The 115,343-nt window shown below is 49.5% G+C and carries 93 protein-coding genes, 2 tRNA genes and 5 pseudogenes (2 of these 100 running past the window's edge); 44 read left to right on the forward strand and 56 right to left on the reverse strand.

All coding sequences use genetic code 11. The features are described from left to right. From T360_RS0113545 to T360_RS16310, 7 genes and pseudogenes are all read right to left on the reverse strand, one after another. Positions 1-237, reverse strand: partial view of a sensor histidine kinase gene (locus T360_RS0113545; RefSeq protein ID WP_081772815.1) — the 5' end (the start) only. It extends 1,671 nt beyond the left edge of the window; 237 of the gene's 1,908 nt are visible here — the first part of the coding sequence; it begins with the start codon at positions 235-237; its stop codon lies beyond the left edge, outside the window. Then, positions 230-1,711 carry a cache domain-containing protein gene (locus tag T360_RS0113550; protein ID WP_036929597.1) on the reverse strand — a complete coding sequence of 494 codons (1,482 nt, stop codon included), beginning with the start codon at positions 1,709-1,711 and terminating at the stop codon, positions 230-232. The genes T360_RS0113545 and T360_RS0113550 overlap by 8 nt, the downstream gene beginning before the upstream one ends. After that, positions 1,695-2,708 (reverse strand): hypothetical protein, encoded by a 1,014-nt coding sequence (locus T360_RS0113555; protein WP_155949589.1) that lies wholly within the window; start codon positions 2,706-2,708, stop codon positions 1,695-1,697. Before T360_RS0113555 ends, T360_RS0113550 begins: the two co-directional genes overlap by 17 nt. A 118-nt stretch (positions 2,709-2,826) precedes the next feature. Continuing rightward, complete coding sequence (locus T360_RS0113560; protein ID WP_028913264.1) at positions 2,827-3,531, reverse strand: RNA polymerase sigma factor RpoD/SigA; 705 nt, start codon at positions 3,529-3,531, stop codon at positions 2,827-2,829. 497 nt (positions 3,532-4,028) lie between these two features. Next, positions 4,029-4,271 carry a DUF4298 domain-containing protein gene (locus T360_RS16595; RefSeq protein WP_231488224.1) on the reverse strand — a complete coding sequence of 81 codons (243 nt, stop codon included), beginning with the start codon at positions 4,269-4,271 and terminating at the stop codon, positions 4,029-4,031. 21 nt (positions 4,272-4,292) lie between these two features. Further along, a pseudogene (locus T360_RS16600) lies at positions 4,293-4,517 on the reverse strand (hypothetical protein); the annotation flags it as partial. A gap of 210 nt (positions 4,518-4,727) precedes the next feature. Beyond that, positions 4,728-4,865, reverse strand: coding sequence for a hypothetical protein (locus T360_RS16310; RefSeq protein ID WP_155949591.1), 138 nt, complete (start codon positions 4,863-4,865; stop codon positions 4,728-4,730). Positions 4,866-5,274: 409 nt separating this feature from the next. Between T360_RS16310 and T360_RS0113580 the strand changes: the two genes are divergently transcribed. Then, complete coding sequence (locus T360_RS0113580) at positions 5,275-5,649, forward strand: hypothetical protein (RefSeq protein ID WP_028913265.1); 375 nt, start codon at positions 5,275-5,277, stop codon at positions 5,647-5,649. 207 nt (positions 5,650-5,856) lie between these two features. Further along, a complete protein-coding gene (locus T360_RS0113585) occupies positions 5,857-6,669 on the forward strand; it encodes a YqiA/YcfP family alpha/beta fold hydrolase (RefSeq protein WP_028913266.1) in 813 nt (270 codons plus the stop codon). 182 nt (positions 6,670-6,851) lie between these two features. Here the strand turns inward: T360_RS0113585 and T360_RS0113590 are convergent, their stop codons facing one another. The 3 genes from T360_RS0113590 to T360_RS0113600 all read right to left on the reverse strand — a co-directional run bounded on the left by T360_RS0113590 (position 6,852) and on the right by T360_RS0113600 (position 8,075). Further along, on the reverse strand, positions 6,852-7,277 hold the full coding sequence (locus T360_RS0113590; protein WP_028913267.1) for an Hsp20/alpha crystallin family protein: 426 nt from the start codon (positions 7,275-7,277) through the stop codon (positions 6,852-6,854). 247 nt (positions 7,278-7,524) lie between these two features. Further along, positions 7,525-7,818, reverse strand: a complete 294-nt coding sequence (locus T360_RS0113595) for a hypothetical protein (RefSeq protein WP_028913268.1) — start codon at positions 7,816-7,818, stop codon at positions 7,525-7,527. Further along, positions 7,818-8,075: a DUF1294 domain-containing protein gene (locus tag T360_RS0113600; protein ID WP_028913269.1), complete on the reverse strand. Its 258-nt coding sequence runs from the start codon at positions 8,073-8,075 to the stop codon at positions 7,818-7,820. The genes T360_RS0113595 and T360_RS0113600 overlap by 1 nt, the downstream gene beginning before the upstream one ends. Positions 8,076-8,187: 112 nt before the next feature. Between T360_RS0113600 and T360_RS0113605 the strand changes: the two genes are divergently transcribed. The 6 genes and pseudogenes from T360_RS0113605 (at position 8,188) to T360_RS0113625 (ending at position 9,818) form a co-directional block, all read left to right on the forward strand. Further along, positions 8,188-8,397, forward strand: a complete 210-nt coding sequence (locus T360_RS0113605) for a hypothetical protein (RefSeq protein ID WP_028913270.1) — start codon at positions 8,188-8,190, stop codon at positions 8,395-8,397. Further along, positions 8,394-8,732, forward strand: a complete 339-nt coding sequence (locus tag T360_RS0113610) for a hypothetical protein (protein ID WP_028913271.1) — start codon at positions 8,394-8,396, stop codon at positions 8,730-8,732. The genes T360_RS0113605 and T360_RS0113610 overlap by 4 nt, the downstream gene beginning before the upstream one ends. Positions 8,733-8,981: 249 nt before the next feature. Next, a pseudogene (locus T360_RS16760) lies at positions 8,982-9,044 on the forward strand (hypothetical protein); the annotation flags it as partial. 63 nt (positions 9,045-9,107) lie between these two features. Next, a pseudogene (locus tag T360_RS16765) lies at positions 9,108-9,248 on the forward strand (DapH/DapD/GlmU-related protein); the annotation flags it as partial. A 32-nt stretch (positions 9,249-9,280) separates the two neighbouring features. Beyond that, positions 9,281-9,589: a hypothetical protein gene (locus tag T360_RS15885; protein WP_051523577.1), complete on the forward strand. Its 309-nt coding sequence runs from the start codon at positions 9,281-9,283 to the stop codon at positions 9,587-9,589. Next, positions 9,582-9,818, forward strand: a complete 237-nt coding sequence (locus tag T360_RS0113625) for a hypothetical protein (protein WP_028913273.1) — start codon at positions 9,582-9,584, stop codon at positions 9,816-9,818. Before T360_RS15885 ends, T360_RS0113625 begins: the two co-directional genes overlap by 8 nt. A 109-nt stretch (positions 9,819-9,927) precedes the next feature. On the opposite strand, the gene T360_RS0113630 is transcribed toward T360_RS0113625, so the two are convergent. Then, positions 9,928-10,584 carry an HAD family hydrolase gene (locus tag T360_RS0113630; protein ID WP_028913274.1) on the reverse strand — a complete coding sequence of 219 codons (657 nt, stop codon included), beginning with the start codon at positions 10,582-10,584 and terminating at the stop codon, positions 9,928-9,930. Positions 10,585-11,009: 425 nt separating this feature from the next. Next, entirely contained in the window at positions 11,010-11,654 is a 645-nt protein-coding gene (locus T360_RS0113635) for a vWA domain-containing protein (RefSeq protein ID WP_081772817.1), read from the reverse strand. Between the two features lie 799 nt (positions 11,655-12,453). Between T360_RS0113635 and T360_RS0113640 the strand changes: the two genes are divergently transcribed. Together T360_RS0113640 and T360_RS0113645 are read left to right on the forward strand one after the other, a co-directional pair. Then, positions 12,454-12,828, forward strand: a complete 375-nt coding sequence (locus T360_RS0113640; RefSeq protein ID WP_036929762.1) for a hypothetical protein — start codon at positions 12,454-12,456, stop codon at positions 12,826-12,828. 15 nt (positions 12,829-12,843) lie between these two features. Next, positions 12,844-13,452, forward strand: coding sequence for a hypothetical protein (locus T360_RS0113645; protein ID WP_028913277.1), 609 nt, complete (start codon positions 12,844-12,846; stop codon positions 13,450-13,452). A gap of 705 nt (positions 13,453-14,157) precedes the next feature. Here the strand turns inward: T360_RS0113645 and T360_RS0113655 are convergent. Beyond that, the gene (locus T360_RS0113655; RefSeq protein ID WP_028913279.1) at positions 14,158-14,457 is read right to left on the reverse strand and encodes a glutaredoxin; all 300 of its coding nucleotides are present in this window, start codon (positions 14,455-14,457) and stop codon (positions 14,158-14,160) included. Positions 14,458-14,585: 128 nt separating this feature from the next. On the opposite strand from T360_RS0113655, the gene T360_RS0113660 reads away from it, so the two are divergent. Together T360_RS0113660 and T360_RS0113665 are read left to right on the forward strand one after the other, a co-directional pair. Beyond that, a complete protein-coding gene (locus T360_RS0113660) occupies positions 14,586-14,954 on the forward strand; it encodes a YccF domain-containing protein (RefSeq protein ID WP_028913280.1) in 369 nt (122 codons plus the stop codon). Positions 14,955-15,178: 224 nt separating this feature from the next. Further along, a tRNA-Arg gene (locus T360_RS0113665) sits at positions 15,179-15,252 on the forward strand. Positions 15,253-15,539: 287 nt separating this feature from the next. Here T360_RS0113665 and T360_RS16430 read toward each other — a convergent pair. The 9 genes from T360_RS16430 to T360_RS0113715 all read right to left on the reverse strand — a co-directional run bounded on the left by T360_RS16430 (position 15,540) and on the right by T360_RS0113715 (position 23,556). After that, positions 15,540-15,713: a hypothetical protein gene (locus tag T360_RS16430; RefSeq protein WP_197019323.1), complete on the reverse strand. Its 174-nt coding sequence runs from the start codon at positions 15,711-15,713 to the stop codon at positions 15,540-15,542. Continuing rightward, positions 15,710-17,224 carry a DNA methylase gene (locus tag T360_RS0113680; protein ID WP_028913281.1) on the reverse strand — a complete coding sequence of 505 codons (1,515 nt, stop codon included), beginning with the start codon at positions 17,222-17,224 and terminating at the stop codon, positions 15,710-15,712. The genes T360_RS16430 and T360_RS0113680 overlap by 4 nt, the downstream gene beginning before the upstream one ends. 32 nt (positions 17,225-17,256) lie before the next feature. Beyond that, positions 17,257-17,574 carry a heavy metal-binding domain-containing protein gene (locus T360_RS0113685; RefSeq protein WP_028913282.1) on the reverse strand — a complete coding sequence of 106 codons (318 nt, stop codon included), beginning with the start codon at positions 17,572-17,574 and terminating at the stop codon, positions 17,257-17,259. A 220-nt stretch (positions 17,575-17,794) separates the two neighbouring features. Then, positions 17,795-17,868, reverse strand: a tRNA-Arg gene (locus T360_RS0113690). Positions 17,869-17,963: 95 nt separating this feature from the next. Then, complete coding sequence (locus T360_RS0113695; RefSeq protein ID WP_036929604.1) at positions 17,964-18,848, reverse strand: AraC family transcriptional regulator; 885 nt, start codon at positions 18,846-18,848, stop codon at positions 17,964-17,966. Continuing rightward, positions 18,845-19,732, reverse strand: a complete 888-nt coding sequence (gene dapA, locus T360_RS0113700) for a 4-hydroxy-tetrahydrodipicolinate synthase (RefSeq protein WP_028913284.1) — start codon at positions 19,730-19,732, stop codon at positions 18,845-18,847. The genes T360_RS0113695 and dapA overlap by 4 nt, the downstream gene beginning before the upstream one ends. Positions 19,733-19,749: 17 nt before the next feature. Next, the gene (locus tag T360_RS0113705; RefSeq protein WP_013064961.1) at positions 19,750-20,703 is read right to left on the reverse strand and encodes an SPFH domain-containing protein; all 954 of its coding nucleotides are present in this window, start codon (positions 20,701-20,703) and stop codon (positions 19,750-19,752) included. A 24-nt stretch (positions 20,704-20,727) separates the two neighbouring features. Beyond that, positions 20,728-21,180 (reverse strand): NfeD family protein, encoded by a 453-nt coding sequence (locus T360_RS0113710; RefSeq protein ID WP_028913285.1) that lies wholly within the window; start codon positions 21,178-21,180, stop codon positions 20,728-20,730. Between the two features lie 12 nt (positions 21,181-21,192). Next, positions 21,193-23,556, reverse strand: coding sequence for a C10 family peptidase (locus T360_RS0113715; protein ID WP_028913286.1), 2,364 nt, complete (start codon positions 23,554-23,556; stop codon positions 21,193-21,195). 115 nt (positions 23,557-23,671) lie between these two features. Between T360_RS0113715 and T360_RS0113720 the strand changes: the two genes are divergently transcribed. The 6 genes from T360_RS0113720 (at position 23,672) to T360_RS0113745 (ending at position 31,517) form a co-directional block, all read left to right on the forward strand. After that, on the forward strand, positions 23,672-26,032 hold the full coding sequence (locus T360_RS0113720; RefSeq protein ID WP_028913287.1) for a carboxypeptidase-like regulatory domain-containing protein: 2,361 nt from the start codon (positions 23,672-23,674) through the stop codon (positions 26,030-26,032). Positions 26,033-26,155: 123 nt separating this feature from the next. Beyond that, on the forward strand, positions 26,156-28,708 hold the full coding sequence (locus T360_RS0113725) for a DUF4842 domain-containing protein (RefSeq protein ID WP_028913288.1): 2,553 nt from the start codon (positions 26,156-26,158) through the stop codon (positions 28,706-28,708). A 153-nt stretch (positions 28,709-28,861) separates the two neighbouring features. Then, complete coding sequence (gene mce, locus T360_RS0113730; RefSeq protein ID WP_028913289.1) at positions 28,862-29,272, forward strand: methylmalonyl-CoA epimerase; 411 nt, start codon at positions 28,862-28,864, stop codon at positions 29,270-29,272. Positions 29,273-29,348: 76 nt separating this feature from the next. After that, on the forward strand, positions 29,349-30,914 hold the full coding sequence (locus T360_RS0113735) for an acyl-CoA carboxylase subunit beta (protein ID WP_028913290.1): 1,566 nt from the start codon (positions 29,349-29,351) through the stop codon (positions 30,912-30,914). 22 nt (positions 30,915-30,936) lie between these two features. Next, positions 30,937-31,086: a hypothetical protein gene (locus T360_RS16435; protein WP_175549504.1), complete on the forward strand. Its 150-nt coding sequence runs from the start codon at positions 30,937-30,939 to the stop codon at positions 31,084-31,086. Between the two features lie 2 nt (positions 31,087-31,088). Beyond that, a complete protein-coding gene (locus T360_RS0113745) occupies positions 31,089-31,517 on the forward strand; it encodes a biotin/lipoyl-containing protein (RefSeq protein ID WP_028913291.1) in 429 nt (142 codons plus the stop codon). Between the two features lie 63 nt (positions 31,518-31,580). Here the strand turns inward: T360_RS0113745 and T360_RS15495 are convergent, their stop codons facing one another. Next, positions 31,581-32,636: a hypothetical protein gene (locus T360_RS15495; protein ID WP_036929608.1), complete on the reverse strand. Its 1,056-nt coding sequence runs from the start codon at positions 32,634-32,636 to the stop codon at positions 31,581-31,583. A 126-nt stretch (positions 32,637-32,762) separates the two neighbouring features. On the opposite strand from T360_RS15495, the gene T360_RS0113755 reads away from it, so the two are divergent. From T360_RS0113755 to T360_RS0113765, 3 genes are all read left to right on the forward strand, one after another. Then, on the forward strand, positions 32,763-33,956 hold the full coding sequence (locus tag T360_RS0113755; RefSeq protein WP_028913292.1) for an ATP-binding protein: 1,194 nt from the start codon (positions 32,763-32,765) through the stop codon (positions 33,954-33,956). Positions 33,957-34,021: 65 nt separating this feature from the next. Next, positions 34,022-37,600 (forward strand): pyruvate:ferredoxin (flavodoxin) oxidoreductase, encoded by a 3,579-nt coding sequence (gene nifJ / locus T360_RS0113760; RefSeq protein WP_028913293.1) that lies wholly within the window; start codon positions 34,022-34,024, stop codon positions 37,598-37,600. A gap of 156 nt (positions 37,601-37,756) precedes the next feature. Further along, positions 37,757-39,613, forward strand: a complete 1,857-nt coding sequence (locus tag T360_RS0113765; protein WP_028913294.1) for an endo-1,4-beta-xylanase — start codon at positions 37,757-37,759, stop codon at positions 39,611-39,613. On the opposite strand, the gene T360_RS0113770 is transcribed toward T360_RS0113765, so the two are convergent. Beyond that, a complete protein-coding gene (locus T360_RS0113770) occupies positions 39,577-40,488 on the reverse strand; it encodes a LysR substrate-binding domain-containing protein (protein ID WP_028913295.1) in 912 nt (303 codons plus the stop codon). The genes T360_RS0113765 and T360_RS0113770 overlap by 37 nt on opposite strands. Positions 40,489-40,758: 270 nt before the next feature. Here T360_RS0113770 and T360_RS0113775 point away from each other — a divergent pair, with 270 nt between their 5' ends. Together T360_RS0113775 and T360_RS15500 are read left to right on the forward strand one after the other, a co-directional pair. Then, positions 40,759-41,049, forward strand: coding sequence for a hypothetical protein (locus tag T360_RS0113775; protein WP_155949592.1), 291 nt, complete (start codon positions 40,759-40,761; stop codon positions 41,047-41,049). Positions 41,050-41,069: 20 nt separating this feature from the next. Then, entirely contained in the window at positions 41,070-42,365 is a 1,296-nt protein-coding gene (locus tag T360_RS15500) for a threonine/serine exporter ThrE family protein (RefSeq protein WP_051523578.1), read from the forward strand. Here the strand turns inward: T360_RS15500 and T360_RS15505 are convergent. Both T360_RS15505 and T360_RS15510 read right to left on the reverse strand, forming a co-directional pair. Then, positions 42,343-42,687, reverse strand: coding sequence for a hypothetical protein (locus tag T360_RS15505; protein WP_036929611.1), 345 nt, complete (start codon positions 42,685-42,687; stop codon positions 42,343-42,345). The genes T360_RS15500 and T360_RS15505 overlap by 23 nt on opposite strands. 6 nt (positions 42,688-42,693) lie before the next feature. Then, positions 42,694-45,003 (reverse strand): hypothetical protein, encoded by a 2,310-nt coding sequence (locus T360_RS15510; protein WP_051523579.1) that lies wholly within the window; start codon positions 45,001-45,003, stop codon positions 42,694-42,696. 265 nt (positions 45,004-45,268) lie between these two features. Here T360_RS15510 and T360_RS15515 point away from each other — a divergent pair, with 265 nt between their 5' ends. From T360_RS15515 to T360_RS0113810, 4 genes are all read left to right on the forward strand, one after another. After that, on the forward strand, positions 45,269-45,718 hold the full coding sequence (locus tag T360_RS15515; protein ID WP_051523580.1) for a DNA-binding domain-containing protein: 450 nt from the start codon (positions 45,269-45,271) through the stop codon (positions 45,716-45,718). Positions 45,719-45,878: 160 nt separating this feature from the next. Continuing rightward, positions 45,879-48,125 (forward strand): formate C-acetyltransferase, encoded by a 2,247-nt coding sequence (pflB, locus tag T360_RS0113800; RefSeq protein WP_028913297.1) that lies wholly within the window; start codon positions 45,879-45,881, stop codon positions 48,123-48,125. Further along, a complete protein-coding gene (gene pflA, locus T360_RS0113805; protein WP_197019324.1) occupies positions 48,125-48,859 on the forward strand; it encodes a pyruvate formate-lyase-activating protein in 735 nt (244 codons plus the stop codon). Before pflB ends, pflA begins: the two co-directional genes overlap by 1 nt. Before the next feature lie 102 nt (positions 48,860-48,961). Continuing rightward, a complete protein-coding gene (locus T360_RS0113810) occupies positions 48,962-49,756 on the forward strand; it encodes a M15 family metallopeptidase (RefSeq protein ID WP_028913299.1) in 795 nt (264 codons plus the stop codon). A 91-nt stretch (positions 49,757-49,847) separates the two neighbouring features. Here the strand turns inward: T360_RS0113810 and nqrF are convergent, their stop codons facing one another. From nqrF to T360_RS0113840, 6 genes are read right to left on the reverse strand one after another with little or no spacing between them, the layout of a single operon-like run. Next, positions 49,848-51,116 carry an NADH:ubiquinone reductase (Na(+)-transporting) subunit F gene (gene nqrF, locus T360_RS0113815; protein WP_028913300.1) on the reverse strand — a complete coding sequence of 423 codons (1,269 nt, stop codon included), beginning with the start codon at positions 51,114-51,116 and terminating at the stop codon, positions 49,848-49,850. A gap of 6 nt (positions 51,117-51,122) precedes the next feature. Then, complete coding sequence (gene nqrE / locus T360_RS0113820) at positions 51,123-51,749, reverse strand: NADH:ubiquinone reductase (Na(+)-transporting) subunit E (protein WP_028913301.1); 627 nt, start codon at positions 51,747-51,749, stop codon at positions 51,123-51,125. 3 nt (positions 51,750-51,752) lie between these two features. After that, positions 51,753-52,376 carry an NADH:ubiquinone reductase (Na(+)-transporting) subunit D gene (locus T360_RS0113825; RefSeq protein WP_028913302.1) on the reverse strand — a complete coding sequence of 208 codons (624 nt, stop codon included), beginning with the start codon at positions 52,374-52,376 and terminating at the stop codon, positions 51,753-51,755. 4 nt (positions 52,377-52,380) lie between these two features. Then, positions 52,381-53,052 (reverse strand): FMN-binding protein, encoded by a 672-nt coding sequence (locus tag T360_RS0113830; protein WP_036929613.1) that lies wholly within the window; start codon positions 53,050-53,052, stop codon positions 52,381-52,383. A 20-nt stretch (positions 53,053-53,072) separates the two neighbouring features. Beyond that, the gene (locus T360_RS0113835; RefSeq protein ID WP_028913304.1) at positions 53,073-54,230 is read right to left on the reverse strand and encodes an NADH:ubiquinone reductase (Na(+)-transporting) subunit B; all 1,158 of its coding nucleotides are present in this window, start codon (positions 54,228-54,230) and stop codon (positions 53,073-53,075) included. Positions 54,231-54,258: 28 nt separating this feature from the next. After that, positions 54,259-55,602, reverse strand: a complete 1,344-nt coding sequence (locus tag T360_RS0113840) for a Na(+)-translocating NADH-quinone reductase subunit A (protein WP_028913305.1) — start codon at positions 55,600-55,602, stop codon at positions 54,259-54,261. 189 nt (positions 55,603-55,791) lie between these two features. Here T360_RS0113840 and T360_RS0113845 point away from each other — a divergent pair, with 189 nt between their 5' ends. After that, positions 55,792-60,162 (forward strand): translocation/assembly module TamB domain-containing protein, encoded by a 4,371-nt coding sequence (locus T360_RS0113845; protein ID WP_036929615.1) that lies wholly within the window; start codon positions 55,792-55,794, stop codon positions 60,160-60,162. Positions 60,163-60,298: 136 nt separating this feature from the next. Here the strand turns inward: T360_RS0113845 and T360_RS0113850 are convergent, their stop codons facing one another. The 8 genes from T360_RS0113850 to T360_RS0113885 form a co-directional block, all read right to left on the reverse strand. Further along, on the reverse strand, positions 60,299-61,216 hold the full coding sequence (locus T360_RS0113850; RefSeq protein ID WP_028913307.1) for a DMT family transporter: 918 nt from the start codon (positions 61,214-61,216) through the stop codon (positions 60,299-60,301). Between the two features lie 42 nt (positions 61,217-61,258). Further along, positions 61,259-62,014, reverse strand: coding sequence for a tRNA pseudouridine(38-40) synthase TruA (truA, locus tag T360_RS0113855; RefSeq protein WP_028913308.1), 756 nt, complete (start codon positions 62,012-62,014; stop codon positions 61,259-61,261). After that, the gene (locus T360_RS15520) at positions 62,008-62,598 is read right to left on the reverse strand and encodes a hypothetical protein (protein ID WP_051523581.1); all 591 of its coding nucleotides are present in this window, start codon (positions 62,596-62,598) and stop codon (positions 62,008-62,010) included. The genes truA and T360_RS15520 overlap by 7 nt, the downstream gene beginning before the upstream one ends. A 4-nt stretch (positions 62,599-62,602) precedes the next feature. After that, the gene (locus tag T360_RS15525) at positions 62,603-63,808 is read right to left on the reverse strand and encodes an ABC transporter permease (RefSeq protein ID WP_051523582.1); all 1,206 of its coding nucleotides are present in this window, start codon (positions 63,806-63,808) and stop codon (positions 62,603-62,605) included. Continuing rightward, complete coding sequence (locus tag T360_RS0113870; RefSeq protein WP_036929620.1) at positions 63,792-64,961, reverse strand: ABC transporter permease; 1,170 nt, start codon at positions 64,959-64,961, stop codon at positions 63,792-63,794. The genes T360_RS15525 and T360_RS0113870 overlap by 17 nt, the downstream gene beginning before the upstream one ends. A gap of 97 nt (positions 64,962-65,058) precedes the next feature. After that, positions 65,059-66,051, reverse strand: a complete 993-nt coding sequence (locus T360_RS0113875) for an HlyD family secretion protein (protein ID WP_028913310.1) — start codon at positions 66,049-66,051, stop codon at positions 65,059-65,061. A gap of 30 nt (positions 66,052-66,081) precedes the next feature. Then, positions 66,082-67,578 carry a TolC family protein gene (locus T360_RS0113880; protein WP_028913311.1) on the reverse strand — a complete coding sequence of 499 codons (1,497 nt, stop codon included), beginning with the start codon at positions 67,576-67,578 and terminating at the stop codon, positions 66,082-66,084. Positions 67,579-67,582: 4 nt separating this feature from the next. Further along, complete coding sequence (locus T360_RS0113885) at positions 67,583-68,458, reverse strand: hypothetical protein (protein ID WP_028913312.1); 876 nt, start codon at positions 68,456-68,458, stop codon at positions 67,583-67,585. Positions 68,459-68,659: 201 nt separating this feature from the next. Between T360_RS0113885 and T360_RS0113890 the strand changes: the two genes are divergently transcribed. From T360_RS0113890 to T360_RS0113900, 3 genes are read left to right on the forward strand one after another with little or no spacing between them, the layout of a single operon-like run. After that, positions 68,660-68,878 (forward strand): DUF4492 domain-containing protein, encoded by a 219-nt coding sequence (locus T360_RS0113890; RefSeq protein WP_028913313.1) that lies wholly within the window; start codon positions 68,660-68,662, stop codon positions 68,876-68,878. 19 nt (positions 68,879-68,897) lie between these two features. Continuing rightward, positions 68,898-70,430 carry a cytochrome ubiquinol oxidase subunit I gene (locus T360_RS0113895; protein ID WP_028913314.1) on the forward strand — a complete coding sequence of 511 codons (1,533 nt, stop codon included), beginning with the start codon at positions 68,898-68,900 and terminating at the stop codon, positions 70,428-70,430. Then, positions 70,427-71,575 (forward strand): cytochrome d ubiquinol oxidase subunit II, encoded by a 1,149-nt coding sequence (locus T360_RS0113900; protein WP_028913315.1) that lies wholly within the window; start codon positions 70,427-70,429, stop codon positions 71,573-71,575. The genes T360_RS0113895 and T360_RS0113900 overlap by 4 nt, the downstream gene beginning before the upstream one ends. A gap of 59 nt (positions 71,576-71,634) precedes the next feature. Here T360_RS0113900 and T360_RS0113905 read toward each other — a convergent pair. From T360_RS0113905 to T360_RS0113930, 6 genes and pseudogenes are all read right to left on the reverse strand, one after another. Further along, a pseudogene (locus tag T360_RS0113905) lies at positions 71,635-72,069 on the reverse strand (peroxiredoxin family protein); the annotation flags it as partial. A gap of 124 nt (positions 72,070-72,193) precedes the next feature. Next, complete coding sequence (locus T360_RS0113910; protein ID WP_028913317.1) at positions 72,194-73,726, reverse strand: sodium:solute symporter; 1,533 nt, start codon at positions 73,724-73,726, stop codon at positions 72,194-72,196. Between the two features lie 33 nt (positions 73,727-73,759). Continuing rightward, the gene (locus tag T360_RS0113915; protein WP_051523583.1) at positions 73,760-74,848 is read right to left on the reverse strand and encodes a hypothetical protein; all 1,089 of its coding nucleotides are present in this window, start codon (positions 74,846-74,848) and stop codon (positions 73,760-73,762) included. Positions 74,849-75,022: 174 nt separating this feature from the next. Continuing rightward, positions 75,023-76,243 (reverse strand): DUF4374 domain-containing protein, encoded by a 1,221-nt coding sequence (locus T360_RS0113920; protein WP_028913319.1) that lies wholly within the window; start codon positions 76,241-76,243, stop codon positions 75,023-75,025. Between the two features lie 13 nt (positions 76,244-76,256). Continuing rightward, entirely contained in the window at positions 76,257-78,416 is a 2,160-nt protein-coding gene (locus T360_RS15530) for a TonB-dependent receptor (RefSeq protein ID WP_036929622.1), read from the reverse strand. A 142-nt stretch (positions 78,417-78,558) separates the two neighbouring features. Further along, complete coding sequence (locus T360_RS0113930) at positions 78,559-79,875, reverse strand: glycosyl hydrolase family 8 (protein ID WP_028913320.1); 1,317 nt, start codon at positions 79,873-79,875, stop codon at positions 78,559-78,561. A gap of 131 nt (positions 79,876-80,006) precedes the next feature. On the opposite strand from T360_RS0113930, the gene T360_RS0113935 reads away from it, so the two are divergent. After that, on the forward strand, positions 80,007-82,118 hold the full coding sequence (locus T360_RS0113935; RefSeq protein ID WP_028913321.1) for a DNA topoisomerase 3: 2,112 nt from the start codon (positions 80,007-80,009) through the stop codon (positions 82,116-82,118). Between the two features lie 46 nt (positions 82,119-82,164). Continuing rightward, positions 82,165-84,204, forward strand: a complete 2,040-nt coding sequence (locus T360_RS15535) for an OmpA family protein (protein ID WP_036929626.1) — start codon at positions 82,165-82,167, stop codon at positions 84,202-84,204. On the opposite strand, the gene T360_RS16095 is transcribed toward T360_RS15535, so the two are convergent. The 4 genes from T360_RS16095 to T360_RS15890 are packed head-to-tail and all read right to left on the reverse strand — an operon-like array spanning position 84,116 to position 85,942. Beyond that, positions 84,116-84,499 (reverse strand): DUF5056 domain-containing protein, encoded by a 384-nt coding sequence (locus tag T360_RS16095; RefSeq protein ID WP_197019325.1) that lies wholly within the window; start codon positions 84,497-84,499, stop codon positions 84,116-84,118. The two genes, T360_RS15535 and T360_RS16095, sit on opposite strands and share 89 nt — an antisense overlap. Continuing rightward, positions 84,489-85,031: an RNA polymerase sigma factor gene (locus tag T360_RS0113945; RefSeq protein ID WP_028913322.1), complete on the reverse strand. Its 543-nt coding sequence runs from the start codon at positions 85,029-85,031 to the stop codon at positions 84,489-84,491. Before T360_RS0113945 ends, T360_RS16095 begins: the two co-directional genes overlap by 11 nt. Before the next feature lie 18 nt (positions 85,032-85,049). Then, positions 85,050-85,247: a PspC domain-containing protein gene (locus tag T360_RS0113950; RefSeq protein WP_036929628.1), complete on the reverse strand. Its 198-nt coding sequence runs from the start codon at positions 85,245-85,247 to the stop codon at positions 85,050-85,052. Then, positions 85,244-85,942: a DUF6249 domain-containing protein gene (locus T360_RS15890; RefSeq protein ID WP_155949594.1), complete on the reverse strand. Its 699-nt coding sequence runs from the start codon at positions 85,940-85,942 to the stop codon at positions 85,244-85,246. The genes T360_RS0113950 and T360_RS15890 overlap by 4 nt, the downstream gene beginning before the upstream one ends. A 112-nt stretch (positions 85,943-86,054) precedes the next feature. Between T360_RS15890 and T360_RS15545 the strand changes: the two genes are divergently transcribed. The 3 genes from T360_RS15545 to T360_RS0113970 are packed head-to-tail and all read left to right on the forward strand — an operon-like array spanning position 86,055 to position 88,694. Next, entirely contained in the window at positions 86,055-87,329 is a 1,275-nt protein-coding gene (locus tag T360_RS15545) for an SAM-dependent methyltransferase (RefSeq protein ID WP_036929630.1), read from the forward strand. Positions 87,330-87,367: 38 nt separating this feature from the next. Then, positions 87,368-88,162: a thymidylate synthase gene (locus tag T360_RS0113965; RefSeq protein ID WP_028913324.1), complete on the forward strand. Its 795-nt coding sequence runs from the start codon at positions 87,368-87,370 to the stop codon at positions 88,160-88,162. 37 nt (positions 88,163-88,199) lie between these two features. Next, entirely contained in the window at positions 88,200-88,694 is a 495-nt protein-coding gene (locus T360_RS0113970; protein ID WP_028913325.1) for a dihydrofolate reductase, read from the forward strand. Positions 88,695-88,722: 28 nt separating this feature from the next. On the opposite strand, the gene T360_RS0113975 is transcribed toward T360_RS0113970, so the two are convergent. From T360_RS0113975 to T360_RS0113990, 4 genes are all read right to left on the reverse strand, one after another. Then, the gene (locus T360_RS0113975; RefSeq protein ID WP_028913326.1) at positions 88,723-88,902 is read right to left on the reverse strand and encodes a tetratricopeptide repeat protein; all 180 of its coding nucleotides are present in this window, start codon (positions 88,900-88,902) and stop codon (positions 88,723-88,725) included. A gap of 23 nt (positions 88,903-88,925) precedes the next feature. Further along, positions 88,926-89,804, reverse strand: coding sequence for a bifunctional methylenetetrahydrofolate dehydrogenase/methenyltetrahydrofolate cyclohydrolase FolD (gene folD / locus T360_RS0113980; RefSeq protein WP_028913327.1), 879 nt, complete (start codon positions 89,802-89,804; stop codon positions 88,926-88,928). A gap of 80 nt (positions 89,805-89,884) precedes the next feature. Further along, entirely contained in the window at positions 89,885-91,246 is a 1,362-nt protein-coding gene (gene ffh / locus T360_RS0113985; protein ID WP_028913328.1) for a signal recognition particle protein, read from the reverse strand. A 56-nt stretch (positions 91,247-91,302) separates the two neighbouring features. Continuing rightward, complete coding sequence (locus T360_RS0113990; RefSeq protein ID WP_036929633.1) at positions 91,303-92,019, reverse strand: epoxyqueuosine reductase QueH; 717 nt, start codon at positions 92,017-92,019, stop codon at positions 91,303-91,305. Between the two features lie 189 nt (positions 92,020-92,208). Between T360_RS0113990 and T360_RS15550 the strand changes: the two are divergent. From T360_RS15550 to T360_RS0114005, 3 genes and pseudogenes are all read left to right on the forward strand, one after another. Further along, a pseudogene (locus tag T360_RS15550) lies at positions 92,209-93,279 on the forward strand (PIG-L family deacetylase); the annotation flags it as partial. Positions 93,280-93,305: 26 nt separating this feature from the next. Continuing rightward, complete coding sequence (locus tag T360_RS0114000) at positions 93,306-94,919, forward strand: beta-N-acetylhexosaminidase (RefSeq protein WP_369793531.1); 1,614 nt, start codon at positions 93,306-93,308, stop codon at positions 94,917-94,919. Between the two features lie 20 nt (positions 94,920-94,939). Beyond that, a complete protein-coding gene (locus tag T360_RS0114005) occupies positions 94,940-97,195 on the forward strand; it encodes a family 20 glycosylhydrolase (RefSeq protein ID WP_028913331.1) in 2,256 nt (751 codons plus the stop codon). A gap of 57 nt (positions 97,196-97,252) precedes the next feature. Here the strand turns inward: T360_RS0114005 and T360_RS0114010 are convergent, their stop codons facing one another. Next, positions 97,253-99,430 carry a GH92 family glycosyl hydrolase gene (locus tag T360_RS0114010; protein WP_028913332.1) on the reverse strand — a complete coding sequence of 726 codons (2,178 nt, stop codon included), beginning with the start codon at positions 99,428-99,430 and terminating at the stop codon, positions 97,253-97,255. 235 nt (positions 99,431-99,665) lie between these two features. Between T360_RS0114010 and T360_RS0114015 the strand changes: the two genes are divergently transcribed. The 3 genes from T360_RS0114015 to T360_RS0114025 all read left to right on the forward strand — a co-directional run bounded on the left by T360_RS0114015 (position 99,666) and on the right by T360_RS0114025 (position 108,413). Beyond that, entirely contained in the window at positions 99,666-103,028 is a 3,363-nt protein-coding gene (locus tag T360_RS0114015; RefSeq protein ID WP_028913333.1) for a SusC/RagA family TonB-linked outer membrane protein, read from the forward strand. A 51-nt stretch (positions 103,029-103,079) separates the two neighbouring features. After that, positions 103,080-104,795: a SusD/RagB family nutrient-binding outer membrane lipoprotein gene (locus tag T360_RS0114020; protein WP_028913334.1), complete on the forward strand. Its 1,716-nt coding sequence runs from the start codon at positions 103,080-103,082 to the stop codon at positions 104,793-104,795. Positions 104,796-104,885: 90 nt separating this feature from the next. Next, positions 104,886-108,413 carry a family 78 glycoside hydrolase catalytic domain gene (locus tag T360_RS0114025; RefSeq protein WP_231488190.1) on the forward strand — a complete coding sequence of 1,176 codons (3,528 nt, stop codon included), beginning with the start codon at positions 104,886-104,888 and terminating at the stop codon, positions 108,411-108,413. A gap of 41 nt (positions 108,414-108,454) precedes the next feature. Here T360_RS0114025 and T360_RS15555 read toward each other — a convergent pair whose 3' ends face one another. Beyond that, positions 108,455-112,006 carry a discoidin domain-containing protein gene (locus tag T360_RS15555; RefSeq protein WP_081772821.1) on the reverse strand — a complete coding sequence of 1,184 codons (3,552 nt, stop codon included), beginning with the start codon at positions 112,004-112,006 and terminating at the stop codon, positions 108,455-108,457. 115 nt (positions 112,007-112,121) lie between these two features. Between T360_RS15555 and T360_RS0114035 the strand changes: the two genes are divergently transcribed. Together T360_RS0114035 and T360_RS0114040 are read left to right on the forward strand one after the other, a co-directional pair. Then, positions 112,122-113,492 (forward strand): alpha-L-fucosidase, encoded by a 1,371-nt coding sequence (locus T360_RS0114035; RefSeq protein WP_028913336.1) that lies wholly within the window; start codon positions 112,122-112,124, stop codon positions 113,490-113,492. Between the two features lie 26 nt (positions 113,493-113,518). Further along, a protein-coding gene (locus tag T360_RS0114040) for a GH92 family glycosyl hydrolase (protein WP_255326933.1) crosses the window boundary here: on the forward strand, positions 113,519-115,343 show its 5' portion. 452 nt of this gene lie beyond the right edge of the window; 1,825 of the gene's 2,277 nt are visible here — the first part of the coding sequence; it begins with the start codon at positions 113,519-113,521; the stop codon falls past the right edge of the window.

Raw genomic sequence — 115,343 nt, forward strand, 5'->3', positions numbered from 1 at the left:
GTTTTCCTCCAGCATCCAGGCATTCACATCGGCAGCCGTTTCAACCGTTTTCATATAGCTGCCCACACGCTGCACGGTGGTGTTGAGCAGACTGGCTGCATTCTCCATCGCCTCGGCATGTATAATATAGCGCGACTGAAGATAAAGCAGACCAAGCGCCAACACAAAAATGGGGACTGCCAGCAGCATGACGCCAATACTAAGGCGTCGCGACAAACTGTAATGCATCTTACTCATCGTCGGCCTCCTTTCCTGTTTCCGACTTGGTAAAGTGAGCCATGTGGTTCAGCAACTCTACCAGCGTCTCGCTCTTGTGCTCGATGACCTCCACTTGTTTGCAAATCTCATCCTTGCTCAAGGAGCGATAATTATTACATAGGGTTGTTACACTCTGATCGATACTCTCAGCAGGCAATGCCATTTGATTGGTGATATAGTTGAGAAACGACGTCTTCATTCTGTCATTCTCCTGCACCTTACCATAGGCTGCGCGCAACTGGTCGGCATCTTGATGCAGTTGAGCAGCCTCGTCGGCAAGCGCCGCTTCACGCTCTTTCTGTCTGCTAAGCATCACACGGAACTGATTCTGCAGATTGGCAATCTCATCATTCCAATGCGTCTGGGGCACGTTCTCATTGATTTGCCCATCAGCCACACGTTGTGCCGAGTCCGAGAGCAAGCGCAGCGGTTTGAGTTCGCGCCGGATAAACCAGCGACAAAGCAAAACAAACAGAATCAACCCCACAAACGTGATGCAAAGCACTACAAGCAGCAATTTGTTGTGTGCGCCATGAATATCAGCCTCAGGACAAACAATACCTACGCTCCAATCAAGTTGACCGTTGGAACGCTCTTTCAACTCGGTACGCTGGAATGGCTTATAGAAAATAGTCCAGGTTTCACCATTCATCTGATATTCTTTCATGCCAGTCTCGCCTGCCATCATGGACTCGATGGCATCCTTTACCCGAGGATCCACATCTCCAATCAATCTGCGTAAGATATTGTCTGACTGAAGTTTATCAACATCAGGATGAACAATAAGCGAACCACTCTTCGACATCAAAACACAATAGCCGCGCTCTGACGGCTTGACAGCCAACACAATCTTTGACAACTGACTGATGGAAACATCCACAGCCAGCACGCCTACCCGCTGACCCGACTTATCGGGAAGCGGCATACAGAAGTTTACCAACGGCTCGTTCTCTGTATCATCACCCTTCAATGGGTCGGTCCAGCCCACATAGTCATCATCCATTGGAGCGCGATACCAGATCTGTTCGGTATAAGGACGATTGGTAAACATGTCGGTTGTTACCAAATCGCTCGTCACATCCGTATCAAAACCTCTGCGATGCACATAGGCCATAAATAAATCCTTGCCAGGATAATAACCCGGCTTGAAGGCAATGGCACAGCCCACAATGTTAGGATTACTCAATACCAACTCGCGACAATAGGTGAACATACGGTCGGGATCGTCGAGATGTTCCAGCAAGTCGTAATACACATTACCAGCACTCTGCTCTACACTCAACAGTATATTATCAATATTCAGAACCGTACTCTCAAGCATATTCTCGGCATCACCCACCGCCTCTTGCTTCAGCGCACGATGCGAAAAGTAGAACAGGATGCCCAGAGCAACTGCCAACAACAGTAGCGTCTGACCTACTATCAGAAAATTTATCTTATCCCTTCTGCGCATATTCCACAGGTTTACTTATCAACCACAACACAACAATACCCAGCAGAGCGATGCCGACGATAAACCATCCTACATAACTGAACGGCTTCATCACATCCGACTTGGGCGCCACAACGGCCACCGTCCAGTCGATGCCATCAATCGGGCCATAATATACAAATGAAGGCACACCAGCCACATCCATCTCTATCATACCGGCTCGCTGCAGCTGAAGATTCTGCAGAACGTCAGGGTCGGTGATAGAAAACTGCTTGCCATCAGGATGAACAATGCATGAACCTTCGCGATCGAACACCACCGAGAAGAACTGGAAATCGCGCATCAGGTGATATTTATTGATATTCTCATTATTGCCGCACCAATTATCAATGCGCTGTAATGCCTTAGTGAGCCACTCAAAAGTGATGTCGGCACCACAAACACAGGCCAAACTGCCATCTTCGGTAAACACCGGCTTGACATAAGTGCAATAATGACCACTAATGGCGGTACCATCATAATAGTAATAAGGATCTGACCAGAAACTCATCTTGATATCCTTGGCACGTATATACCAAGCCGACTGGGTGTAATCGTGACGAGCGGAACCCACCTGAGACATCTGAAAACTAGAACTGTCGGTGTGATGCACATAAGGCTCATACCACCTACCCTTCTGTGGGAAGAAGTTAGGCTCAAATGCTGCAAAATAACCACGCACATCGGGATTAAGCACCGCCTCGCTCTCTAGAGCCTGCACCACCGACTCTGGCGAATCCATGTGTTTCTCAATCTCATAAAATACATTGGTAGCACTCATCTCCATACCATGTATAGTCTTGGTGAGCTGAGTAGATACCGCACTCTGCAAGCCTGCATAGCGAACATTGGTCTCGGCACGCATGGCCAGGTAGAAAGCCCAATAAGATGTGCCGCCAATCAATAAAACGATCAGCGACGAAGCAATCAATATATACCACCTTTGGCGCTTAGTAACGATTATAGTTTCTTGTTTCACGATTACAACATTTAAAAGTCATCTCGTAATATTACTGCAAATATACACATTTTCAAGATGACTTCCAAATATTGCGCAAAATTTAACTTTTTTAAAACATTCGGAGAGGTATGCGAAATCATAGTGCCTTAAGCTTGTTGCGATAGGCTTTACGCAACTTACGAACTGCCTTGTCGCGAATCTGGCGCACGCGTTCGCGCTTCAGTCCCAAATCCTCGGCTATCTCAGCCATCGTCTCATGCTCCTGATTGATACCAAAGAAAGAATTGATAACCTGACGATCGCGCTTGTCAAGAGTACCCAAAGCAAACTCGATAGCATCCTCGATAGCTTCGCTATGCACACGCTCGTCAGCCAAGGGGGCATCTTTATTCACCAACACAGAGAGCAAACTCATATTGCTGCGATGACCTAATGGCGCATCTACCGATAATGGCTGAGCCTGCTGGCGAACCATCTCCTGCTTCACATCTTTAGGAATCTGATACAAACCGCCCTGCTGATCGATAGCTTTCTCGATGGCCTGACGGATGTAAACCACAGCAAAGTTGACAAAGCGCACACCCTTGCTGGCATCAAACTTGGCAGCCGCTTTCATAAGCCCCAGATTGCCTTCGCTCACCAGATCTTCCATATCGACGCCCTGCCCCTTGTACTGGCGAGCCACAGATACCACAAACTTCAGGTTTGCCTCTATCAACTTAGACAGCGCACGTTCGTCACCCTTAGCAATACGCTCGGCCAACTGGCACTCTTCCTCATTGCTCAGCAACTCCTCACGTCCTATCTCATCCAAATATCGGTTCAAAATAGAATCTTCCATACATTATATATATTTAGATTGCAAAGTTACGAATTAATTTCCACATATACAAAATTCATATAGGTAAATTCATTTTGTTTAAAACTTGAATAAAAGAAAAAAGGCTCGTTTCACAACGAACCTTTTCCCCAAAATTACTTAAAAAACTAAATTAATCAACCATAAACCTTAACCATTAAAATCTTTTTCTGCTGCAAATATAAATCGAATATTTGGAATGGATGTTTATTTTCAGTTATTTTATGTTCAAAATGCGTTAAATCGCGAATTTTAAACACTTTCTATGCGATTTTAAACATTTTAACCATGTTTTTAAGCGTTTTTCGCGACGAATCACACTCATATTCTGTCCTATTTACATATTTTAACGATACCATCTCCCATCGATGCTGCAAGCAGCACTCTCATCCTGAGGTCGTGGCTCCAGGCCAACATCTTTAGAGTAGAGCTTAACCCTTTCTCCATTCGGCCGCGCTGTCATCTGACAGATCGTTCCTTCATTGTATTTTCTTTTGAATTTCACGATAATCGGAAAAAAGATTCCAAATACCATCTTCTGACAGTACTCCGCGTTTAAGGTCGGAGGGAAGAATCCCTGCTTCATCGGCAGCAAAGTCCTGTTTCCACAACTCGCTGCCATAGTATTTGCTGAGTTCGACAACATCTTCTTTGACAGCCTTCAACGAAACAGCAGCCCCATCCTTAATAGCAACCAAGACTCTATTGAAGCGTTGCTCCATCCACTTGATGCGCTCAATTTGTAAAAGCTTACAAATCGCATCCTCTCTGATGACTTTGGGAGCCGCTTTACCCGCCAGCACCAACACCTTCTTACCATTACGGTAGATATGAAGCTGACGCGAACGGACTACTGCCGAAACCTCAGCATCATCCTGTATAGCCAGCCACAACGGATGATAGATACCATCCTCCTCGAACAGCTTCCGCTGCAAGTGCGAGCACATATTTGTTGTATCTACTGTCATCATATTAACTAAATACATATAAATCTGTGTGCAAAATTACCACAAAATGAAGTAAAGTCAGTATCTTTGCAGCATATTTTGAGAATTATTAGGAATTGACATAGATGAAAAGCAAAACTTACCAGATTGCCTCCGACATCCAATGGGAAGATGCCGGCAAAGGTGTTGTCCGTCAGATAATGGTATACGATGATTTGTAACTAGATAAGCTTATGCAACGGCACCTGGCAGGGCATCCATTTCTGTGAGTATCGTAATCATGGTGGCGCAACAGAACTCGTTGTAACCATCATAGGAGAATAGAAGATAGAGAAAAAAATACCATAAAATAGGGATTGCAAGATTCATTTTTTTGTCGTACCTTTGCACCGATGAATTATTTTTTTGATTGTTTTAAATAAAACTATTATGGTTACAAACAGCTCTAATCTTTACCCGCAGTATAAAGACTATACGCAGGACGACCGAGAAGATACCAGTAAAAACACCCAGCTTCTCGGAGGGGAACTATGGTACGAATAATTCCTTCTACAATTGATGAATAGGCAGCCCCAAAATAATCCGGCTGCCTATTTTTTTGCCTCATCCCAGGCTCGCCATTACTATTAGTATATGGCAGCTATGAGGGAATCCCCTACTACACTTTAGGGAAACACACCGCACGGAATAGGAATTTTCATTTCCAAATTCCCCATAATCGTCCTATCTTTGCACTGTGATTCAGAACATAAGTTGAACAATTTAAAAATTGACGATTATGAAGAAGATGATGAATAAAGTGATGGCAACCATGATAATGGTACTCACAGCAGCAGCGCCAGCAATGGCAGGCAACAACAAGCATTTCAAAGCTGACAAGAAGCATAACGCTACTATAGTTGTTGACAAGAGGCACAATGTAAAGGCCGACAAAAAGGTTGGTCACTTTGATACTCGCCGCGCATATCATCCAGACATGAAGATCTGCAGCATCAAGCTGTCGCGCTACGACTCTCCCTCAAAGATTATGGCAAGAGCAGAGCGCCTCTACGGCGTGAAAGACACCAGATACAACCCACGTACTCGCACCGTATCTGTACTCTATGACGCCAAGATGACCACAGTTCGCCACATCAAGCGCCACATCATTTAGTTGTTAGATAATTCTCTCTCAAAAGTATCCCCGACCTGCAAAACAAAATCGCAAGTCGGGGTTTTCACCGCATTTAGTTGTATCTACTATCATCATTAAATTCACTTAAATCTGCGTGCAAAATCACCACAAAAAGCAGTAAAATCAGTATCTTTGCAGCGAATTATGAGAATAATAAGGAATTGACATAGCCAAATATCATACTCTATGCAAAAAATACTTTTTCTACATGGCTTCTATGCCAGTGGCCAGTGTGTGCCAGCAAAGGCTATAAAAGAGGCTTTTGAAGGACGTGCCGAAGTCATCACACCCGACCTCCCGCTGCATCCAAAAGAAGCCATCGCCTTCATTCGTGAACTCTGCGACCATGAACAGCCTGACATCATTGTCGGCAACAGCTGTGGCTCCTTCTATGCACAGATGATAGCACCTATCATCGGCGTGCCTGCATTGCTGGGGAATCCACATTTCAAAATGACGGAGTTCCTGCAGTCGAGAATCGGAACACAACAGTATAAGTCGCCACGCGCCAACGGCATTCAGAACTTTATCATCGATGAGGCGCTGATTCAGGAATTCGCAGAACTGGAAGCTGAGCAATTCGCCTGCTGCAACCCATATTACAAGGATCGTATATGGGGCATCTTCGGCGAACAGGACACATTGGCTCATTTCGAACCGCTCTTCCTGGAGCACTACAACAACGCATATCATTTCCCTGGCGCACATACGCCCACCGAACAGGAAACAAAAACATGGTATGTGCCCATGATTGAAAAACTCATGATGACCTATCTAAAAAAGGAAGATTGGATACGTTATTTCCAACACTTCAAGGGCAAGAAATATCGTCTGATTCATAGTGCGTTCGATAGTGAAACCCAAGAACGTGTCGTCGTTTACCAAGCGCTCTATGGCGACCGCAAATATTGGGTCCGTCCAGAGCGTATGTTCTTCGAAATCATCGAACACGATGGCAAGCGCTTCAATCGCTTCACCGAAATCAATTGGAAAGAATAAAATAATCATCACATGAATCTGGATAGAGCCTCATACGACTTCGGCCTACATCTTAGACGCTAAGTTGAAAAAAGCCCGTCATATCCGCCACTTCATGGCTCATCATCATTTCATATATAAACAAGAACCCCTGGCCTGCATGAGCAAGCCAGGGGTTTTCTACATATTAGGAAGCGTCATCCTTATGACACCTCAATGGCCTTCGTCACTTTCTCCTTCGGTTCGGTCTTTGGCATCGTGATGGTCAGGATGCCGTCCTCAACCTTGGCAGAAATCTTGTCGCGTACCACATCATCCGGAAGAACATAGTTCTGCTCATAATTAGAATAGCTGAACTCACGGCGCAGATAATGACGATGACTGTCCTCATGCTTGTGTTCCTGTTTGTTCTCAATAGCGATGGTGAGGTTGCCCTCGTCATTGATACCTACACGGCAATATTCTTTCTTAATGCCTGGAGCTGCAAGTTCCATGATGTAGGCCTTCTCACTCTCCTTGACATTGACTGCAGGTGCTGTACTGTTGGCACGAGGCATAAAATCAGTGTTAAAGAAATCATCAAACATTGTTGGGAACCAACTGTTGCTTTTCATTAATCCGTTCAACATAACTTTTACCTCCTAATTATATTTTTAGTTTAACTTAATTGTTCTTGATCGCTTCGGCTTATTTGCTTCAGCTTTCACTTACTGAAAAGCAAAGTACATGCCTACAGGAAAAAGCGCTCGTTACCTTGTCAAGATGGCAAGGATTTTAAACTCGCTTAAACGATACTGACAATCCCTTAAACTCAATTAAACATGACTGACATTTCTTTAAACTCCCTTAAACATTGACCAGAAATTCTGTCAGTCTTCAGGTCCAAAACTCTTTCTCGCCAGTCTGTTCCATCTCCCCCTGGCACTTGGGACAGATATGTCCGTCCCACACGCGGATTTTGTCGCTGCCGCATTGCAAACAGAGCCTACCCACTTCGCTCCTATAGGAAGGCGCCACATCGGCGATAATTCCACCCACAACAATATTCTGGATGGTCTTGCAGTCTGGGCACGACACGGCACGGATCTCCTGACGGAAGAGCCCACGACCTTCGTACACCTCGGCTTCATAGCCACATTCCCGACAACGATATTTCAGTTTCCAAGCCATTATAATAATGCAATCAAAGCAATCTGTGCTAAAAATATCAGGGGCAACCCGTACTTGAATTTCAAGTGCATCGTTTTATGGTGCCAGACCTGCATACCTAAGAGTGCGCCTATAGTACCACCGGCAAAAGCCAGCATCAGGAGAGTGGCTTCAGGTATACGCCATTTTCCTTGCTTGGCTTTCCACTTGTCCCAACCATAGACAAAGAAGGTTAGGACATTGATGCCAATGAGTATATATATTATCGTCTCTGTCATGCTCATATCAGGGACAAAGTTAGTAATAATTGAGAAAATAACGTATTATTTTGCCATTTATTCAGCTATTATATGTGATTTTTTGTAACTTTGCCCCCAAAAGGATATAATAATGGAAACATTCTTTCAAGTTCTAGCCGTAATCATCGGTCCTATTATAGGCATTACAACCGGCATACTCTTAGATAATAAGCGCAAAACGAAAGCGAAAACAAAGGCTAAATCCGCTAATGAAGCAGAAACATATGTGGAGGCTGTCATCAGAAGAACATTTGGCACCAAAGATGCCATGAAACTGGCTAAACCCATACCCAAAGAATGACACTCCGCGAACTCATAAACTCAGTTGATGCAGAGCACTATAGCTACTCTCCGCTATTCCAGCAGCTCACCACGACCAAGCCCGAATATGGCACAAATCGTCATATTCAGGTGTCCGAGGCCGATGGTAACATCATCGTTTCAGGTGTTCACGTCGGTTCTATGGGCGACATCCTCACCTATAGTATCGATGTTGCCCCAAACCTAAACGTCTCCAAAACACAACTGCTGGACGCTATCCTAAAGGAACTATCAGCAGACGGTTTCAGCGCTCCAGAACAGCAGGACTTTTGGAATGGCTTCGACGACCTTCAGAAAGCAAAGATTATCAGATAAAGTATGGAAAAGAAATGGTATAGTCGCACAGACATAAGCCCGGAGGTGCAGATGATAATGGCAAAGGCTTCGGCAACAGTCAAACAGATGAACAGCATGACACTGGTTGACTTCAAAGATAAAGAAGCTCTCATTCGAGAGCTGTTAGGAACTGTTGGAAGCGCTCCCTTTGTGGGCGATAATTTTCATTGTGACTTCGGACAGAATATCCATGTGGGCAACAATTTCCACGCTGACTATAATTGTACGATGCTCGACCTGGCGGAAATCCGTATCGGAGACAACTGTCTAATAGGCCCCGACGTTGGTATCTATACCGCAGGACACCGACTGGAGCCGGAAGGTCGCGTTCTTGATGTTTATGGTAGCCCTATTACCATAGGGAACGACGTTTGGATAGGTGGTCATTCCACCATTTTACCTGGAGTCACCATTGGCGATGGTGCTGTTATAGCCGCAGGTTCTGTGGTAACCAAGGATGTAGCGCCGCGAACATTGGTAGCTGGCAACCCTGCTGTATTCAAAAAGAACATATAATAAAGTTTCGAATGACTCTCCCAAAGTTTATCATCACAATGGACGGTGTTTTCCGTCTGGGAATGGTTGAACAGCATAAGGACTTGCTGCAACCGGGCGACCAATGCATTGGCGGTGGCTACTACGCTTTCGACTTCGTTTCCAACCGCATCATCCTGGATAGGGAATCTTACGACTTCGGGCGCCCAAAATGGCACCTGCTGGACACGCTGAAGGTACCATCGACATATCGCGGCCTTCGTATCGTTTACAAGTACAACGATGGCTTTCATGAAGATTTCAATGTGAGTGAGCAACTACAGATAGAATATTATGACTGACTACGACTCTATCTGGCGCATGCAGGACGAGATAAGAACGGTTGTGAACGCCGTTCTGGGTGAGTGTATCTGGGATCTCAGATATAACGACCACCGCATGGCCATCGAACTGGAGCTATCCATTGCATTGGATGATGAACAGGCAAGCGACCTATGCTGCCAGTTCCCCATTGCCGCTGACCATGAAGGCGTCGGCAGCAAAGGTTCGAAATTCACCTTCTATTTATAATTTTTGTGACCATCATAGGAGTATAGAAAACAGAGATATAGCTAGCAACGCAGATTTTGTACAGTATATCGCCTACCTAGTACGCGAAACTTGCAAGGCTCTTCCGAAATCAAAGAAGTGTTAACAGTTCTGCGAAATCGTCAATGATATAGTCAGCACCTGCTGCAGCAAGTGTTTCCCGGCTGCCATTCCCATAGGTCACGCCGCAGGTTCGAGCACCTGCTCGTGCACCCATCAATATATCTACATCCATATCACCTACAACTAGCGTTTCGCTGGCATCAAAGTGCATCGCCCCCAGTGTTTTCAGTACTGGCTCTGGTTGTGGCTTCGCCTCTTTGACATCATTTGCTCCAAGCAGCAAAGAAATATAATCAGCTATACCCATCTGCTGTGTCAACTCTGTAAGCGAATTGCGTGAACGGGAAGAAGCAATCGTAAGCACATATCCTTTCTGATGCAACTTGGCCAGCGTATCAACAACACCTGGAAACGCCTGAGGTTGTATCTTCTGCAGATTCTCATTGAAGATACGCCTGTATGTTTCAGCACATTGATTGATGAGTTCTTCCTGAATATCAGGAAACAGCGTTCTGAAGCATCCAGCAAGTGGCAGGCCAATGACGGACGCACATTCATCCTCATGGCGATAAGGCAACTGATGCTCAGCAATGGTCATCTGCATCGTCATCACAATGTTACGTCGGGTATCGCCAAGCGTACCGTCAAAGTCGAATATGATCAGCTTAAATTTTGATTGCTCCATGTCCCAATATTTTTTTGGCTGCAAAGATACAAAATTTCTCCGACTTCATCGAGGTTTTATCCTTTTTTTAATTTTATCGATTTCGTTTGAAATATTTGATTTATCTTTTTGTTATCTAATTGATTTTCAGTATCTTTGCAGCAGGAACAAAAGTATTACTGCAATGAGTCAAATTTGTATTTATCTGAAGATACCTTCGTATCTCCGACAGTGGTTAATTCATCGACATGGAGGGTATCAAGGAGGACGGCACCAGCTCTGATACAATCAAAAAGATATACCAGCGCAAGCGGAACAGCTACAAAACCGCTCAAAACAGAAAAAACAAGAAAAATATCCCGACTTGACCCGCTGAAAGAAAGGGGAGTTGGCTAATTGCTAACTCCTATCTTTCTAAATATTTCTCTTTCTCGAAGCTATCGACTTTAGTCGCTTTGCTCGTCAAAGAACTTACCCTTTGGCATCTCAGTTCGCTCGGCCACGCAGCAGTTGTAGCGTTCTCGGCTACGGCGCTCACGGGCAAACATCGCCTTGGTGCCTTTCTCATCTTGCTGAAACTCCAGGTGCTCCTCGATGGCAAAAGACTGGGCCATCTCCTCAACATCGAGGTTATCGGTACCAATGAGCGTGAAGGTCCAGTTCTGTTTCTTCAGCTTCTCAATCATCGTGCGCACCATCTTAAGTGTCCATTCCTCTGAACTATTCTCGTAACCGTCGGTAATGATGGTGACAAGCACATGGTCACCTTCTTCTACCTGGGCATTGACCTTGGAGATGCCTTTGCCGATAGCGTCGTAAAGTGGCGTGCCTGCACAAGGATTGTAGGCTTTCCAGGCGATATCCTTGGTCTTGGCAGCTGGCGTGTTGTCGTAGTGCAACTTGGTATGATCGCTATCAAAAGTGATAAGCGTCACGTACTGCAACTGGGCAGGATACTTCTTCTGCATCATGCGGATGGTCTGCAAGGTCTCGTTCATGCCTGAGAACGCTTGTTTGCGAATGCACTCCATTGAACCGCTCTCGTCAACAATAATCAAATTGTGTACTCTTGTAGGAATTAAATCTGTCATAATATTAACTATTTTAAAGGGTGAAACTTCATTATTTCGACATGTCTTTATTCCTTTAAAGAAGTTTTTCGGAAAAAATTAAGCAGTATCGCGTTTTTTTTGTATTTTCGCACCAAAATAAGTAAATATGTACCATAAGCAACTATCTGACAAGGAGATTCTGAGTGGGTTCCGACGGGGCGACTCTCACATCATACGCGACTATTTCTACGGCTACCTGGAAATAGGCTATCACATTTTCGACCAGCGTTACCAGCTGAGCGAAAAGCAGAATCTCGACTTCTTGTCATTAGCTCATCAGTATGCTATCTTTTTGATGGAGCATGAATGGAAACCGTTAGAGGACCACGCACCTTCCGTCAGTCTGAAGACGTGGATCATCAACGGATTCCGATTTGTAGTGCTCGACGCGCTGAAATGGTACCATAAGGAATACGGCAGCATCACGTTTGCGGATTACCTGCAGACGTTCGATATGTCAAGCAATCTCCGACTGCAGTTCAACAAGATGATAGACGATATGTGCGACCATCTGCCAATGGAGCGCACAGACCGCTTTATCATTATCATGATGCTGAAACGTGGATTTAAAGGTAAGGAAGTGGCCATCGAGATGGGCATGACGCCTGCTGCTATTTCTCAGCGCTACAAAAAGCTGAAGGACGAACTCATCACCCCATATTTCCGTGAACACTTCGATATGGACTTTGACATGCCGGAAATTATGCCAGAGTTCGAAATGGTCAAGACATGTGCGCTGGAAGAAGCAGCACCATTCACAACACCAACAGAAAAGGATATGGAAAAGAAACGTACCACACCGGAGTTTATCACATCACTCCAACCAAACGAGATTTTCGTATTCGGCTCCAACCTCCGTGGCATGCATGCTGGAGGTGCAGCCTATGTCGCTTACCGCAATTTCGGGGCCATCATGGGACAGGGCGTAGGTCTGCAGGGACAAAGTTACGCCATACCTACGATGCAGGGAGGCGTGGACACTATCCGCCCATACGTGGACGAGTTCATAGAATTCGCCAAGCAGCACCCTACCCTCACTTTCCTGGTGACTCGCATCGGATGCGGCATAGCTGGCTTTACCGATGAAGATATTGCACCGCTCTTCGAGAAAGCACATACAATAGAGAATATTGTTCTACCTCCCAACTGGTAATCTGATAAAAACGCAATGAAAAAATTTCTAACCATCATCTGTGCAGCCATTCTGCTGATGGCATGCGGTAGCAACGAGCAGCAGCTGAGGGAGCGTGCTGCTGAGTTGTGTCAGTATATTCCTGACCACGAACTGAAAAAAGTCTCAAAGGACTATATGACGCCCGACTTCTATAATGTGTTGGATACGCTGTTCAACCATCTGCCTGAGCATGAGGCAATGGACCATGAGTGGCTATACTATTTTGTGACAGGCAACGGAGGAACGATTGCCGACTTCGAGGTGGCAGCTGTTGAACAGACGGACAAGACGCATGCCATAGCAACCATCATGGTACGACAGAAGTGGGAAGACGGATCGTTGGCTGAGGGTACCGATGTTGAGGAACACAAAATGGAGATGGAACTGGTTGACGGACAATGGCTGATAGCGGATTTCGACGGACACAAACAGGATTGCATCCGGCATATCGAAATCAACCGCAAGGAACAAGCCGTGCGCAAGGCTATCAGCTCGCGCCAAGAAAGAGTCCAAGGTGGTTCAGATGAAACCAGAGCCACAGCAAGAATTGATAGCTTTCCAATAAGGAAGGCTATCAATGACAAAGGGAAAAGCTGTTGTTAATTGAACAGCAGCTTTTATCCTAGCTTGCAGCTTAACTGAGTCTTGGCAACAAGAAGACGCATAGTAGTATAAGCTACTAAAAGAACAAATAAACAAATTAGTATAAGTGCTTTCATGGAAGATAGCATAAGAAGGACATTTGCATAATCAGCACCCATCTCTTCAACGGCTCCTTGATAATACCATTCTGAATCGGTCCACAATTTCATCAGCCATATGAATACACTAGAGTGTTTTAACAGACGCCTGAATACATTCTTGACTAGATGGTATTAATCAAAAATTGGTATGGTCCAGAATGAATCAAGTGCAATTCAACGGAGAACATTCAAGTCAAAAAAAAAGGCGCGTTTCACAACGAACCTTCAATCATTAACTTAAAAAAGTAAATTAATCAACCATAAATCTTAACCATTAAAATCTTTTTTATGATACTGCAAAAGTACAAACAATCTATCTGTCTTCCAAATATTCCGCTGTCTTTTTTCAAGGATTAACCTTTATTTATCTTTGCCATCAAAAAAAGTCTTCAAAAACAAAAAATCATCAAGCGGTTTTTGGTTTTAAATACCGATATTTAGGGATTGTATAATCAAAGGATTTCCTGTACCTTTGCACCCACAATGTTTTAGCCAAAATTATTATCTACATGTTTGAATAACTACCAAAAGAAGAGCCTGTCGTGATGACAGGCCCTTCTGTATTCTAACATCCTCTACCATCGATGCTGCAAGCAGCACCCTCATCCTGAGGTCGTGGCTCCAGGCCTACGTCCTTTGAGTAGAGCGTCACCGTGCCATCCTCCAGCACATAACAGGGAATGCCCAAATCATCTACCGCCTTAGCCTCGTCAAACGCAGGGTGCGTATCACGAAGCTTGATAAACTGTTTCAGGTTCCTGACATGCTTACCAATGTCAATCACTTCAAAATTAGGATTTCCTTCTACCTGCTTCTTGACATACTCGCAATCAGGGCAGGTCTCCATTACATACATCTTAATCATAGTCTCTCGTTTTTGAATTTTGTTATTTGCCGGCAAATATACAAAATAATTCTAATAAAAGCATATTCAGTGCAACTTTTCTCCCGTTAGTAGCGTCTAAAAGTTGAAGACTTTTAAAATTCAAGGATATGAAACTATTAGGAAACATCATCTGGCTCATCTTCGGTGGCTTGAACATCGCACTCGAGTATTTCATGGCAGGACTCATTCTGATGATTACCATCATCGGTATTCCCTTCGGTCTGCAAAGCATAAAGCTTGGCATCCTCGCCCTATGGCCATTCGGTACAAAGGTGGAGTGGATGCAGTCACAACCAGGTTGCCTGAGTACCTTCATGAACATTTTCTGGTTCTTCATCGCTGGCATTTGGATTTGCCTCACACATGCCTTCTACGGTTTCATTCTCTGTATCACCATCATCGGCATCCCCTTTGGCAAGATGCACTTCCGCCTGGCCAAGTTAGCCCTTTCTCCATTCGGCCGCGCTGTCATCTAGAAATGAAGGAAGAAATACGCATACAACGACGTGCCTGGTTGATGGAATACCTTTTTTTATGTTTTTCTAAAGGTGGTGAGTATCTAAAATGGTAGCAAAAAGTAGCAAAAATGGTAATATTTCAGAAAAATATGGTAGCAAAACAAAAAAAATGGGTTCATAATTTGGTGGTAACAAAAAATATATATACCTTTGCACCCGCAAATCAGAAATGATGGAATTTCGGTTCCGTAGCTCAACTGAATAGAGCATCTGACTACGGATCAGAAGGTTGTGGGTTTGAATCCCGCCGGAATCACAAAGAGAGAGGTTTTTGAGACCTCTCTTTTTTGTTTTTATGCTTTAGGAAGAGGTTAGGATAATGCGGTTAGAAACAAAGTCGAATGCATAGTAGCCACCGCCAATGCATTGGTCGCCTGGCTGCAGAAGGTCTTTATGCTGCTCTACCATGCCCATACGGAAAATACCGATTCCCGAGAAAGGCTCCCCTACTTAGGGTCGAGCGCTTCTAATTGTTTTTGAGTCATATTCTTACTGTTTTGGGTGCAAAGTTACAAAAAGAATCTAATATGAGCATCTTTACAGCTACTTTTCATCAAAAAGACTCTCATTCGCTTGTGCCGTCTCTTTGATGGAATCTTCATAGCCTGTCAGAGCTGCAAACGGTGCAAACTGGGCTGCACGGTTCCACATCGACATCTGGGGATGCCGCTTAGACACATGATGTGGCAAATGTATGATATCGTCGTAGTTACTCATGCCTTATGTCCTCCTATCTGTCCATTACGCTCTTTGGCCGTAGCACCCTCTGAGAAGTTAAGACCTCTAAGGATGGCATTCTTGCCAAAGCGCTGCTTTATTTTGAGCTGTGCTTCCTGGATACGGCGTTCCTTATCCAACCGAGCCTGTTCTTCCTGCTTCTGCTTTTCCAATGCATCATAGTCGGTGAACAAATCCAACTGCTGTGGCTCAGTATGTTTCACGTCAGCAACTGATTCTGACACAACATGATTGACAGTCAAATTCAAACGGCGGATGAGCAGATACGGATTCACCAGTCTGTCAAACAGTTCTGCAGCAGCAGTCATCATCAGGCTCGAGGACGACGTCAGCGTGTCGAAGTTCCATGTACCATGGGCATGCTTCGGCACGGCCTTACCATAGTAGTTCGTAGTTATCTCGCCATGATACTTTTCACGTATCTCAGGACGAGTGAGACTTTCGGCATCGTAGCCTACCGTCAGCACTAACTGGTCTGTCACCATACGCTTTGACACCAGATTAAGGGCCATGCCTTCTGCCATCTCCTTAATCACGATGAGAGCCTTTTGGAAGTCATAAGGCTCCTGCAGCACCTGTCCGCTACTAAAGGAATTTGTTTCAGGACGATAGGCTTTTACATCAGCTATGGTGCATGGTTCCCAGCCCCAAGCGTGGTCTATCAACAGTTCGGCATTCACACCAAACATTTGATATAGCAGCTCCTCGTTCTGCATAGACAGTCGGGCTAACTTACCCATAGTATCGATACCATACATAGCTAATTTATTAGCAATGCCTTTGCCCACTCGCCAGAACTTGGTGATAGGTCTGTAATCCCAGAGCTCTCGTCGATACGACATCTCGTCAAGTTCCGCAATGCGGACGCCATCATTATCGGCAGGCATCTTTTTGGCCACAATATCCATCGCTACTTTGCAGAGATACATATTGGTACCGATGCCTGCAGTAGCCGTGATACCCGTCTGTTTCAGCACGTCGCGTATCATGGTCATAGCCAACTCATGTGCCGTCATCTTATAAGAAGTAAGATACGCCGTCACATCAATAAACACCTCATCAATGCTATATACGTGAATATCCTCAGGTGCAACATACTTCAGATATACACTATACACCTTACTGCTTACTTCAATATAGTGAGCCATCTGAGGTGGCGCAGCGATGTAATCCACCGCCCAATCGGGATGCGCTTTCAACTCCTGGTCAAAGACTGACTTTCCTGTAAGCCTATGCTGTGGCGTTTGCAACTGGCGCTGATAGTTCACCTCTCGAACTTTCTGAACCACTTCAAAAAGTCGGGCGCGCCCTCCTACGCCATAAGCTTTCAGGCTTGGAGACACAGCAAGGCAGATGGTTTTCTCAGTCCTGCTCACATCGGCCACCACAAGATTGGTGGTCAGTGGGTCAAGCCCTCTGTCCACACACTCTACTGAAGCATAAAAGCTCTTCAGATCGATGGCTACGTATGTTCGCTGTGTATCTTGAATCACACCTGGTTATCTAAAAGCGCACAAAAAAATCAAATAACTACAGCAGTTCCGCTGGTGGCTACCATAAGCATCGAGCCCTGGGCTCCAACAGTCTCATAGTCAATATCGATTCCTACTATGGCATTGGCTCCAAGAGCTTGAGCTCGCTGAATCATCTCCTGTATGGAGGTGTCCTTAGCCTCAGCAAGCACTTTCTCATAACTTCCTGCACGTCCACCTACAATGTCGCGGATACCCGCAAAGAGGTCTTTAAACATGTTGGCACCAATAATCGTTTCACCTGTCACAATACCCTTGTATTCGCGGATGGTGTGACCTTCAATCTGTGGGGTTGTTGATAGTATCATAATCGTTATATTTTAAAAAAATCTGTTTGCAAAAATACCATAAAATGCGGTAAATTCAGTATCTTTGCACCATTATTTAAGTATTATTATATGAGAGCAATTATTGAAGAAGCACTCGAGATTGAACTGCTACCTAAAATAGTTGAATTGGAAACAACATAAGAAATCTTCTTTGCTAATTTACAATAAAAGAGAGAGGTATCAAAAACCTCTCTCTTAGTGATTCCGGCGGGATTCAAACCCACAACCTTCTGATCCGTAGTCAGATGCTCTATTCAGTTGAGCTACGGAACCGAAATTCCATCATTTCTGATTTGCGGGTGCAAAGGTACGGACTTTTTTTGAAACCACCAAACTTTTACTGGCTTTTTTCTAAAAAAAGTTCATTTCTACACGATAATTCGCGTTTTATGGTAGTTTTCGCGGAATTCTGTAGGACTACACCCCTTACGTTTCTTAAAAATGCGATTAAAATTGCTCAGGTTGTTGAACCCGCAAGCATAACTGATTTCCGACACAGAATTTGTACTATCCACCAGCATGCGGCTGGCATATCCCAATCGCTGGTCGATAATATACTCACTCAGATTACGCCCGGTGTGCAATTTAAAGAAACGACTGAAGGCCGACGGACTCATACCAGCCAAATCGGCCAGCGTGGTGAGTCGGATTTCCTTTGTATAATTCTGATCAATATAGTTTTTCACCTTCTGCACTCTCCTACTGTCGCTAGAAACCTCAATCTTAGCAAAACTACTAGAGGCTAGCGTATGCGCGCCATCACACTTTGACAGTTCATAGAGAATGGTAAGAAACTGCATGAAAGCATAAAATCCATCTTTAATGGTACTCAGCGAATTGAGTTGGCGATAAACACGCATAATGGCATCCATCGGGAAGCTAAGACCTTTGCGTGCTTCCTGCATCATCTGTCTGACAGAAGCAAACGGATTTCGAGCAAAGATGCTATCTTCAGAGAAATCAAACTCAAAATGCACAGTAATCTCATGGATATCCTCGCTATTGCAAGTACCTTGCTCCCACACGTGCTCCAGGTCAGGACTAGTAATAAGTACCAGGTCGTAATCCCCTATCACTTCGTTAGAGTCGCCCACAATGCGACGAACGCCTGGGGCATGCTCTACGAAGTTAAGTTCGAACACCTTATGGTTATGGATAGGATAAGTGAACTCCTTTTTATGTCGTTCAGCTATATACAAGACATCCTTCCCTGTTAACTGGGTAATTTCGTGTATGACTTTGCTCTCTATCATATTTTCAGTTCTTTCAGTATCTCTGACATGCGCTGCATATTATTAATGCGCATAGGTACCAATGGCAAGCGAAGTACATTCTGTATAAAGCCCATCTCTGAAAGCATGGCCTTTACACCTGCGGGATTGCCATCTACGAACAGTAGTGAAAACAGATCTGTGAATCGATGATGAATGGTTCTAGCCGGATCATACTCACCACGCATCTGCAAACGAATCATTCGTGAGAACTCCTTGGGCAAGGCATTTCCAATAACAGATATCACGCCTACAGCACCACAGCTTACCATTGGGAAGGTGAGAGAATCATCGCCTGAGATCACATCGAAATCGGCTGGTTTGTTTTTGATAATCTCATCCACCTGCTCCAGATTGCCACTAGCCTCCTTGATGGCTACGATATTCTGACAGTCGCGTGCCAAACGAACGGTAGTTGCAGCCTGGAGATTTACGCCTGTACGACCAGGCACATTATAAAGAACCACCGGTAATGATGTGGCAGCGGCGATGGCTTTAAAGTGCTGATATAAACCTTCCTGCGAGGGTTTGTTGTAATAAGGACAAACGCTCAGCACGCCATCGATACCCTTAAAGTCGGCAGTTTTCAGTTCTTCAACCACAGCAGCAGTATTGTTGCCACCGCATCCTATAAGAATAGGAACGCGCGCCTGAACGTAATCCACCACCAAGTCCTTTATCTTCTGCTTTTCCTCGCGAGTCAATGTAGGCGTCTCACCTGTTGTAGCCAGGATGCAGAAGAAATCGGCACCATTGTTGAGCTGATAATCTACGAGACGTATCAGCGCATCATAGTCAACCGAACCGTCTTCCTTGAATGGGGTTATGAGCGCAATGCCCAACCCTTTGAAAATGTTATGTACCATGTATTATTGTGTTGCTATTATTCTGCTTTAAACAAATCTTTAATACCACCTATCGAACCGAGGAGGTTAGTAGCCTCGTACGGCAGATAAACGGTTTTGGTCTTATCACCTTCGGCCAACTCCTGCATCATCTGGATATACTTCTGAGCAAGCAGATAGTTGGCTGGATTGGTGCTCTTACCTACGGCCTGAGTGATGAGTTCGATAGCCTTAGCCTCAGCCTCAGCCTTACGGATACGTGCCTGCGCCTCACCTTCAGCTTGGAGGATAGCCTGCTGCTTGGCAGCCTCAGCCTTATTTACTATGGCTGTTTTCTCACCTTCAGATGCAAGGATTTCGGCAGCTTTCTGACCTTCAGAAGTAAGAATCTGTGCACGCTTATTACGCTCGGCCTGCATCTGCTTTTCCATCGCAGTAAGCACAGAGTCGGGAGGTGTGATATCCTGCAACTCTACACGATTCACCTTCACGCCCCATTTATCGGTAGCATCATCGAGCACAGCACTCAACTTTTTGTTGATAGTGTCACGCGAAGTAAGTGTTTCATCGAGCTCCAGTTCACCAATAATGTTACGCAGGGTAGTCTGCGTAAGTTTCTCAATCGCATTAGGCAAGTTATTAATCTCGTATGTAGCCTTGAAGGGATCTACAATCTGGAAATACAGCAGCGCATTAATCTCTGTCTGCACATTATCCTTTGTAATCACATTCTGTTTTGGGAAGTCGTACACCTGTTCACGCAGATCGATAGTAGTGGAGTACATATAGCGCCCGTGATGAAGAACGACTATCGACTTGGCTCTATCGATAAACGGGATAATGATGTTGATACCAGGCTGGAGCGTAGCATAGTAACGACCCAGACGTTCAATGATCTTGGTTTCTGACTGAGGAATAATAACAAGTGCCATTTTGGCAAAGATAACCACGCAAACCACGATGGCTATCAAGATGTAAGACATTATATCCATAATTTAATCTTTTAGTTTTTATTTCTATTTCACTATTTCAACAGTAATGATAGTAGAGGTACGATCTACTACTACGACATTTGCACCTTCAGGTATTTCTGTCTGTCCGACAGCAACTGCCTTCCATATGTCGCCATCTATCTGCACGCGACCAGACCCGCCATCAGCTATTGCCTCAACCACTCTACCCTGACGGCCTAACAATGCTTCAGCATTACTGACACGCTTGTCTTCGCCTTTATGCAGATAACGCTTGGCAAATGGGCGCACATAGAATATGCTAGCGAGGGAAACTACAGCAAAAACCACAATCTGGTAATAGGTTCCGGCTCCGAGAGCTGCCACAACAGCAGCAGGCACCGCTCCTATAGCAAAGCAGATGATAAAGAAGTCGCCAGCTGTGAGCTCCAGAATCAGGCAAATCACGGCTACTACAGCCCACAACTGCCAGAGATGTTGCATCATATATTCTATCATAATCCTAAATAATTATCTGTTTACAACTTTCTTTTTATTAATAATGTATATACCCTTAGGCAGGCTCTTCAGATCAGACGCCTTGCCCACTCTTACGCCGCGCATATCATATACGATGGCATCTTCGGTATCAAACATGATATCCTTGATGGCAGTATCTTGCGTAAGCAGGTAAATGACGTTATAGTAAAATCTGATATAACCATCGCCAGCATCTTCGTAATTAAGAGGTTTAGTATTCTCTCCGTCAAAGGCAGTAACAAGCAGCATATAATAATTACCAACGGTAAGATTATCATAACTGAATGCAATATCCTTCGACTCACCTATCTGCAGGTCAAGCGCTTCTTTTTTTGAACCAAGAGACTCCATCGCATTGACAGATGCGCCGCCATAGAAACTCAAATTCACACCCTTGTCATACGCTAAGCTACCATAGTTAGAAAAATGAAGCGTACCCTTGAATGAAGTGCCGGGCACCTCATTCATTCCTGAAGAAGTTGACTTTGCGTTTTCAACTTCCATATCCATCACTAGGGCAAATCCCGATACATTTACTTCGAAACGATAGAGCGAATCAGTCAACTCTTCGGGATCGCCGCTAAGATAGAACACAAATTTTCCGGCACGCTGTGGTGTATATTCCAGCACCACATCACCCGTCTGACCTGCTTCAAGATTGGTACCACAACCTGCAAGCAACTGGAATTGATCTTCGCCGAGAGCCAAACTGGCATTACCATAGAGGTAAATCGGCGCATTGCTCACCTTATTTTTATCAGTCAGATTTACTGTAATAGTCATCGGCTTACCAACTTCACAATTCTCACTTACTTTGACAGAATTGACTTTAAACCACGAATTATAAGTCTCTGAATCCCTTCCGTAAGTCGTTGTCATCATATTCCTGCCATCGATTGTGAGTTCCACATATCGACAAGTGGCACTCATTGCCCAATGCCATTTCTTCTTACCAGTTTCACGACTCAACATGCGCAGCTGATATGTACCATTGGCAAGCCCCTTGCCTAATATTAAAGACCCAGTTCCAATTCCACTGTAACCAAGATTACATTCTAAAGGATCACCCCCAGTAATGTCTTTCAGGGAACACGAATCAAGTATCTGCAACAGTTCATCCCCCTTATATAATGCACAAGCCAGATCATACTGTCGAGCATCCGGTTGGTTTACATTAAAACAACTCACCACCACCTGGAAGGCAGGGAAATTAACAGAAGTAGATGATCGTGTATAGACTCCTTTATCATCCAGAATATCCATACTTCCAATTTCCAATCTATAGGAAGTTTCTGCACCAGCATCTCCTTTTTCTGCACCAACGACAGCAGCTTGCAAAATCGAGTAGCCACTTGATCCCGCATTACCTCCTGTATATTCTTCTCGAGGATTAAGAACAGAAATAAGGAAATAGTTGTCACTATATCCGCCCCATCCCCAATTCACATGATAATATCCAACTCCGTCTTTTGCCTGATATCCATCCAGCAAAAAAGCATGCCCCCCCATTCCATCAGCAGAAGAAACAGATTGGGCAGAATATAGCACAGGGCGCTTGGCAGCCAACTCATTATAAATCACCTCATCCCATGAAGCAGGCGTATAGCACGAGCGTGTGATATAATCTGTGGATTCTGAGTAGTGATAAATATTACGCAAAACCTCACTAATTTCAACATTAGAAGCACTAGATTGATCTGCTTGGTACTTCATAAAAACATTCTTACCCACATCACTCATCAATTTTGCCACAGCTTTAGCTGCATCACTATCGTCGGCTTCAGTATATGTCGTTTTCATGGCATTCCAGTCGAATGACTCCGGCCACTTATGATAATACATAAGTTGCGACATAGCAGTAGCCACGCAACCCGTTGGGCATTTCACACCATCCACCTCCGGACAATACATATTATAAGGAGCCCCCTGATCCCATTTAGTAGTTATCAAAGGCGAGATATCAGAATGAGTAGAAACGGCAGCACGCGTCTTAACCACGCTATTAGCAGTTTGATGATAAGCTTTAAGAATAAACTTCATAGCTTCAGGAGCCGTCTTAGCATCGTAAGCTTCGCCTGTACCATAAGCCAGTATAGCAGGCAGCTCATCGTTGGCACTTACCACTACGAAACCTTTATCTATATTAAATACATAAATACCTGCATCTTCACCATCGGCAACACCTGTAATAGCACGTGTCAGCTCATAATCAGCAACAGAACGGGTAAAGCCATATTTATTACTCTGCAAGAATGCACCTGCAATTTTGCGAGCTGATTGTTCGTCTACAGGAGCAGCAACTGCCAGTAAGAAACTGAACAGTAAAAGATAGGTTGTGAGTAGAATTTTCTTCATTTTCCTAACAATTTGATGGTTTTATAGTGCAAAAATAGACATTTTTGTCGAAACTGCCAAGAAAAAATTAAATTATAGCAAATAAAAACATGTTTTTTGCGTTATATATGTCAGAATGAGACATATTTTTAAGTTATTCATCAGCATCATGGTGCTCATGACACACACCATGACAACACTTGCCGACGACTTCACCCTGAAAGGGAAAGTTATCGACGAAGAAGGCCATGCGCTTGAATTGGTAACAGTATCGTGTGTGGCCCAGGGAAAAGTTACCATGAGTAATCTGAAAGGCGAGTTCAGTATTGGTTTGAGCACAGCCGACTCGGTAGCAGTTAAGTTTACGATGGTGGGCTACGGCGTAAGAAAGCGCGTGTTCAGACGCCCCAAGGGCAAGATGACGGTACAGATTGTGATGCATCCGGCAGCAACCCTGAGCGAGGTAACGGTCACCCAACAGAGAAGGCAGACCTCACAAACGGAGCAACTGAATGCGAAAAACCTCAAGAACGCCCCTTCTGCCACAGGCAACGCCGTTGAGGAACTGATACAGCAGCAAGCTGGCGTTTCGAGTCATAATGAGCTTTCGTCGCAATACAATGTACGCGGAGGCTCATTCAATGAGAACTCTGTTTATATCAATCAGGTAGAAGTTTACCGACCGCTATTGATAAGTAGCGGCCAGCAAGAAGGTCTGTCGGTCATCAATCCCAGCATGGTTGAAAAAATCGGCTTTTCTACAGGTGGATATGAAGCGAAATACGGCGACAAGATGTCGTCGGTTTTAGACATCACCTATCGGCACATGAAAGGTTTCGAAGCAAACGCTTCAGCCTCTCTGCTTGGTGCAAGCGGCTTCATCGGCTACGGCAACAAGAACTTCTCCATGACTCACGGCATCAGATACAAAACAACGCGCCATCTGTTGGGCACATTAGAAACAACGGGCGAATACAGACCATATTTTATTGATTACCAGTCATATATCAGCTATAATCCAAACAAAAGATGGAATATTGATTTTATTGGCAACATTGCCGATAATCATTATAATTTCAAGCCAGAAGACAGAGAGACGAAGTTTGGCACGATGAGTAACATCAAGTCGTTCAAGGTTTACTTTGACGGACAGGAAAAGGACCGTTTCAACACCTTGTTCGGAGCGTTAGGCATCACTCGCAAAATCACCGATTCAACAAGTATAAAGTTTATTACATCAGCCTTTCACACTAAAGAGCGCGAAACATACGATATAGCCGGCCAATACTGGCTGAATGACACCCAGACACAAGAAGACTTAGGCATAGGCACTTACATGGAGCATGCCCGCAATTATCTGACAGCCGACGTTATCAATTTCAAGTTGATTGGGCGCCACCAGACACGACATCATAACTACGAAGTAGGTTTGAGCTTCAAGCGCGAGCATATCAAAGAGCAGTCACGCGAATACGAAATGCGAGATTCGAGCGGCTATTCTATTCCCCACTCTGCCGACAAGCTCAATCTTATATACACCCTGAACGCTCAGAACGACATCAGGAGCAACAGAATCGAGGCTTACTTGCAAGACAGCTACCGATGGTCGAAAGGCAACAGCTATTACACCCTGAACTATGGTGTGAGAATAGCCAACTGGAGCTACAACAAAGAAACAACCGTATCTCCAAGAGCCTCATTAGCCATTGTACCAGCCTTCAATAATGACCTAACTTTCAGGTTTGCAACAGGCTTGTATTACCAGGCGCCATTCTTCAAAGAAATGCGCGACACCACGACTATCAACGGCATCACAACAGCCATATTGAACAGCCATATCAAAAGCCAGCAGTCCATACACATCATTGCTGCAGCCGACTACCGTTTCAAGCTGTTGAACCGTCCCTTCAAGTTTACTGCCGAGGCATACTACAAGGCACTATCCAACCTGATTCCATACAACGTGCAAAACATGAAGATCACCTATTACGGCGACAATCAGAACAAAGGATATGCCACAGGACTCGACCTGAAGCTATATGGCGAATTTGTGCCAGGCAGCGACTCATGGCTCACATTCTCACTCATGAGCACACGCCAGAAGCACAACGACAAATGGATACCGCTACCCACCGACCAACGCTGGGCAGTAAACCTGCATTTTACCGATTATTTCCCAGGCACCGAACGATGGAAGATGACGCTCCGCCTGGCATTAGCCGACGGTCTGCCATTCGGAGCCCCCCACAAAGGCTTGGAACAGCAACAGTTCAGAGCCCCCGCTTACAAGCGTGCCGACATCGGCATGAGCTACTGCGCGCTCAAGCAATCCAAGGGCATTAAAGGACTCTGGCTTGGGATAGACTGTCTGAATCTATTTGGCATATCCAACGCGAACAGCTATTATTGGGTGACAGATATCAACTCCACACAATGGGCCGTACCCAACTACCTGACAGGACGCCAAATCAACGGTAAAATCTCAATAGATTTGTAAAAATACGTTAAATATTCAATTATAAAAGGATAAAAACGCGCGTATATAGACAAAATTAGCTATCTTTGCAAATAAAATCAAGTTGCAAAAATACTGCATAATAGAACTAAAATAATATTCAAAATGAAAAAGATAACAATTTTGTCTATAGCCTCACTACTCATAGTTAGTAGTTGTTCTCAGGAGCTCAACTATGATACCACCGAGGAGATCAACGAGAACGCCCAGAACATTTTTGGCATTATCGACCCAAATCAGGATTGGCACACCTATACCTCAGGAACAGTTAGCGTGACCGCCGATGCCGAACTGGATGACATTGCAAAAGTACAGATTCTGACAGAATCGCCATTTTTCAACGAAAACGCCATGGTGCTGGCCGAAGCCGATGCAACAGCCGGCCAGGTGATATCGCTCCATTACGATGCACCTCGCGGAACCGAGACGCTGATTGCCGCCTGTGTTGACAGCAAGGGGCACTACTACATCAAGCCGTTTGAAGCCGGCACCCCGCAAGTAAGTTTCTCTACTCCAGTAGCCACAACTCGCGCGCTGACCCGTGCCGCAGCAGGCATCGACGTAAGCGGATTGACGCTGGATGCCGACAGCACAGTCTGGTCTATCAACGCCGCCAGAACGATTAATTCAAAGATTGTGACTACAGCCAACGAGAGCGCTTCTCTCAGAGTACTCAAGAATAATTCTATTGATCTCTGGCTCAACTCTAATTGGGAGAACGAGCGAATGTGGCAGTTGTCTACAGACAGTCACATGAGCAACGATTGGAGCGTTGTTCAGGGCACAGTTGTCAGAAACATCGCCCCCATCACCCAAGATGAGCAGAACACGCTGACAGCCATTTTCAACAAATGGCTTTCGCGCAAGAAGAATTCAGACGGAACCAGAGTTGACAATCTCGCACCTATCCGCAACAGCTCAGCTGTCAAGCTCTTTAATAATCATTTGACAAGCGAAGGACAGCCCATCACGCTTATTCCCGTTCAGATGGCCTCGACCGACATACCTAATTGCGATTTGTTCTATTATTACTACAATCCTCAGGCTGTTCCCAGCGACACCGCCGACTATATTAAGTATATTAAGCAGCTGCCTAAGTTTAAAGCTATCCCCTGCAGTTACACCCGTACTGCCAGCAGCATCAAGAAAGTAGAGGATTTCTTTAAGGTTCACGAATACCTGTTGCCATATTATGGTGATTTTAAGGTACCGACAGTCAACATTTCAACAACTGGCGTTTACCGTATTCGCAACGTTGGCAAGACTGCATCTAATCATAAAGACTACCTGACCTATTTGAACAACGACGTTTACAACGGCGACAAACTGGCATCAGCCTATGCCGACAATGATGCCAACATAGCCAATCAGCTCTGGCAGATTTACGAATTAGGCGACGGAAAATGCCTGTTCTACAATATCGGTGCCAAGAAATTCTTCACAAGCACAGGTAAGGATTATGTTGATGAGAAAAGCGATTGGGGCACCATCTTTACCACCGAGCCTTTGTTTATAAAGGAAGAACCATTCTATGTAACCACCAACAACGACGGCACAAAACGCATCTGGCGCGACAACACGCACACGCAGATTGTAGGTGCCACCGATAAGAAAGACAACAACCGCATTGCCACCAATAAGGCCCCCAATGATGGTAAAATCATCGACTGGGTATTCGAGCCTTACACCAATACCACCGGTATCGACATTCCCGCATCTGTTACAATAGAGGCCGACCCTGTAGATCATGCCGCCGTGAGCGACTGCATCCCTGCAGGCTATAAAGTGGGATTCATGCTGAGAAAGGCCAATACGCCACGCGCAACTTCAACACGCATGGGCTTCATGAGAGCTAAAAATAACGGTTGCACATTTGGCTATGGCGAACTGAACAGATGTATCAACAACTTCCCCGACCATTTCAGCACCGCAAAGATAACGTATAGCATGAAGGACAACGACACGCGAATTGCGATGTTTAACGCCAACAATAAGACCTACCTTGCCTTTGAGGATGGTAGCGACACCAACTTCAGCGATATGATCATCGAGCTAACAGGCCGAAGCGGTATGATGTTTGATGACGTGCAGGAGGTTGAAGGCCAGCCGTTCACTATGTGTTTCGAGGACCGTCCTCAGGTAGCCGACTACGACATGAACGATGTAGTGCTCCGCTGTGTACGCTTAAGCAGCAACACACTCGAGTTATCGCTCATCGCTACAGGTGCCCTGGATCAGGTTTATATCGAAGGCATAGAAGGTTCGCTGGTGAGCGGAACCGAGCTGAACAACAAAGAAGTACACGAACTTTTCGGTGTTGCCAGCAGCGTCTTTGTAAACACACAGCCCTCAGAACCGCTCATCCCGGTAAAGAGTGCCGTATATCAAGTGAGCGAGCAAACCACCATTCCACAGTTCCTGAGCAATATCTATATCCGGAACGTGACCCGAGGTGGCAACGAGATTCATGTACCCAAGATGGGAAATGCCCCTTACGCGCTGATCGTACCTGGCGACTTCAACTACCCCATCGAGCTAACCAGCATCATCAACGCTTATACCGCATTCAGAACATGGGCCAACAACGCCAACAACTACGGCGCATGGTTGGATTCTTATGTAGAGTCAAAAATCTACACCAACCCATTCAATCGGTAAAAAGATTAGATAAAAGATGAATAATCATAGAGATTGTGACCGCTTTCGGCATCACAATCTCTATTTTTATTAAAAAAAAGCAAAATAACACCGAATTCTCATTTTAGTTTTGTATCTTTGCATCTCGAAATATTAATTCTAATTTTTAAAGTTATGAAGATTTCGCACATTGAGCATCTGGGCATTGCCGTCCAGAGCATTGAGGAAAGCCTGCCGTTCTTTACCGACGTGCTGGGTCTGGAGTGTTATGCAACAGAGGTGGTTGAAGACCAGAAAGTGAAGACTGCCTTCTTGAAGTGTGGAGAGGTTAAGCTGGAGCTGCTGGAGCCCACATCACCCGAGAGCACCATCCAGAAGTGGCTCGACAAGGGCAACAAAGGAGTTCATCACGTTGCATTCTGCATCGAGGATGGCGTAGCAAAAGCTTTGGCTGAGGTATCAGAGAAGGGTGTTCGCCTGATTGACGAGAAGCCACGCAAGGGTGCCGAAGGCTTGAACATTGCATTCCTTCACCCCAAATCAACCGCAGGCGTTCTTACAGAGTTGTGCGAGCATCCGGAGTAAAAGTGAAGAATCTAAGAATTTAAGAATTGAAAAATTTAAGAATTGAAAAATTTAAAATATTGAATTAGAAAAAGAAATGAGCAAACAATTAGAAAAAATCAAGCAGCTCATCGAGAAGCGCGAGCAGGCGCGTCTTGGTGGAGGTGAGAAAGCAATTCAGAAACAGCACGATCGCGGTAAATACACCGCTCGTGAGCGTATAGAGATGCTGCTCGACGAGGGTTCATTCGAAGAGTACGATATGTTTAAGGAGCATCGCTGCCATAACTTCGGTATGGAGAAGAAGCAGTTCCTTGGCGATGGTGTTGTAGCCGGTTCAGGTACTATCGACGGTCGCCTGGTATTTGTATTCGCACAGGACTTCACCGTTCATGCTGGTTCTCTGTCAGAAACCATGAGCCAGAAGATTTGTAAGGTAATGGATATGGCCATGAAGATGGGCGCTCCTGTTATCGGCATCAACGATTCGGGTGGTGCACGTATTCAGGAGGGTATCAACTCGCTGGCAGGTTTCGCCGAGATTTTCGAGCGTAACATTCTGGCTTCGGGTGTTATCCCACAGATTTCAGGTATTTTCGGTCCTTGCGCCGGTGGTTCTGTTTACAGCCCTGCCCTGACCGACTTCACCCTGATGATGGAAGGCACATCATATATGTTCTTGACTGGTCCAAAGGTAGTAAAGACCGTTACTGGCGAGGATATCGACCAGGAGCACCTGGGTGGTGCATCTGTTCACGCCACCAAGTCGGGTGTTACCCACTTCACCGCTAAGACCGAGGAAGAGGGTCTGCAGATGATCAAGACTCTGCTGAGCTACATCCCATCAAACAACATGGAGACCGCTCCTCTGAAGCCTTGCACCGATCCTATCAACCGTATGGAGGACACTCTGAACGAGATTATCCCAGAGAACCCCAACGAGGCATACGATATGTACAAGGTTATCGCAGCTATTACCGACAACGGCGAGTTCTTCGAGGTACAGCCTAAGTTTGCCAAGAACATCATCGTTGGTTTCGCTCGCTTCAATGGTCAGAGCGTAGGTATCGTAGCCAACCAGCCTGCTTGCTACGCTGGTGTGCTCGACGTAAACGCCAGCCGCAAGGGTGCCCGTTTCGTTCGTTTCTGCGACGCCTTCAATATTCCTATCGTATCGCTGGTTGACGTTCCTGGATTCCTGCCTGGTACAGGTCAGGAGTACAACGCCGTTATCCTGCACGGTGCTCAGCTGCTCTACGCTTACGGCGAGGCTACTGTTCCCAAGATTACTGTCACCCTGCGTAAGTCGTACGGTGGTTCTCACATCGTTATGGGCTCTAAGCAGCTGCATACCGACCTTAACTACGCATGGCCATCAGCCGAGATTGCCGTTATGGGTGCATCAGGTGCTGCCGCTGTGCTGTATGCTAAGGAGGCCAAGGCCAAGAAAGAGGCTGGTGAGGATGTTAAGGCATTCATCGCCGAGAAGGAGGACGAGTACAACGAGCTCTTCGCAAATCCATATCAGGCAGCCAAGTATGGCTACATCGATGATGTGATTGAGCCTCGCAACACCCGTTTCCGCATCTGCCGCGGTCTGGCTCAGCTTGCTACCAAGCGCGACTCGCTGCCCGCTAAGAAGCATGGTAACATTCCTATGTAATTGATAATTGACATTAATAATTATGAATAAAGAAGTATATGCTGCTATAGCCTTGGCTCTGCACGAGCATCTGGGAAACAACGTTCACGACGTTGAAACAGGCATTATCACAATTAACGCTCACCCCACCCAGTGGAACGGCTATGCACAATCATTCACTCAACATCCATAAAAATGAAAGAATACAAATATACAATCAATGGTAATAAGTATGAGGTTGTAGTTGGCGATATTAATGACAATATTGCAACTCTGACCGTGAACGGCGAAGAGTACACCGTTGAAATGGAAAAGCAGGCAGAACCTGAGAAGAAAAAGCCTGTTATCAAGGCTGCCACAGCAGCTGCTACCGACGATGCTCCAACAGCCAACAAATCTGCTGTCAATAAGGCTAATGCCGTAAAGGCTCCTCTGCCTGGTGTCATCACCGACATCCTGGTATCAGAGGGTCAGGAGGTAAAGGCCGGCGACACCGTAGTTGTATTGGAAGCAATGAAGATGGCCAACAACCTGACCGCCGAGAAGGATGGTAAGGTAACCGCTATCTGCGTAAAGGTTGGTGAGAGTGTAATGGAAGACGACGCTCTGATTGTTATCGAGTAAGATTACACCTGATTATAAAAAGAGAGAATGACTTTTCGTGAGCCATTCTCTTTTTTTTTATATCTATCGTTTGCGAACGCTTACCCGATATTTGTCCGTCAGTTCAACATGCATCACGCGTGTGAATCCATCCTTAAAAGGCGGAATGGATAGTGCCACATGCCCCATCGTTCGCCTCAGGTTGATCTCTACACAAGGCTGCAGCAAGAACCCATCCTTATCAGGCTTAGCCACAATCATCATGTCAACACCAAACGGACCTTGATACTTACCCTTCAACAAGCAGCCCATATACTTACAAATGTTTTCTTGAACGCTAAACAGCAAATCATCTGAAACATAAGCATTTAGAATCTGCTGTTTCTCATCTTCGGTAGCTATCAGGTTGCCCGTATAGGCGCCATTCCTAGTCTGAAAGAGGGATAGTCCCAGATATCTCACGCTGCCCTCACCATCACTCTCAAACTCCATACCGAAGTCTTTCACCTTATTATAATAGGGCTCGATGGTTACGCAGCCCTGCTTTTCTATGATATTACTGATCCAGCGCTCCTGATAGGTATCCAGGGCATCCGCCATGAATCGCACCCCTCGCCCACTACTGCTCCACGGAGCTTTCACCACGATGCGCCCATGGCTGGCCAGCGCCTGCTTCACCTCATCTATCGTGCTGGCACACCAAGAGCTACCAATAGTTCCGGGCAGTTGCAACTGACTGAGCATACCCACAGCCTGCTGGCGATGCGACAAGTTGCGAATCTCGGCTATCTCATCCTCGGTGGGCAGGATAGATGCATCCACCCCATTGCGAATCAAGAATGAGCGCAGCGCCAAATCCCATCCCCAAGGTTCCACCTTATTTATATATAGGTGATGCAACTGCGTCTTATCTACAAACTTTTTGGGTGTGCCACCTATCTTTGCCCTCAGTCGGCCATACGACATCATGGCCTTTTCCACATCATCCACCAACACATAATCATCCTCTCCAGCCCAAAGAGCAGGTATATATCCTAAATCAAATCTGAGCTTTCTGCCGGCATGCGGCGCTGTGAAGTTTGACATGTTTGCAGCCAAAGCGAGGTCGTGTTCTGGATTAAATACGTATAATTTTGTCATTTTTCCTAATTTTGGCGCAAAATTACTATTTTTTTTTGAGATTTTGCAAGTTAGACTTTGCAATTTAAGATAAAATGTGTAACTTTGCAGCACTTTTAAAAGTAAACGGAAACAAATCAAGCAGGAATGGAAGCTTTTTTCAGGACGCACAGATATCTCGTAGAGCATGTAAATGCACCGGTTCGTCGCATTCTTATGGATGAGATTAACTGGACCGACCGCATGATTGGTATCAAAGGTACACGAGGTGTCGGCAAGACCACCTTTCTTCTACAATATGCCAAGGAGAATTTTGATATACAAGACAAGCAATGCCTGTATATCAATATGAACAACTTCTACTTTCAGGGTCAGGGTATAGCCGATTTTGCAGGCAACTTCTACAAGCACGGCGGTCGCGTATTGCTCATCGACCAGGTGTTTAAGCAGCCCAACTGGAGTAGCGAGCTCCGCAAGTGTTATGATCTGTACCCCAATCTCAAGATTGTGTTTACTGGTTCGAGCGTGATGCGCCTGAAGGACGAGAACCCCGAACTGAATGGCATCGTGAAGAGCTACAATCTGCGCGGATTCTCGTTCCGCGAGTTTCTCAACTTGATGACGGGCAACAACTTCAGACCTTACTCTTTCGAAGAGATCATGGAGAATCCCGAGCGAATCATCAAGCAGATTCTGCCCAAGGCCTCGCCCAACAAGTATTTCCAGGATTATATCCATCATGGTTTCTACCCCTTCTTCCAGGAAGATCGCAACTATAGCGAGAACCTGCTGAAGACGATGAACATGATGACCGAGGTGGATATTCTGCTCATCAAGCAGATAGAGCTGAAGTATCTCACCAAGATCAAGAAGCTATTCTATGAGATAGCCGAAGACGGTTCGAGCAAGGCTCCCAATGTGAGCAAGCTGGCGCAGGATATCGAAACCAGTCGCGCCACGGTCATGAACTACATCAAGAATCTGGCCGACGCTCGCCTGCTCAACATCCTGTATCCTGTGGGTCAGGAGTTCCCCAAGAAGCCAGCAAAGATCATGCTCCACAACTCTAATCTCATGTATGCCATCTACCCTATCAAGGTAGAAAAGCAGGAGGCTATGGAGACATTCTTTGTGAACTGCATGTGGAAAGACCACAAGGTGAACAGCTGCAGCACGCGCGATGCCCAGTATATCGTGGACGAAAAACTGAAGTTCCGCGTACTGGATGCCAAGACCTCCGGCAAGTTTCATTCGCAGCCCGACGTGATCTACGCGCGCTACAACACGGAGGTTGGCAAGGATAACCAGATACCTTTATGGCTGCTGGGATTCCTCTACTAAGAATTCACTTTCTACAAAAATAATTTTACACATTTAGTTATTCATTTTTATTGTTATTACAAACAATGGCTAAAGAAAAAAAGTTTATCACCTGTGATGGTAACGAGGCAGCAGCTCATGTGAGCTATATGTTCTCGGAGGTAGCAGCTATCTACCCCATCACCCCGTCTTCGCCAATGGCGGAGCATGTTGACGAGTGGGCTGCCCGCGGTCGTAAGAACCTGTGGGGCCAGAACGTCTCAGTTCAGGAAATGCAGTCAGAGGCTGGTGCTGCCGGTGCCGTTCACGGTTCGCTGCAGGCTGGTGCTCTCACCACTACTTTCACCGCATCTCAGGGTCTGCTCCTGATGATTCCTAACATGTATAAAATTGCCGGTGAGCTGATTCCTTGCGTATTCGACGTATCTGCCCGTACGCTGGCTTCACACTCTCTGTGTATCTTTGGCGACCACCAGGACGTAATGGCTTGCCGTCAGACCGGTTTTGCTATGTTCTGCTCTGGTTCAGTACAGGAGGTGATGGACCTTACAGCTGTTCCTCACCTGGCTACTCTCGAGACCTGCGTACCTTTCGTTAACTTCTTCGATGGTTTCCGCACCTCTCACGAGTATCACAAGATTGAGATGATGGATCAGGAGGATATCCGTCCACTCGTAAAGGAAGAGTACATCAAGCGTTTCCGCGATCGTGCTATGAGCCCTGAGCGCCCTGTAACACGCGGTACAGCCGAGAACCCTGAGACCTTCTTCACCCACCGCGAGGCCAGCAATCCTTACTACGATGCTGTTCCTGAGGTAGTAGAGAAGTATCTGGGCGAGATCTCTAAGATTACTGGTCGTGAGTATCACCTCTTCTCTTACTATGGAGCCGAGGATGCTGATCGCATGATTATCCTCATGGGTTCTGCTACTGATGCAGCTCGCGAGGCTATCGACTACCTGAACGCTAACGGTCAGAAGGTTGGTATGATTTCAGTTCACCTGTATCGTCCATTCTCAGTTAAGCACCTGCTGGCAGCTGTTCCTAAGACAGTTAAGAAGATTGCCGTTCTGGACCGCACTAAGGAGCCAGGCGCTAACGGCGAGCCTCTGTACCTCGACGTGAAGGATGCCTTCTACGATGTTAAGGATCGCCCTGTTATCGTAGGTGGTCGCTACGGTCTTGGTAGCCGCGACACCACACCTGCTCAGATCATCAGCGTGTTCAACAACCTCGCTATGCCCGAGCCAAAGAACCACTTCACAGTTGGTATCGTAGACGACGTTACCTTCACCTCTCTGCCTGAGGTTGAGGAGATTGCTCTCGGTGGTGCTGGCATGTTCCAGGCTAAGTTCTACGGTCTGGGTGCCGATGGTACCGTAGGTGCTAACAAGAACTCAGTTAAGATTATTGGTGACAACACCGACAAGTACTGCCAGGCATACTTCTCTTACGACTCTAAGAAGTCAGGAGGTTTCACCTGCTCTCACCTGCGTTTCGGTGATACACCTATCCGCTCTACCTATCTGGTAACCACACCTAACTTCGTGGCTTGCCACGTACAGGCTTACCTGCACATGTACGACGTAACTCGCGGTCTGCAGAAGAACGGTCAGTTCCTGCTGAACACTATCTTCGACGCCGACGAGCTCGAGAAGTTCATGCCTAACAAGGTAAAGCGCTACTTCGCACAGAACAACATTACTGTATATACCATCAACGCTACAAAGATTGCACAGGAGATTGGTCTGGGCAACCGCACCAACACTATCCTGCAGAGCGCATTCTTCCGTATCACCGGCGTAATCCCCGTAGAGCTCGCTGTTGAGAAGATGAAGGCTGCCGCCCTGAAGTCTTACGGTGCTAAGGGTCAGGATGTTGTTGATAAGAACTACGCAGCTATCGATCGTGGTGGCGAGTATGTTCAGCTCACAGTTAAGCCTGAGTGGGCTAACCTGGCTGACGATGAGCCTAAGGCCGACAACGCTCCTGCATTCGTTAAGGAGTTGGTTCGTCCTATCAACGCTCAGGCCGGCGACCTGCTGAAGGTTTCTGACTTCGTTAAGCACAACACCGTCGACGGTTCTTGGGAGGTTGGTACAGCCGCTTACGAGAAGCGTGGTGTTGAGGCCTTCGTTCCTGTTTGGAACAAGGACAACTGTATCCAGTGTAACCAGTGTGCTTACATCTGTCCTCACGCTGCTATCCGTCCATTCGTTCTCGACGACGAGGAGCTGAAGGGCTTCGCCGCTGCTGCCGACACTCTCGAGATGAAGGCTCCTGCCGCTATGAAGGGCATGCACTTCCGCATCGAGACTTCAGTACTCGACTGTCTGGGTTGCGGTAACTGTGCCGACATCTGCCCAGGCAATCCTAAGACTGGTAAGGCTCTCACCATGGCTCCATTCAATCCTGATGCAGCCGACATGGTTCAGGAGGCTAAGAACTGGGAGTACCTGGTTAAGAACGTTAAGAGCAAGCAGAACCTCGTTGACATCAAGAGCAACGTTAAGAACTCACAGTTCGCTCAGCCTCTGTTCGAGTTCTCTGGCGCATGCTCTGGTTGCGGTGAGACTCCATACGTTAAGCTGATTTCTCAGCTGTTCGGTGACCGTCAGATGATTGCCAACGCTACTGGATGTTCTTCAATCTACTCTGCTTCTATTCCTTCTACACCTTACACTAAGAACGAGAAGGGTCAGGGTCCTGTATTCAACAACTCTCTGTTCGAGGACTTCTGCGAGTTCGGTCTGGGTATGGCTCTTGGTAACAAGAAGATGAAGGAGCGCGTAGCTAAGCTGCTGCAGGAGATGATTGATAGCGATAAGACCAGCGCTGAGTATAAGGCTCTGGCTCAGGAGTGGATCGACAATAAGGACGATGCCGAGAAGACCAAGGAGATTGCTCCAAAGCTTCGCGAGCAGATTGCAGCTGGTGCTGCCGCTGGTTGCCCAGTTTGCACCGAGCTGAAGACTCTCGACCACTACCTCGTAAAGCGCAGCCAGTGGATCATCGGTGGTGACGGTGCTTCTTACGATATCGGTTACGGTGGTCTCGACCACGTGATTGCTTCTGGTGAGGACGTTAACATCCTCGTGCTCGATACTGAGGTTTACTCTAACACCGGTGGTCAGGCTTCTAAGGCTACTCCTCTTGGTGCTATCGCTCAGTTCGCTGCTCAGGGTAAGCGCATCCGCAAGAAGGATCTGGGTATGATTGCTACCACCTACGGTTATGTATATGTAGCTCAGATTGCTATGGGTGCTGACCACGCTCAGACCCTGAAGGCTATCCGCGAGGCCGAGGCTTGGCACGGACCTTCAATCATCATCGCCTACGCTCCATGTATCAACCACGGCTTGAAGGCCAAGGGTGGTATGGGTAAGAGCCAGGCCGAGGAGAAGAAGGCTGTTGAGTGCGGTTACTGGCACCTGTGGCGCTTCAACCCAGCTCTGGCTGAGGAAGGCAAGAACCCATTCTCACTCGATTCTAAGGAGCCTAACTGGGAGAACTTCCACGACTTCCTGCTCGGCGAGGTTCGTTACCTGTCAGTTAAGAAGGCTTATCCTAACGAGGCCGAGGAGCTCTTCGCCGAGGCTCAGCGCATGGCACAGCTCCGCTACAAGAGCTACATCCGCAAGAGCCAGGAGAACTGGGAGGATTAATATTCTCGAAAGTTTAGGGGATTTCCGAATCCCCTACTCTATACTATTGAGGTGGAACTGCAAAGTTTCACCTCTTTTTTTGCTCAATCCTTGCTTATTCTCAAAATTCTTTTGTACCTTTGCACCATCTAATTAATCATCAACTATGTATCTATTATGAAGAAATTTTACCTATTAACGCTTGCCGCAAGTCTGGCCCTGTCGACTGTGGCGCAAGAGAAATTCGAACAGGGCAAACCTAACAACGACAACTACCGTTACCTTGACGAGTATCACGCACTTAAGGACTACATCAACCACGAAAAGTATCCTAACTTCAAGCTTGGTGCCGGTACAACCGTAAGCGATTATCTTAACAACGCCACATTCAAGAAGCTCATCAACCAGAATTTCACGGAGACCGTAGCGGGCAACGCCATGAAGATGGCCAGTTGCGTGAACAATAATGGCGACATGAATTTCGACATGGTGAAGCAGTATGTAACCGCAGCTACCGAAGCCGGACTCGCTGTGTATGGCCACACGCTGGCCTGGCACTCGCAGCAGCCCAACGCGTGGTTGCGCAGTCTGATGGCCGACAAGCCCGATCCCAATTCGGAAGAGGTGCTCTCTGTGATTGCTTCGAAAGATCTGCGCAAAGACCAGAAGATTGGCTGGAACCAGGGTGTGGGCACGCCGAAGTACGACTCAACCAACGGACTGACAATCCATCGCGACAAAGAAACCACCAACTTCTGGGACGTACAGTTTATTGTGATGGAGAATATCCCCACACAAGTGGGCAAGACCTACAAGATGACGATGACGGTGAAGGGCTCGAAGGATGGCAAGCTGCACAGCAAGATGGCTGGCGACCTGCAGGACCCTTGGAACGATGCCTACTGCCCAGAGATACCTTTCACCACCGAGTGGAAGGATGTCGAGGTGGAATACAAACCAGGCTTCGCCAACAATTTCCTGCTGCTGCAATGTGGTGATTTTGTGGGTGATATCTATATCAAGAACATCCAGTTTGAGGGCTATACCGGTAAGACCATTCCTCAAACCGAACAGGAGCGCCACGACACGCTGGTATATGCTATGGACAAGTGGATTAAGGGCATGATGGAAGCCTGCGACGGCAAGGTGAAGGCCTGGGACCTGGTGAACGAGGCCATAGCTGGCGATGGCAACGACGGCGAGGGTAACTACGTGCTACAGCACTCCGACGGCTATAAGAAAGGCACCTGGGATGTAGGTGGCGACGCCTTCTACTGGCAAGATTTCATGGGCGACCTGGACTACGTTCGCCAGGCATGCCGACTGGCCCGCAAGTACGGACCTGAGGATGTGGTGCTCTTCATCAACGACTACAATCTGGAGTCAGACTGGGACGACAACAAGAAACTCAAGTCGCTCATCAACTGGATCAAGAAATGGGAGGCTGACGGTGTGACCAAGATTGATGGTATCGGCACCCAGATGCACATCAGCTGCTACGAGGATGCCAACCTCCAGAAGAATGCCAAGGCCCACATCACCAAGATGTTTGAACTGATGGCCGCCACCGGCAAGTGGGTTCGTGTGAGCGAGATGGACATGGGCTATGTGCGCGGTTCCAACAAATGGGGCGGCTCTGTAAAGACCAGTCAGCTCACCGAGAAGGAACATAAGGCTATGGCCGACCTGTATGAGTGGATTATCCAGGAGTATCTGCGCATAGTGCCTGCCTCACAGCAATGGAGCATCTGCCAATGGTGCCCCACCGATGCCCCCGATAACAGCGGTTGGCGCGGCGGCGAGCCTGTGGGCATCTGGGATCTGAGCTACTACCGCAAGCACGTGTATGCCGGATTTGTGCGCGGTCTGGGTGGCGAGCTGCATAGCGGCATCACCCATCTCGAGGCCGACCAGCCACTCCGTGCTCAACAGGGCATCTACACCCTGAGCGGCACACGCCTGCAGAATGCATCTGCCAGCAGTCTGCCTGCCGGCATTTACATCATCGATGGTAAGAAGACGCTGGTGAAATAAGTAGCCACACTCTTATTCACCATACTGATAAACTCTCGAGCGGCTGCCTTCTGGTAGCCGTTCTTTAGTGTGTGTATGCAGCCCTCCATACCGTTGCCCTCGGCTATGATGGGTATGGCCGTAAGTCCCTGCTCGTCGATAACTGTCGATTCTGAAAGCACGGTCACATACTTGGTTTTGTGCACAAACTTGAATATCAGGCTCACATTATTGATTTCGGCCTTCAGGTTATATTCCAGTCCGCTCTGCGCCGTCAGCCGGTCGAAAGCCTTTCGTGCTTGCAGGCCCTTGGTGGGCAGCACCAGCGGATAGCGCTGCAGCTCTTCCAGCGTCATGCTCTTCTCGGCAGCCAGCGGGTGCTGATCGTTCACCACAGCCGCCAGTCGGTTGTTAAACAGCAGCGTGCTCTTTATTCTCGTGTCGGCCTCGTTGGGTTTGAAAGCCAGCACCAGGTCGAGCTCGTGGCGCAGCAGTCGCTCTATCAGGTCCTCCATCGACGAGTAGCACACCGATAGTTTCACCTTTGGGTGCTGCCGCATAAAGTCGGTCATCGCCTCGGCCATGATGCTGCTGAACGAGAAGGTTACACCGATGTTCAGTTCGCCCGTGAGCAACTGTTTCAGTTCCTGCAGTCGCAGCACACAGTTGTCCACCATGTGTACGCTCTCGCGCGCCATGGGCAGCAGTATCTCTCCCGCCTCGGTCAGCATCACCTCGTGGCTGTTGCGCACAAAGAGCTGTTCGTCAAGTTCCTGCTCCAGATGCAGTATCTGCTGCGACAGGGTGCTCTGCGTGATAAACAGTTCGCGGGCAGCCTGCGAGAAGTTGAGCGTTTCGGCCACACGTAGAAAGTACCTTAATTGTCTGATTTCCATGATATTCTTTACCTTTATATTATAATTGCGCGTGCAAAGGTAACAAAAAATATGCATTTGCCATAGCGCTTTGCTATCGTTTTTTCCGATAGCAGCATTCGTCTTGATGTAAATCGTGGCGTTCGGCACAAGTCATAGCCAATGTGATGCTGGTAATGAGAAAAGCCGTACCTTTGCACCCGGAAAAAAGAAATATAACTGTTTTAATTAATGTATTAGGTATTAGGTATTATGTTTTCTAGTTGGTTTATTGTTTTGGGAGAATTTTCTGTGTTATTTGTGTGCCTCTACTGGTACCTGCAGCACAACCGCGAGCGCAAGTTTGCCGTTACGGTGGAACACGACAGCATCGAGGGACTGACGCTGGGCAAGGTAGAGAAACTGATTAGTCGTCGGTTTGTGGTGCGCGAGATTCGACTGGCTGACTCGTCGAACTGCATCGTGCACCCCGACGATGACACGGTGCTGCACCACGGCGATCATCTGCTGATACAGGCTCGCCCACACGAGATTGAGCCTATCATAGCCTTTCTTGGACAACGCGACAACACCATGAAATGATGAATCAGGATAATTTGCAAATGAGGCTGGATCTACTTCTCCGCACAGGTTGTTTGTTGATGGAGAGTGCGGCAGATACCAGCCGTACCATGAGAACCATGAAACGAGTGGCGGCCTATTTAGGGCTGCCACTCGAGCGGTTACACATCTACATCGTGTACAACATGCTGATGGTGAATCTGTCGGACACGGAGCGCTCTTACACCAAGTTTCAGCGTGTGGAGCGGCATGGTGTGAATCTCGACACGCTGCGCCAGGTGAGCCATCTCTCATGCACGGCCCTGCGCCAGCATTATGAACTGAAGCGCTACGAGCAGGAGCTGAACTATATTGCCCACCAGCCGCGCAACTATTCGCCCTGGCAGGTGGCTGTGGGCGGCGGCTTGGCGTGCGGCGGTTTCTGCATTCAGTTCGGGTGCGACTGGACGGCCTTTTTCTATGCTGCCATCGCGGCCATCTTAGGTTTGCGCCTGCGCATGCTGCTCAATGAGAAAGGCAGTAATGCCTACGTCAACATCGGCATCGCGGCTTTTGTATCCACGCTGCTGGCTTGGGCTTTCAGTCTGCTGTCGGCTTATGCACAAACCAGCCTTTGGCTGCCACAGGTACTGGTATCCTCTACCCCGTGGCATCCCTTGCTGGCGTGTGCGCTATTCATCGTGCCAGGCGTGCCACTCATCAATTTCGTGAGCGACATGCTGACGGGTTTCACCCAGGTGGGGATGACGCGCGCCGTCAACACGCTCATGATGCTGCTGGCCATGGCCTTTGGCATCGCCTTTGCCATCCAGGTGTGTGGCATCGACAATTTTGCCAAGGACCTGCCTATGACACCTCATCACGCCTACGACGAGTATATGCTGGCCGCCGCCATTTCGGCCATCGGATTCTCGATGATTTTCAACACCCCTCGCCAACTCATGTGGGTAGTGGCTCTGGGCGGTATCATCAGCGTCTGCACGAGAAACTTCGTCAATCTGGGACCGTCTAGTGGAAACATCGGACTGGATCAAGGGCTGGTAGTAGGTTCGTTTGTGGGTTCGGCTGTGGTCAGCATCATCTGCTGTGCGCTGGTTCGCCGGCTGCACACGCCCCATCAGCTGCTCAGCATCCCCAGCGTCATCCCGATGATTCCTGGAGTGCTGATGTATAGGGCGCTGTTTGCATTTATCAATATGCACGGCGTGGAGGGCGAGGTGACGGTAGCGATGAACAACGCCATCCAGGCATCGCTCATCATCCTCTTCATCGCTCTGGGCGTGGCCATACCGAATGTGTTTTTCCGCTGGATGATTACCCCTTCTTCTTCGAAATAGACAAGCGCCACCAGCCGAAAGGTCGGCGATGGTAGCGATATGTCAGGTCGTGCTGCATCTGGTAGGCCTCGCGTTCGAAATAGAGTTCGCGATAAGCCTTCATCCAGTTGCGGCACTTCATATATCTCCATGCAAACTCCACCACATACCACACATAGAACCCCACGAACAGCATCTCGCGCTGCTGCAGGGTGTGGATGTACTCGTGGTTCTGCTCCTCACGACTCATCCGCCCCTTATCGCTCCGGCAGAATATCAGTCCGCAGATATTGATGGCAAAAAATCCACCCCACGGGAAGTGCTTGTTATATATTACTTTCATATCATTTTACCATGTAGCTTTCAGGTGGTGCAGCATGGTGGTACTCTCGCCACACGAGCCGGTGTGCTGTATGGCTATACCGCCAAAGGGCAATGGTTCTATCTGTGCGCTGAGATCTACCACATGCGGCAATGTGCTGTCTTGCGGCTTAGGCGTGGCGGTCTCTACATGAGCCGTCAGCAGGCGCCCCTTGGCTGTCAGCGTGATGGTGCAACCGGTGCGATAGCAGGTGGCGCTGATGGCTTGGGATATCTGACGGATCGTGCCGTTCTGATAAGCCACGAGATAGAAATCTACGGCCTTGGCATGCTTGGTGGTACGGATGATGCGCAGCCCATAACCGGTGAGCGTCTGGGTGTCGAACTTCAGACACACATCCATATACTGCCCTGTGGCCGAGCCGAAGCCCTGTCCGGCCGTCTTCGTGGGGTCCACCTGCAGCGTCAGCGTCATGTCGGCATAGCTGCCCTGGGCAGGTGTGTACATCAGTCGGGCGCCACGCTGAACCTGCAAAAGGCCCTTGCCCACAGCGCCGTTGAATCCCTCACCATACTCCCACATCGGTTTCTTCGGGTCGAAGGTCCACGGATATTCGGCCGTGTCGGCAGGCTTGAAGCCATCAGCCTGCCAGGCGTCAGCCACAAGCCCTTGGCTCCACTGGCAACGGATATCGCTAAAATCAGTCTCCAGACAGTATGGCTGCTTCACGTCTTTCGCACGAATCTGCCTGCTCACTATCTGTACCAACTCGCCTTTAGTGCTCCTGTCGCTAGCTGGGCGCAGGCTCACCATCAGTCGGCGACCTACGTCGCTGGGGCGCAACTTGTAGGCATATTGCGGCCCGTCATTACTATCGGCCAGAAAGGCCTCCTGCAGGCAGTCGTCGCTATCCAGTCGGCCCCATACGATGCGCGTCTGGTCTTTGTGCCCCTGCAAGTCGAGCTGATAGTCGACACGAGCCACGCCGTTCTTGATGGTTATCCGAGGCTGGCGCACGAAGGTTGGCGCCGGCAACAGCGGTGGCTGTATCGTCACCTGGCACACGGCTACTGCCGGTATGTTATGGCCATCGGCAGCATAAGCCGCCACGGGGAAGCTTACAGGATCGTCAATCTGTTCGCAAGCTACCGACACCACGACCGAGTCGCCCGTTGGCGCATCCAGAGTAGCTACCTGGTTGTAGGGTGCTGGTATCTGCCACACCACCTTCCTTCCGTTGCCCTGCACGTGTAGCCTCAGCGGCTCGCCACCCACCTGCATCTCAGCTTCGTGGCGACTGATGGCCAGATAAGGCGGCTCGTTGGGCTGCACGGGCAGCGCGTCTATCACGATAGTGTTCTCCTGCTGCCTGGTGCCTATGATGTAAGGACGGCCGTTCAGCGTGAAGTTCTTCTGATAGCAGCGCAGCCATTTCTGCGGATAGGCTGTCCAGCCGATATAGATGCTGTCTGAGGGCGCATGGTAGCGGCAGTCGATGAGCGCCAGTGGCCCACCCTGCTTGCAGAAGTACATCTCGCGGTTATTGGTCATCACATTGAAGTCGCAATCCACGAACATCGCTCCCCGTCCAAAGGTGCTCCAGAAGGGCTTCTGTCCGTACAGGTCAATCGTGCAATGGCGATACACGGCGGTGCCGTTCATCGCGTCGTCGGTACATTCGAAGTGACAGTTCTCGTAGTAGGAATGCTCGGCGCCATTGAGCGGGTTCAGGTTCAGTCGGCTGATAAACCGCACGTTGCGCGCTGTGAGCGAGCGTCCGTGCACGTAGCCTACGTGAGCCTGCGTGATGGCGTCGCTACGTTTTTTTCGCGAGAGCGCGGGGTTTTGATGATAGTCTAGATCCACGTTGCAGTAGTTGCCCAGCGTCAGGTTCTCCACCACCAGCGAGTCGCTCCAGATGTCGAGCATCGTGAAGTTGCCGATGGCCCCTTGCGTCTGTCCGCGTTGAGCCGCCAGCACGGTATTCTGCGCCTGCGGGTCGAGTCCGATGATGCGCAGATTCCTACATCTGACGACGCATCCGAAAGGCTCTCGTCCGTCCTTCCCCACCTTGATTTCAGGATCGTCAGGATCGTCCACCCAGTACACCCCCGGCGCCACATACAGCACACAACTATCACCCAGATGCTTCACCACCTCCTGGAAGTCATTAAACACAAACGCTTGATTATCAGTCGGTTCAGCATCCGCATCCAGCAGCAGATGATGCTTATCCAACTGCAGTCTCCACACAGTCTGCGCCTCAACCGTCGCTACTGCCAGCAATAGCATCACAAGCAAATGCCAGCGGGTATAGTTATTACTAATCACTCTCATATCGCTTGCAAAAATACGAAATAAAATCGATAATACATAGAAAATACACATTAATATATATATAATAGTCGATACGAATATAGTAGCGGGGAGCCGTCATGAGACGAACAAGGAAGTCTATAACCAAATTCAGTGTATTTGGTTTACAAATTCAGTGTATTTGATAAGTAAATTCAGTGAATTTGTTTTTCAATTTCAGTGAAATAAATAACAAATAATTTGGAAACGGCTTAAAAATGTATTATCTTTGCAGTAAAAAAGAATTATGGCTATACAGTACAGACTTCTGCAAAACAAAATTAAGGGTAGTAAAAACTACGGTAAGTATTATGCTCACACAGTAAAACAAGGTGTAATCTCATTGGAAGAAATCGAGGAGATGATTGAAGAAAACTGCACAGCAAAAGCCTCTGATGTCAGGCTTGTGCTACGTGAGCTGTTTGATACAGTGAAGTTCTACATGCAGAATGGTTATACCGTAGATTTGAAAGAAATGGGCAAACTGTCAATCTCCGTTAGGAGTGTATGCGTAGACGATCCCAAAGATTTCAGACGCGACCGCCATATCATTGGTTACAAATGTAACTATACACCAGAGGGGAAACGCTACAGTGCATATGGTCCGGAGAAGAATGGGCATATACATCGCAGCATCTTAGATGGATGCGAAGCCATAGAAACACATTATTATAATACAGCAGAGACAGACAAATAACCACTCACCACTCACCCCCGCCGCTACGCAAACGGCGGGGGATTTTTTTACAATACCTATTTATTGTTACGCAAAAAGTTGCATAACTCAAAAAAAAGTAGTACCTTTGCAGCCGAAATCAAGACAATAGGTATTTATTTACAAAAACACAAATTTATTTATGCGTAAAGAATGGCGTGGTTTTAAAGGAACCAAATGGACCGAAGAGGTCAACCTCAGAGACTTTATTCAGAACAACTACACAGCTTACGAAGGCGACGAGAGCTTCCTGGCTGAGCCTACAGAGGCTACCAACACATTGTGGGGCCGCCTGCAGGAGCTGCAGAAGGAGGAGCGTGCCAAGGGCGGTGTGCTCGACATGGAGACAGAGATCGTTTCGAGCATGACGGCTTATGGACCTGGCTACATCGACGAGAGCAAGAAGGAGCTGGAGAAGGTAGTTGGTCTGCAGACCGATAAACCCTTGAAGCGCGCCTTCATGCCTTTTGGCGGTATCAAGATGGCTGAGCAGGCTTGCACCAACTACGGCTACAAGCCATCTGAGAAACTGCACGAAATCTTCACCAAGTATTGCAAAACCCACAACGATGGCGTGTTTGATGCTTACACCGAGGAGATGAAGCACGTGCGCCACAACCACATCCTGACCGGTCTGCCCGACACTTATGGTCGCGGACGTATCGTGGGCGACTACCGTCGTGTGGCTCTCTACGGTATCGACTTCATCATCGCCGAGAAGGAGGCCGACAAGCGCAACTGCGGTGCCGGTGTGATGAGCGACGACGTGATCCGCCAGCGCGAGGAGATTTCTATGCAAATCAAGGCCCTGAAGGAGATGAAGGCTATGGCCCAGATCTATGGTTTCGATATCTCTCAGCCTGCTAACAACGCCCGCGAGGCCGTACAGTGGCTCTACTTCGGCTATCTGGCTGCTATCAAGACTCAGAATGGCGCAGCCATGTCGGTAGGTCGTGTATCTACCTTCCTCGATATCTACATCCAGCGTGATATGGAAGAGGGCACTCTGACCGAGGCCGAGGCACAGGAGCTCATCGACCACCTGGTGATGAAGTTCCGCATGGTGAAGTTCGCACGTATCCCATCTTACAACGAGCTCTTCTCAGGCGACCCCGTATGGGCTACACTCGAAGTAGGTGGTATGGGCATGGACGGACGCCACATGGTGACCAAGAACGACTACCGTTTCCTCCACACCCTGGAGAACATGGGTCCTTCACCCGAGCCAAACCTCACCGTACTTTACTCACCACGACTCACCGAGAACTTCAAGAAGTATGCTGCGATGATTTCGGTGAAGACCAGCTCTATCCAGTACGAGAACGACGAGGTGATGCGTCCTGTTTGGGGCGACGACTACAGCATCTGCTGCTGCGTAAGTGCCACCCAGACTGGTAAGGAGATGCAGTTCTTCGGTGCACGCGCCAACCTGGCCAAGTGTTTCCTCTATGCATGTAACGGTGGTGTCGATGCCAAGACCCGCGAGCAGGTAGCTCCTGGTTTCCGCCCCATCAAGGACGAGTATCTGACATGGGAGGAGTTGGCTCCACGCTTCGACCAGGCTATGGACTGGTTGGCAGGTGTGTATGTGAACACCCTCAACCTCATCCACTACATGCACGATAAGTACTTCTACGAGGCTGCCGAGATGGCCCTCATCGATACCAACGTGCGCCGCACATTCGCTACCGGTATCGCCGGATTCTCACACGTGGTAGATTCTATTTCTGCTGTGAAATATGCGAAAGTGAAAATGATTCGCGACGAAGAGGGATTCAACGTTGACTACGTGGCCGAGGGCGACTTCCCACGCTACGGTAACGACGACGACCGCGCCGACGAGATTGCCGTATGGCTGCTCAAGACCTTCGTTAAGAAGATTCGCAAGCACGCTACTTATCGTAACGCTACCCCAACCTGCTCTATCCTCACCATCACCTCAAACGTGGTTTATGGTAAATATACAGGCAACCTGCCCGACGGTCGCCGTGCCGGTACTCCTCTGTCACCTGGTGCTAACCCAAGCTATGGTGCCGAGAAGAACGGTCTGCTGGCATCACTCAACTCTGTGGCCAAGCTGCCTTACGAGTATGCCCTCGACGGTATCTCAAACACTCAGACCATCAGCCCAAGTGCCCTGGGTCAGAACGACGACGAGCGCGCCAACACCCTGGTTCGCGTGATGGACGGTTACTTCAGCCGTGGTGCTCACCACCTGAATGTGAACGTGTTTGGTATCGAGAAGCTGCGTGATGCCATGGAGCATCCCGAGAAGCCCGAGTATGCTAACTTCACCATCCGCGTGTCGGGTTACGCCGTGAAGTTCATCGACCTCACTCGCGAGCAGCAGGAGGATGTTATTGCACGTCAATCTCACGAAAGTCTGTAATGAGTACTACAGGCTATATACACTCTACCGAATCCTTTGGCTCTGTTGATGGGCCAGGGATTCGGTTTCTGATTTTCCTGCAGGGATGTCAGATGCGTTGTCGCTACTGCCACAACCCTGACACATGGCGCCTGGGTTCCGACACCTGTGGCACCACGGCTACCGTAGCCGAACTGCTCGACAAGGCCGAGCGCTACCGCAGCTACTGGGGCCCAGATGGCGGCATCACCGTGAGTGGTGGCGAGGCGCTGCTGCAGATCGATTTCCTCATCGACCTGTTTGAAGAAGCCCATCGTCGCGGCATCAACACCTGTCTTGACACGTCTGCCCAGCCCTTCACCCGACAGGAGCCTTTCTTCGGTAAGTTCGAGCGCCTGATGCAGGCCACCGACCTGGTGCTGCTCGACATCAAGCACATCGACAGCGAGCGCCACCGCTGGCTCACCGGCCACGGCAACGAGCACATCCTCGACTGCGCCCGCTATCTGTCGGAAATCCAAAAGCCCGTGTGGATTCGTCACGTGCTGGTGCCCGGCATCACCACCGACGAGGCCCAGCTCACCCAGCTGCGCCACTTCATCGACACGCTAACAAACGTGCAGCGGGTAGAGGTTCTGCCCTATCACACCCTGGGCACCTTCAAGTGGGACAATCTGGGCGTGCCCTATTCGCTAAAGGATGTTGCTCCGCCCACTGCCGAACAAATAGCCCGCGCCCGCGAAATACTGATATAATGCCCCTTTTTACGAAAAAAGGGCATTTTTTTTAGATAATATGGTGTTTCTTTCAAAAAAAACATTATATTTGCCACATCTAATCTGTAACAAAAAAATACAATGAAAACGATTATGCAATGGTTGCTCGCCGCCATCCTGACTATCTGCGGTGCTAATATTATAATTAGCTGTAATAACATTAAAGATAATGCTGTCGTCAGTTTGACAGATGATAGCAGTCAGTTTGTAACATTGACAGATTCTGTTCCAGATGCCATCTTAGAGATTCGCTACTATGGCACCTACAACTTTGTGGGCAAGCGCATTGATGGTTATGAGGAGCCTACAGCCTTGCTTACCAAGCAGGCAGCCAAGGCACTGAAGGAGGTAAGCGACGACGTGATGAAGCAAGGATACAGACTGAAAATTTACGATGCCTACCGCCCACAGAAGGGAGTAGATCACTTTGTGCGCTGGGCGCAAAATCTCGCTGACACGATAATGAAACCATATTTCTATCCCGACCTCGACAAGAGCGTGCTCTTCGAGCAGGAATATATCTACGAGCGCAGCGGGCACACTCGCGGTTCCACCGTCGACCTGACCCTCTTCGACATGACAACAGAGAAGGAACTCGACATGGGCGGTACATTCGACTGGTTTGGACCAGAGAGTCATCCAGATTTCTGTGGTAATCCCGAAACGGGCGAATACACAGGCGACAACTCAAAGAGTACTGCCGAGCCGAAGCGGAGTATCACAGCCAAACAGTTCGAAAACCGTATGATTCTGCGCCGCGCGATGCTTGCTCATGGTTTCAAGCCTTTAGACACAGAGTGGTGGCACTTTACACTCAGCAACGAGCCATTCCCCGACACATATTTTACCTTCCCTGTTAAACAACTAAACAAATAATATTAAAATTCCCACGTAGTAACAATACAAAAAAAGTGCAGTAACCTTGATGGCGCTGCACTTTTTTTTATGATTTGCGGGGGATAACGGATTATCCGCCGAAGTTATCGTACATGATTGACTCGGGATCTACGCCGAGCGAGTCGAGCATGCCCACAACGGCCTTCGACATAGGACCAGGACCACACATGTAGTACTCGATATCCTCGGGAGCATCGTGGTCCTTCAGATAGGTCTCGAACATCACGTTGTGAACAAATCCCGGTGTGTACTTTACGCCAGCAGCATCGGCTGCGGGGTCGGGACGGTCGAGCGCCAGGTGGAAGTGGAAGTTGGGGTACTCCTTCTCCAGTCCCAGGAAGTCGTCGAGATAGAACACCTCGTTCAGCGCGCGTGCACCATAGAAGTAGTGCATCTCGCGATCGGTGGTATGCAGCGTCTTGGTCATGTGCATGATCTGTGCACGCAGAGGCGCCATACCGGCACCACCACCAACCCAAATCATCTCCTTCTTCGAGTCGAAGTGTGGGTGGAAGTCGCCGAAAGGTCCGCTCATAATTACCTTGTCGCCAGGTTTCAGCGAGAAGATATACGATGAAGCGATACCAGGGTTCACATCCATGAAGCCCGAACGGTCGGCCTTGAAAGGAGGTGTGGCGATACGCACGGTGAGCATGAACACATCACCCTCGGCAGGATAGTTGGCCATAGAGTAAGCACGGATGGTGTCCTCGGGGTTCTTACACTTGAGTGGGAACAGGCCGAACTTCTCCCATGCAGGCAGATACTCGTCGCCAATCAACGACTTATCGAAGTCCTTATCATAGTCGATGCAATCAAACTTAGGAATCTTGATCTGAGCATACGAACCAGGCAGGAAGTCCATGTGAGCACCAGCAGGCAGCTGCACCTTAAACTCCTTGATGAAGGTAGCCACGTTCTTGTTAGAGATAACGGTACACTCGTACTCCTTAACACCCAGAATCGACTCATCTACATGAATCTTCAGGTCGCCCTTCACCTTGCATTGGCAACCCAGGCGCCAGTGGTCCTTGATCTGCTTGCGCGAGAAGTGAGGCTTCTCTGAGTCGAGAATCTCGCCACCGCCCTCAAGCACCTGTACCTTACATTGTCCGCAGCTAGCCTTACCGCCACAGGCTGAAGGCAGGAAGATGCCGTTCTCGTTGAGCGTAGCCATCAGGTTGTTGCCCTGAGGCACGTTCAGCACCCTGTCGCCGTTGACTGTAATATTCACGTTGCCGCTGGGGCTGAGATACTTCTTAGCCACCAACAGGATAATCACCAGCAGGATGATTACCAGGAGAAACACTCCTATACTATATGCTATAAACTGTGCCATACCTTATTAAATGTTTAAGCCAGAGAAACACATCATCGCCATAGCCATGAGGCCCACGGTGATAAACACAATGCCGAGACCCTGCAGGGGCTTGGGTACATCCGAATACTGCATCTTTTCGCGGATGGCACCCATGGCTACGATAGCCAGCGCCCAACCTATACCAGAGCCGAAGCCATAGATGATGGCATCCCAAACGCTGGTGATGGCCTGCGAGTTAGAAGGATCCATCAGGATGCGCTGCTGCATGAACAGCGAAGCACCCATGATGGCGCAGTTAACGGCAATCAGAGGCAGGAAGATACCCAGCGCAGCATAGAGCGATGGCGAGTACTTCTCAACCGTCATCTCAACCAGCTGCACCATACCTGCGATAACAGCAATGAAGAGGATGAACGACAGGTAACTGAGATCTACACCCTCAACCAGACAGTCGGGGCCCAGCACCTTGGTCTGCAACAGATAGTTGACAGGAACGGTCACGGTGAGCACGAAGGTCACGGCGAGACCGAGTCCCAGCGAAGTCTTCACAGTCTTCGACACAGCCAGATAAGAGCACATGCCGAGGAAGAAAGCGAAGATCATATTGTCGACAAAGATCGACCTGAATAGTAATGATATTGCGTGTTCCATATCTTATTTCTCCTTATAAAAGTAAGCACGATGAACCCAAATCACACATCCCACGAGAATCAGCGCCATAGCAGGCATCGTCATCATACCATTGTTCACGTAACCGAAATCGTAGCAGGCATCGGGGATAATCTGGAAGCCCAGCAGAGAGCCACGGCCCAGCAACTCGCGAACGGCACCCACGATGACCAGGATCATAGCGTAGCCAAGACCGTTGCCCACACCATCGAGGAACGAAGGCCAAGGCTTGTTCTGCATGGCAAACGCCTCCAGGCGACCCATCAGGATACAGTTGGTGATAATCAATCCTACATATACGCTCAGCTGCACGCTCACATCGTAAGCGAAAGCCTTCAGAATCTGTGATACGATTGTTACCAGCGCAGCCACAACCACCAGCTGAACCACAATACGGATGCGGTTAGGGATAGTGTTGCGGATGATAGAGATGATGGTGTTAGAAAAGGCTGTGATAACAGTTACAGCCAGACCCATCACGATGGCGGGCTTGAGCTGCGATGTCACAGCCAGCGCCGAGCAGATACCCAATACCTGTCCGAGGATAGGATGATCTACATTCAACGGGTTTGTGAAAACCTCCTTATTTTGTTTACTGAATAATGCCATAGTCTTATTCCTCCACTACTTTAGTTGAATCAGTATTTGCAACAGTCTCGAGCAGCTTGCCGAAGGCGTAGGTCTTAAAGTCCTTCAAGCCGTCCTTCAGCATAGCGTCAACGCCATTCGAAGTGAGCGTAGCACCAGTCACGCAGTCAACCTGGCTGTCAGGATTGTCCACCTTCTTAACAACCGAGAGGATCACGTTGCCCTGCTCGTCCCAGATCTGCTTGCCGATAAACTTCTCCTGCCACTCCTGAGAGTCCTTGATTTCAGCACCCAGACCAGCGGTCTCACCTTCGTGGTTGAAGTGGGCACCATAAACCTTACCCTCTTCGTCGATAGCCAGATAACCGCTGATGCCACCCCAGAGGCCCATGCCCTTGAGCGATACTACAACGACGTTCTTACCATCAATCTGGCACTCATAAGCCTTCTGGCCATTCTCATCGTCCTCTTTCTCGGCCTTTACCACCTCGGCATATTTTGCCTCGGCCTCGGCACCATCCAGGTTGCGGATGTTGAGCGAGTAGAGAATCTGCTTCTTCACATCAAGTGCCACGTTAGCATCCTGCATAGGCTTCAGAGCCTGATAGACAAAGGCCAGCAGGAAGGCCACGATGACCACAAGAATCGCACTATATATAATAATGTACGAGTTCGAATTTGTATTTAACTTAGCCATATCTTCAATTCTTCAATTTTTCAATTCTTCAATCTTTTCTGGCGTTTCGAGATATTGCGCTCCACAACGAAGTGGTCGATAGTAGGAGCAAACATGTTGCCAAAGAAGATGGCAAGCATCATACCCTCAGGATAACCGGCATTCAGCACGCGGATGATGATGGCCATAGCGCCAATCAGGAATCCGTAGATGTACTGTCCGGTAGTGGTGCGGCATGAGGTAACAGGGTCGGTAGCCATAAACACAGCTCCGAAAGCGAAGCCACCCATCACGAAGTGGTGCCACCAGGTCATACCCTGACCAGTCTGCTCGAAGATAAGAGCCAGCAGCGTGCCGCCTACGAATACGCTCAGCATGGTGCGCCAAGAGGCGATGCCCGTCCACAGCAGGATAGCAGCACCAATAGCGATAGCTACGAGCGAAGTCTCACCGATAGAGCCGGGAATGAATCCGAGCGCCATATCCAGGATAGAGGCATCAGGAGTGATGTTCTGTGCCAGCTCACCAAGTGGTGTAGCAGCGGTGAATCCGTCGGGCAGGTCGTTACCCAGACCGAAGATAGAGTTCTGAGCCACCCAAACGGTGTCGCCAGTCATCTTCGAAGGATAAGCGAAGAAGAGGAACATACGTGCTGCAATAGCAGGGTTGAAGATGTTCATACCAGTACCACCGAATATCTCCTTACAGAAGATGACCGAGAAGGCGCAAGCCAGAGCCAGCATCCACAGCGGACAACCGATAGGAATAATCAGCGGAATGATGATACCAGAAACGAGGTAACCCTCCTGGATCTCCTCACCCTTCCATTGTGCCCAGGCAAACTCGATGCCCAGACCTACGATGTAGCTCACCAGAATCTTGGGTAGCACAGCCAGGAAACCGTAGGCAAACAGCTCGAAGAATGAAGCTGTAGCGAGCGTGCCGGCAGCCAGGTAGTTCTGATAGCCGATGTTATACATACCAAACAGCATGGCAGGCATCAGGGCGATAACCACCATACTCATGATGCGCTTCGAGTCGATAGCGTCGTGAATGTTCACGCCACCTGCCTTTGCTGTGTCGTTAGGCACAAAAAGGAATGTCTCAAAGCCATCGAAAACCGAACGGAAAGCATGCAGCTTGCCACCCTCCTCGAAGTTCGGTTTTACCTTATTGAGATAATTTCGTAATGCTTTCATTGTCTATTGAAAATTGAACATTTGAACATTAAGCATTTTCCTTGCGGAGGATGTTAAGGCCCTCACGTACAATGCGTTGCAATTCTAACTTAGAGCTATCCACGAACTCTGCAAGAGCGAAATCCTCTGGACTCACCTCGTAGATACCAAGCGCCTCCTGGCGGTCGATATCACCAGCAATGATGGCCTTGATGAGATACTCACCATAGATGTCCATAGGCAGCACCTTGTCGTACTCGCCACTCATAATCATGTGGCGCTCACCACCCTTCACGCGGGCATCGAGTGCATACTGCTTCTTGCCACACAGCCATGAGAAATAGCTACGGTTCACAGAGAACTGCTTGAAGCGTGGCAGAATCCATCCCAGCATCTCGTCGGCATCGTTACCCTCAGGGATAACGGTCACCTCGCTGGTGTGGGCTCCCAGGAATCCGTCCTTCGTTGTGGGGCGGCCTGTCAGCACATTACCATTGATGATGCGCACGCTCTTCTGGGCGTCGTAGCTGTTGCTGAGCAGCGTAGAGAGCTCCTCACCCACCAGCATATCCACATAGGCAGGGTTCTTCACCTCACTACCGCAAAGGGCTACTGTGCGGCGCAGATCTACCTTACCAGTATTGAACAAGCGACCGATGAACAGCACTACCGATGGGTCGCCGATGGTCCAAACCACCTCACCCTTGTTCACAGGGTCGATGTTGTTCACCTGTACGCCCACGTTACCTGCAGGGCACTTGCCGTCGAACACGTTCACCTCGACGTCCTTCACACCCTCAAGCTGTGAGCCTACACCTACACCAAGATAGGTCTTAGCAATCTTTGAGAGAGCTGTCAAACCAGTCTGGAAGTCCTGCTCCTGGCCCTTCACCTCAAACTCGAAGTCGGCAGCCAGAGGCTTGTCTCTCAGAGCCGAAACGAAAATTGCCTTAGGCTGCACACTTGGATTGGTCGAAACAGCATAAGGCAACTGATTGATGTAGCCGAAGATACCGGCCTCTAACAGCGCGTTAATCACTTGATCGCCCGCAAGCTTGCTGACGTCCTTCTTGCCGAAATCTACATAAGTCTGCGTCTCGTCGGCATCCACTCTCACGCAGAGCACCTTTCTACGTTCACCACGCACCACCTCGCGGACGGTACCGCTAACTGGCGAGGCAAACTTCACCTCGGGATACAGCTTGTTGACGAACAAGGCATCCCCGGCCTTGACATGATCGCCCTCCTTGACAACAACCTTTGGAGTCACACCCTCAAAATCATCGGGAACAAGCGCATACTTGCCGTTTGATTTCAGTTGGATTTTCTTCTCCTCGGCCTTGCCCTCAAGGGTAATGTCTAAGCCTTTGCGTAACTTAATCACATTTGCCATTTATATCAGAAATTATATTGAATAGTCTCGTTGCGAGTGCAAAATTACATAAAAAAAGCCACATTTCATCAAATAATGGAAAAAAAAAGCCTAAATCACGACAAAAAGTCGTAATTTTGCTCCGTGAAGTTACTCAAAAGATTCATTAGCTGGACAATTTGGGGTGTCATTCTGCTGAATGCAACCCTCATGACCGTATCTCATATACCGCAGGCTCAAGCCTATCTTGCAGGCAGGATAGCAGCAGCTGTTTCCCAAAAATTAGGCACCAACGTACAGGTGGGGCGCATAGATTTGGGATTCTTCAATCGTATCATTATTGATAATGTGCGCATCGAAGACCAACAGCAGAAAGATATGCTGCGCGTGGGTCGCCTGTCGGTGCGCCTGGAACTGCTACCGCTGATGGATGGCAAAATCTCCATTTCGTCAGCCCAGCTGTTTGGTGCACATTTCTTATTATATAAAGCACATGCACAGAGTAAGCCCAACTTCCAGTTTGTGCTCGACTCGCTGGCGTCGAAAGACACCACCAAGCATACCCCACTCGACCTGCGTATCAACTCGCTCATCATACGCCGCTCAAGTGTGACATTCGACCAGACCGACCAGCCACACACGGCGGGCATCTTCAACCCTGCCCACATCAGGGTGAGCAACCTGAGCGCCCACATCAATCTGAAGGCGCTCACCGACGACTCGCTGAACGTGAACGTGAAAAGACTGGAGATGAAGGAGCGTTGCGGACTCACCGTGAAGCGCATGAAATTCTATCTGGCAGCCGGGCGCCACCAGGCGCAACTGCAGAATCTGCTGGTAGAACTGCCACACTCTCGCCTGCAGATAGACACCCTGAATGCCAACTATCAGATGGTGAACGGACGCCTGCAGAAGGAGTCAATCAGCTACCAAGGCAAGATATCTAACACATCTGTAACACCCTCAGAACTAGCCTGTTTCGTTCCAAAGCTAAAGAATCTATCAAAGAGCATATCGCTAGCAACCCGATTCCACGGAACCGATTCGCAAGTGAATATTCCCAGTCTGCAGATAGTATCAGCAGGTCACGATTTCGACCTCGACGCTCATGGCTGGATAGCCAACTGGCAGAAGCGCGCTTCGTGGAACTGGCAGCTGAACCATCTGGCTGTATCCAACGATTTCATCAACCAGTTGGCCAACGCTTTTCCACAGATTCCTACAGAGCTGACCCGCCTGAACGGTGTGCAGTTATCGGCAGTTTGCGAGCGCAACCAGCAGGGAGCAGGCTTGCTGCAAGCCGACATGCATACGGGTGTTGGCGATGCTAAAGTAAACATGAATCTGGCCGACGACCAGACGTTTGCGGGTAGCGTAGAGATTGCCGCGCTGAACCTGCAGCAGCTGTTGGCCAACGAGCATCTGGGCACGCTCTCTACCGAACTCAAGCTTAACGGCGTGCTCCACGAAGGCAATAAGCCCGACGTGAACGTGAACGGCGTGATCAGCGACTTCGACTACAAAGGTTACACCTATCATAATATGGCTCTGAGTGGCAGCTACAACCAGGAAGCCATCGCGGGCGTATTCGATATCAACGACCCGAACCTGGAAGCTCAAATCAAAGCTGAGCTTGCCGATGAGCACGTGAATGCTGCCAACAGTCGCCACGCCATCAAACTGCATGCTAACATAGAGCGCTACAATCCGCAAGCGCTGCATCTGACCGACCAATGGGAGAATGCCACGCTCAGCGGACAACTTGAAGCTAACCTAGCAGCGCGCAACCTGAACGACGCCCAGGGCAATATCCGCCTGAGCAACTTCCATATTTCAGCCACCTACCACCATCCCGCCTACAGACTTGACAACCTGAACATCACCACAGGGCAGCGGGATGATATTCATTTCCTGACCTTGAAGAGCGACTTTGCAGATGCCGAACTGAAAGGACAGTTCGACTTCAAGACGCTGGCAGCCTCGTTCACCAACCTGCTGAAGAGCAAACTCCCCACCCTGCCCATTCTGCCTGCTGCCACCACCAAGACCAGCAACAACTTTGCCCTGCGACTGATGGTGAGCAAAAGCGACTGGCTGCGACGCATCTTCAATATCGACCTGCAGCTGAACCAGCCCGTGAACCTGCAAGCACGCGTAAACGACTATACCAACGAGCTCTATCTGAACGGCAACGCGCCTTCTTTCGCCTACAACGGTTCGCGCTATGAAGAAGGTTTCGTGAATATCTCATCGCCTGCCGACACCCTGCGCCTGAACATGAACATCCAGAAGATGATGGACAACGGGCAGCGCCTTGACATGGGCCTGTCGGCACATGCGGCCAACAATAATCTCACCACCTCGCTCGTATGGGACAACCACGCTGAAGCCAAGCGCATGAGCGGCGAGTTTAACACCATCATGCAGCTCTACCACAACGTGGCCAACAAGCCAGAAGCTCACTTCCGCGTGATGCCCTCACACATCATTCTGAGGGACGAAGGATGGGATATCGAGCCATCGGATGTGCTCTATACCGACAATTTCCTGCTGGTGGACCACTTCTCCGTACAGCACGGCAACCAGCACATCATCGTGGATGGCATCGCATCGAAAAACGAGAGCGACTCGCTAACGGTGGATCTGCGCGAGGTGGAGGTGGGATATATTCTCGACCTGGTGAATTTCCATAGCGTAGAGTTCAGCGGAAAAGCCAGCGGCAGAGCCAATGCCTCATCGCTCTTTGGCGACTTCAAGGCCAATGCCGACCTGACGGTTGACGAGTTTAAGTTTGAAAATGGTAACATGGGCGTGCTGCACGCCCTGGCCAACTGGAACCACGAAGCGCAGCAGATAGATATCCATGCCGTGGCCGACGATGGACCTAACGCCAAGACGCGCATCAACGGCTATGTATCACCCGTTCACAACACCATCGACTTGGGTATCGAGGCCGACGGCACTAATATCGAGTTCATGCACAACTTCACCAAGAGCTTCCTCTCAAGCATCACGGGCAGAACCGATGGAAAGGTACGCCTGGCCGGCACGCTCGACAACATCAACCTGACCGGTCAACTGGTGGTGGATGGTGAAGCCAGCGTGACTGCACTCAACACCACCTATAAGCTGGAGCGCGACACGGTTATCATGATTCCCGACGAGATAGAGCTGCACAACATGCGCCTGACAGATGCCTTGGGGCATGAGGGCATACTGACAGGCGGCATACACCACCAGCACCTGACTAATATGAGTTACGACCTGAAGGTGGATGCCAACAATCTGCTGGCCTACGACTTCAACGACTTTGGCGACTCTAACTTCTATGGTACGGTTTATGCCACAGGCGACGTAACCATCAGCGGGCATGGCAACGACGTGATCATCAACTGCAACGTGACGCCACAGCCGGGCACGGTATTCGTGTATAACGCCGCCAGCCCCGACGCCATCAGCAACCAGGAGTTTATCTCGTGGGAGACCGGCGACGCCGGCCAGACTAGTATGACGAGCCCGGCAAGTACGGCTAACCCAGAGCGCACGAATTCGCGCGCCGACGATACGGATATCTACATCAACTTCCAGATAAACGCCACGCCACAGGCAGCTCTGAAACTGCTGATGGACGAGGGTACCAAGGATCATATCACCCTCTATGGCAACGGCTCGCTGCGAGCTGCCTTCCACAACAAGGGCTCATTCAACATGTTTGGTACCTATACCGTGGATCATGGCACCTACGGCATCACGATACAGAACATCATCAAGAAGAACTTCACCTTCAACCGTGGCGGTACCATCGTGTTCGGTGGCGATCCTTATCAGGCAGCACTCAACCTGCAGGCAGTATATACCGTGAGCGGCGTGAGCCTGAGCGACCTGAATATCGGCAACTCGTTCAGCAACAACACCATCCGCGTGAACTGCTTGATGAACATCGGCGGACAGCCGGCAGCACCACAGGTGGACTTCGACCTGGAGATGCCTACGGTAAATGCTGATGAGCAGCAGATGGTACGCTCGGTGATCAACGGACAGCAGGAGATGAACCAGCAGGTGGTGTATCTGTTGGCTATCGGCCGATTCTACAACCAGGGTGCCAACAACAGCAGCAGCGCCACAGGCGAGCGTGCCGACCAGACATCGCTGGCCATGCAGAGTTTCCTGTCGGGTACCCTCTCATCGCAAATCAACACGCTCATCAACCAGTTTATCAAGAACGACAACTGGAACTTCGGTGCCAACATCTCGACTGGTAATGAGGGCTGGCATAATGCAGAATACGAGGGCATCATCAACGGACGTATGCTGAACAACCGACTGCTGCTGAACGGACAGTTTGGCTATCGCGACAACGCTACGCAAGCCAATCCATCGTTTATCGGCGACTTCGACGTGCAGTATCTCCTCTACCCCAACGGCAACCTGGCGCTGAAGGTGTATAACCAGACCAACGACCGCTACTTCACGAAGTCGAGTCTGAACACCCAAGGCATCGGTCTGATTATGAAAAAAGACTTCAACGGCATTAGAGATTTATTCTCGTCGAAGAAACGTAAACGCAAAGAAAAGAAATAGGCACAGTATATTTAAGGCACGGATTACACGGTTCTTTTAAAAAAAGAGACACGGCTATAAGTACATAAAAAAGACACAGCTCGATAAAAGCCGTGTCTTTAATTTATTAAAGCCGTGTAATCCGTGCCTAAAATAATTATTTACTACCAATGTAGAGGAATACCATTCCGAGGAGCACAAGCGCCAGGTCGAAGGCTTTGGCCTTGAGGTTCTTTTCGTGGAAGAACATCGCACCAAACATAAAGCTCACAATCACACTACCACGACGAATCATCGACACAATCGAAATCATAGCCTCGGGCAAACTGAGCGAGTAGAAATACATGAAGTCGGCAATACTCAGAAACAGACTGACACCAACTATCGACCACGACCAATGGAACGGTGTGGTCTGCTCGTGCTTAGGCCACCACAGCAGCAACAACATAGCGCCCATCATGATACATTGATAGAGATTATACCACGACTGCACCATCATACGGTCGAGCCCTACGCCACCACTCTCTACAGGAGCCATCAGGAATTTATCGTAAAGACCACTTATGGCTCCCAGCACAGCAGCGCCTACAATCATGTAAATCCAATGGTCGTGCTTAAAGTCGATACCCTCCTTCTTGCCACTACGACTGAGCAACAGGAATGAGGCGATGGCCAGCATCACACCTATCCATTGCCAATGGTTCAGGCGCTCGCCAAACACCAGCAGCGCTCCCACCAGCACCATCACAGGGCGCGTGGCGTTGATAGGGCCAACAATGGTAAGGGGCAGATGCTTCATACCGAAATAGCCCAGAATCCAACTCGACAGCACGATAAACGACTTCAGCAGAATATACTTGTGCATATCCCAGCCACCTTCGGCCACATGGAAAATAGTGCCGTCGAGCACATGGCTGGCACCGCTCAGCACGATGAACGGGATGAATATAATGCTTGAAAACAAGGTGTTAAGAAACAACACGGGAATAACCGCATTACCCTTCAAGGCATGCTTCTTCAACGAATCATAGCAGCCCAACAAAGCCGCCGACATAAATGCTAAAAATAACCACATTATCCTGAACTCTCAATTATCAATCGTCAATTATCAATTAAATCAGTATTTCACGTCTTCGAGGAACAGCGCGTTGCCGGGCATCGAGTCGCCAGCATCGCTGCGGCGCTTGCCCTCTATCACACCACGAAACTCATCGAGCGACAGTCGGCCGCGGCCCACATCAACCAATGTGCCAACCACAGCACGCACCATATTGCGCAGGAAGCGATTGGCCGTGATCACAAAATACCAGGACGTGTCGCCCGTTTGTATCCATTCGGCACGGGTGACGTGGCAGAGCGTGGTCTTCACATCGGAATGCGCCTTGCAGAATGCACCAAAATCCTCATAGGTGATGAGAATACGACCAGCCTCGTTCATCGCCTCGAAATCCAGCGGATAATGAATCTCGCACGAATAATGGCGCAGGAAGGGGTCCTTACGCGTGTGTATATAATAATGGTACGTGCGCTCGGTGGCCGAGAAGCGGGCATGCATATCAAGCGAAACCTCCTCAATCCTATCAACCACGATATCCTGAGGCAGCATGCGGTTCATCTTATACGCCAACTGCTGACAGTCGATAGCTGCCCTCTCATTCGCGGGATCAGAGGAGATGTCAAAATGTGCCGCCATCACACGGGCATGCACACCTGCATCCGTACGACCTGCGCCCGTAATACTAATATCCTGTCGGAGTAAGGTTGAGAGCACCCTTTGCAGCTCGCCCTGAACGGAAATGCCGTTGGGCTGCACCTGCCATCCATGATAGTTGGTGCCATCATAACTCAACCAAATAAAATATCTTTTTACCATCTGTTATCAAAACTATTTCGCTGATTCCACACACTCAGCTGGAAACTGAAGTTGAGATTCACGTTATATTTTACCGTGGCGCCTATCTTGTCGCCAAAATCATCGCCCAGCCACCACATGTTCTGCAGCGGCATGCGGGGGTGCATCATCGACTTCTGTGCAAAAATGCCTGCCTCCCAATGCTCATCAAAGCGATAGTTGAGCATCGCCGTGAGTCCGGCATCACGCATCTGGTGGCGCCCATAGTCGAGGAACGAGCTATAGCCACCTATCGAGAACGAGAGCTTAGGCATCAACTGTCCGGCATACATCACAGCGGCGCTATTGGAAAAACCGCTGCTGGCATGACTGCCCAGTCCGAAGATGGCTGCTGCCGAAAACGACGCGTTGAGTCCGGGATGCAACTCCCAGTTGCCCAGACTGGCGAAAGTGCTACCGATATAAGGAAAGGTAGCGATAGTGCCGCAATACGTCATCGGTGGCAACGAGAATGTTGTATCAGGCAGCAGCGCAGCCTTCTCCACCTCCTGCGCCTTGAGGCAGGTGGCGAAACAAACTAATGCGATGACCAACCACTTTCTCATAATCCTAATCCGTTAAGTGTAAATGCCGGCGCGTCTCACGCAACTGATGACCATATACCAGGCACGCCATACCAAAATAGAAAGCCACCTGAACCCAAAGACAGCGCAACTCGAAAGTAACATCACCAATACTGGCGCCCATACTGTTTAATCGCAGATAGGCTCTGACACCAAAAGTACTGGGGAAAATCCACGACACGCCCTGCCATGCACCAGGAATATTGCTTTGCGGCCACGAAACACCCGTCAGGAACAGCAACGGCAACGAGATGAACACCATCAGCAGAATCACATTCTCGCGATAGCGCACCATGCACGAAACCGTCATGCCAAAGAAGACACAGGCCAACAGATAAGGCACCATGAGAGCCATCAGATTCTGCCAAGGAGCCAACTGCATAAAACCAAACAGCTTTGGCACCACCGCTACCAGATAAGTGCCCATAACAGCATACACCATCAGATAACAAAGCGCTTTACCACCTACGATACGATAGATGCCCGAATAAGCGGGATGAGCAGGTACCAGATCGCCATCAGGATTTGACTCGCGAGCCGTACCGGCAGCCAGTCCGATGCCAAGCGCCAACGTCTGCTGGATAATCAGCATCAGCACGGCAGGCAAAACCGATGTACCATAACCACCTTGGGGATTAAACATCGGCACCTCCTCTACTTCGAGCGGGCTCACAGTTATCACATCTTCACGGGCAGTATAGTTGCCAGCCAGCGCCACCTGCATCTGCGCACCCATCTTGGTGCTCACAGCCATCGCCGTCTGATAAATAGCTTTATAGGTAAGCATCAGCGCCATATCACAATACACGCTAATGGTGGATTGCTCCATGCGATTCAGCTTCGTGGCAAAATCCTCGGGAATATAATAGATACCCTTTGCTACCTGCCGACTCACTAAGCTTTTTGCTTCGTCTAAGTCTAATGCATGACTGATCACCTTCACATCGGGCGAAGCATCGCACATGCGGATAAACTGGCGCGACTGATGCGAATGCGACATATCAACCACTACTACAGGCACCTCGCGAACGGTCTCATTATTATAAACCCACGAGTAAAGCAGCGGATAAACCAAAGGCACAATGACACAGAAAATCAGCACGCCCTCGTCGCGAAGCACCTGCTTGAACTCCTGTCGCCAGATATAAGCGGCATCATTTAAAGCCTGTATGATTTTATGGAATATAGACATAAGTGAGCATAGCATTTTTAATCTTACTGATAACAAACCAAGGCATCAGCGTGAAACCTATCAGCGCTACCAGATGGAACCAGGCATCAATAAGCGGATAGCCATTAAATACCGTTATCTGGAATAGCATATAATAATGGCGCAACGGGAATAGCCACGTGAGCGCCTGCAGAGGAGCATCCATACCCATAGCCGGGAAAGCAGAACCCGCCAGCGAGAAACTAAGAACGCCCCACAACGAACAGATACTCATGGACATGCGCAACGAAGGCATCAGGCCAAAAGCAAAGATACCGAATCCGATAGACCCAAACACGCCAAGTAAAGACAGGAGGACTACCATCATCCAACCGCCTACGTGTGGAAAATGGAGCACATGATAGATGTAGAACTGGTAGAAAAACATCAGCAGCAAGAATACCAATATATGAGGCAGATACTTACCAATGATGGCTACAACTATCTTACCATCGGCCTTTTCGATCCACTCCTTACCACGATTAAACTTCAGTTCCATGCCCAACGAATAGGCGGATATCAGAAACATAAAGAGCATCATCACACCAGGCACAAACACGGTAGAGAGATACACATTATAGTTTGACCAAGGATTGGCCACCTGATGCAGGTCGATACGGATGGGTTGCAAAAAAGCCTGAATCTGCTTGTCGGTAGCGCCTTTAGCACGCAACGTGGCCATACCTACAGCTGCTGAACCAAGGGTGGAAACGGTCTTCAGATCTTTCATCACCATCGAACCGCCCGACAGCGACACATTACTATAATAAAACGATATCTTGGGCCTACGAGCCGCCATCAGACTGCTGGTAGTGCCTTTTGGGAAATACAGGAAACCGTAGATCTCGTTTTCCTGCATGGCATGACGCGCCTCGGCAACCGACTGGAAATGAGCCACTACCCGCGAGTTCTGGAAACCATCCAACTTGCGGGTGAGCGCACGGGTAGTTGAGGTATTATCGAGATCAACCACGCCCACAGGCAAGTCCTGCGGCAGGCCATCGTCGAGCAGCGATGTAAAAAACACCATCGTCAACAGCGGAAAAACCACCATACAGAAGCCATACATGGGATTCTTTTTCAGAATCTTCATCTCACGCAAAGCTATCTCCCATATCAAAGCTAAGTACTTCAATTCTTCAACTCTTCAATTTTTAATACTTCGTATTGAGTCCTCTCACGTTCGGCATAGCTCAAGCAAGCTTGGCTTTGCTCTCACTTAATCGAGGCCTTCAATCCTTAATAATCAAGCTCATGCCAGGGCGCAAGCCTTCCATCTTCTCAACCGGACGGGCTTTAACCTCAAAGGTTTTCAGGTCGTACTGACCATTAGCCTTGGTGGCCTTCCACACGGCATATGAACCCTGATCTTTCAGGTAGTAAACCTTCATCTTGATGATTTTATCGAACGCAGGCACATAGGCGTTCACCTCACTACCCATCTGCATACCTTTCAGCTGATCCTCGCGCACATTGAATGTACCCCAGAGATCCTGCATCACAGCTATCGACATGATGGGCGAACCAGTACCAACCAACTCACCTACCTTTGGATAAACATCAGAAACCTCGCCTTCCATCTGGGCCACCTGAACCGTCTCGTGAATATAAGAGTTAACCTCCTGCACGGCACCACGGGCACGCCCCACCTGAGCAGCAGCAGCCATCTTATCCTCGCGACGTGCACCATTCACAGCCATATCATACTGGCTCTGAGCAGCTTTTACCTGAGCCTCCATGGCCTTATAATTGGCAAAAGCCTCGTCTCGCTTCTGGGCACTCATCACGCCCTCGTCGAACAGGCGCTGCACACGATTGTAAGATTTCTCTGCAATCTCAAGTCCTGCCTTAGCCTGCTGAAGAACAGAGAAAGCACCCTGAATCTGCTCTTTGCGAGCACCATTCTGAGCCTTCAACTCCAAAGCCGCAGCGGCGCTCTCGGCGCTTTGGGCTTGTTCCATCTTGGCACGCACCTCAGGGGCATCAAGTATAGCAAGTGTATCACCCACCTTAACATAGTCGCCCTCTTTTACGCGAAGTTCAAGAATACGACCTGGCACCTTGCTAGATACACGGTACTCTGTAACCTCTACCTGTCCCTGGATAATGTCTGGATCACGATCCAGCGCAAAGAATCCAATCAATGCCACGATAACCACAACTGTAGCAAAACCTAAAATAGCAAGCAGTATGTTGTTATGCTGGCGTTTAGCTTGTTCTGTCATAATATCTAAAATCTTTATGTTCAATATTTGTTATTCAATGTCAAGCGTGCCAAGTGCCTTCTGAAGGTCAACCTGACTCAGTTTAACATCAATTTCTGCATCAATTTTCTGAGACTGAGCCTGCAGCCAAGCCGTCTGAGCCTCCATCACCACAGTAGGGCTGATAACACCCTCCTGGAATCCCAGGTTAGCGGTACGAAGATTCTCATCGGCACGCTGGATGTTCTTCTGAGCCATGGTTAGTTTCTTGTTAGCCTCGTCAACCTTAAAGGTGGTTTGGTTAACCTGAAGTTCAATTTTCTCACGGGCTTCGTCGAGTTCGAGGGTTGCGATGGCGGTGGCCCCTTTCGAGGCACGTACCTTATACATCACATCGCCCCAGTTCCAGATAGGCACACGAACGATAACGCCCACATGCCAGAAACCTGCGAATTTCTTCTCGAAACCGTTCATCACGTTAGGGTTGCTGACAGCATAGCCACCCATCAACGCCACCTGAGGCAAGTTGCCGGCTTTGAGCACGTTGGTGGCCTGCTTACTCAGGTCAACGGTATTCTGTAAAAGCTTCAGCTCAGGACGATGTGCCACAGCACGTTCCACATCCAACTGCGGCGTAAGCTCTACTACCGCTATATTCTCAGCCTGCTCGTCCTGCAGGACAACAGGCTCGTTCAAGGGCAGACCGCACAACTGATTGAGCAACATGCGCGAGAGCACCAAGCCGTCGTTCACCTTCGTCAGGGTCATTTCAGCCTCGTTCACCTTTACATCCACGCTCAGTCCGTCGCTACGTGTAGCTACGCCCTCGTCGATCATTTTATGTACATCGCTATCAAACTTCTTAACAAGCTGGAGATAACTCTCGGCCAAAGCCTTTTTATGATGGAGCGAAACCACCTGCCAGTAAGCCTGATCTATCTGATACAACGTGGCATGGCGGCGGGCATCCATCGAGTTCTTAGCCATCTCTGTTCCTATGTCGGCCATCTTATTCATAGCCACAATAGCACCACCCATAAATACAGGCTGAGTTACCACAACAGAACCTGCAAAGATGTTACGGGTATCGGTACGGAAGGCATCAACGATATTCTGCCCCCTCTGGTTCAAGCCCTCTGTTACCTTGGCCATATCCTGCGCCATCTGCATTTGGGCAGCAGGCGGCAAAGTGGCAACCAGCGAGCCTAAAGTGCTTTGCAGGGTACCACCAACAAAAGTACCAAGACCGCCCAAGGCAGCCTTCTGCCCATCATTAAGGATCGACACCTCCTCGCTCGTAAACTCGTAGGTACCTATAGCACTCACGTGGGGAAGGTACTTGGTGCGAGCCGACTTGCGAGCATTCTCGGCCACATCCTGTTTAAGTTTAGAAATACCTAGCTGTTTGTTGTTCCTCAGCGCCATCTGCCTACAGCTATCCAAGCTCAATATGCGCGTCCCCGACGTGCCGTCGCTCACACGCACTTTTTGAGCCGAAGCAGGCAGCACAGCCATCAGAAGCAACCACACTCCAAAAGTTTTTTTCATCATATCACTTATTAAAACTAAACGTCTTCGTTCCAATCATGTTGCCATCCACAAAGATGCTTACGCGGTAGTCGCCGGCTTCCAGCATCTGGGTAGTATTCCAATATACGGTGACAGGCGTCTCCTCGCCTGTATATTCAATCACTTTCTTAGCCGAGCACTCGATGTTGCGGTTCTCGTAGGCAAACGAGCCGCCACCGCTCAGCGTGTTGCCGCCAGGGTTCTGGATGCGCACATACACGGTGCGGTTGCCGTTAGCAGCAGTCACGTTCTTGGTGATGCTGAAGCTCACGCGCATCTGCTTGCAGTCCTTCAGTTTCTTGGCTGTCTTGCCGTTCTTACCCAGAATCTGCATCTGGATGTTTGTGGCATCAAGCTGGGCAGCAATTGCCACCTTCTCGGAGAGAGAAGCCTTCTCGCTGTTCAAACCGGCCACCTGGGCATTGCGCTCAGAGAGCTCGGCATTTACACGGCTGTTTTCTGCCTTCAGATTCTCATTCAGACGGTTCAGCGAGTCAATCTGATAAACATAATCGCGCAGCACCTCGCGCACGGTAGCCAGCTCCTTCTTCAGTCGGGCTATCTCGCGGGCATCGCTGGCCTTCACCTGCTTCAACTCCTCCAGCAGCTTCTGAGTCTTCATCTGCTCTTCAGTCAGCTGAGCGATGATAGAGTCATTATTAATCTGCGTTTTCATCTCGCTGTACTGCATGGTGAAACGCTCATATTCATTCTCCATCTCCTGTTTGTCGAGTTCGGCCAGCTCCTCCATATCCTGTACCACCTGCTTCTGCTCCTGCAGACTCAAAAACAACCAGGCAGCGGCGCCACACAACACAAGAATTACTACAATCAGACTTATTAATACTTTCTTATTCATAACGCATTCTAATAATTTTCGGGTGCAAATTTAAGTTATTTCAACGAAATAACAAAAAATTTTGTGTTTCAAACACTTAAGCAACATTAAAAATTGGAAAATTAGCGACTTTTCGACCAATTTTATCACTTTCAGCCCCATATATTTGGCGATAAAAAATAAATAATGTATATTTGCCCCAACATTTTATGCGATATCTATATGGCTAAGAACAACTTTTTCTGCAAAGTGTTCCATCTTTATTACGATGGGTTTCGCTCGATGACGCTTGGCAAGACGCTTTGGGCCATCATACTCATCAAGCTGTTTATCATCTTCGCGGTGCTCAAGGTGTTCTTCTTTCCCAATTTCCTGAAAGAGCACGCGCAGGGCAATGAGGCTGAATTCGTGGCCACACAGCTGTTGGACATTAAAGATTAAACATTAAACATTAAATGATATGTTACAAAACCTAATTCTTAACATCGATGCTGGTACGATCGACTGGTCGAGAGCCCAATTTGCACTTACGGCCATCTACCACTGGCTCTTCGTTCCCCTGACGCTGGGTTTGGCGGTGATCATGGGAATCGTGGAAACAAAGTATTATCAGACTAGAGACGACTTCTGGAAAGAGTCGGCCAAGTTCTGGCAGAAACTCTTCGGCATCAACTTTGCCATGGGTGTGGCCACGGGCATCATCCTGGAGTTTGAGTTTGGCACCAACTGGAGCAACTACTCCTGGTTTGTAGGCGACATTTTTGGTGCACCATTGGCCGTAGAGGGCATCGTGGCTTTCTTTATGGAGAGCACGTTTGTGGCTGTGATGTTCTTTGGTTGGCAGAAGGTGTCGGCCGGATTCCATCTGGCTTCTACCTGGCTCACCGGTCTTGGTGCCACCATCTCAGCCTGGTGGATTCTGGTGGCTAATGCCTGGATGCAGTATCCCGTGGGTTGCGAGTTCAATCCTGACACGATGCGCAATGAGATGGTGAGCTTTGCCGATGTGGCACTCTCGCCCTTTGCCGTATCAAAATTCTGTCACACCATCACCTCGTCATGGATCATCGGCGCCATCTTCTGCGTGGGCGTGTGCTGCTGGTATCTGATGAAGAAACGCCACACGCGCCTGGCACTCGAGAGCATGAAGATAGGCGCAGGCGTGGGCTTGGTGGCAGCGCTTCTGGCAGCGGCTACAGGTCATAAGAGTGGTATGGACGTGGCCGAGGTGCAACCGATGAAGCTGGCCGCCATGGAGGCACTCTACGATGGCGGCACAGAGCAGGGACTCAAGCTGGTAGAGGGTATCGAGATACCTTACGGCCTGAGCATCATGGCCACCAACGACCCTCAGGGCTACGTGCCTGGCATCAACGACCTGCTGAACGGCTATACCACCCCCGATGGAAAAACTGAGCCTAGTGCCGACGAGAAGATAGCACGCGGCAAGAAAGCCATCGCTGCGCTGGCAGCCTATCGCAAGGCCAAAGCCGACGGCGCGCCCGACTCCATTATCAACCGTCAATTATCCATTCTCAATTCAAATATTAAGTTTTTTGGATATGGTTACGTGAAGGACAAGAGCCAGCTGGTGCCACCGGTAGCCGTTAATTTCTGGGCATTCCGCATCATGGTTGGCGTAGGTTGCCTCTTCATCGCCTTCTTTGCCGTTATCCTGGCCGTGAGCTATCGCTGGCCCAAGTTCCTTTTTGGCAAGCGCGACATCACCACCCTACCCGCCTGGCACTATTGGCTGGCCATCGCCCTCATCCCGCTGGCCTACATCGGTTCGGAGTGCGGCTGGCTGGTGGCCGAGTTCGGACGTCAGCCCTGGACCATTCAGGACATGCTGCCCACATGGGTGGCTGTGAGCGATCTGCAGTCGTCGAGCGTCATCACCACGTTCTTCCTCTTCCTCATACTCTTCACCACCATGCTGGCTGTAGAAATCAACATCTTACTCAAGCAAATTAAGAAAGGACCCGCCGTATGACATACGAATTTTTGCAACATTATTGGTGCTTCATCGTTTCGTTGTTGGGAGCACTTCTGGTTTTCCTGTTATTTGTTCAGGGTGCCAATTCAGTAGCACGCTCATTAGGCTACACCGAAGAGGGGCGCCGACTGGTGTACAACTCTACCGGTCGCAAGTGGGAGTTCACGTTCACCACACTCGTCACTTTCGGTGGTGCGTTCTTCGCCTCGTTCCCCCTGTTCTACAGCACCTCGTTTGGCGGTGCCTATTGGCTGTGGATGATCATCCTCTTCACCTTTGTGCTGCAGGCTGTGAGCTACGAGTTTCAGAATAAGATTGGCAACATACTGGGGCCCAAGACGTTCCAGTTCTTCCTTACATTAAACGGTATCGTTGGTCCGCTGCTGCTAGGCGGCGCTGTGGCCACCTTCTTCGAGGGTTCCAACTTCATCGTGGCCAAGAACAACATGATTGATGCTGGCGCCATCACGCCCATCATCAGTCGCTGGGCCAACGCCTCTCACGGCCTCGACGCCCTGCTCAATCCCTGGGTACTGGTATTGGGCTTTGCTGTAGTATTCCTGGCACGCGTGCTGGGCATTCTCTACGTGATGAACAATGTGGCCGACGAGGACATCCGCTCGCGTGGCAGCGTACGCTTGGTAGGTGCCGCCGTACCCTTCCTGGTACTGTTTGTGGCCTATCTGGCCCACGTGCTGCTCAAGGACGGATTTGCTTACAATGCCGAGGGCGTCATCTACATGGAGCCTTACAAATATCTCAACAATTTCTTGGAGATGTGGTATCTGCTGGTAGTGCTGCTCATGGGCGTGCTGATGGTGCTCTACGGCATCGGCAAGACCATTTTCTCTAAGAGTTATGTGGGCGGCATCTGGCCTGCAGGCATCGGCACCGTGCTCACCGTACTGGCCCTGCTGCTCTGCTCAGCCTGGAACAACACCGCCTACTACCCCTCTACCGCCGACCTGCAGTCGTCGCTCACGCTAGCCAACTCCTGCTCCAGCGAGTTCACCCTGCGCACCATGTTCTGGGTTTCCCTGCTTGTCCCCTTCGTGCTGGCCTACATCATCTACGCCTGGCGCGCCATCGACAGCAAGAAGCTTACCAAAGAAGAACTCCACTCCGACGACCACGCCTATTAAAACACATTAATCCCCGCCAGCGAATAAACTGACGGGGATTTTATTGTGCCTGATTTTTACTACTTAAAGAGCTCGGCCAGGTAGGTGTAGAAAGCGGGATCTTCACCTACGATAATCTTGGCGATTTTGCCTTGAGGGTCAATGACAATCTTGGTGGGGAAGCCCTCGATGCCATACTGCGCGGCGATGGTCTGCAACTGCTCGTTGGGGCAGCGCACCTGCAACCAGGGCAGCTGGTGCTCATCCACAGCGGCACGCCACTTCTCTTCTGTGTCGCGACAGTCAACACCCAGTATCTCCATCTTGTCCTTATACTTGGCATAGGCCTCCTTCATGTGGGGGATGCCACGGATGCACCAGATGCACCATGAGCCCCAGAAATCGAGCACCACATACTTGCCGCGCAGCGACGACAGTTTGGTGGTGGTGCCCTGCAGATTGGGCAATTCAAAATCGGGTGCCAACTCACCCTCGGCGGCCACCTCTACAGCCTCGACAGCTGCTGAGGCGGGATTGTCGGCCTTGGGCTTGCTTGTGCAAGCAGCCATCAGGGTGATGGCAACACTCAGTAAAGCTACGGTTAAAACAGATTTCTTCATAAATTAAAAATACTTTTTTTTATTGTTTATTATTGTAACACTCAAAGATGGCATCAACACGGCCCTGCGACATCTGACGGGTGAACAGACTGACTATCCACACCACGGGAAAACCGCCCACCATAGCGATGGCACCGCAGTTGATGGGGTTGATGGGATTGCCCGCCAGCATATTGACAACCGTGAGCCCCACACCCCACACGAAGCAGGCCCACACGCTCATGGTGGTGACACGCTTGGAGTAGAGACCCAGCATGAACGGCGCCAGGAAGGCACCTGCCAGCGCACCCCACGAGATACCCATGAGTTGCGCAATAAACGTGGGCGGATTGAGGGCGATGAGCAGCGAGATGGCTATGAAGAACATGATGAGCACGCGCATCACTACAACCTTGCGGCGCTCTATCTTCTCGGACACGATATCATTAATCTCACCCTCTTCAACCTCGCCGGGCAGCGATTTCTTATCACGATAAATAAGGTCGAGCGTCATGGTAGAGCTGGATGTGAGCACTAGCGATGCTAGGGTTGACATAGAGGCCGAAAGCACCAGCAGCACCACGAGGGCGATGAGCACATCGGGCAATGTGACCAGCATGGAGGGGACAATAGAATCGAAAGCCAACTTGCCATTGGGCAATACAGGAGGCATGCCGAACAGACGACCGAAGCCACCCAGGAAATAACAGCCACCAGCCACAATGAAGGCAAAGACAGTAGAGATGACGGTGCCGCGCTTGATGGCACTCTCGTCGGTGATGGAATAGAACTTACCTACCATCTGCGGCAATCCCATGGTGCCAAGGGATGTGAGCACCACGACACCCAACAAGCCCCAGGGGTCAGGGCCAAAGAGTGTGGCAAAGCCGCCGTTGACGGTGTGGTCGTCGTCGGCAGGCATCGCTGCCAACTTATCTACAGCCACGCTGAGACCGCCCTGCACATTGAGCACAGCAATAATAACGGCCACAATACCAAACAGCATGATGATACCCTGGATGAAGTCGTTCATTGCCGTGGCCTTATAACCGCCCAGAATCACATAAACGGCGGTGAGGATGGCCATCACAATCACACAGAACTCATAGGGGATGCCAAACCCCATCTCGAAAAGCGTAGAGATGCCTTTATACACACCCGCGGTATAGGGAATCAGAAACACAAAGGCGATGATAGATGCTGCCACACGCAAACCCTGATCATTGAAACGGGTGCCGAAGAAATCGGGCATGGTGCGACTCTCGATATGCTGCGTCATCAGTTTGGTGCGGCGCCCCAACAAGAGCCATGCCAGGAGCGAGCCAATGATGGCATTGCCAATGCCTATCCAGGCAGAAGAGAGTCCGTATTTCCAACCGAACTGACCAGCGTAGCCCACAAAGACCACAGCCGAGAAATAACTTGTTCCGAAAGCAAAGGCTGTGAGCCATGGACCCACGGCACGACCGCCCAGCACGAAACCATCAACACTACTGGCCTGCTTACGGGTGTAGAGCCCCACCCCAATCATCACAACCAGAAATATAACTGTAAATAATATCTTTATTACCATTTCAATTCTTCAATTCTTAAATTTTTCAATTCTTCAAAATGCCACCTGCATCTGCGCCTGCAGCCAATTATAATCCTTACTACTAATATGATCACCACACAGGCAGCGGGTGTATTGCAGCTGCATGCGGCACTTCTTATAGAACCAGTACTGCAGGCCGATGGTGAGATTGGTTTGATCCCAGCCTTCTACCTTGGTGTTGCGGTCGAAGGTTTCGCCGCTGGCCACGATGTCGAGGGCATCGACCACGGGGATGCAGGTGGTGACGTAGCCACCGCGGCTGCCCACATTGCCATCCTGTCCGCCCAACCACTCGGCACGGATTGAGGCCGGACGAGCCTCCTTGTACTTGCTGCCTGTGTAGGCCTGCGTCTTATACTCAGCACCCACACTATAGCGGTTGCGCTTGTAATTGTCACCTACGTTGATGTCGGGGTTCCACTTAGCCACGCCCACAGCATTGCCCGTGCCCAGATAGCCTGATGCCACCACGCGGAAGCCCGGCATGGGGCGCAGTTCGAGCTTAGCAATAAAATCCTTCTGATTGTTCAGGTCCTTACGGTTGATACCTTGTCCGCTCATCAGGGCCAGTTCGTAGTGAAGCACACCCTGAGCCAGATCGCCGTAAACCTCCAGTCCCATGTCGCGACCATAGTTCACACCATTAAGCGGATCGGGACCTTCGCCAGCCAGATAGAGCACCGCCTGCGAATAGACATCCACCAGCTCCAACTGCGTGGGGCTCAAGGGATTCTCCATCGTGTAGGAGTGTTTAAACTGGCCTAACCTCACAGTAAGCTCGTTGCCATTACTCACACGATAGTCGGTGTAGAACTCCTGCACCACGCTCGAGAAGTCGTGCATAAACAGGAACGACCATCTGTCGGTGATCTTGGCCTTGGCCCATAGCAACGTTCGTTTCAGGTTGTAAGCATTGGTTTTCACGCCGTTTGGATCTTGATAGCTCCAACCGCCCTGAGCATAACCATTCAGAGTGATTCGGCTGGAAAGATCTTTCATCCAGTCGGTGTCATTGTCTTTTTGTTGCGCTGCAACCGTGGTGCACAAACCGCATGCAGCCATCACAAAAAGCATTTTCAGTTTGCAAGTTTTACGTTTCATTTCGTCATCTTTTTCTGATTATTTAGTTCCTTGCGGCAACAAAAATACGACATTTCCTGCAACTTGCAAAATAATTTAATAATTTTAACAACAAAATGATGCAACAAAAAAAGGGAGCTAACGCCTGCTAACTCCCTATAACTCCAGTTTAACTCCTGCTAACTCACTCAAAAATTACAAGCGGAAAAATCCACCAACAAATGAGGTTGATACGCGGGCACCACGCTCAGCACGGGCTGTGGCAATATCTGTACGATAAATGTACACACCATCGGGGGTGGAAACGGGCAGATAAACATAGCCGCCCTCGTGCAGGTAAGCAAAGCGGCGACCACCATTACCATTATGTACGGGGATGCCGTCAATATCGGTTACCGTCTGGTTTACCAGATCGATGATGCAGCACTTCAGGCTCTTATCGCCCCAGCGGTCGTTGGCTGTCTGTGGGTTGAGCGTGCTCACCTCGGCAAACACAAGACCATTACCAACATAAGCCACGTGGGCTGGTTTCAAGCCGCCTGTGGCAGCTTCGAAATCAAAGAAGTAGTCGGCATCAAACGTTGTGGCGCCTTTCTTAATACGCAAGAAACCAGCATGCTTAGTGCTCTGCGAATAGCCATTCGAGAGGGCCGAGTTCGACATCACATACAGATTGTCTTGCTCGTCCTTCATCAGGCCATTGTAAGCCCCCCACGAGCCACCAGGACCCATGCGGGTATCTTTCATTAACTCAACAAACTTCATATCAGGATAGCTATAAACAGCCACGAAACAAGTATCGGTATAAGCCGTCTCGAAGGTAAGACTGTTCATAGGGGTATAAGTGACGTAAAGATTGCCGCCGCTATACATCATGCCTGTGACAGAGGGCCAGTCCAGGCGGTCGATAGGGTCAACCGTGGTGCTGGCGTTCTTATCCAGGATGGCTGCGCTCTGAGCATCAACGGTATAGAAGGTGAGCTGCGAGCCACTCTCTTTGTTGACGGGGAGTTCGAGACCCACCATCGTGCGATCATCCACCTGACAGAAACCGCTCAGCGAGTTGTCGAACACAAACTCGCCCTGCTCCTTCAGCAATCCGTCGGCACCACGCACCACAGCAGTAGCATTGGTGAGGCCCAGACCACCGATGCAGAAGATGCTGTTGCTGCCCTGCTGGTAGTCGTGATAGCCATTCTGCTCGATGCCTTTGCCCACGGCATTAATGGTACCCTCCATCAGATTGTCGGTAGAAACCACATAGTAGGTGGTGTTGCCATTTGATGTTACGCCCAGACTCAGAATATAGGGGGCGTTAGGTGTTTCCTGCTCGGCAGCCAGGTCGTCTTCGCACGCTGTCAGAACACCTACGGCCATAGCGGCCAATATGATAGAATTTCTAAAGCAATTTTTCATAACTTACTGAGTTTTATTTACTTATAAAATAACGGAACTTAACGTTGAATGAGCGACCAGGCTTCTGCAGACGATAGTTGTCGTACAGTTTAGCGTTAGTCAGATTGTCGCACTCGGCCACCACGCTGTAGCGACCATCGCACAGACTATAGCCTACCGAAACGCTGTGGCTCAGCTGCTCGGGGATCACCTTCTTGGTGGCCTTAGCACCCAGACCGGTAAACGAGAGATAGTAGTCGTGGATGTACTGCACATCGTAGTTGAGCGAGAGGCTGTTGCCCTTAGCGCCCAGGTCGAAGAACTGATAGTCAGCATGTCCGTTCATAAAGAAATAAGGGATGTTGGGCAGGCGCTGTCCATAGGTGATATTCTCGCTGATGCCATCGCCCACGTAGGTATTCTGCGTTTCCTGATACTTCATCTTATCCTTGATATTCTGATAGGTCAGATTGCCGTTGATGTGGAAGTTGCGCTTGTAGGCATAGCCCAGCGAAGCCTCGAGGCCGCGTGTCTGCACCTTACCGATATTGTCGTAGCTGGTAGTGGGATTACTCAACAGCGCCACACCCTTCAGGATAAAGTCCTTGGTGTCGCGATAGATATAGTTCACCTCGGCCTGCAGGCGATGATCGCCAAAGGTCTGGTCGAACAGCAGTCCTGCATTCAGGTTATTGCTGCTCTCAGGCTTCAAGTCGGGGTTGGCTTTCTGCACCAGTCCGTCGCCAAACATCTCAACAGCTTCGGGCATACGGTAGGCGCGCTCAAAGCTCACCTTCACCTGCAGCGATGGCAGGATGTAATAGGTGGCGGCAGCACCGTAGCCGTAGCGCTGCTTGCGGTCGGAGAGTTTCTCCCAGCGCTGGTTCTCGGTAAACTGATCCATCAGCTTGTTGGTAGAGCTGTACAGGCGATACATCTTACCAAACACGTTGGCATTCCAGCGGTTATAGCGTATCTGGTAGCCCAGACCGGTGATATTCTTGGTGAGCTGCTGTGGCACGTTGTTCATCTCATCATCGGGATACATCTCGTCGTTGCTTTTACGACGGATGGCCGAGAACACATTGTTGAGTATCACAGAGTGATGGTCGTTGATGACGTAGTTCAGATTGGCATTGGCCTGCCACTGGCGCTCGCGGATGGTGGCATCTGTGAGGTAAGCCTCGCCGGCCGAGTTGGCCTTCACCCACTCACCACGCCAGTTGTAGTGGCGCGCCAGGGTATCCACATTACTGGTATTAACCATGCTGTAGGTGCCATAGAGTGAGAGCGAGAGGCCTGGCAGCAGGTCGTTCTTCTTATAGCGCACGCTGGGAATCAGGCTCCAGCTGCGGTTCTTCACACCGCCATACACAGCATCCATGGTGGCACCTGTCTGCACATTACGCTTATCAGCCGAAGCGATGATACCTACAAGTAGGTAGTCGGCCCACGACTTGCGCACCACGCCTGTTTCGAACTTCAGTCCGTACGACTGATAGCCATCATTAAATCGGCGCACCCACGCGTCGCCTTCCTGCTTGTTGGTAGCCAGATCAACGATTGGTGCCCATACCTTATAATCATTATCAGAATAGTTGGCAAATGCATTGGCACGCAGCGTAAATCCGCTCTGAGAAGTGTAAACACCATTCACAGCAGCACGATGGGTATTGAACGAGCCCACAGAGTAAGTGGCATCCAGATAGTTGGCATTGGTGCGAGTGACGATGTTGACGGCACCACCCAGCGCATCGCTACCCAGATAAACAGGCAGCACACCCTTGTACACCTCGATGCGGTCGGCCATGTTGGCAGAGATATTGGCCAGATTGAACGACGAACCGAAATTGTCCATGGGGATGCCATCGATAAAGAACTTCACCTGATTGCCAGAGAAGCCATTCATCGAGAAACTATAGTTTGAGCCCAAGCCACCGTCCTCGCGAATCTTGATAGAGGTGACAGTATTGAGCACCTGATTAAGCGCCGAAGCACTTTGGTATTTTGTGGCCAGATCAACCACAGATATAGCGTAAGCCTGCTCGTGCATCTTGCGAGCCTTGGTCTTACCCACAATTTTCACTTCGTGCAAATTGATAGAATCGTGCAAATCGGTCTGTGCCATCGTGTGATTGCAAAAAGCAAGTCCAACCAGCGCGCACAGCCATTTTGATGTGTTGTTTTTGCGCATAATATATTCCAAATTTATAATCTCCCTTTACCTTAGTATTTTTTCCTTTTCTTAAAGCGGGTGCAAAGGTACGACTATTCAGGGAATCACGCAATACCTAAAAATAATGAAAAAGCCCCACCATCACGGTGAGGCCCCTCCTTTAATACTGCGGAACAATTTCTCTATAGATTCCACTTAGATGCATAAAAGCAAACAATCTTAATAAACCATCATAGTATGCGTCAAAATAGCCATCTTCAAAGGGTTCGTGCTTGGCATTCCAGAGCGCATCAACAAACTCCTTGCGCTTATCGTGCTGGCACATGATAGAGGCAGCAGCCACCGTACTAACCAGTCCGATACTGTGGCGCAGTTTGCGGAAACCGCCTGCCTGTAGAATCTCGTTCTCCTCGGGGAGTGACCCGTCGGGGCGATACTGATCCACAAACTTGTCGACGCCCTGCGAGTAGAAGAAGTTCTGGATACGCTCGCCATAGCCGCGCTGCCACTCAGCATCTGCCCCACTCCACTCATAGTCGAGCGTGATATTCATGGGCACGCGCCATGAATCGTAGCGGAAGTTGTTGCTACCATTACGACGAGGCTTTTCGCCTGGCTTGGGTTGCGGCATGCCTGGCCAACGTGGCATCTGCATCTCGCTACCATCATACTGGCACATATCGGCATTCAGACCTGTAACAGGGTGTGTGGCCTTGTGCAGGAAGGCACGACTGGCCTGCGCACAAGCGCGCCAGTAGTCGGCTCGCCCATCATCGGCCCACTTGGCCCATACCTCATAAAAGGCAGGGATATGATACGAGGGGTCAGTATATCGGTTGCCAAAACCATCGGGGGTAAAAGTAATCAGTTTGGTTTCAGGGTCGATGAGATACATCTTCTGAGGTCCCTGCTGCTGCGGACCAAAGCCAGGGAATCCGGCTGGACGAGGCTCTGGGGTGTACTCCTTAGGTTGGATGCAGTTCAGTATGCGCTGAGCCTCAGCCTTGTAATTGATACCTGTGTTGTCGCCCCAACGGTTAGAGGCAAAAATCAGGGCCGTGATGAAATATAATTCGCCATCGCTGGCAGCACCGTCAGCATTACGTGTGCCATCGGTCTTACAACTCCAGGCAAAATAGCCCTCGCGGTTGCCGCTCTGATGCTGCATATACTTCTTGCTCCAGCGCCACAAACGGTCGAAGATGTCTTTCTCGCCAAACTGCACAGCAATCATCATGCCGTATGACATGCCTTCGGTACGGGCATCGTGGTTCTTGATGTCGCTCACATAGCCCATCGAGTCGCCCACTTCAAAATACACTTTGTTGGGGCCACGGAACACGTCGTTGAATACTTCTTTCAGTTTGGCATCAACCTGAGCAGGCTGATAACCCATCTCTACAAAAACATTGCGGCACTCAGCACGCACAATGGTAGTGATCGCCATGAGGATAGTGATAATAATTAGTTTTCTCATATAAATTATAAATGTGATTGATTTCTATATTTTAATGACGAAAATTCGCCCGAAAAGTTTAATAACAAGTGTAAAATTTGGTATTTCGGCCGATTTACACTATCTTTGCATCCAAAATAAGAAAGATAAACATGATAGTTTGTATAGCAGAGAAACCAAGTGTAGCTCGTGATATAGCAAGAATTCTGGGAGCCAACAGCTCGCACGACGGTTACATGGAAGGCAACGGTTACCAAGTGACGTGGACCTTCGGACACCTGTGCACGCTGAAGGAACCCGGCGATTATACACAAGCCTGGAAACCCTGGGCGCTCACCCAACTGCCTATGATACCACAGCGTTTTGGCATTAAGCTCATCAACGACAAGGGTATAGAGAAGCAGTTTAAGATTATCGAGGGCCTGATGCAGAAGGCCGATGGCATCGTGAACTGTGGTGACGCGGGCCAGGAAGGAGAATTGATTCAGCGCTGGGTGATGCAGAAAGCCAACGCTACCTGCCCCGTCAAGCGCCTGTGGATTTCGTCGATGACCGACGAGGCCATCAAGGAGGGCTTTGCCAGTTTGAAGGATCAGACCGACTACCAGCCGCTGTATCTGGCAGGACTGAGCCGCGCCATTGGCGACTGGTTGCTGGGCATGAACGCTACCCGACTCTATACGCTGAAGTATGGTCAGAACCGCCAAGTGCTGTCCATCGGTCGTGTGCAAACGCCAACCTTAGCGCTCATCGTGAACCGGCAGAAGGAGATAGAGAACTTTAAGCCCGAGCCCTACTGGGTTTTGGCCACCGTTTATCGCGATACCACCTTTACGGCCACAAAAGGAAAATTCACCAGCAAGGAGGAGGGCGAGCAGGCTTTTTCTACCATCGAGGGCAAGCCTTTCCTGGTAACCAAAGTAGAGAAGAAAGAGGGCAAAGAGCAGCCCCCACAGCTCTACGACCTGACCTCGCTGCAGGTGGATTGTAACCGCAAGTTCGGCTATTCGGCTGAGATGACGCTTAACCTTATTCAGAGCCTCTACGAGAAGAAATATACCACCTATCCGCGTGTTGATACGCAGTACCTATCGGATGACATCTACCCCAAGTGCCCACAAACGCTCAATGGGTTGTATCAGACGAAGTTTGACGGCGTTCAGCCTTACGCTGAGTTTATCAAGCCCATCGGCGGCAAAACGCTGAAGAAAACCAAGCGTGTGTTTGATACTTCGAAGGTGACCGACCACCATGCCATCATCCCAACAGGTGTGATACCACAGAACCTGACGGATGCGGAGAAGAAGGTATTCGACCTGGTGGCACGCCGATTTATCGCCGTATTCCTGCCCGATTGCAAGTTCTCTACTACAACGGTACTTGGCGAGGTGGGCGGAACCTCCCCCAGCCCGTCCCAAGCAGGTGAGATTGCACAGGGCAAAGAAGAGACCGTGGAGTTCAAAGTGACGGGTAAGGAGATTCTGGATCCAGGTTGGCGAATTATTCAAGGAAAAGTGCAGAAAGAGGAAGAAGGCGAGGAGAAGAAAACACAAGACGACGAGGAGCGCACCCTGCCAACATTTGTGAAGGGTGAGAGTGGCGACCACAAGCCTACGCTTACTGAGAAGTGGACTACCCCACCCGCCTACTATAACGAGGCTTCGCTGCTGCGCGCGATGGAAACGGCAGGCAAGTTTGTAGAAGACGAGACGCTACGCGCTGCCATGAAAGAGAATGGTATCGGGCGCCCATCAAGTCGTGCCGGCATTATCGAGACGCTCTTTAAGCGACACTACATCAAGCGCGAGCGCAAACGCCTGATAGCCACACCTACGGGTATCGAGCTGATTGACCTGATTCGCGAAGAACTGTTGAAGAGCTGTGAACTAACAGGTATCTGGGAGAAGAAACTGCGCGACATTGAGCACAAGAAATATGACGCCCAGCAGTTTATCGAGGAACTGAAGCAGCAGGTGACAGAGATTGTGAATGAGGTGATGACCGATAGCACCAACCGACGGGTGACGGTATTATCGGATGCCGACCTGAAGAAGGTGAAGTCGCCCAAGACAGAGTCTGCCCCCAAGGCCAAGACCACTCGCAAATCTAAGGCTGCAGCACCCAAAGCGCAGGCCACAAGCGTGAAAGAGGGCGATGTTTGTCCGCTGTGTGGCCAAGGCCACATTATCAAGGGCAAAACAGCCTATGGCTGCTCCCGCTGGAAAGAAGGTTGCACGTTCAGAGCACCACTCAACGAGAAATAATAAAAGGCAGGCAATAAAACGCCTGCTTTTTCGTTTATATAATAGTATGAAGAATTGCGTAGCATATATATATATAATAATGTGTAGTCTGCTGCTTGGCGGTTGCGGAGCAGATCAGGCCGTGAAAAAGGGTGATAAGTTCTGGGCTGTTGGCGAGTATTACGATGCTGCCGAACAGTATCGCAAGGCTTATGCCCAAACACCCAACAAGGAGCGCGACACGCGTGGCAAGCGCGCCATGAAACTGGCCGAGTGCTATCGCCTGCTGAACCACACCAACAAGGCTATCAACGCCTACAAGAATGTGGTGCGCTATCATCAGGACGACTCGCTCACCCACTTGTACTTAGGACAGCTATATATGCGCAACGGCAATTTTAAAGAGGCTGCCAAGCAATTTGCAATTGCAGTAGACAGTTTACAGTTGACAGTGGAGAGTGGAAACCTTAAGTTGGCGAAAGTAGGTTTGGAATCGGCGCAGAAGGCGCCTGAGTGGAAAAAAGAGGGTTCGGCCTATACCGTTAAGAGGATGGACCTGTTTAACTCGCGGCGCGACGACTACTCACCAATGCTGGCAGGCGATGCCGACGATGAGTTGTATTTCACCTCTACACGCAGTCAGGCGCAGGGCGACGAACTCAGCGGCATTACAGGCACCAAGAGTGCCGACATCTTCTACGCACAGAAAGACGAGAAAGGCAAATGGGGCAAACCGCAGGTCATCGCCTCAGAACTGAACTCCGCCTTCGACGAGGGAGCTTGCTGCTTCTCGCCCGATGGCAAGACCATGTATCTGACGCAATGCCAGACTGACCCTAACTATCCGCGCTATGCCCGCATCATGGTATCGCATCGTAGCGATGCCGCCTGGAGCAAGCCTCAAGAGCTCGTCATCCTGCACGACACGCTGTCGAGCTTCGCACACCCAGCCGTGAGTCCTGATGGACAATGGCTCTATTTTGTGAGCGACATGAGTGGCGGACTGGGCGGACTAGACCTTTGGCGCTGCCGCCTGCTCAGCACTACTGAGGTGGGCGCAGTAGAGAATCTGGGTGCCCCCATCAACACCCCTGGCGACGAGATGTTCCCCACCTTCCGCCCCAATGGCGACCTCTATTTCTCATCAAACGGTCACCCTGGCTTTGGCGGTTTGGATGTTTATTTTGCAGCTGACGGCCGCAAAATAAACCATCCAGGCTGGCCGCTGAACTCGCAGGGCGACGACTTTGGCATCACCTTCGAGGGTAAGCGCAATCAAGGTTTCTTCTGCTCTAATCGTGGCGATTTGCGAGGATTCGACAATATCTATAGTTTCTTTAATCCTGAGATAGTACAAACAGTTAAGGGCTGGATATATGAGCAGGATGGCTATGAACTGCCGGCAGCCCAGGTTTATATTGTGGGCAACGATGGCACCAACCTCAAACTGAGCGTCAGGGGCGACGGCTCATTTACACAAGAAATCAAACCGGGTGTTGACTACGTGATGCTGGCCACCTGTAAGGGTTATCTGAATCATCAGGAGCAATTGCGCGTAGAACCGGTAAAGGCCTCGCAAGAGTATGTACTCCAGTTTCCCCTTGCCAACATCTCTGCGCCTGTACTCATCGAGAATATCTTCTACGACTTTGATAAGGCCACGCTTCGCCCAGAGTCGAAAACGGCACTCGACGAACTGGTGGTGCTGCTGAATCAGAATCCCAACGTAACCATAGAACTATCGGCCCATACCGACAGTCGCGGTTCGGATGCCTACAACGAGCGCCTATCGCAGCAACGTGCCGAGAGCGTGGTGGCCTATCTCATTGCCAATGGCATAGCCCCCGACCGCCTTACACCTAAAGGATATGGCGAGAGCCGCCCCAAGCTCATCAAAGCACGTGTGGCCGAGAAATATGAATTCCTCAAGGAGGGTGATGTACTCACAGATGAGTTTATCAACACGCTCCCTGAGGAACAACAAGACATGTGCCACCAGATGAACCGACGCACCGAATTCAAAGTGTTGCGGACAACTTACGGAATGTTTGATAAGGCAGGAAAACCAATACAAAGCCCAGCAGCAGCAAAATCACCCAAGGATTAACCTGTATTTCGGTTGTTGGTGCTGTGAGGAGGAATACCTCCAGGGCATTCAGCAGCATATGCTTTCCACCCGTCATAAAGCCTTCCACGATATTCCATCCGCTGGTAAGCCAGAATATGCCTACTGCCACTATCAGACAGAACAACGTCCACATACGAGCCAAGCATTGCACACGGCTCTCTTTCACCTCTGGCAGATTCATCATCACCCGCTCAGTAAACCCGTTGTCGGCAATCTGCTGTTTCGCAGCCTGCTCAAACAATTGCTTCAACATGATATCATTCTTATCCTCCATATCCATTCTCTCTTAAATAGTCAGTCATTTTTTCCTTTCCTCGCTTCAAGTGCGATTTAACAGTATTCTCAGCAATGCCGGTTATATTGCTTATCTCGTTGATAGCATAGCCATCTATGAGCTGCAGGGTAATACAAGTGCGTTCGTTAGCGGTTAGTAGCGCCATCGCGGCGTGTATGTCCATCTTGATGTTCGAGTCGCCTGCCGATGCTGTCTGGCGCATGGCTGCTGTAGAATCCTCGATATCATCCGTCTGGTGCTTAGCGCGCACCTGATCATAGAACACGTTGTAGGCAATACGCATCAGCCAGGTAGAGAAACTCGACATGGCACGAAACTTACTAAGATTCACGTAGGCCTTAATAAATGTTTCTTGCGCCAAGTCGTCGCTCAACTGCTCATCGCCCAGCGTCTGGTTCAGAAAGAACCTACGCACAGGCGACTGATACTTCCTTACAAGCTGGTCGAAAGCATGCTTGTTGTGAAGCACCGTCACCTGTTTTACTAGAGCTATATCGCTGATACTTGCCATCTTCAACTTTTCAACTCTTCAACGTTCAAGCAGATTCCTCTCTGGCATTACAATCCAGCAAATGATATAGAATATCACTCCACTAAAACATGTGCAGACTGTAAGAAAAGCATAAGCCAGACGAACCATCACAGGATCAAAATCAAGATACTCTGCAATTCCGCCGCAGACACCTGCTATCACTCTGTCGTTAGAGCGCATTAACTTCTTGTTCATAATTCTTCGTTTTTAGTGTTATTATCAAAAGTATTGTTCATATTCTTCAGATCATCAGCCTGCTTACGCTCCTGGCGCGCAATGACATACTTACCAAGTCCGATAAAGAACACCAGCGCACCGATACCGAAGCCCAGATCGCCCATGATGATACCCAGGAAGATGGCCAGTCCCACGCCTGTAAACATCTGTCGGATGCCGGCATTATAGCTTGTGCTGTCCCAGTCGTCGTTCTTACTGTCCTTCAGCAGCGCATCGGGTATAGGCTGTCCGTTCTTGATAGCCATTTCGGCCAGACGGTACTTCTCTTTGCGGTTGCGATTAATAAAGTAGAACACCAGCAGTACCAGGATAACGGGCAACAGGAATCCTACACATACGATAGCCAGGATAGGTATCAGCATGCCCATAAAGGCAGCGCCGTCCATATCTCCAAAAATTCCACTAACCACACGCTCAGCGTCTTCGCCCTCGTAAACCACGTGGTGGCTGTAGCCGCTGTGGTTGTCGTTGTCGTCAGCGTTGGCGTTGTTAGTAGCAGTAGTGTCCGAGTATGCCTCGATGGCATCTTGGTTGTGCTTTACTGTATCGCTCACCTGCTCAGTGCGAGGCGTGTGGCGATGCTTTTGTGCTATTGCACTTGTGCTAGAACTAAGTGCGAGCACCATGGCGATTGCGATTAAATACTGTTTCATATCCTCTTTGTTTTTAAATTCTACATCTTTTTGACGTTACAAATCAATAATTAGTTGCAAAGATAGCGTTTTTTCTCAGATTTTTTTTAATTTTGCCACAAAATTCAAATCCATGGTCAATTTACCAGCCGATTTTGTAAACGAGACACGCCGTATCATGGGCGATGAGCGCTTCAACCGCTATCTTGGTGCATTCGATGAGGATGCGCCCGTTTCTATTCGTGTGAATAGGCGAAGAGTGGGTGATGGATTAAAGGTGATGGGTGATGGTGGCAACCAGGTGCCTTGGTGCGAAGAGGGCTTCTATCTTGCTGACAGACCACAGTTCACCTTCGATCCCCTACTCCATGCCGGATGCTACTACGTGCAGGAAGCCGCCTCAATGTTCGTCACCCACATGCTGAGGACAGTTTACAGTGGACAGTTTACAGTTCATAGTAATCATACCTCTCACCTCTCAGTTCTCAACTCTCAACTCGCCCTTGACCTGTGTGCGGCACCTGGAGGCAAATCTACGGCTCTGCGCCATGAACTGCCCGACAACTGCGTGCTTGTGAGCAACGAGCCCATGAACACACGTGCACAGATTCTGTTGGAGAACGTCACCAAATGGGGCGGTGCTAATCATATAGTCACCAACAACTACCCGCGCGATTTCCGCAAGGCTAAACTCAAATTTGATTTTATTTTGTGCGATGTGCCCTGCTCAGGCGAAGGCATGTTTCGTAAGGATCCTGCTACCATCAGCGAATGGAGTCAGCAGCACGTAGAAAAATGCTGGCAACTGCAGCGCGAGATTGTGGCCGACGCTTGGGAATGCTTGAATCCTGGCGGTATATTAATATATAGTACGTGTACATTTAATACAAAGGAGAACGAAGAGAATATCCAATGGATACTCGACAACTACGAGGCCGAAGTGCTCGATATCCCTGTTGACCCAGCATGGCACATCACAGGTTCGCTGCTGCCAGGCTTCAGTCAGCCCGTGTATCGTTTCATCCCCGGCATCACCCGTGGCGAGGGCCTCTTCGTTTGCGCCCTGCGTAAGAAAGTGGACAATGGACAGTTGACAGTTAACAGTTCTTCCAAAAACTCTCCACTTTCCACTATCCACTCTAAACTGAAGGTGCTCGAGGCCGAATTGCCAACAGGCAGCAGCAAGGTCGATGTCGACTTCCCTACTGCGCTGCAATACCTGCGCGGCGAGGCATTGGTGCTGCCCGCCGACACCCCGCGCGGCATCGTCACCATTACCTATCAGGGGCAACCACTTGGTCCTGCTAAAAACATCGGCAACCGCGCTAATAACCTCTACCCCAAACCTTGGCGCATCAAGAGCACCCACCTGCCCAGCGAAGCACCAAAAGTGATAGAAAAAATGTAAATATTTAATGTTTAATGTTTAATGTTTAATCTACATAAATGAAGCAGTATTTAGACATCCTGAACCGCATCCTGACTGAGGGCACCCAGAAGGGCGATCGCACAGGTACTGGCACCATCAGTATTTTTGGCACTCAAAGCCGCTACAACCTCGATGACGGTTTCCCCTTGCTTACCACCAAGAAACTGCACCTCAAGTCAATCATCTATGAGCTACTGTGGTTTCTCAAGGGCGACACCAATGTGAAGTATCTGCAGGAGCACGGTGTACGTATCTGGAATGAATGGGCCGATGAGAATGGTGAGTTAGGTCCGGTTTATGGTCATCAATGGCGCTCATGGCCCGACTATGCCGGTGGCACCATCGACCAGATACAGTATGTACTCGATCAGCTGAAGAACAACCCCAACTCGCGCCGTATGATAGTATCTGCCTGGAATGTGGCCGAAGTAAACAAGATGGCCCTACCTCCCTGTCACACGATGTTTCAGTTCTATGTGGCCGACGACCGTCTTTCGCTGCAACTCTACCAGCGCTCAGCCGATACGTTTCTAGGCGTACCATTCAATATCGCCTCTTATGCCCTGTTGTTGCAGATGATGGCACAGGTAACTGGGTTTAAGGCTGGCGACTTTATTCACACCACTGGCGACACACACCTCTATCTGAATCACATCGAACAGGCCAAGCTACAGCTCACTCGTGAGCCTCGCCCCCTGCCGAAGATGAAGCTCAATCCTGATGTGAAGAGCCTTTTCGACTTCCGTTTCGAGGATTTCGAACTCGAGGGATATGATCCTCACCCCCACATCAAAGCCGAAGTGTCCGTTTAATTGAGAAGTGAGAACTGAGAATTGAGAATTGAGAGGTATGATTACTATTATAGCAGCGGTGGCAGAGAATAGAGCCATCGGATTCCAGAATAAACTCATCTATTGGTTACCCAATGATCTGAAGCGTTTCAAGGCACTCACCACGGGCCACACGATCATTATGGGCCGCAACACTTTTCTGTCGCTACCCAAAGGTGCCCTACCCAATCGTCGCAATATCGTATTGAGTCGTAGCGTTTCGCAATTTCCCGGTTGCGACGTCTATCCTTCACTCGAAGAGGCTCTGAAAAACTGTGCCCAAGATGAAGATGTTTATATCATTGGTGGGGCTAGCGTCTATGCACAAGCCTTACCAATAGCCGACCGCCTCTGCCTGACAGAGGTTCACGACACACCTCAACATGCCGACACCTTCTTCCCTCCTTACGATGAAGGCTGGCAAGAAGAGATGCGCGAAGAGCACGAAACCGACGAACGCCATGCTCAACGCTATGCCTTCGTTGATTACGTACGCAAAAATCTTATCAAATAAATAAATGAATAATCCCTGAGTTCTGAACTCAGGGATTATACATATCTTTGCAATAGAAAGCCATGATATCATCAAGCATGCGCTTAGCCTCGACGGCAGGACTGTCGGGATCCAGTTCAATAGCTTTGATATAGGCATTGATAGCCTCATGCCACAGTCCTTGTTTGCGAGCGGCATTGCCCTGCTGATAATATTCTTCGGCCGTCATAATTATCAATTGTCAATTAAATACTATTTATAGTATTCCTTCTTTCCTGCAGCCAGGGTATTCTTCATCAGCGAGCAGATGGTCATAGGACCAACGCCACCAGGCACAGGAGTGATAAACGAGCACTTAGGCGAAACCTCGTCGAACTTCACATCGCCGTTCAAGCGGAAACCGCTCTTACGTGTAGCATCAGGAACACGAGTGGTACCTACGTCAACAATCACAGCACCATCCTTCACCATGTCGGCAGTCACAAAGTCGGGCTTACCAATAGCGGCAATGATGATGTCGGCCTCGCGGCACTCTTCCTTCAGATTCTTAGAGTGCGAGTGGCACACGGTAACGGTAGCATCGCCATACTGCTTCTGCATCATGAGCTGCGCCATAGGCTTGCCCACAATATTAGAACGACCCAGCACCACACACTTCTTACCACTGGTCTCGATTCCATAGCGCTTAAGCAGGGTGATGATACCAAGTGGGGTTGCAGAAATGAAGCAAGGAAGACCGATGGCCATGCGTCCCACATTGATGGGATGGAAACCATCTACATCCTTGCGATAATCGATAGCCTCGATAATCTTCTGCTCGTCAATGTGCTTAGGCAAAGGCAACTGAACGATGAAACCATCCACATCCTCGTCCTTGTTGAGCTTATCAACACAAGCCAGCAGCTCTGCCTCCGAGATATTATCCTCGAAACGGATGAGCGTGCTCTTGAAGCCACATGCCTCACAAGCCAACACCTTGTTTTTAACGTAAGTTTCTGATCCGCCATCATGGCCTACCAATACGGCTGCCAGATGGGGCTGCTTACCACCATTGGCAACAATCTCTTTTACCTCTTCAGCAATCTCGGCCTTGATAGCCGCTGCTGTTGCTTTTCCGTCAATCAGTTGCATTGTTTAGAATTAAAATATTTAAGAATTGAAAGATTGAAGTTTCAAAGCCGCATGACTTCAATTTTTCAACTTTTCAATTTTCAGAACTTCGGCATACCACCACGAGCTTTCATGGCAGCGGCCATCTGAGCCATCTTCGAAGTATTAAGACCAGTAACCATCTTCATCATCTTGCGAGTCTGTTCAAACTGCTTCATCAAGCGGTTCACATCGTCGAGTTTTGTGCCTGAACCAGCAGCGATACGGCGGCGACGGCTCTGATTGATGATATCAGGATTAGCACGCTCTTTAGGAGTCATCGAATTGATGATAGCCTCAATGCCCTTGAAAGCGTTGTCGTCGATATCAAGATCCTTAATCTGTTTGCCTACACCAGGCAACATGCCTGCCAGTTCCTTGATGTTACCCATCTTCTTAATCTGCTGGATCTGACCCATAAAGTCATCGAAGTCGAACTTATTCTTGCGAATCTTCTTTTCGAGCTCACGTGCCTGCTTCTCGTCAAACTGCTGCTGTGCACGCTCTACCAGCGATACCACGTCGCCCATACCAAGAATTCGGTCGGCCATACGGTCGGGATGGAACACGTCGATAGCATCCATCTTCTCACCAGTACCAACGAACTTAATTGGTTTAGTAACTACGGTACGGATAGAGAGGGCAGCACCACCACGAGTGTCACCATCAAGCTTGGTAAGGATAACACCATCAAAATCCAAACGATCGTTGAACTCCTTGGCAGTATTGACAGCATCCTGACCAGTCATTGAATCGACTACGAAAAGCGTCTCGTTAGGATTGACGGCCTTCTTCAGGGTCTCAATCTCCTGCATCATTTCCTCGTCAACAGCAAGGCGACCTGCAGTATCGATAATCACAACATCATTGGCCTTCGACTTGGCCTCCTGAATGGCATGATTAGCAATCTCAACCACATTCTTGTTGTCTGGCTCAGTATAAACGGGTACACCTACACTCTCACCAACCACCTTCAACTGCTCGATAGCAGCAGGACGATACACGTCGCAGGCTACCAGCAGAGGCTTCTTGTGCTGACGCTCCTTAAGCAGCTTGGCCAACTTACCGCTGAATGTAGTCTTACCAGAACCCTGCAGACCCGACATCAGGATGATGGCAGGAGCTCCAGCGCGGCCCTCTACTTTCAGTTCGGCAGCTTTTCCGCCCATCAGTTCAGCCAGCTCGTCGTGAACGATCTTCACCATCAACTGACTAGGCTTCACAGCTGTGAGCACATTCATACCCAGCGCCTTCTGCTTTACAGTATCAGTAAATGATTTGGCAACCTTATAGTTTACGTCGGCGTCCAACAAGGCGCGACGTACGTCTTTCAGTGTTTCGGCGACGTTAATCTCGGTGATTTTTCCTTCACCTTTCAGAATCTTAAACGAACGCTCTAGTCTATCACTTAAATTCTCAAACATATTACTTATTATTTTTAGGGCGCAAAGTTACAATAAAAAACTGACACGCCCAAATTTTACTCGCCGATTTTAGCATTTTCTTTCATTTCAGCAGGCTTGTTACGCATACTGAACTCGCAGCCGCAATACTGCTGATTGTAAAAACAGAACTCCTTGAGCAGTTGATTACGGCGCTCATAAAGTCCACCTTTACGCCAGTTCTGAGACCAGTAGTGACATTGAACTTTGAACTTTGTAATCGACCTCTGGTCGCTTGCCACCGAAGGGATGCAAGAACTTTGATCATTAACGGCTTTTTCGGCCAGTTCGCCGGCTCGATTTATCTGGTCCAGGCTCTTCCAACGGGATGATGCCAGCGTGGTGGTAAAATATGGGATACCAAGCTCTTGCGCCTTTTTGGCGGCAGCGGTTAGACGAAGAACGAAACAGCGCTCGCAACGACGACCACGCTCAGGTTCTTTCGCCATTTCATTCTGAAAGCGCCCCTCTGGGTCGAGCGCACCTTCCAACCCACACACGCCTTGCAACCATGAATCGTGGTCGTAATCACCATCAATCCATTGCAGTCCTAAGCTCTCCGCGTGGCGCTTACTCTCTTGTTTTCTAATCTCGTATTCTTCTCTGGGCCAGATATTTGGGTTAAAATAATAAATCACAGGTCTAACATCATTAGACAGCATCCATTCGACAATAGCGCTCGAACACGGCGCACAGCAAGCATGCAATAGCACGCTTGTCAGTCCTTCGGGTTTTTGTATAGCGGGTTGTTTCATCGGGTGCAAAATTACACATTATTATTGTTAATCTTCATAAATTTCGCTTTTATTTCGCATAAAATGCGTAACTTCGCACACAGAAATTTTACTTTACTACAATTATAACGTTTATTGACAATGATGAATTTAAATCTAACTAACAGTATCCAGATGCCTAATCATGAGCTTAGACGTCAGGTTATTGCATTATGTGAGAAAGTGGAAAAACCACTATTAAAGTTGTCTACAAAAGACTACGTAGAAAATGGACTGGGACATTTAGTAGAACAATTTGAAGACCAAGCAGGTTTGGTGAACATCGAGGTATTCAACGAACTTCAGCACACCATCACCGGATGGCCTGGTGGTAAGCCAAACGTTGATGACAGCACTCGTCCTGAGCGCGCCACTCCATACCCTAAGCGTGTGATTGTATTCTCGCCACACCCCGACGACGACGTTATTTCTATGGGAGGAACTATTCGCCGACTGATGCAGCAGCATCACGACGTGCATGTGGCTTACGAGACATCGGGCAACATTGCTGTGGGCGACGAAGAGGTGCGCCGATTCATGCACTTCATCAACGGATTCAACACCATATTTGCTAATGGTAGCGACGAAGTCATCAAGCATTCATACCAGGCTGTTAAGGCATTCCTGAACGGCAAAAAGGAGGGTGATCTAGACAACGAACAGATTCTGCGACTGAAAGGACTGATTCGTCGTGGCGAGGCCCGTCTGGCTTGTGAGTACAGCGGCATCGACAGTAAGCACATACACTTCCTCGACCTCCCCTTCTACGAGAGTGGTAAGATTGAGAAGTTGCCTATGACCGAGGCCGACGTAACACCTATCATCGCCCTGCTCGACGAGATTAAGCCTCACCAGATTTATGTGGCTGCCGACCTGGCCGACCCTCATGGCACTCATCGTAAGTGTACCGACGCCGTACTGGCTGCCATCGACGAGCACAAGAAAGCCGGTTCGGAGTGGCTCAAAGACTGTCGCGTATGGATGTACCGCGGTGCCTGGGCTGAGTGGGATGTGGCCGACATCGAGATGTGCGTACCTATGAGTCCTGAGGAGCTGCGCGAGAAGCGTAACGCTATTCTGCGCCATCAGAGCCAGATGGAGAGTGCACCTTTCTTGGGTAACGACGAGCGCCTGTTCTGGCAGCGTGCTGAGGACCGCAACCGCGAGACAGCCAAACGCTACGACAACCTCGGACTGGCTTGCTACGAGGCTATGGAGGCCTTCGTAGAGTACAAATTCTAAACAAGAAAGCAAACTTAACGAACAATATGAAGACTATAAACATGAATTTCAAAGGAATGGTGTTAACAGCACTCATCTCGTTAGGCTCAATGACAGCTGCGGCTGGCGAGCCTGCCAACTACAACGTGGTACCACTGCCACAGTCGATCCAGATGACCAAGGGCGCTGCCTTTGAGCTGGATGCCAACGTGCAGATTCTGGCACCAGCCGAACTGCAACAGGAGGCAGAGTTCTTGAAACAATACCTCAAAGAGGTGGCAAAGCTCGACCTGTCTATCGCCAGCAAACGTGCCAAGAAGGTGCGCTACATCGAGTTGGCCGTATCGCCAAAGGTTACTGCCAAGGAAGGTTACGTGCTGAATATCAACCAAAAGGGCATCACCCTTCAGGGAGGTTCTGCCGCTGGTGTTTTCTACGGCATCCAGACGCTGCGTAAGGCTGTGAACGAGGGCACTACCATGCCTGCAGCCACCATCGCCGACGCACCTCGCTTTGGTTATCGTGGTATGATGCTCGACTGCTCACGTCATTTCTGGAGCGCCGACTTCGTCAAGAAGTTCATCGACCTGCTGGCTATGCACAACATGAACATCTTCCACTGGCATCTGAGCGACGACCAGGGTTGGCGCATTGAGATCAAGAAGTACCCACTGCTCACCACCATCGGCTCGCAGCGTACAGGTACCATCCTTGGCACCAACTCCGACCTCGACGACGGCATCCCCCACGGTGGGTTCTACACCCAGCAGGAGGCGCGCGAGATTGTGAAGTATGCACAGGAGCGCCATATCACCATCATCCCTGAGATTGACATGCCTGGACACATGCTAGCAGCGCTGGCTTGCTACCCAGAACTGGGTTGCACAGGCGGCCCATACGAGGTAGGTCACTACTGGGGTGTTTACACCGATGTGCTCTGCGTAGGCAATCCAAAGGTATATGAATTCGTTGAGGGTGTACTGGCTGAGATCATGGATATCTTCCCATCGGAGGTGATTCATATCGGTGGCGACGAGACTCCAACCGTGAAATGGGAGGCTTGTCCTAAGTGCCAGACTCTGGGCCTGAGCAAGGATCAGTTGCAGGCACACTTCACACAGAAGGTGTTCGACTTCCTGACTGCCCACAAGCGTCGCGCCCTGGGATGGGACGAGATTCTGGACGGTTGTCCGAAGGACGCTATGATTATGTCGTGGCGCGGCAGTGAGCCAGGTGCAAAAGCAGCCGAAGCTGGTCACGACGTAGTGATGTCACCTACATCACACTGCTACTTCGACTATCTGCAGTCTAAAGAGGCACAGTTTGAGCCTTCGCGTTGCGGTGGCTTCATTCCTGTAGAAAAAGTGTACTCACTGGAACCAGCTCCCGAGTCGTTCTCGGCCGAGGCCAAGCAGCACATCTTAGGTGCACAGGCCAACCTCTGGTCTGAGTATCTGCTCACCGAGGGTCTGGTAGAGTATCAGGCCCTGCCACGTATGGCGGCCCTGTCAGAAGTACAGTGGACCCAGCCCGAGTTGAAGGATTTCGAAGCTTTCAAGGAGCGACTGACACGTCTGACATCCATCTACGAGCATTACAACTACAAGTATGCCAAGCACCTCTGGCCTGAGCGCCAGTTGCCAAGTCGCTGGCAGTTCTAAAAAAGCAATTTAAACTTTTTATGAAGAAGATTACCACATTATTTATATTATGTATCCTGAGCCTGGGCATCCAGGCTCAGGTTAACTTAGTACCTAAGCCCCAAAAAATTTCGGTGGCTGAAGGAAAGTATAACCTGCCACAGCAGCCCACCATCGCTTATGCTTCAGGTGCACTGAAGCCTGCTGCTGAGTTCCTGCAAACCAGCCTGCACCGTTACGTATCGGTAAACGCTGCGTTGGTGCCAGGCAAAAAAGGCGATATCCGTATCATCACCAAGAAGGGACTGGCCAAGGATGGCTATCAGCTGAACATCACAGCTGCCGGCATCGAGATTGCGGCAGCCAACTACAGCGGTACCCTCTCGGCTATTGCTACGCTGAATCAGTTGCTGTTGCAGAGCGATACGCCTATCAAACTCAGTCAGCTGAGCATCACCGATGCCCCACAGTATGGCTGGCGCGGATTCCACCTCGACGCCTCTCGCCACTTCTGGGATGTAGAGGAGGTAAAAGAGGTGCTCGACCTGATGGCGCTCTACAAATTGAACCGTTTCCACTGGCATCTGACCGATGATCAGGGCTGGCGTATTGAAATCAAGAAGTACCCCTTGCTGACTGAGAAGGGTGCCTGGCGCACCTATAACAACCAGGATAGCGTTTGTCTCCGACTGGCTGCACGCGAGGACAATCCCGACCTGCTGATTCCCGCTAAACGCAAGCGTGTAGAGCATGGCGACACGCTCTATGGCGGCTACTACACACAGGAGCAGATTCGCGACGTGGTGGCTTATGCCAAACAGCGCGGTATTGAGATTGTGCCTGAGATTGACATGCCTGGCCATTTCCTGAGCGCTATCGAGAACTACGAGGGACTGGCTTGTTTCCCCACCATTGGTTGGGGCGAGGTGTTCACCACCCCACTCTGCCCAGGTAAGCAGAAGGTGCTCGACTTCTGTAAGGATATCTGGAACGAAATCTTCCAGCTGTTCCCTTACGAGTATGTACACGTAGGCGGCGATGAGGTGCGCAAAGACACCTGGAAGGAATGCCCCGACTGTCAGAAGCGTATCAAAGATCTCAAACTGAAGAACGAGGAAGAACTGCAGTCGTGGTTCATCCATCAGATGGAGGCCTATATCAATAAGAACGGTCGCAAGATGATGGGTTGGGACGAGATTCTGGAAGGCGGACTCTCAAAGACAGCTACCGTCACCTGGTGGCGCACTTGGGTGCCCGATGCCCCTCTGCAGATAACAGCTCAGGGCAACGACGTGGTGTTCTGTCCTGGTGCCCCCATGTATTTCTCGCAGGCTGAAGAGAAAACCAGCATGCGCAGCGTTTACGAATATGACAAGGAAATGCTGAAAGGCATGAATGCCAAGCAGAAGCAGCACGTAATTGGCGTGCAGGGCAACATGTGGTGCGAGTATATCCCTACCCGCGAGCGCCTGCTGTTCCAATATTTCCCACGCATCTTAGCACTCTCTGAATTGGCATGGACCAAGCCCGAGCTGAAGGACTACGACCAGTTCTATAGTCGCTTACCCCAGCAGTTTGCCATGCTCCACAAGCTGAATGTGCCTTTCCGCACACCAAGTCTGGATGGCATCTATCGTGTGAATGCATTCACCAACGAGGGCACGATGGCTGTGAGCTGTGCCGACCCTCTGGCTACCGTACGCTATACCACCGACGGCAGTTTCCCCAATAAGAACTCGCAGTTGTATAACGGTCCTGTAAAGATTGACGAGACCACCCTCTTCACCCTGCGCACTTTTGCGCCTAATGGACAGGCTGGTGAGATGATCAAGGCCGACTTCATCAAACAGGGACTGCTGGAGCCTGTTAAGGTTAATGCTTCGAAACTGACACAGGGATTGAATGCCGCCTGGTATAACTATCGTGGCGAGAAATGCGCCCAGATTCACAAGGCACCATTCAAGGGTAACTATCCCGTAAACGACGTGGTGATTCCTGAGAACGTAAAAGGCAACATAGGTCTGATTACGACTGGTTACCTGCGTGTGCCTGAGGATGGTGTATATACCTTCTCGCTGATGAGCGACGACGGCAGCTGGCTGAAGATTGATGGCAACATGGTGGTTGACAACGACCGTCCACAGAGTCCTCACGAGGAAGTTAGTCAGCAGGCGCTGAAAGCTGGTCTGCACAAGATAGAGGTTCGCTACTTTGATAGCAACGGCGGTATGCTTCGCCTCTGGGTGTTCGACACCAAAGGTAAGAAGATGCAACCTACCGACATCTACTTCAAATAAACAAGAAATCCCGCTCAACACTGAGCGGGATTCTTTTTTTATGATGATAGTTCCGTATTAAGGACGGTTCTTGGGTTGTGTGCCCCAGCTAGAGGGTTTGTTACCCATCTCGAGTTCGAGAACACCACCATTCACGATATCCTTATGCATCAGATACGACTTAGCGTAAGGCTTACCGTTGAGCTTGACACTCTGAACATAGATATTCTCCTTGCTGTTGTTGTTGGCCTTTACGGTAAAGGTCTTACCACCGCCAACATTCACCTTAGCCTCGTTGAAGAGTGGACTGCCAATGATGTACTTACCACCAGCAGGCTCTACCTGGTAGAGACCCAGTGACGACATCACATACCAAGCCGACATCTGACCTACATCCTCATTGCCCGACAAACCATCGAAATCATTGAAATAAAGCTCCTTCATAGTCTGGCGCAGCAACTTAGCAGCCTTCCAAGGCTGACCTACGTAGTTATACATATATAATATATGGTGACTAGGCTCGTTGCCGTGAGCATACTGACCAATCAAACCAGAGATATCAGGTGAAGCCTCGGCACCCATATCGCCACTCACGATGAAGAGAGAATCGAGTTTCTCAACAAAGCGCTTCTCGCTGGGGAACATGCTAACCAGTCCGTGCACATCGTGAGGCACCAGCCAGGTGTACTGCCAGGCATTACCCTCAGTATAGTCGTCGGCCGTGTGAACACTCTTGAAGGGATTGAAGGGCTCATGGAAACTACCATCGCTACCACGACCACGCATAAACAGCGTCTTGCGATCGAAATAGTTCTTGTAGCCGCGACTACGGTTGTAGAAGTACTTGTAATCAGCCTTCTTGCCCAACAACTTAGCCACCTTAGCGATACAGTCATCAGCAAGCGCATACTCCAAGCCCTTGGCTACAGTCTGGAAGGTAGAGTCCTTATCGTAAGGCAGATAGCCATACTTCTTCAGCAGATCCATGCTGCGCTCATCCAGCATAGCCGAAGTCTTCATAGCATTAAAGGCAGCCTCCTTATCAGTTACAAAACCTTTCAGCACCATATCGGCCAGCACGGCAGCACCAGGGTTGCCCACCATACAGTCGGTCTCGTTACCCATCAGATGCCATACAGGCAGTTTGCCCTGCTGCTCAAAGATATGCAGGAAAGTAGCAGCCATATCCTTCTGCTTCTCAGGATGAATGAGCGTCATCAAAGGATGAGCCGCACGATAGGTATCCCACAGCGAGAAGGTGGTGTAATTGGTAAAGTCGCCATGATGCACCTTACCATCAGCACCACGATAGTTGCCTGTTACATCGCTGAATACTGAAGGAGCAGTCATGGTGTGATAAAGCGCTGTATAGAAGATGGTACGAACGGTATCGTCGTCGGTATCTACATCTATCTTGCCCAACTCGTCGTTCCAAGCCTCGTCGGCAGCAGCCACAGCAGCCTTGAAGTCCCAACCAGCCAGTTCAGCCTTCAAATTGGCCTTAGCATCCTCAACGCTAACGGCTGATATACCGCACTTTACCATCACAGGCTTAGAGATATCCTCGAAAGTGACCACCATCACGGTATCGCCCACCTGCTTCTTCACCTTAACAGGTGTAGAGAACTCAGCAGCGAAGAACACATGCTGGTTGCGCGCCCACCCCGACGACTGGCGGAAACCAGTAATCATTGTAGGACTCTCTACGTTGAAAGCACTCTTACGCCAGTTGTCCCAACCTGTACCCTGACGCAGGTCGATACGCAGCATACCCTTCTGTGTGTCGGCACCAAAAGTGTAACGATGGAAACCTACGCGCTTGGTAGCTGTCAGCTCAACGAACACGTTGGGCTGCTGCAAGCGGATGGCATAGTAGCCAGGACGAACTGTCTCGTTGGCATGCGAGAACTTGGTTTCGGTAGCACAGCAATGAGCCACTGGCAGGAAACCGATATCACCCAGATCGCCGATACCTGTACCACTCAGGTGGGTATGACCAAAGCCAACCAGCACCGAGTCGCTGATGTGATAGCCCGAACACCAATCCCAACCCTGGGTGTGCTCAGTAGGACCAACCTGTACCAGTCCGAAGGGAACGTTAGCACCAAGAAATACGTGACCATGCCCACCTGTACCAATCCAGGGGTTCACGTAGTTAGTAAACTTGTTTTTGTGTTGGCAAGCATCTGCCGCCATCATGTGGCCAGACGCAAAAGTCATGGCCATCGCCAGAAATAAACTATAAATTTTTCTCATAAATAATATAGGTATATTAGTATTTGCGTGACAAAATTAATAAAATCAAACCTATTACACCACAGAATGCAAGTTAATTAGGTCAAATTAACTCAAATTAACCTAAAAGTCTTGTTTATTTGTATAATTATGTTTAAGTTTGCACACGTTTTATAACTATAATTACTATTCAAAAATTAAAACCAACAACATGAAAATGGGAAATTACTCTCTTTGCTCTCACCTGAGAGCGTGTATGATGGCCATTTGTCTGCTTTTTGCAGCAGTTGTCAATGCACAGAATGTTACGGTTAAGGGTAACGTAAGTGACCAGAAAGGTGACCCAATTATTGGTGCCACTATTAAGGCCGAAGGAACCCAGACCGGAACGGTTACAAACTATGATGGTGACTTCACCATCTCTTGCCGCAATGGTGCTACGCTGAGCGTTAGCTACATTGGTTTTGCCACAAAACAGGTGAAAGCCGAGGCAGGAAAAGTACTTAACATCATTCTTGAGGAAGAAGCTACTACCCTGAACGAGGTGGTTGTAACAGCTCTTGGTATCAAGAAAGACCAGAAGAAACTGGGTTACGCCATCAGCTCGATCAACAGTGATGAGCTGATCAAGACTGGTGCTTCTAACTTCGCATCAGCCCTGTATGGTAAGGCTCCTGGTGTTCGCATCCAGTCGGCTCCTGGTGGTAACACATCTGCTGTATCTATTTCGGTACGTGGTATGTCGTCAATCACCGGTAACACCCAGCCTCTCATCGTTATGGACGGTGTGCCCATCCACAATGGTAACACCAACAACGAGGGCTACTGGGACAACCAGCGTATCCGCTCTAACGGTCTGATCGACATCAACCCCGAGGACATCGAGAACATCTCAATTCTGAAGGGTGCTGCCGCTTCTGCACTGTACGGTTCTGAGGCTGCCAACGGTGTTGTGATGATCACCACCAAGAAGGCTGCCAAGGGTACAGGTACACGTGTTGACTTCAGCGCTAACGTTAGCTGGGATAAGATTGCCTACATGCCTGACATGCAGACAGAGTTCGGTCCTGGTTACGACAACTGGGTACTGGGTAACGACAATCAGGAAGCTCTGACTGGTATGCGTAATGTTTATGTTGACCGCAATGGTAATACCATCACCACTCCACGTGCTGCTTACTATTCTTACGGTCCACGCTACGATGGCAGAGAGGTAACCTATTTCGATGGTACCAAGCGTCCATACGCGCCTATCGGTGGCAACCAGTGGAACGAGGTATTCCGCACTGGTTTCAACCAGAACTACAACGTAGCTATCACCAACAGCTCTGAGCGTAGCAACATCCGCTTCTCGTACAACTTCAACGATTCGAAGCCCATGCAGTATAACTCTGCAAACCACAAGCACAACTTCAACCTGAATGGTACATTCGATATCACCAATACCATCAAGTTGAACTACACCGCTACTTATCAGAAGCAGTACATCAAGAACCGTCCTTATCGTATCAGCCGTCTGGTACAGAACTACTCTGGTATGTTCGGTAGCTTCACCGACGTGAAGTACATCCGCGAGCACACCATGACCAGCCTGGGCTATATGAATAGCGTTTATGCAGCTAACGGCGGTACCACCAACACACTGACTCCCGACGAGCAGTTCCTTTACAGCCCAATGGGTTCGACATCGCTGATTAGCGAGTACTTCTGGAACATCATGGGTAAGGAGCAGATCGAGGATCACCAGCGTTTCATCGGAAGCATCAACCCAACTTGGGAGATTATTCCTGGTCTGACACTCGGCGCACGTGTTGCTACCGACCTGACATCGGATAAGATTGAGAACATGAACCGCGCAGAGAATGCTCACATCTTCTCTACCAACGGACAGTATAGCGATGCTTACGCACTGGAGAACAGCAAGTACGAGATTGTTTACGGTGACGTGATGCTGAGCTTCGACAAGACATTTGCTGACATCCACAACGTACAGGCTAACTTCGGTTACAACGCACGTCAGGAGACATACTACATGTCGAACGTTAGCACTAGCCAGGGTCTGAGCCAGGAGAACTGGTTTAACCTCGCTGCATCTGTAGGTACTAAGAATGCCAACATGAACAAGCAGGATCTGCTGCGCACAGGTATGTTCCTGACCGCCAGCTACGGCTTCGACAACTGGGCATACATCGAGGGTACCATCCGTAACGAGAAGACCTCTACCCTGAAGAAGGGCAACAACTCTTTCTGGTATCCATCAGCCAGTGCCAGCATCCTCTTCACAGAGCTGATGAAGGACAGCAAGCCTTCTTGGTACGACTATGGTAAGATTCGCGCTTCTTACGGTGTCGTAGGTAACGCTCCTGAGATTTACCGCGCTAACTTGGCTTACAGCCAGGGCAACCTGCAGCACGGCGACAACTATGTATATAACTACATGGGTACATCAGTAGGTAACGAGAGCATCAAGCCTGAGAAGAAGTACGAGTTCGAGATTGGTCTCGAGAGCAAGTTCTTCAACAACCGCTTAGGTTTCGAGTTCTCTTACTACCATAATGATATCAAGGACCAGATCCTGCAGACTACTTCTGCCTACTCTATGGGTGCTCAGAGCATGCTGATGAACGTAGGTGAGCTGACTAACTCTGGTGCTGAGTTCAGCATTTATGGAACTCCATTCATGAATAAGGACTGGCGCATCGACCTGCGTGCTAACATCGCCGTTAATAAGAATAAGGTGAAGAAGCTGGCCGATGGTCTGGATGTTCTCTCACACGCTAACTGGGATAACGGTGCTGCTACCCTCGAGTCACACGTTGGTGAGCCTATGGGTGACTTCTACACATACACATGGAAGACCGACGAGAACGGTAACCGTATCGTAGGTGAGGATGGTCTCTACATCACTGATACAGCTGAGCGTCATAAGGTAGGTAACGCTATGCCTGATGCTGTTGGTGGATTCGCAGCTTCTATCAGCTACAAGAACTTCACCCTCGACATGAACTTCGACTACCGCATCGGTGGCGACGTTATCAACCAGCCTTGGCAGTACTACATGGATACCGGTATCATCAAGGATGCTGTTGGTGCACGCGACTACCAGAGTGGCGGTCTGTTCTACTACAGCACAACTGAGAATGTTGACGATAAGGCCAGCATCGTACGTGTAGATCCTTCAGAGGTTCCTAACTACAAACGTGGCGAGACCAAGATCAATGGTCACTATGTATGGGACAATGGTGTTATCCAGAAGGGTGTAAAGGAGGATGGTACTCCTAACGACATCATCACAACCCAGTTCGCTATCAACGACATGCAGTATGGTTGGGGTACCAGCGCCACACAGAGCTATCAGGAGGCTATCCAGAAGAATAGCTATGTGAAGTGCCGTGAGATCAGCCTGTCATACCAGCTCCCAGTTTCACTGACCAAGCGTTTCGGCTGCAGCAACCTCACAGTATCTGCATTTGCACGTAACCCATTCTATCTCTATCGCTCACTGAAGCTGTTCGATTCAGAGACTACTGATGGTACTAACTGGATCTATCAGGCACAGGTTGGTGGTTCAACTGCCAGCGCCCGCACATTCGGTGTTTCACTCCGTGCAAGCTTCTAACTACATGGATACTAAAGAGCATTTGAAACTAATTAAAAGATTATAAGTTATATGAAAAAGATATTTTTATCTGTCTTTGCTGCTCTGGGCCTGATGACTCTCGTATCTTGCTCTGATTCGGACTTCAACGAGAAGTATGCAGATCCATCAAAGACAACAACAGTAAGCGTTCCACAGGTGTTCACTGGCGTGCTTGATGCCGGTAACCGCTGGATGAACCTTGATTATTGGCGCTATTACACACAGTCAAGCACTTCTGGCTGCTTCTCAGGTGTAATTGGTAATGCTAATGGCCGCGGTCGTTTCCGTGGTGCCAGTGAGGGATATTTCAATATCCGTTGGCAGGATTTCTATAACATGCTGACTCAGTATCGTGTGCTGGAGGATACATACAACAACCTCTCCGACGACGAGAAAGAGGCTAACAAGATTTTCTTACTCCTGGGTCGTACCATCATGCAGGCTCAGCTCCACGAGGTACTCTCTATCTGGGGTGATGCCCCCTACTCTGGTGCTGGCACACTGTGGAAGACTGGTAACTACGATGCCGCTAAGGCTTCTGCAAAATATGATGATGACGTGCAGATCTACAAGCAGATTCTGACCGACCTGAAGGAGGCTGGCGATTTCTTTGCTGCTGGCAACCTGAATGCTGCTGGTGTTGCAGCTCTGGCTCGTCAGGACTTCAGCTCTGCTGCTGGTTCTGTTGACATCTGGCAGCGTTATGTTAACTCACTCCGTCTGCGCATCGCCCTGCACCTGGCTACCAATGGTGACCTGACTGCCGACGCTAAGAGCGCTATCCAGGAAATTCTGAGCAATCCTACTCAGTATCCTCTAATCGAGAGCAATGATCAGAACATCGGTGTGAACGGTGATACCGCTACCGACCACTTCAACTATGGTAAGGGTGTTTCTCAGGCTTTGGCTGGTAGCTCTATGGCTGCTGGTTCACAGGCTATGCTCGACGCCATGAACGTGCCTGCTAACGGTGTGCCCGATGAGAATACCGACCCACGTCTGGCTGCTGTTTATGACTGCAACCCCGACAACGAGTATATTGCTTACGACAACTCACTCACCAGCAGCGAGATTGACAACATCGCCGATGAGAAGAACAAGGAGTATATTGAGCGTGGTATCACCACCTCTAATTACTACTGCCGCATCGACACCATCGCCTTCACTGGTTGGAAACAGTATCAGGGTAACTTTAACCTGAATGGTACTTGGATCAACGCTGCCGAGGTTGCACTGAGCAAGGCCGAGGCTTACCTGATGGGTTACGGTGTGGCTGCCAACGAGGCTGCTGCTAAGGAGAACTTCATCAAGGGTGTAGTACTCTCTAACGAATACTACTGGAACATGAAGACCACTTCTTCACTCTACAAGAAGGGCAACGACTCTTACTATGGATTCCGTGAGCTCATTGTTCCTACAACTGCCGACTTTGAGGCTTATGCCAATAAGATCTGGAAGGCCACTCAGGAGTGCGTAGCTACTCAGCTTTGGCTGAACTTCAGCTTCCTGAACGAGCTCGAGGCTTGGAACGTGAACCGTCGTACTGGATTCCCCAACGTGAAGTTTGCTAAGGATACTCAGATGGCTGACTATCCTACTCCTCCAAACCGTCTGCCTTACCCAAGCGACGAGTTGAACTTCAACAAGGACAACTGCGAGGCTGCTAAGGCTATCAACTACTCAGAGAGCACTGGTTACTACACCAACCTCTTCTGGGCAAAGCAGACTTACTATTCTCTCTATTAAAAAATAGAAAGAATCACAATAATTATCCCGAGCCCCTTGCGGGGTTCGGGATTTTTGTTTATCTTTGCAGCGATAAACCCAAAAACAAAAATGAAAAGACTACTTTTACTATTTATCGGACTGATGGCCTTCTGGCATGCTTATGCCGGAAAGCAAGTGATGAATCGTGTGGTGGTGGCTTATGTCACCGCTGGTACTAACGACGTTCCCGACCCAACGTTGATGACGCATATCAACTATGCGTTCGGAACAGTGAACAAAACCTTTAACGGTGTGGATATCCAGAACCCTACCCGACTGCGGATGATTGCTGGTTTGAAACAACAGAATCCGGAACTGAAAGTGCTACTGTCGATCGGTGGGTGGACAGCTGGCCGATTCAGTGAGATGGCTGCCACCAAACAAACACGCGGTGCTTTTGCTAAGGACTGCAAGCGCATTGTGGATGAGTTCGGACTGGACGGTATCGATATCGACTGGGAATATCCTTCCTCGAGCGAAGCTGGTATCTCTTCCTCGCCCGACGATATCGACAACTTCACACTGCTGATGAAAAACCTGCGCCGAGAACTGGGCAAGAATAAACTGTTGACCATTGCCACCATCTGCACAGCAAAATACATCGACTTCAAGAAGTGCTTACCCTATCTCGACTTGGTGAATGTGATGTCGTACGACATGAGCGACCCAAACCACTATCACCACGCTGCTCTCTACCCCTCGCCTATCTCGGGCTATTGCACAGGCTCTGAGGCTGTAGAGGCTCACCTGAAGGCAGGCGTTCCCAAGGAGAAACTGGTGATGGGTATGCCATTCTATCAGAAAGGTCGCCGCCAAGACCCAGGTGTGGATTCATACCTGAAGACAGGCATCCTGCCCGTTGGCTATAGTCACCAATGGCACGATGTAGCCAAGGCCGACTATATCGCTAACGAAAAAGGTGAGTTCGTATGGGCCATCGAGACCACGCGTTCATTAGGTGCCATCTGTCAGTATATCCTCGACAACAATCTGCGTGGCGGAATGTATTGGGAGTATGCCAATGATCGTACGGGCGCATTCAGCACCCAGCTCAGTGAGATGCTGCTGCAGCGCCAAACTACCATCGGTCAGAAGACCAAAGCCCTTGATGCTACTCTTTGGAACAAATCTGTATGGATTTCGGCTGCCAATGCTCCCATCGCCAAAGGACGTGCCGACCAGATCAAACGAGCTGCCGACGGTGCCAGTTGGTTTGTATCTACCATCAAGAACAACAAGCCTGTGACATCTGCCAAATGGATGACAGCAGGATTAGGTGTTTACGAACTTTATCTGAACGGCCACCCCGTTGGCCAGGAAATTCTGAAGCCCGGCTTTACGCATTACGCCAAAACCAAGCGCTCGTTTACCTACGATATCACAGCAGCCTTCAAGTCAGAGGCTGGCAGTGAGAACACCCTCGCAGTCCAGGTAACCCCAGGCTGGTGGGCCGACAAGATTATCACCCCTGGTGAGCACGACGGCATGATTGGTAAGAAATGCGCTTTCCGCGGCGTGCTCGAACTGACCTTTGCTGATGGTACTAAACAGTATTATGGTACCAACCAGCAGGATTGGAAGGCAGGCATCGCCGGACCTGTAAAGCATGCCAGCATCTTTGATGGTGAGGAATACGATGCCCGCGAGTTGCCTGGCTATGCCACCTTAGAAAAACTTTCTACTCCAGAAATAAATACCGAGTTTAATGGTGACATCCTGCCCTCTGAGGGTGCTGAGATTTACCTGCGCCGCGACTTGGCTATCAAACCCGTCAATGCCTATATCTGGCAGGGCGTTACTGGTGAACAGAATGCCCAAGAGCAGAAGCAAACAGAATATGGTAAGGTAATCATCAAGCGCAACTACAAGCAGGGCGACATTATGACTCTGAATCCTGGTGAGACACTTGTCATCGACTTCGGCCAGAACACCTCAGGTGTACCAGCATTCTCATTCAAGGCTCAAGAAGGAACCGTGCTCACTTGTCTGCCAGGCGAGATTCTGAACGACGGCAATGGAGCAGAGAGCCGCGGTATGGACGGTCCCGAGGGTAGCGTGCATCGCCGCAACCTCCGTATTCAGGATACTGGTGTGCGTATCAACTACACCTTCGGCAACAATGATAGTTTTGTGAGCTATTATCCTCACTGCACCTTCTTCGGCTATCGCTATATCTCGGTGACAGCTACCGACCAGGTGGAAATTCAGGAAGTAAAATCGCTGCCTGTTACCTCTATCGCCCAGAGATTGGAAATCGGCACCATCACAACAGGTAACGAACTCGTCAATAAGATTATCTCGAACACCCTTTGGGGCCAGCGTTCCAACTACCTCTCAGTACCTACCGACTGTCCGCAGCGTGATGAACGACTGGGATGGATGGCCGACACGCAGGTATTTGCCGAGGCAGGTACTTACTTTGCCAATACCAACGGATTCTTCCACAAATGGACCCGTGATGTGCGCGACTCGCAGAGTGAGACAGGTGGATACCCTGGTGTGTCGCCTATCGCACAGTATGGTAACGAGACCATGCGATTAGGTTGGGCCGATGCTGGCGTCATCGTACCTTGGACCGTTTGGAAGCAGTTTGGCGATAAGACCATCATCGATGAGAACTGGCAGGCCATGGAGCGCTTTATGAACCATATCAACGAAACGAAGTATGACCACCAAGCACTTATCAAGGAGAACGGCAACTATCAGTGGGCCGACTGGTTGAGCTATGAACCATTGGAAAGCTGTACCAACCTAGCTTTCGATGAACACTGGAAACCACTGCCCGATGCCGTCAACTATTGGAACTATCTGAGTGCCTGCTACTGGCAGATAGATGCCGAAATGATGCGTGACATGGCTTTGGCAACAGGTCGTGATGCCACCAGATATCAGCAGATGGCAGAGGCTGCTCAGACTTATCTGAAAGCACAGTTTCTGGATAAGGATGGCAACTTCAAGACAGCCATCCTGAACACCATGCAGACCCCTGCCCTCTTCGCGCTGAAGAACCATCTGGTAGAAGGCCCCGCCAAAGAGCGCACCATCCAGCGCCTGCGTGAGAACTTTGCTACTCACGACAACTGTTTGCAGACAGGTTTCTTAGGTACCAGTATTCTGATGGCTACCCTCACAGAGAATGGTATGGCAGATATCGCCTACGAGCTGCTCTACCAGCGTAAGAACCCCAGTTGGATTTACTCTATCGACAATGGTGCTACCACCATCTGGGAACGTTGGAACAGCTATCGCCGCGATACAGGTCTTGGTCCTAACGGTATGAACAGCTTTAACCACTATGCCTACGGCGCTGTGTGCGAGTGGATTTGGGAAACTGCTGCCGGCATCTCTGCCGACACCAAGACGCCAGGTTTCAAGCATATCATCATGAAACCCGTACCCGACAAGCGCTTAGGTTTTGTGAAAGCCGAATATCAGTCGGCAGCCGGTATGATTAAGAGTGAGTGGCGATACGAAGGTGATGAGTGGCAGTGGGACTTCAGTATTCCTGCAGGCGCCTCGGCCACCGTTACCCTGCCTGGCGAGACAACTGCCAAGGAATATTCAAGTGGCACCTACCACATACAAAAGAAACTCTAATAAAAAAAGAATCTCCTCCAAAACTGGAGGAGATTTCTTTTTTAGTTAATCGATGTAACCTCAATGACTGGACTCTGACCTCTACCATCCTCAGCCTTCCACTCGATGGTGACAACCTTCTGTTCACCAGGCATCAGGGTGAAATAGTTATCGCTGTAGATAACAGGCAGAATCTGCTCGCCATCGGCACCCTTCAGGTTGACACGCAGGAAAGGAGCCACTGTCTTACCCGCATTCTTCAGAGTGACAACAGCCTTGGTGCCAGACACCTGAACACGCTGCTGCAGCGCAGGTTTTGGTAAGGTGTTCAGCGCACGATAATTCTCGCCGTGCGAGCGGCCATCGGCCGAGTGTTTCTCTTCACGACCCATGATATACTCGTTCTCAGAAATCACACCCTGCTTATCTGCGAGCGACAAACGCAGGAACCAAACGTCTGATGGCGCCTGAGCCTGCAACTTAGACAGCTTCACGATAGCCTTGGTGGTATCCTCGTGGCTATTGATGCGCAGACGCTGCTGGCGCACTTTCTTACCATTCAAATCATAAACAGTCACCAGAGCAGTGATACCAGCCACATCACCAGCCGAGTGGTTCACCACCTCTACGCTGTCAGTCAGCGCATTATACTGGATGTGCAGAGGCTCGCAGGCCTTCTTCACACCAAAGTAGGCAGCTGTTGGGTCGAAATAATAGTCATAAGTCTGCCAAACCATTGATGGCCAACAGGCATGACTCATCCAGATGAGCAGTCCGGCGCGACTCTTGCTGGTGCTCTCGTACATACCACGATAGCCGTTGTAGTTGATGAGCTGTGCCCAGCGTGTAAACTCCTCAGCACTCGAAGCCTCACCAAAACCTTCTTCCACCAGTCCATTAAACTCACGGGCGCGCTGTGCTCCCAGCAAGGTATAATCATGCATACCCCACTGCACACTCTGTGGCCAGAGAGCATCAGGACTCAGCGTACGACTGAGACTCTCGATATTCATCACATTAGGCATACCACGCTCAGTGTGTATCTTGCCACTCTGACGAGAGAAGTACTCCTTCATAGGCAGTGCCCAGTATGGACCATGACCACTCACGCCATCATCAGCCGAGCTTGAGATAAACTCCAGACCAGGCGACAGTGTGTGAACATACTCACGCAGCTTGCGATCGATAGCCTCAGGTGGGAAGCCCTCGTTACGACCTACCCAGATGCCGATGCTGGCATGACTGCGGATGCGGCGCAGATAGTCCTGTGCATTGCTCAGGAAGAGCACGTCGTCAGCAGGATCAGGTCCGTCGGCAGGGTTAGCCAACCAGAAGTCCTGCCATACCATGATACCATGCTTGTCGCAAGCCTCATAGAAAGCCTCGTCGCCAATCTGTCCCACCCAGTTGCGAATCATCGTGCAGTTCATCTGTTTGTGATAACCCACAGCGATATCGTACTCACGCGAACGATACAGCAGGTTGTGCTCGTCGAAGCCCCAGTTACCACCCAGTGGGATGAAGCGGCGCCCGTTGATATACATGATGAGCGAATCCTTCAGTCCCTCATATTTCATCTCACGGATACCAGCCTGGTAGTTGATGGTAGAAGCCACGCCGTTTTCAGGCGTAAAGGTGAAGCCAGCCTCGTAGAGAAAAGGCTCACCATAACCGTTAGGCCACCACAGGCGGAAGTCGCTGCTTGTCAACTGCTTGTTGCAGTTAGGACAGAAGCTCACCTCCTGCTCCGTATTGGCAGGCAGAGTGACAGTCTGCTCAAACTTCACATCACCAATCCAACCTGAGAGAACACCTTTCACGGGCTTGTTGTCGCTATTGCGCAAGAAGACAGAAGGTTTCACTTTTGCAGTCTTACCATCTTCAGAAAGCTTGGTGTTGACGTATGGATCGCTCAGCGTTACATTGCCAGTAGAAGTAAGATAAACCTCATTCCAGATACCCACCTCGCGGCCTCGAACGGTAGTAATCCAGTCCCATCCAATCGTAGCGTGGAAGGTAGGATTATCAGCACCCAGCAGTCCGCCGTTCAGCTGTGTGGTGTTGCGATCTTTCTCCTTCACAGCACCAAAATACTTATTGCACTCCACTTCTACAGCCAGGAAGTTCTGACCCTTGCGGAGCAGCCCCGTGACGTTGAACTTACCACGCATAAAGGCACCCTCGATGCGACCCAAGCGCTGACCGTTCAGATACACGGTAGCCTTCCAGTTGATGCCATCGAAGTTGAGCCACTGCTGCTCACCATCAATCTGCTCTACGTTGAACTCCTGACGATACCAGAAGTTAGAACGGAAGTAAGATTCTGATATCTGATTTACATCGTCGGCATAGTTAGGATTGGGCACAGCACCGATATTCATAAATGATGCCAGCACCGTACCAGGAACGGTAGCAGGAATCCAGTTCTTACTATCATAATCAGCAGTAGCAATCTGCTCGCCACGAGCCTTCACCTCAGAAGCACGCTGCAACTGCCATAAGCCGCCACTCAGTTCGTAGCGTCCATTCTTCATACCAGCCAAAGCATGTGGCGTGTAAACCTGTTTCTGGTTCGACAGCACCTCCAACTCACGCAGGGCATAGCAACCAGCCTCGCCGGGCTCCTGCAACAACAGACGCACAAAACGCGCTGTAGCCTTTATATTCACGCGATCGGCAACATCAGCCACCTTTATCCAGGTTTTGGCGTCGTCAGATACCTGAATGATTCCCTTTTTAGGTGCATACAGCCAATCCATTGAAATCTGCTCGATTGGCAGACTCTTTCCCAGGTCGGTATATATCCACTGCTCGCCACCACCATTGCTTATCCACAAGCTGCTGAACTGCTGCGAAGGCAACAGCTCTACATAGTCGCCGATGGCATCCTCGAATTTCAACTCATACACATCCCAGTGGGCAGCACCTTCCATATCCATCACCACACGCAGGTGCTGGGTGCATACGGGCTTCTTAAAACGTATGGTCTCATCCAGCGTGCGTGCTGGCAGCAGACTCTCTTCTGTCTGCTTATTAGGGTCGGAATGCAACTTATAATGCAGCGGCTTACCAGGCAGTTTGCTGCCCTTCAGCTCGCCAACCACGCGCCAGTCTTTACCATCATCCGAAACCTCGCAGCGGATGCTGTAGCCCTTGGTAGCCAGTTGGTCGTTATAAGCCATCATACCCATCACTCTCACACCCGATGTGGTCACCTTCATAGCCCCACTGTAGTCATACTGCAGCCAGGTTTTCTCACCCATCAGGATATTCTTCGAATAGGCACCACCATCGATGGCCCATTCAGCCTCTATGCGAGGCAACACCCCATCCTGTGTTGACACTTTCAGCAAAACAGGAGCTGCATCATTGCAGATACCATCTGTAGCCAGATGCGCTGTGTGGTTATAGTCGATAGCCGAAGACGCCCACGCAGCCCTGTGCAGCGCCACGTTGGTCAGTTCGCCACCATTGTCCACCCAACTCACTTGGGGAGCATAATACTCACTTGGGGCACCAGGATAGCATCCGATGCCTCGCGTGTATTCGGATTCATAGGGCGCAGCCACTGCGCACATGCCAATACACGAAAAAAGAACAGTTAGATACTTCATAATTGTCGTAGTTTCTTAATTTTGCGCACAAAAGTACAAAAAAAATGCATACGACACAAACTTTCGGCATTTTTTTACTAACTTTGCAGCCATAACTAATAAACAATTTCTATTCATGCAAATAAGAAGAAGAATTTGCCTGGCTTTAGGGCTGGCAGTGTGCCTGACGATAGGGGCACAGGATAACGAAATCCATCAACGTTCAGAAGTGTACGAGTGGCCTACCGACCAATTGGTTGTAAAGAATCTGAAGGCCTGGCAGGACCTCAAGTTTGGTGTACTTTTCCACTGGGGATTGTACAGCGTACCAGGTATGGTAGAGTCATGGGCTATCTGTGACGAGAACTGGATTACGCGCGACTCTACGCGCACTTATCAGCAGTATATGGACTGGTATTTCGGCCTGGCCGACGAGCTGAAGCCCACCAAGTTCGACCCCAGTCAGTGGGCCGAAGCCTGCAGCAATGCCGGTATGAAATATATGATTTTCACCACCAAGCACCACGATGGTTTCTGCATGTGGGACTCTCAGGAGACTGATTTCACCATCGCCAAGCACGCCTTTAAGGACGATGCCCGCCGCGATGTTCTGAAGCACGTGCTGGATGCCTTCCGCCAGAAGCAGTTCACCATCGGCACCTATTTCTCGAAGCCCGACTGGCACTCACAGTATTACTGGTGGGATGTATATGCCAAGAAGGGTCGCAACGTGAACTACCCTGTAGATCAGCACCCCTGGCGCTGGCAGCAGTTCAAGCAGTTCACCCATCGCCAGATGAATGAGATTCTGTCGCGCTATGGCAAGGTAGATATCCTGTGGCTCGATGGCGGCTGGGTGGCCAAGGAGAATCGCGGTCAGGATCTAGATATGCCTGAGGTGGCCCGTATCGCCCGCAAGAATCAGCCTGGCATCATCATCGTAGATCGCACCATCCATGGTCCTTATGAGAATTATCAGACACCAGAGCGCACCATTCCTGAGACACAGCTTGACTTCCCTTGGGAGAGCTGCATCCCTCTGACTGACGACTGGGGCTGGGTGCCTCGCCCACGCTTCAAGAGCCCTGAGAAGGTGATTGGCACCCTGATTGAGATTGTGGCCAAGGGCGGCAATCTGGTACTCGGCGTTGGTCCTACCCCAGAAGGACTCATCGAGCCTGAGAGCGTGAAGCGCCTGAACGCCATCGGCGCCTGGCTCAAGCAGAATGGAAAGGCTATCTACAACACCACCATCACCCCTCACTACAACGAGGGCAACGTATGGTTCACCAAAGCCAAGGACGGCAGTCGCCACTATGCCATCTACCGTCTGGAGGATGGCGAGCAGTTGCCAGCCACCATCAGCTGGAGCGAGCATCTGCCTAAGAAATCCATCCGTTTGGTCAGCAATGGCAAACGCTTGAAATACAAGGTACAGGGCAACCGCGTAACCGTCAGCCTGCCCAAACAACCAGCGCAACAATCATTAGCATTCGAAATTGACTAATTATATTTAAACTAAACTTTGAACTTATGAAAATTATTAGCATGAAGAAGGCTCTCGTAGCCTTGTCGCTCCTCACCTGTCAGACCGTTGCTGTAGCCAAGCAGCAGCCTGTCGATTACGTGAGCACATTAGTAGGAACCGATTCCAAGTACACCCTCTCCACAGGCAACACCTACCCTGCTGTGGCCATGCCTTGGGGCATGAACTTCTGGGTAGCGCAGACTGGCAGGAACGGCGACGGTTGGCAGTACACCTATAGCTCCGATAAGATTCGCGGCTTGAAGCAGACCCACCAGCCCAGTCCTTGGATCAACGACTATGGTCAGTTCTCGCTGATGCCAACTGTTGGCGCGAAGGTGTTCGATGAGAAAAAGCGTGCCAGCTGGTTCTCGCACAAGGCCGAGATAGCCACACCTTATTATTATAGTGTATATCTGGCCGACTACGATGTGACTGCCGAGGTAGCACCTACAGAGCGTGCTGCCGTGCTGCAGTTCACCTTCCCTGAGACCAGCGAAGCCAACGTGGTGGTGGACGCTTTCGACAAGGGTTCGTTCGTGAAAATCATCCCTTCAGAGAACAAGGTGGTGGGCTATACCACCAAGAACAGCGGTGGCGTGCCAGCCAACTTCAAGAACTGGTTTGTCATCAAGTTCAACAAGCCCTTCACCAGCTGCACCACCGTTAAGGATAGCGTTTTCAGCAGTCAGCTGGAGATGACCACCGATCATGCTGGTGCCATCGTATCGTTCCAGACACGCCGAGGCGAGAAAGTAAGCGCTTGCGTAGCCTCTTCGTTCATCAGTCTGGAGCAGGCCGAGCAGAATCTCAGCGAGATTGGCAAGCGTTCTCTCGACGAAGTGAAACAGGCCGGCTATGAGCGCTGGAACGATGTGCTGGGGCGCATCGAAATCGAGGATACCAACATCGACCACCTGCGCACCTTCTATAGCTGCTTGTATCGCTCAGTGCTCTTCCCTCGCAGTTTCTACGAGATGGATGCTCAGGGCAACCCCATCCACTACAGCCCTTACAACGGCGAAGTACGCAAGGGATATATGTTTACCGACACAGGTTTCTGGGACACCTTCCGCTGCCTGTTCCCACTGCTCAATCTGGTTTATCCCTCGATGAATGTCAAGATGCAGGAGGGACTAGTAAATGCTTATCTGGAGAGCGGTTTCCTGCCCGAATGGGCCAGTCCGGGCCATCGTGGCTGCATGGTGGGCAACAACTCAGCCTCAATCGTGGCCGATGCCTACCTGAAGGGTTTGCGCGGCTATGACGCCAATAAGCTTTGGGAAGCCGTCGTCCACGGCACACAGGCCGTTCACCCCGAGGTGAGCAGCACAGGTCGCCTGGGTCACGAATACTACAATAAGTTGGGTTATGTGCCCTACGATGTAGATATCCGCGAGAATGCTGCCCGCACCCTGGAGTATGCCTACGACGACTGGTGCATCTACCAGTTTGGTAAGGCTCTTGGCAAGAAGAAAAAGGAACTGGCCGTCTATGCCAAGCGCGCTATGAACTATAAGAACCTCTATGATAAGGAGACCAAGCTGATGCGTGGCCGCCTAAAGAATGGTGAGTTTATGAAGCCTTTCAATCCCTTGAAGTGGGGCGACGCCTTCACTGAGGGTAACAGCTGGCACTACACCTGGTCGGTATTCCACGACCCACAGGGACTCATCAACCTGATGGGAGGCAAGGCATCGTTCAATCAGATGCTCGACTCAGTGTTCGCCCTGCCCCCCGTCTTCGACGATAGCTACTACGGATTCACCATCCACGAGATTCGTGAGATGCAGATTATGAACATGGGCAACTACGCTCACGGCAATCAGCCCA

The sequence above is a fragment of the Prevotella sp. MA2016 genome (genome assembly GCF_000619825.1).
Taxonomy (GTDB): domain Bacteria; phylum Bacteroidota; class Bacteroidia; order Bacteroidales; family Bacteroidaceae; genus Prevotella.

Excerpts from the sequence above, each read along its gene's own strand:
- T360_RS0113550 (WP_036929597.1), bottom strand. The coding sequence starts at position 1,711 with ATGCGCAGAAGGGATAAGATAAATTTTCTGATAGTAGGTCAGACGCTA.
- T360_RS0113560 (WP_028913264.1), bottom strand. The coding sequence starts at position 3,531 with ATGGAAGATTCTATTTTGAACCGATATTTGGATGAGATAGGACGTGAG.
- T360_RS16595 (WP_231488224.1), bottom strand. The coding sequence starts at position 4,271 with ATGGAGCAACGCTTCAATAGAGTCTTGGTTGCTATTAAGGATGGGGCT.
- T360_RS16310 (WP_155949591.1), bottom strand. The coding sequence starts at position 4,865 with ATGAATCTTGCAATCCCTATTTTATGGTATTTTTTTCTCTATCTTCTA.
- T360_RS0113580 (WP_028913265.1), top strand. The coding sequence starts at position 5,275 with ATGAAGAAGATGATGAATAAAGTGATGGCAACCATGATAATGGTACTC.
- T360_RS0113585 (WP_028913266.1), top strand. The coding sequence starts at position 5,857 with ATGCAAAAAATACTTTTTCTACATGGCTTCTATGCCAGTGGCCAGTGT.
- T360_RS0113590 (WP_028913267.1), bottom strand. The coding sequence starts at position 7,277 with ATGTTGAACGGATTAATGAAAAGCAACAGTTGGTTCCCAACAATGTTT.
- T360_RS0113595 (WP_028913268.1), bottom strand. The coding sequence starts at position 7,818 with ATGGCTTGGAAACTGAAATATCGTTGTCGGGAATGTGGCTATGAAGCC.
- T360_RS0113600 (WP_028913269.1), bottom strand. The coding sequence starts at position 8,075 with ATGACAGAGACGATAATATATATACTCATTGGCATCAATGTCCTAACC.
- T360_RS0113605 (WP_028913270.1), top strand. The coding sequence starts at position 8,188 with ATGGAAACATTCTTTCAAGTTCTAGCCGTAATCATCGGTCCTATTATA.
- T360_RS0113610 (WP_028913271.1), top strand. The coding sequence starts at position 8,394 with ATGACACTCCGCGAACTCATAAACTCAGTTGATGCAGAGCACTATAGC.
- T360_RS15885 (WP_051523577.1), top strand. The coding sequence starts at position 9,281 with ATGACTCTCCCAAAGTTTATCATCACAATGGACGGTGTTTTCCGTCTG.
- T360_RS0113625 (WP_028913273.1), top strand. The coding sequence starts at position 9,582 with ATGACTGACTACGACTCTATCTGGCGCATGCAGGACGAGATAAGAACG.
- T360_RS0113630 (WP_028913274.1), bottom strand. The coding sequence starts at position 10,584 with ATGGAGCAATCAAAATTTAAGCTGATCATATTCGACTTTGACGGTACG.
- T360_RS0113635 (WP_081772817.1), bottom strand. The coding sequence starts at position 11,654 with ATGACAGATTTAATTCCTACAAGAGTACACAATTTGATTATTGTTGAC.
- T360_RS0113640 (WP_036929762.1), top strand. The coding sequence starts at position 12,454 with ATGGAAAAGAAACGTACCACACCGGAGTTTATCACATCACTCCAACCA.
- T360_RS0113645 (WP_028913277.1), top strand. The coding sequence starts at position 12,844 with ATGAAAAAATTTCTAACCATCATCTGTGCAGCCATTCTGCTGATGGCA.
- T360_RS0113655 (WP_028913279.1), bottom strand. The coding sequence starts at position 14,457 with ATGATTAAGATGTATGTAATGGAGACCTGCCCTGATTGCGAGTATGTC.
- T360_RS0113660 (WP_028913280.1), top strand. The coding sequence starts at position 14,586 with ATGAAACTATTAGGAAACATCATCTGGCTCATCTTCGGTGGCTTGAAC.
- T360_RS16430 (WP_197019323.1), bottom strand. The coding sequence starts at position 15,713 with ATGAGTAACTACGACGATATCATACATTTGCCACATCATGTGTCTAAG.
- T360_RS0113685 (WP_028913282.1), bottom strand. The coding sequence starts at position 17,574 with ATGATACTATCAACAACCCCACAGATTGAAGGTCACACCATCCGCGAA.
- T360_RS0113695 (WP_036929604.1), bottom strand. The coding sequence starts at position 18,848 with ATGATAGAGAGCAAAGTCATACACGAAATTACCCAGTTAACAGGGAAG.
- dapA (WP_028913284.1), bottom strand. The coding sequence starts at position 19,732 with ATGGTACATAACATTTTCAAAGGGTTGGGCATTGCGCTCATAACCCCA.
- T360_RS0113705 (WP_013064961.1), bottom strand. The coding sequence starts at position 20,703 with ATGGATATAATGTCTTACATCTTGATAGCCATCGTGGTTTGCGTGGTT.
- T360_RS0113710 (WP_028913285.1), bottom strand. The coding sequence starts at position 21,180 with ATGATAGAATATATGATGCAACATCTCTGGCAGTTGTGGGCTGTAGTA.
- T360_RS0113715 (WP_028913286.1), bottom strand. The coding sequence starts at position 23,556 with ATGAAGAAAATTCTACTCACAACCTATCTTTTACTGTTCAGTTTCTTA.
- T360_RS0113720 (WP_028913287.1), top strand. The coding sequence starts at position 23,672 with ATGAGACATATTTTTAAGTTATTCATCAGCATCATGGTGCTCATGACA.
- T360_RS0113725 (WP_028913288.1), top strand. The coding sequence starts at position 26,156 with ATGAAAAAGATAACAATTTTGTCTATAGCCTCACTACTCATAGTTAGT.
- mce (WP_028913289.1), top strand. The coding sequence starts at position 28,862 with ATGAAGATTTCGCACATTGAGCATCTGGGCATTGCCGTCCAGAGCATT.
- T360_RS0113735 (WP_028913290.1), top strand. The coding sequence starts at position 29,349 with ATGAGCAAACAATTAGAAAAAATCAAGCAGCTCATCGAGAAGCGCGAG.
- T360_RS16435 (WP_175549504.1), top strand. The coding sequence starts at position 30,937 with ATGAATAAAGAAGTATATGCTGCTATAGCCTTGGCTCTGCACGAGCAT.
- T360_RS0113745 (WP_028913291.1), top strand. The coding sequence starts at position 31,089 with ATGAAAGAATACAAATATACAATCAATGGTAATAAGTATGAGGTTGTA.
- T360_RS15495 (WP_036929608.1), bottom strand. The coding sequence starts at position 32,636 with ATGACAAAATTATACGTATTTAATCCAGAACACGACCTCGCTTTGGCT.
- T360_RS0113755 (WP_028913292.1), top strand. The coding sequence starts at position 32,763 with ATGGAAGCTTTTTTCAGGACGCACAGATATCTCGTAGAGCATGTAAAT.
- nifJ (WP_028913293.1), top strand. The coding sequence starts at position 34,022 with ATGGCTAAAGAAAAAAAGTTTATCACCTGTGATGGTAACGAGGCAGCA.
- T360_RS0113765 (WP_028913294.1), top strand. The coding sequence starts at position 37,757 with ATGAAGAAATTTTACCTATTAACGCTTGCCGCAAGTCTGGCCCTGTCG.
- T360_RS0113770 (WP_028913295.1), bottom strand. The coding sequence starts at position 40,488 with ATGGAAATCAGACAATTAAGGTACTTTCTACGTGTGGCCGAAACGCTC.
- T360_RS15500 (WP_051523578.1), top strand. The coding sequence starts at position 41,070 with ATGAGGCTGGATCTACTTCTCCGCACAGGTTGTTTGTTGATGGAGAGT.
- T360_RS15505 (WP_036929611.1), bottom strand. The coding sequence starts at position 42,687 with ATGAAAGTAATATATAACAAGCACTTCCCGTGGGGTGGATTTTTTGCC.
- T360_RS15510 (WP_051523579.1), bottom strand. The coding sequence starts at position 45,003 with ATGAGAGTGATTAGTAATAACTATACCCGCTGGCATTTGCTTGTGATG.
- T360_RS15515 (WP_051523580.1), top strand. The coding sequence starts at position 45,269 with ATGGCTATACAGTACAGACTTCTGCAAAACAAAATTAAGGGTAGTAAA.
- pflB (WP_028913297.1), top strand. The coding sequence starts at position 45,879 with ATGCGTAAAGAATGGCGTGGTTTTAAAGGAACCAAATGGACCGAAGAG.
- pflA (WP_197019324.1), top strand. The coding sequence starts at position 48,125 with ATGAGTACTACAGGCTATATACACTCTACCGAATCCTTTGGCTCTGTT.
- T360_RS0113810 (WP_028913299.1), top strand. The coding sequence starts at position 48,962 with ATGAAAACGATTATGCAATGGTTGCTCGCCGCCATCCTGACTATCTGC.
- nqrF (WP_028913300.1), bottom strand. The coding sequence starts at position 51,116 with ATGGCACAGTTTATAGCATATAGTATAGGAGTGTTTCTCCTGGTAATC.
- nqrE (WP_028913301.1), bottom strand. The coding sequence starts at position 51,749 with ATGGAACACGCAATATCATTACTATTCAGGTCGATCTTTGTCGACAAT.
- T360_RS0113825 (WP_028913302.1), bottom strand. The coding sequence starts at position 52,376 with ATGGCATTATTCAGTAAACAAAATAAGGAGGTTTTCACAAACCCGTTG.
- T360_RS0113830 (WP_036929613.1), bottom strand. The coding sequence starts at position 53,052 with ATGGCTAAGTTAAATACAAATTCGAACTCGTACATTATTATATATAGT.
- T360_RS0113835 (WP_028913304.1), bottom strand. The coding sequence starts at position 54,230 with ATGAAAGCATTACGAAATTATCTCAATAAGGTAAAACCGAACTTCGAG.
- T360_RS0113840 (WP_028913305.1), bottom strand. The coding sequence starts at position 55,602 with ATGGCAAATGTGATTAAGTTACGCAAAGGCTTAGACATTACCCTTGAG.
- T360_RS0113845 (WP_036929615.1), top strand. The coding sequence starts at position 55,792 with ATGACCGTATCTCATATACCGCAGGCTCAAGCCTATCTTGCAGGCAGG.
- T360_RS0113850 (WP_028913307.1), bottom strand. The coding sequence starts at position 61,216 with ATGTGGTTATTTTTAGCATTTATGTCGGCGGCTTTGTTGGGCTGCTAT.
- truA (WP_028913308.1), bottom strand. The coding sequence starts at position 62,014 with ATGGTAAAAAGATATTTTATTTGGTTGAGTTATGATGGCACCAACTAT.
- T360_RS15520 (WP_051523581.1), bottom strand. The coding sequence starts at position 62,598 with ATGAGAAAGTGGTTGGTCATCGCATTAGTTTGTTTCGCCACCTGCCTC.
- T360_RS15525 (WP_051523582.1), bottom strand. The coding sequence starts at position 63,808 with ATGTCTATATTCCATAAAATCATACAGGCTTTAAATGATGCCGCTTAT.
- T360_RS0113875 (WP_028913310.1), bottom strand. The coding sequence starts at position 66,051 with ATGACAGAACAAGCTAAACGCCAGCATAACAACATACTGCTTGCTATT.
- T360_RS0113880 (WP_028913311.1), bottom strand. The coding sequence starts at position 67,578 with ATGAAAAAAACTTTTGGAGTGTGGTTGCTTCTGATGGCTGTGCTGCCT.
- T360_RS0113885 (WP_028913312.1), bottom strand. The coding sequence starts at position 68,458 with ATGAATAAGAAAGTATTAATAAGTCTGATTGTAGTAATTCTTGTGTTG.
- T360_RS0113890 (WP_028913313.1), top strand. The coding sequence starts at position 68,660 with ATGGCTAAGAACAACTTTTTCTGCAAAGTGTTCCATCTTTATTACGAT.
- T360_RS0113895 (WP_028913314.1), top strand. The coding sequence starts at position 68,898 with ATGTTACAAAACCTAATTCTTAACATCGATGCTGGTACGATCGACTGG.
- T360_RS0113900 (WP_028913315.1), top strand. The coding sequence starts at position 70,427 with ATGACATACGAATTTTTGCAACATTATTGGTGCTTCATCGTTTCGTTG.
- T360_RS0113910 (WP_028913317.1), bottom strand. The coding sequence starts at position 73,726 with ATGGTAATAAAGATATTATTTACAGTTATATTTCTGGTTGTGATGATT.
- T360_RS0113915 (WP_051523583.1), bottom strand. The coding sequence starts at position 74,848 with ATGAAACGTAAAACTTGCAAACTGAAAATGCTTTTTGTGATGGCTGCA.
- T360_RS0113920 (WP_028913319.1), bottom strand. The coding sequence starts at position 76,243 with ATGAAAAATTGCTTTAGAAATTCTATCATATTGGCCGCTATGGCCGTA.
- T360_RS15530 (WP_036929622.1), bottom strand. The coding sequence starts at position 78,416 with ATGCGCAAAAACAACACATCAAAATGGCTGTGCGCGCTGGTTGGACTT.
- T360_RS0113930 (WP_028913320.1), bottom strand. The coding sequence starts at position 79,875 with ATGAGAAAACTAATTATTATCACTATCCTCATGGCGATCACTACCATT.
- T360_RS0113935 (WP_028913321.1), top strand. The coding sequence starts at position 80,007 with ATGATAGTTTGTATAGCAGAGAAACCAAGTGTAGCTCGTGATATAGCA.
- T360_RS15535 (WP_036929626.1), top strand. The coding sequence starts at position 82,165 with ATGAAGAATTGCGTAGCATATATATATATAATAATGTGTAGTCTGCTG.
- T360_RS16095 (WP_197019325.1), bottom strand. The coding sequence starts at position 84,499 with ATGGAGGATAAGAATGATATCATGTTGAAGCAATTGTTTGAGCAGGCT.
- T360_RS0113945 (WP_028913322.1), bottom strand. The coding sequence starts at position 85,031 with ATGGCAAGTATCAGCGATATAGCTCTAGTAAAACAGGTGACGGTGCTT.
- T360_RS0113950 (WP_036929628.1), bottom strand. The coding sequence starts at position 85,247 with ATGAACAAGAAGTTAATGCGCTCTAACGACAGAGTGATAGCAGGTGTC.
- T360_RS15890 (WP_155949594.1), bottom strand. The coding sequence starts at position 85,942 with ATGAAACAGTATTTAATCGCAATCGCCATGGTGCTCGCACTTAGTTCT.
- T360_RS15545 (WP_036929630.1), top strand. The coding sequence starts at position 86,055 with ATGGTCAATTTACCAGCCGATTTTGTAAACGAGACACGCCGTATCATG.
- T360_RS0113965 (WP_028913324.1), top strand. The coding sequence starts at position 87,368 with ATGAAGCAGTATTTAGACATCCTGAACCGCATCCTGACTGAGGGCACC.
- T360_RS0113970 (WP_028913325.1), top strand. The coding sequence starts at position 88,200 with ATGATTACTATTATAGCAGCGGTGGCAGAGAATAGAGCCATCGGATTC.
- T360_RS0113975 (WP_028913326.1), bottom strand. The coding sequence starts at position 88,902 with ATGACGGCCGAAGAATATTATCAGCAGGGCAATGCCGCTCGCAAACAA.
- folD (WP_028913327.1), bottom strand. The coding sequence starts at position 89,804 with ATGCAACTGATTGACGGAAAAGCAACAGCAGCGGCTATCAAGGCCGAG.
- ffh (WP_028913328.1), bottom strand. The coding sequence starts at position 91,246 with ATGTTTGAGAATTTAAGTGATAGACTAGAGCGTTCGTTTAAGATTCTG.
- T360_RS0113990 (WP_036929633.1), bottom strand. The coding sequence starts at position 92,019 with ATGAAACAACCCGCTATACAAAAACCCGAAGGACTGACAAGCGTGCTA.
- T360_RS0114000 (WP_369793531.1), top strand. The coding sequence starts at position 93,306 with ATGAAGACTATAAACATGAATTTCAAAGGAATGGTGTTAACAGCACTC.
- T360_RS0114005 (WP_028913331.1), top strand. The coding sequence starts at position 94,940 with ATGAAGAAGATTACCACATTATTTATATTATGTATCCTGAGCCTGGGC.
- T360_RS0114010 (WP_028913332.1), bottom strand. The coding sequence starts at position 99,430 with ATGAGAAAAATTTATAGTTTATTTCTGGCGATGGCCATGACTTTTGCG.
- T360_RS0114015 (WP_028913333.1), top strand. The coding sequence starts at position 99,666 with ATGATGGCCATTTGTCTGCTTTTTGCAGCAGTTGTCAATGCACAGAAT.
- T360_RS0114020 (WP_028913334.1), top strand. The coding sequence starts at position 103,080 with ATGAAAAAGATATTTTTATCTGTCTTTGCTGCTCTGGGCCTGATGACT.
- T360_RS0114025 (WP_231488190.1), top strand. The coding sequence starts at position 104,886 with ATGAAAAGACTACTTTTACTATTTATCGGACTGATGGCCTTCTGGCAT.
- T360_RS15555 (WP_081772821.1), bottom strand. The coding sequence starts at position 112,006 with ATGAAGTATCTAACTGTTCTTTTTTCGTGTATTGGCATGTGCGCAGTG.
- T360_RS0114035 (WP_028913336.1), top strand. The coding sequence starts at position 112,122 with ATGCAAATAAGAAGAAGAATTTGCCTGGCTTTAGGGCTGGCAGTGTGC.